We start from the raw sequence: 115,343 nt of genomic DNA, 5'->3' as shown, positions 1-115,343 counted from the left end.
AGGGGGATTTTTCGAATAAAAGCAGAACCAGAAAAGGGAACGAAGATAGAAATTCAATTACCGGTTTGAGAGGGAGAACGTCTGTGAAAATTAAATTATTACTTGTAGAAGATCATCATATCGTTCGAAGGGGACTCGTATTTTTTTTGAAGACGAGAGAAGAATTTGAAATTATTGGGGAAGCAGAAAATGGTGAAGAAGCATTAACATTCGTCCAAACAGAAAAGCCAGATGTAGTATTAATGGATTTATCAATGCCGAAAATGGATGGTATTGAAGCGACAAAACGTATAAAACAATACGATGAGACGATAAAGATACTTATGCTCAGTAGTTTTTCAGAACAAGATTACGTTTTACCAGCATTAGAAGCTGGGGCAGATGGTTATCAATTAAAAGAAGTGCAGCCAGATCAACTCGTTGCGTCAATCGTTGCGGTATATCAAGGAAATGCAAATTTTCACCCGAAAGTAACACCAGCACTATTAGGACGATCAGCAGTCAAGAAAGAAAAAGAGAATCCTTTTTCTATGTTAACAAAAAGGGAACAAGAAGTACTTCGTGAAATTGCGAAAGGAAGAAGCAATAAGGAGATTGCAGCAGAGCTTCATATTACAGAACAAACTGTAAAAACACACGTTTCTAACGTATTGGCTAAATTAGAAGTAGATGATCGTACACAAGCTGCATTATACGCAGTAAAGCATGGGGAAAACTAGAAATAAGTATGAATAATTGTGTCATATGTTACGGTAGAATACATAGGAGCAAATAAAATCGCTAAATAAAGGTGTTTCTTCTTTCGATTATTAGGTACAATATAGCTACTATGGAAGGGGAAGATACGATATGCCTGGTACAAAAAGTGGGATTGGAAAGATTCAGGCTTCGTTAAATGGTTTATCACCGAAATTACGAAGTATTGCCGAACATATTTTGAAACATCCACAAGATGTTGTACATAAATCAATTACGGAGTTAGCGGAAGTTACGAATAGTTCTGAAGCAACGATATTCCGCTTATGCAAACACCTAGGTTTTCAAGGGTTTCAAGACCTGAAAATTACATTAGCCCGTGAGATTGTACATACCCCGATGCAAAATATTCATGAGGAAGTATCGGTAGAAGATAATATGGTCACTGTTGCTAAAAAAGTTTTTCATTCACATATTACAGGACTGCAAGATACATTACATTTGTTAAATGATGACGCGTTGGAACAGGCAGTAAGTGCGCTGAATGAAGCGAAACGAATTGAGTTTTATGGAAATGGTGGTTCGGGTATTATTGCGATGGATGCTTATCATAAGTTTATGAGAACGGGTATTTCTTGTATTGCTCATACGGATTCACATTTTCAAATTATGGGAGCTGGCTTGCTGACAAAAGAAGCGGTGGTCATTGCAATTTCTCATTCGGGCAGTAATAAAGGATTACTTGAAGCATTAGAAGTAGCGAAAGCAAGAGGGGCTCGCATTATTGCGATTACAAGCTATCAAAAATCGGCATTAAGCCAACTTGCTCATATAACACTATATACTTCGACGCGTGAGACGGAATTTCGTACAGAAGCAAGTTCGTCACGATTAGCGCAGCTTAGTTTATTAGATACTTTGTATGTGGGATTGTCATTGCAGCGACAAGAGGAAACACTACAAAATTTACAAAGTATACGTGAAACAATTTCGATGAAACGAATATAAAGGGCTCTTCAAATGTTAAATTTAGATAATAACTTATAGGGTAGTTAGTCCATTACGGGGCTGATTATCCTTTTTATTTACATAATGAATAAAAAGAATGAATATTCAATTCGATTAGTATAATGTAGATATGGAATTTGAATCGTTTGTTTGGCTTTTGGGAGGGGGACAAAGCCTCGGAGAGTGTTTTAATGAGGGTTAAAGAAATAAACATTGGTAAAAAGAAAAGCTTTCCTACTAGTGGATTCAGAGGGGGTACCTGTTACATCAGTAGCTTAGTAATAGACCGATTAGAAAAACAAAATTTAGTAGAACGAAAAACTGATAAATTAGATCGGGGATATACATGTCTTTACATTTTAGAACAAGTTAAAGACTATATTGAAAAGTTAATCTCTGATTATTTTGTGCCATTACTCGCAAAAATAAAGGCATTGAACAAGGAAGAGTAATTAGCTATTTCTGAAGGAATCTCCAAATTTTGTGACCTAATTGATAAAAATAAGTGAGTTAATTATAAAATACTTTTATTGAAGGGAAAAAGAATTATGTTTCTCATAGCGTATTTACCTATTTTTCTGTATTTATTATTAGAATTTTATAGAAGTTCACCTGTTAAAGAGGAAAAACAAAATCGTGGTTCTAGTTTTTTTATCGGAGTAGTTTTTGCATTGATGTTAACCATTCCAGAGATTATGTATTTCATTACAGTAAATAAGATTAATTCATTGCTGTTTTTGGGTGTTATTATCGGGCTAATTGGTGTATGGATAAGATTTTCTTCAATGAAAATCTTGGGAAGATTTTACAGTAGGAATGTCGGAATGCAAGGGGGACATAAGTTAATTCAAAACGGTCTATATAAATATGTTCGCCATCCTGGTTATTTAGGGTCTTTTTTGACCTTTTTAGGATTTGCTATATCTTCATCTTCATTCATTGCCATTATCATAAATATTATTTTATTTTTCCTTGTGTATTCGTATCGTATAAAAATTGAAGAGAGAATTCTTATTACGCTGTTTGGTGAACAATATAAACAATATCAGTCCAAGACTTGGCGAATTATTCCGTTTCTATACTAGGGATTATAGGAGAAATTTCTTAAATAGATGGATGCGGGGTCCCACCACATTATAAAAAGACAGGAACAAATATGTTCCTGTCTTTGATTTTATTGAGTCTAAAGTGTATGACCTAAATATAATAATAGAAGGCTTTTTATATTGGTGAATAGTTGTTGATATATCCGCTAGATTTAATGGTTCTAATTGTCTATAGAAATATATTACTTATAATCTCCCAAGCTTAAAAAATATTTTTTAAACCTCTATATTCTTTGCATATAAACCAAAAAGAAATGCCTGATAAATTTCAATGTAAATATGATGGAATTTCAGTTTTCCTTTCAAATATAGTAAGAAAATACTTGGTTAATAATTCAAATATTGTTCAATATTTCACAATAATCTTATGAAATTCCATGTTATGATGAACCTGTAATGATGATTGAACACTTAAATTTGGCACAATAATTAGCCAAAATAGTGAGGACAGTAGTTGTGAGATAAACTCATTAAAACTCTAAAACACTAAAGGGGAGATCACATATGAAAGCAGTAGTAGTTAATAAAAACAGCAAAGCAAACATTGAAGTTATTGAAAAGGAATTACGTTCGCTACATTCGGGTGAAGCGCTAGTAGATGTAGAGTATTGTGGAGTTTGCCACACTGATTTACACGTTGCAAATCATGATTTTGGAAACACCGATGGCCGCATCCTTGGTCATGAGGGTGTAGGTATTGTTACTAAAATTGCTGATGATGTTACTTCACTAAAGATAGGTGACCGTGTAAGTATTGCATGGATGTTCCAATCTTGTGGACGTTGTGAATATTGCGTAACGGGTAGAGAAACATTCTGCCGTGAAGTGAAAAATGCTGGTTATTCAGTAGATGGTGGTATGGCTGAACAATGTATTGTTACAGCTGATTATGCGGTGAAGGTACCAGAAGGATTAGATCCTGCTCAAGCATCATCAATCACATGTGCGGGCGTAACTACATATAAAGCTATAAAAGTATCAGACATTAAACCTGGTCAACCTATCGTAATCTATGGTTGCGGTGGATTAGGAAACTTAGCTATCCAATATGCTAAAAACGTATTTGGTGCAAAGGTAATTGCAGTAGATATCAATGACGACAAATTAGCCTTAGCAAAAGAAGTTGGTGCTGATATGACTATCAATCCAATTTCTCAAGGTCCTGCTGATAAAATTGTTCAAGAGGAGTTTGGTGGTGCTTATGCTGCTGTAGTAACAGCAGTTTCTAAAGTAGCCTTCAACTCAGCAGTTGATGCAGTACGTGCTTGCGGTAAAGTAGTTGCGGTAGGTTTACCAGTAGAAACTATGGATTTAAACATTCCACGACTTGTATTAGACGGGATTGAAGTAGTTGGTTCTCTAGTTGGTACTCGTAAGGATCTGGAGGAGGCATTTATGTTCGGCGCAGAAGGAAAAGTAGTGCCGGTTGTTCAAACGTGTTCTCTAGATAAAGTACAAAATGTATTCGAAGAAATGGAACAAGGTAGAATTCAAGGACGTATGGTAATCGATTTTAAACAGCATAATTGTGATTGTAAATAATTCATTTTAAATATAAAAAGCATGAGTCTAGCAAAGGACATGTAAAAAAGTTAGACGGCATAAAAAAGATGATCCCTCGTATTCAATAGGGATCATCTTTTTTATATTCTACTAATATCAATGCCAATTAATACTTGATTGATGAGACATGATTAAAAATTCACTTTATTTGCAAACGAAAAAGAATCTTTATTTTCAACAAATTTTTTATGATTTGGAACGGTTTGAATTGCTACAACTTGCGAATCTCTTGCTTTCAGTGCATCTTGAATTCCGATTGTCATAAGCTTAATAAAAAGAATCGTAATAAAGAATGAAACGAGAGTATAAAAAATAATCCACCATGAAAGATTCATTTCATAACGATTTAATCCAATAAGACCTGCCCAATCATTAGATAGAGAAACAGGTTTGGGCACTCCGTCATAGAGTTCCCGCATTTGTATCCCGCCAATTACAATGTTAAGCAACGCTAAATGGATAACGAGTATGAGTGTTTGGACGATATGTTCCATGAATAACACAAATAAGCGATCAAGTAATAAGACTCGTAAGTGTTTTTTGATAATATGAAAGCGGCTAGCACCCAGCAATTGAGAACTTAAAATGTAATCTTGTTTCATAAATTCATCAACCTCTGAGGATATATATAAAGAAAGTGTAGGTAGAGCGACGAAAATAAGTACGAGTACTTGATAAAACATAAATGAAATATTTGGGTCTAATCTATCAGCGTTTGATGTGATTACAATATTAACGGGCGTGATGAGTATAAATGCGATAAATAGAGTTGGAATATAATAAAAAACTTCTGAGCATGACTGGAAAAATCTCTTGAATTTTGGAGCGTATAAACTTAAGAGGATTCCTATACATGTTCCGAATAAAATTCGAAAGAAGCTAATTGCCACGGCTAATAAAATGGTGAATTTTGCTCCTTCTACAATTTGTAAGAAAACAGAATCTCCAAAACGATCAGATCCAAAAGGCGGCATTAACGATGGCGAAAAGGGGGCCTTTCCAAGTAATTCGTTATTGTCATTGTAAAGTAACTGAGGAGGTTTTGGGATGTTATCTTTAAAGAACCAACTATAAATAAAACTAGCTGAAACAAGTATGAATAGATAAGTAAAGCCGATTAAAAATCGTTTTGATTTCCAAATAGATTTCATAATGCTGCTCCTTTCAATTGCTTTTGCCATCTATTCATCATGAATGAGATTATTTGAAAAATGGCATAAAACGGTAAGATAATCATAACAAGTATGATAAATGCAGCTGGAGGTGAAATAAACGCCTTCTTAAATAAAAATTGAATAATGCCTTCCATATTAAAAACAAATTCTAAAATGAATAAGTTAGAAAGTAAGAAAACAAAAATCGTTTTTAAATGATGAAAGAAGTGGATAGATATATTTTTGAATAAATGAATGCATAGTATATAACTTGATGAAAGTCCTTTTCCATATGCAACCTCTACGTAATGTTTTTCATGTTCTTCTTTTATGTATAACACCATCATCCGAAACATTTGTAATGTAGGTAAGACTGCTAAAGATAAAATAGGGAGTAAATAAGCTCGATTTTCATTAAAAGAAATAATGGTGACAGGAGATTCCCCGAATTTCTGAAGTACCCATATGAAAAATATTTGCAAACAAATCATCATCATCATATCAGGGACAGCTTCTAATATGAACACAATTCGGTTTATCCATTTTTTTATATAATCTTTTGCTAAAAAATAAAGAAATGCCATACTAGATGATAGAAAGAGTGCAAGCAAAAAGGCTATAAATAATACAGTAAATGAATATAGGTAAGGTTCTAAAACAGTTGGAAATAATGGTGTTTTTTTGAAACTACCAAATTTCGGGTCTGATCCGATAACCACTAATGATTCAGGGGAGAAAACCTCTTTTAACATAGTAACGATCTGATTAAAAAAGTAAATTGGTTGAAAGGTAAATCCTTGTTGAGTGATAAATAAATAAGGTAAATTTAATAACAGTAAGAGTGATAAAAGAATTGATGAAAGCTTAATTGTGAATTGAGATATTGTATTTAACATTAAATCCCTCCGACATCTTTTTACAACATTATACAATAAAGTTCATATTCTGTTTTGACTTTTCTGAAAAATATAAATACTATTAGATTTTATAGTATGGAACATATATTTACAAGGTAAAAAAGTGATAGTAGGGAGCCACGCCCTATGTCCATCAAGCTAAGAAAACGAGAACTTATATATTATTATCTTTAGGTGGAGGGGAAAGAATGTTTGATAAATTAAAAAGGTTATTTAAAAAAGATAAAGAGAATGATTTAGAAGATGAGAGGTACATTTTGATTTGAAAAAAATTTTCTTCTAATAACTTGATTTATGAAAAAATATTTTATATACTAATTCATGTAAACGGTTTACTAGATCGTATTTTGCTAGAAACGAAGGGAAGGTTCGCATGGAAACAAGGGGGAGAGTAATCGGGGTTGACATCGGTACCACAAGTACGAAAACGGTTGTATTCACTGAAAAAGGAAAAGTCGTTGCTTCACATGCAATTGATTATCCAATTATTCAACCGAACGTCGGATGGGCTGAGCAAGATCCTGATGTAATATGTGCTGCTGTATATAAAACTGTAAGCGTTGCCATTAAAAATGGTAATGTGTCACCGGAAGATATTTCTTCAATCGGTATTAGTACAGCGATGCATGCCTTAATTGCTGTAGATGAAAACGGTGCGCCGTTAACGCGCTCTATTATTTGGGCAGATAATAGAAGCACAAAGCAATCAGAAAAACTATTACAACAAATGAATGGTCATGACATTTATAGAAGAACTGGTACACCAATTCATCCGATGTCACCACTTTCTAAATTACTGTGGATGAAAGAAGAAGAAACGGATTTATTCAGAACTGCTTATAAATTTATTTCCATTAAAGAGTATGTCATTTATCAATTATTTTCACGCTATGTAGTTGATCATTCAATCGCATCAGCTACTGGGTTATTTAATTTAGAAACATTAAACTGGGATGAAGATGTTTTAACTATGTTAAATATGTCACCAGAACAATTATCAACACCTGTACCAACTACATATATTTTATCGGGAATGAAACCGGAATTAGCACAAAAGATGGGCATTCATGAAGATACTCCAGTTGTTATTGGTGCGAGTGATGGTGTTCTTGCAAATGTAGGTGTCGGTGCAATATCACCTGGATCAGCTGCAATTACGATTGGGACAAGCGGTGCGGTTCGAACAATTTCATCAAGTGTTAATACAGATGAAAAAGGAAGAACCTTTTGTTACGCATTAACAGATGAGCACTGGGTAATCGGTGGACCGACGAATAATGGCGGGATTTTATTAAGATGGCTACGTGATGAATTCGGTAGTCCAGAGCAAGAAGTTGCAAGGAAGCTTGGGATTGATCCTTATGATTTATTAATTAAGTATGCAGAAAGTGTACCAGCTGGAGCAGAAGGATTGCTATTTTTACCGTTTTTATCTGGGGAACGTGCACCTTACTGGAATGCAAATGCTCGTGGTACATTCTTCGGTATAAACCTTCAGCATAAACGAGAACATTTTATACGAGCAGTTATGGAAGGTGTTTGTATGAGTGTGTATTCAGTAGCACTTGCCATTCGAGATTGTACAGGGCCACTTACTGAAATACGTGTTTCAGGAGGCTTTGCGAAATCTGCATTTTGGAGACAAATGTTATCTGACATGATGGGGAAAGAATTACTTGTTCCAGAAAGTCATGAAGCATCTGCGCTTGGGGCAGCGGCACTTGCTTTGTATGCAATTGGGAAAATTGATTCGCTTGAAGAGGTGAAGGATTGGATTGATATTGTCCATCACCATGTACCGAATAAAGAAAATACGGCTTTATATTTAGAGATGTTTTATATGTATGAACGACTTTACAATCGTTTGAAAGAAGAATTTGATTGTATAGCTGCTTTCCAACGTAAACAATAGGGGGATTGGGAGAAATGGTAGTTGGAATCGTACTAGCGGCTGTTGTTATATTACTTTTACTAATTACGGTAGTAAAATGGCATCCATTTGTCGCGTTAATTTTAACAGCAATCGGTGTAGGGCTAGCAATGGGGATGCCCTTAATTGGAACTTCACCACAACATCCAGGGATTATCGATTCTATTAAATTAGGTCTTGGTAATACGTTAGGGTTTTTGGCGATTGTTTTAGCTTTAGGAACAATGCTTGGAAAAATGATGGCTGAGTCTGGCGGTGCTGAACGAATTGCTAACACATTAATTGGACGTTTTGGGAAAAAGCGTGTTCACTGGGCAATGATGTTCGTTGCATTTATAGTAGGGATTCCGGTATTTTTCCAAGTTGGATTTGTACTATTAATTCCGTTAGTATTTACAATTGCGTTAGAAACAGGGGTATCACTTATTACAATCGGTATTCCGCTAGTAGCAGGTCTTTCGGTTGTACATGGACTTGTTCCACCGCATCCAGCAGCTATGGCAGCGGTAGGTATATTTAAAGCAGATGTAGGGAAGACAATTTTGTATGCATTAATTGTCGGACTTCCAACTGCAATAATTGCAGGTCCGCTTTACGGGAAATGGATTGGTGCTCGTATACATAAAGAAGTACCGTTAGATATAGCGGAGCAATTTATTGAAAGAGATAAGAAGAAGGAACTTCCTAGCTTCGGAAATACATTGTTTACTATTTTACTTCCAGTATTTCTTATGCTAGGTGCATCGATAGCGGAAGTAGCATTAAATAAAACAAGCCAACTTGCACAAGTATTGCATTTTATTGGAGATCCAATAGTCGCATTATTAATTGCCACGATATATTCTTTCTTTAGTCTTGGCTATGCAAAAGGGTTTTCTAAAGACAAAGTCTTACAAGTTACAAATGATTGTTTAGGCCCAATTGCAAACATACTGTTAGTTATCGGTGCAGGTGGTGCCTTTAATAAAGTGTTATTAGATTCTGGAATTGGAACTACAATTGCGGAGATGGCGAAAGAATCACATATTTCACCGATATTATTAGGTTGGGGAATTGCTGCACTTATTCGAATCGCGACTGGCTCTGCTACTGTTTCCATGATGACAGCAGCAGGAATAGTGGCACCGATTGCGGCAAGTACACCAGGAGTTAATGTAGAGTTACTGGCACTTTCAACAGGTGCAGGGTCATTAATTTTATCGCATGTAAATGATTCTGGATTTTGGATGATTAAAGAGTATTTTGGAATGACTGTGAAAGAAACATTATTAACATGGACTGCAATGGAGACAATATTATCTGTTGTAGCACTTGGGCTAATTTCGTTATTAAATATATTTGTATAGAATGGGAGATTGATTAATATGAAACTAGGTTTAATTGGATTAGGAAAAATGGGATTCCCATTAGCTGAACACTTATATGAAGACAAGCATGAAGTAGTTGTATACGATGTAAATAATGAACTTGTTGAAGAGGCAGGAAAACTAGGGATTACTGCACGTCATACGTTAAAAGAAATGATCGCTGAACTAGAAGCACCTCGTACAATTTGGGTAATGGTACCTGCAGGAGAAGTTGTTGAGTCAGTACTAAAAGATGTATATCCATTATTAGAGGAAGGCGATATCGTTATTGAAGGTGGAAATTCATTCTATAAAGATACGTTACGCCGTGCTGAAGAAGCGAAAAGCTTTGGCTTACATTACGTAGATATCGGTACATCAGGCGGTGTGGAAGGAGCTAGATACGGTGCTTGCTTAATGGTTGGTGGAGAAAAAGAAATTTATGATCAACTAGAACCTTTATTTAAAGATTTAGCAGTAGAAAATGGTTATTCATATGCAGGCCGCGTCGGTAGTGGGCATTTCTTAAAAATGGTTCACAACGGTATTGAATACGGAATGATGCAAGCAATCGCTGAAGGATTTGAAGTACTAGATAAAAGTGATTTTGATTTCAATTATGAAGATGTTGCAAAAGTATGGGCAAATGGATCAGTTATCCGTGGTTGGTTAATGGACTTAACTGAAAAGGCATTTGCAGATGATCCGAAACTTGATGGTATTAAAGGTGTAATGAACTCTTCAGGAGAAGGGAGATGGACTGTTGAAACTGCACTTGAATTACAAGCAGCGGCACCAGTTATCGCTATGTCATTATTTATGCGCTACCGTTCACAAGAAGATGATACATTCCACGGAAAAGTGGTTTCTGCACTTCGTAATCAATTCGGTGGACATGAGGTTGTGAAAAAATAGGGAATATTAGTTTTGTGAAACTCATACGAAAGTATGAGTTCTTTTTTTATTTCTCATACTATTTTATGAAAGCTATTACCCCTTTTTACTGTATTTTGTATAGAAATTTCTGATAATATATAAATATAACTTGAAAACAAAGGGGAGAAATAATTATGAAACTAGTCGTTATTAACGGTACACCAAGAAAATTCGGTAGAACTCGCGTTGTGGCAAAATATATTGCAGAGCAATTTGAAGGGGAGTTATACGATTTAGCAGTAGCGGAATTGCCTTTATATAATGGGGAAGAATCACAACGTGAATTGGAAGCAGTTAAAAAATTAAAAGCTTTAGTGAAAGCAGCAGACGGTGTAGTACTATGTACACCAGAATATCATAATGCGATGAGCGGAGCGCTGAAAAATTCGTTAGATTACTTAAGTAGCAGTGAATTCATCCATAAGCCTGTCGCATTACTAGCAGTTGCTGGAGGCGGTAAAGGGGGAATAAACGCATTAAATAGTATGCGCACTGTCGCTAGAGGCGTTTACGCAAACGCAATTCCAAAACAAGTCGTGCTTGATGGATTACATGTGCAAGATAGTGAACTTGGAGAAGATGCAAAACCATTAATTCATGATTTAGTTAAAGAATTAAAAGCATATATGAGCGTATATAAAGAGGTGAAAAAACAATTAGGAGTTGAGTGATATGTCCTCTCTTTATCATGATTCTCGCTTGTATTACATTCTAGGAGCCAATAGTTTATCTGCTATTGGCTCTGGGATTGTTATGATAACGATTCCGTGGTTGTTAATTAAGGAAAGTGGAGGAGAGACAACGTTTGGTTATGTTTCTATCGTTGCGACTCTCATAATGTTTTTATTAACGCCATTTATTGGGCAAAGCATAGATCGTTTTTCAAGAAAATCTTTATTGTTATGTAACGAAGGTATCGGGATAGCCATTATAGGAATGATGGCCATTTGGGGATTTGCTGGGCAATCATACAATTCTATTCATTACATTATTATTTATATAGCAGGTTCTTTCTATTATCTATTATTCTATCCTACAATTTTTGCATTTAACCAAGAAATATTTCAATCTGAACATTATAAAAGTTTAAGTGGCACGATGGAGATACAAGGACAATTAACGCAAGTTATTTCAGGAGCGGCCGCTAGCTTTTTAATTGAGATTATTTCTTTGAAATGGATTTTGTTAGTGGATATGTTAACTTTTGCAGGAGCATTTTTCCTGTTCTTATGTATACCGTATGTAAAGAAAAAAGAAGTAAAAGGGAAAGTAACATTTAAGAAGCAATTGTTCGAAGGAATTCACTTTATGAAAACTCGCCCTAAGTTCTTTTGGTTTTTACTTGCCACTTATATGCCGTTTATCGGTGTTATGATGGCAAATTATTTAATCCCAGTTTATATTTCAGATATACTCAAAGCTAATGCCTCTGTATACGCGATAGAAGGTATGATGTATGGTGTTGGGGCTGTTATTGCGGGAATAAGTATTCCAATCATGATGAAATATGTCAAAATAGAAATTTCAATCGTTATGACGATGGTTATTTATGTAATTTCAATTACCGCAATGATTATTGAGCCTTCCATTATGTTATTATATGGACTTGCGATTTTCCATGCGATTGGAAATGCTGGAACACGAGTGGCGAGAAATGTATTGATGATGGAAGAAATCCCAAACGAAGTAATGGGACGTGTGGACAGCTTATTTCGATTAATTGGCACAGGAATTCGAATTGTATTATTAATGTTGTTTACGGCAGGTGTATCTAAAGCAGGGGTAATGATCCCGTTTTATGTACTGAGCTGTATATTGATCCTATCATTAGGGGTTGCTTTTTATTATGTAATTTCAAAACGTAAAACGGAAGCGAATGTGTCTAATAAATCAATTGTTTAAAAAATACTTCTGCCTCCTTTTCTTTTTCTATATAATAAAAAGAAAGGGAGTGTTAACTTATTTATGAACAAATGGATATTGCTTATAATCTTATTACTACCTCCGATATACATCATTTATATGACGTTTCGAATGAATAAAGTTGCTCGTGAAACATTGAGTAATCACTCTCCATACGTTCTTATATTAGGTGCAAAGTTATTTGGAGATAGACCGTCTTTATCTCTTCAAAATCGTTTGGATATGGCGCTAGAATATTTACATGCTCACCCTGAGGTGAAAGTAATTGTTTCGGGTGGTCAAGGGGAAGATGAAGATATACCGGAAGCTCACAGTATGAGAAACTATTTAATGGTACATGGTATAGATGAGAATCGCATTTTAATTGAAGACCGCTCTACAAATACGTATGAAAATTTAAAGTTTAGTATGGATTTATATGATGTAAAGCATGCGGTAGTTGTAAGTAATACGTATCATTTATATCGAACGAAAATAATTGCAAAGCGTTTAGGGATAAAGATGGAAGCTTTGGCTGCTGAAACACCGAGACGCTCTAAGAAAAAAGCGTATGTGCGTGAATATGCTGCAATTGTGAAAACAATATTGTTCGACCGTTAGAGCTCAAATGAGAGCTCTTTTTTTGTATAATAAAGCGTATCATTTGAAATGAATGCTATATTCCATCAAAATAAAGGAAACAACATGAAAGGAGTTGTGTCTGTGATTCAATTTAATCATGTGTCAAAAGCGTATGAAGATGGCACAAAAGCAGTGGATTCATTGCATTTAGAAATTAAAAAAGGAGAATTTTTTGTTCTCATTGGTCCGAGTGGTTGCGGGAAAACAACGACAATGAAGATGATTAACCGTTTAATTGAAACGACGGAAGGATCAATTTTAATCGATGGAAAAGATATTCAACAATATAACATAAACGAACTACGTTGGAATATAGGGTACGTGTTGCAGCAGATTGCGCTGTTTCCACATATGACAATTGCTGAAAATATTGCAGTTGTCCCTGAAATGAGAAAATGGACCAAAAAGGAAATAAAAGCACGTGTCGATGACTTGCTACAGATGGTTGGGCTCGATCCAGATGTATATCGTGATCGTATGCCAGATGAATTGTCGGGAGGGCAGAAACAACGTGTTGGTGTCGTACGGGCATTAGCCGCAAACCCGAAAATTGTACTTATGGACGAACCATTTAGTGCGTTAGATCCGTTAAGTAGGGAGCAGCTCCAGAAGGATATCGTACAACTGCAAAAAAAGATTCAAAAAACAATCGTGTTCGTAACGCACGATATGCAAGAGGCTTTATCACTTGGTGATCGTATTTGTGTAATGAAAGAAGGAAAAGTTGTTCAATTAGATACGCCAGAAGGAATTATACATAACCCGAAAAATGAGTTTGTAGAGGAGTTCATTGGAAATCGTGGACGACCTTGGTATGAGGGGAAGAGTATAGAAGAGGTATTGCCGCTAGACGAGGGTATACGAGTTGAAGGGAATGCTTTATCTTTACATTCGTCATTACAAGAAGCACTAGTCCGCTTACAAACTGAAGAGTCAGTGCCGGTTGAAGAGCATGGTCAATATGTTGGAGCGTTAACAAGTCGTCATATTGTCAATTACATTGTTGAACAAATGAAGGAAAGAGGCTAAACAGTGACTGATTTTATTCAAACGTTCCAAGAACGAAAAGTAGAATTGCTAAGTGCATTAAGTGAGCATTTACAAATATCGCTTATTTCACTATTTTTTGCAGTAATTATTGCAGTGCCGCTCGGCATTATATTAACGAGAAAAGAACGAATGGCTGAATTTATTATAGGGACTTCTGCTGTTATGCAGACAGTGCCCTCACTTGCTTTACTTGGACTATTAATTCCGTTAGTAGGAATTGGAAAACTGCCAGCTATAATCGCATTAGTTGTGTATGCACTATTACCTATTTTACGAAATACATATACAGGAATACGGGAATTAGATGAATCACTTATAGAAGCGGCGAGAGCTATGGGGATGAATAGCTGGAAAAGATTATGGAAGGTAGAGCTTCCGCTCGCATTGCCAATTATTATGGCTGGTATTCGTACAGCGATGGTATTAATTGTTGGAACGGCTACATTAGCTGCTTTAATAGGCGCTGGTGGGCTCGGTAAGCTCATATTATTAGGCATAGATCGAAATGACCATGCGCTTATCATTTTAGGGGCCGTACCAGCTGCGTTACTCGCTTTATTCTTTGATATAGTACTTCGCATACTTGAGAGCCCGAAACGCTCTTCTAAGCGCGTTATATTGACGATATGTATAGTTGTAGTAATGATAGCTGCTCCATTTCTTTGGAATACCGAAAAGAAAGACATAGTTATTGCTGGTAAACTTGGATCTGAACCAGAAATATTAATTCAAATGTACAAGCAACTTATTGAACAGGATACAGATTTACAAGTGGAATTAAAGCCAGGCCTTGGAAAAACAGCATTTGTATTTGAAGCGTTAAAATCAGGTGAAGTAGATATATACCCGGAATTTTCAGGTACAGCTTTATCTACTTTCGTGAAAGAAGAACCGAAAAGTACAAATCGTAATGAAGTATATGAACAAGCTCGTATTGGAATGGAAAAGAAATATAATATGGTTATGTTAAAGCCAATGGAGTATAACAATACATACGCACTAGCCATGCCGAAAAAAATAGCAGATCAAAATAACATAAATACAATTTCTGATTTAGGAAAAAGTGCACAGGAAGCTAAAGTAGGATTTACATTAGAATTTGCTGATCGTGAAGATGGTTATAAAGGAATGCAAAAATTATATAACTATAAGTTTTCAAATGTTAAAACGATGGAACCGAAACTGCGCTATAGTGCAATACAATCGGGAGATGTTAATGTAATCGATGCATATTCAACAGATAGTGAATTGGAGCAATATGGTCTTAAAGTGCTAAAAGATGATAAAGGACTATTCCCGCCTTATCAAGGAGCACCATTATTAAGAACAGAGACGTTACAGAAATATCCTGAACTCGAAAAAGTATTAAATAAATTATCTGGAAAGATTACAGATGAAGAAATGAGAAAAATGAATTATGAAGTAAATGTGAATGGGAAAAGTAGCGAAGAAGTCGCAAAACAATTTTTACAAAAAGAGAAGTTACTTCGTTAATTTTACAATAAATATACAATTTTATATGTATGAAATGACCGTTCATTACAAAATGAACGGTTTTTTTGTGCATACTTATACATTTTTTCAAAAAAGTATTCCATTTTTCTTCATTTTCTTTTAGAATAAGTAATGTTTTCCTGAAAAAATATAAGAGAAACGTCTATTAGAGAAAAAGGTGACTTTAATAGTTGAACGAACATAACACCTAGAATGACAGATGGGGTGGTACAAATAGAAAAGAAGTTAGGATTTTTTCCGTTAATCGCATTAGTAGTTGGAACGATGGTTGGTGGCGGTGTTTTTAGTTTACCGCATGATTTAGCAGTAGGAGCAAATAGTGGTGCAACGATAATTGGTTGGTGTATTACAGCAATGGGAATGATTCCACTTGCGCTCGTATATCAAACGTTAGCAAGACAAAAACCGGAGCTTGAGGGCGGAATCTATAGTTATGCACGAGCTGGATTCGGTGAATATATTGGTTTTAACAGTGCTTGGGGATACTGGCTAGCAGGGATTTTAGGAAATGTTGCAACAATTATGTTACTGTTTAGTACATTAGGTTACTTCTTCCCAATTTTTAAAGGCGGAAATAATGTTGCGTCAATCGTAGGTGCATCACTTTTATTATGGACATTGCATTTTCTAATTTTATTTGGAATTCGTGAAGCTTCCATTATGAATGTTATCGCAACGATTGGGAAATTAGTTCCGATCTTATTATTTATTGTCGTGATGGTAACAGCGTTTCGCTGGGATACATTTACACATGACTTTTGGGGCGAAGGAACTATCTCAGTTTCCTCTGTACTAGGTCAAGTGAAAAATACAATGCTTGTAACCCTTTGGGTGTTCATTGGGGTTGAAGGAGCAGTTGTATTATCAGGAAGAGCTAAAAATAGTAGAGACGTTGGAAAAGCGACAGTACTTGGACTTATTTTAGTAATGTCTATTTATATTTTAATTTCTGTTCTGTCAATGGGAGCCATGACAAGAAAAGAACTTTCAGTATTAGAGACTCCTTCAATGGGACATGTATTAGAACATGTTGTTGGGCCATGGGGTGCAATGGCAATTAATATTGGATTAGTTGCGTCACTTGTAGGTACATTAATTGGCTGGTTTTTACTTGTTTCTGAAATTTCTCACGTAGCAGGAAAAGACGGCGTGTTTCCGAAAGTCTTTACGAAAACAAATAAGAAACAAACGCCGCATATGGCATTGTGGATTTCAAATATCGTTGCCCAAACTATATTTATAATCGTTCTGTTTTCACAATCGACATATCAAATTATGTATTTTATTGCGTCAACATCTATATTACTGCCGTACTTATTATCAGCGCTATTTCAATTGAAATTAGTCATCACGAAAGAGCTGAAAGTTGCGAGAGTAAAAAATGGATTGTTAGCATTAATTGCTTCCCTATACTCTGTATGGCTAATTTATGCAGCTGGTTTAAAGAATTTATTGCTTGTTTCAATCGTATATGGTATTGGGATTCTCGTGTATATGTTTGCAAGAAAAGAAAAAGGGAATCGTTGTTTTTCAGGCAAAGAGCGATATGTGATGTGGGCAATTGTTATTGCAGCTATTACATCACTTTATATGTTACTGACAGGAACTATAAAAATGTAAAAGTCCTTTTAATTTAAAGGGCTTTTTTCCTTGTCTAGAGAATATTTAATACATAAGATATTCAGGAGGGATGAAAATGGAAGAAAAAGAACAGTTGTCTAGAATTATGGATTTAGCTAGTGATTTAAGGAAAGTATTAGTACAAGAATCTTTTTTTAATCATCATCCTGAACTTCGAGGCGTGATTGAAAATTTAGCGAGTTCTGTAGAGAATTTGGCGAGTCTGCAGCAAAATAAAGATGAAAATGCCGAAGATCGATTACGGTACGTACTTGCTAAAATGAAAATCGCTCATAATGCCATTTTACAAGAAAAAAAAGCATTTCCTTCTCATTAATATACGTTTTAATTTTGAACCTGACGGATGACGTCAGGTTTTTTATTTCTAGTTTTAGATTGTAGTTCATACAATAAGAATAGTATGAAAAAAAGAAGGTGACTACGTTGAAATTACATAAAGCTCTTCATCCAAGTTTTATAAAGCGAATGTATTATATGAGGTTTATTGGGAAGTTTGCAAAAGCTGAGGGAGAGAAGAATGGAGAAAATTTCTTTGTACAATGTCTTTCTTCAATACCTTTAACTTTACAAGAGTTATTTCCGACTGGAAAATATTTGTTTGAAGGATTATGCAGTAATAAAAAGAATGAAAAAATCTTTACTGATTTAAAGAAGCATAAATTAGAAAAGCAACTGGTTATGTTTCGTCTTTATTATGATCGTGGAAATTTATTTCTGGAATTAATATGCACAGAAGAGCCTCGGGAAATAGCATCTTCATATAAATTGATTCCTTCACCAAAGGTCTCAAATTATAAAAAGAGAGCGTCTTTGGAACGGAAGTTAAGCAACGGTTATTTATCATTTCTTATGCCTAAATTACCAAAAGACTTTGAGCCTCCAGAATTATTGTGGCATGAAGGAAGGCTATATGGAAATTTATCGTTAAAATCATCAATAAGTTCAATTTCATATTTTGAGCAAAGAAAAGAATGCAAATATATTGAAATAAACGATTGGATGAAACATGTAGAAATAGCAGTAGATGATCATTTATATTTTGTAAGTGAAAATGTGTATGACCAACTAAATAAACGAATTGCTGAAGAAGGTAAGTTAGTTGAAGTAGAAGATATTAAAATGCAAAAGGATGACTGGGAATGGGATGAGCGTGAATCCTCTTTTTTGCAGTATGTACAAAGTATGGTTCGTAATAAAGGGTTATATTTGGATGATACAGATATATATAATTTTCACATTAGTATTAAAACCAATATGTTAACAATTGTTGGTAGTATACCAGGTGTTGGGAAATCACGCTTTGTGCAAGCTTATGCAGAATCACTTGGGTTACGTTATGGGGAAGAATTAATTTGGATTCCGATTTCACCATCGTATCAAGAACCACATGATATTCTCGGTTACCTTCATCCGAATGGTAATTTTATTGAAAGTGAAACGAAGTTAGTTCGGACATTGTTAAAGGCTAAAGAAAATCCAAATCAATTGTATATAATTGTGTTCGATGAAATGAACATGTCACATATTGAGCATTGGTTTACTCCGTTTCTATCCGTTCTTCAACTTGAAAAGAAAAATCGTATTTTGAGTTTGTATGAGAAAGTACAAGAAATAGAAAATCAAATTCCACCTTCAGTGGAAATTGGTGAGAATATTATTTTCGTAGGCACTGTAAATTTTGATGAAACGACGAAAGAGCTTTCCGATCGATTATTAGATCGAACAAATTTGATTACATTACAAAAAATTCCGTTTTGCGAGATGAGTATAGAACATGAGAAAGTTGTTCAGCAACCCCCGTTGAAAGTAACAACGGGAGAATTTCGACTCAATTGGTTTAGGAATAAAGAGATGATCGAAGTGTATACTGAAGAGGAATTAGAGTTATTGGATAAGTTACATGATGTATTATCATCACACGATATATCAAAAGGAATTTCTTTCCGATGTGCAAGCGCAATCGCTACGTATTTGCAAAATATACCGTTCCAAAATAATCAGTCCTATATGATTAGCAGGGAAGAAGGTTTTGATTTGCAAATAAAGCAGCGTGTATTAACGAAATTAAGGGGGACAGAAATGACAGTGGGCCCTCTACTTTTTGAGGAAGCAAAAAGGGGAGCGACATTGATACCACTTTTACAGTCTCCGCTTGCAAATCGTGTATCTACATTTGAACATTCTTTAGCTTATATAAGACAAAAGCGTAGAGAACTGGAGCTGTATGGCTATGCAAAATGAGGAGCCTTATGAAACAGCAATCGTCGATACGAAAGAAACGCTCCCGTTTGTATTGAAGCTAATTATTGGTACTGAGGGGAAAGGCGATTTTATCCTTTTAAACCGGCTTTGTACGTCTACTACAGCATTAGTTCAATGTATTTATAAAGTACAGGAATTAAAACCACTGAAATTACATTTCCATTATCAAAATCCAATGGATATTACATTCATATGGAATAAAGTATATGAGGGACAAAAGAATATAAAAGAGTCACAATATGAATTAAATGAAAAAAAACAAAGAGTATTAGTGTATGAACATGGAAAAACTGAATTTTTTTATCCGTGGCGCTGTGGCTTATACCATTTTGAAGTGCGTATAGAAGATAAAACTTATTATGGTGCGTTTCAAGTGGTTCCTAAAAACTTTTTTGATGACCAATTTGAAATGATTCAAGATTATGTGAAGTCAATTTTGAACGAGTTAATTTTAGATAGAGGTTATTACAAGAAAACTTTCTCAGCACTTAGCGATATTGAAGATTCTTCTTATTTGGTATTGTTAAGAAAGTTGCCACAAAAAATGAAAAGAATAAAACAAATTTTAAAAAAAGTAGAATCGAATGCGGAATTTGTACACGAATATGAATGGGAAACGAAAGCGCGGAAGACAACGAGAAAAACTGCCATTATGACAGAAAGAAAGCTTTATGCGAAATATTACAACCGTAAATTTAAGGAGCAAAAAAATAGTATTGAAAATGCATTTCTTAAATTTAAAATGATGCAATTCTATTATTATTTAATTGAAGCAGAAAGTTTTGTACGTAAAACTATTGAAATACTAGAAGGAGAAAAGAAGAAAAAGTCAGATGAATTTCAAGCTGTTAAAACAATTATTAAAACGATTGAACGAAATGGATCCGTGACGGATAGGGAAAAACAAAAATATAGAAATCTACATTTACTGAAAGAAGCAGATTTACGGAAAAGTTCTGTGAAAATGCAAGAATATAAAATATTAGCTCATATCGTATATGAAAGCGTACAATACTTTCGACATTTATTGTATTCTCCATTTTGGAGGGAAGTTTCTGAAACAGCTACCATTAATTCGAACACTTTATCTATACCGCATCAACAATTAATCCACCATTTAGAATTGTTACCGCAACATACCGAGCAACCTCCATCTTTATTATTCGTATATAAACCAACGTTTTTAGTGTATGAGTATTACGCTTTTTTTATCGTTATTTCTATATTAGAACAAATCGGATTTGAAGATAAGAATCCTATCCGTGAACAAATACAAGAACATTTTTATTTAGACGGATTACAAGATGGAACGACAGTGATTTTACATCGAGATGATATAAAAGTGCATGTCGCGTTTAATGATTTAATTGAAACACACCCTCTTATTGCACTAAGCAAAGGAAGTAATTTTTATAACGGAGAGGACACAAAGAAGCCGGATATTCGTTTAGATTGTTATGTAAAGGAAGAAGAGAAGTATGTATATAAATCTTCTATTATTATCGAAGTGAAATATAGCCCTATGTACAATATTTTTCAGCCTGTAGGTAATACGAAAGCAACGGAGCAAATGTATAAATACTGGTCTATTAAGTATGTAGAAGAACAGAATGGTAAACGAATTTTTAAGCGAAGAGCGATTTATGAAGTGATTTGTGTATATCCAGGTAGCCATATGCATAGTAAAAAAATTGAATCTGGATGTGGAGTGTTTTTACAACTATATCCATATAAAACGAAACAAGGAGAAGAGAAGTTGGCTGGGAAGCATGGGATGATTCAAATTTTTGAGAAATGGTTAAAAAGTAATAAAATGTAAAAGAAATCCTTTTTAATGAAGGATTTCTTTAGGTTAAGAAGAATTATATGCAGTACGGAAAGACACATTATACGGTTCGAACTTGATAGTGATTATCATTTTTTTATTAGAGTAATTGGATCTTTTTATATTTGTAACAGTATTGGGAATTAAGGGTTTTTACATGTGTATGAATGACTAATAAGTAGGAATTTAATTCATTTTGCAGAATATAATAAGACATAAATATTTTTAGTTGCATACGAAGATTTGTTCTTATATGATAGTAAGTGAAAGCGTTATCAAAAACAGAGCGGCGATGGGAAAGGCGGTTAAATATGTTCCAGCGTGTTCAAACAAAGGAAGAGCATTTTTGGTTCGAGCAACTGTGGGGAGATTTTTGTGAAGAAAGAAACTTAATGTTTGTAGAACGTAATTTAAATCCATCACGATTTTTATTAATAGAAGATGAACATCATATTGGTACAGTTGAATGTATTAAGTTTACAGTACCTGAACAATCAAATTCTGAGTTTTTCTATCCGTTTTCTAAAAATGATTTAGTGAAAGATTTGAAAAATGTGTATGAAATAGGAAAGTTAAGTATTGCGAAAACGTCTCGGGGGAGAGGACATTTCAAAAGGCTGGCAGCTATTTTATTTATGCATGCGTTAGAGACGAAAGCGGAATGGTATATTGCAGCAGTTACAAAAAGAATGTATATGTATTTACTTACACTCGGTTTTCCAATCGAACCGATAGATAGTCCATTCCAGTTTCATGATACTTTACAAGGTGTACCAGTGCGAATTCATGCTCGAAAAGGGGCTACACATCTGTATTCTTTGAAAGAATTCCGTGATATTATTCAAGGGAATGCTCATGCGCAGGCACTTATTGCAGAATACAGTAAAAATATTATGTTAACAAAATGAAAATATATGAATATGTATAGTATGAAGAAGAGTTACTTATTACAGGCATCTGTTTTCATACAAAAAGTAGACCCTTATTCTCAGAATAAGGGTCTACAATATTATAGTCCAAATATACTAAAAATCATTTTACGACGCTTCGGTTTCTTTTCTCTTTCATATGTTGGTTTTGCATCAGGAGTAATGTATATTGGTTCTTCTTTTTTTAGGGCAGCTTCTAGTTTTTGAATTCGTTCTAACATTTCCTCTATTTCGCGGCGATGTTGTAAAAGTTGGTATGTAACGACATCATTTGCTTTATCTTGCATTTGTTCTTCCATTCGATCTAGTCTTCTCGTAATTGTGGTAAATTGAGCTGTTAATTGCTCAAAATCATTCGATGATGTGTTTTGAACAATTGTGTTTACTTGAGTTTTTAATTTTTCTACATCATTTGAAGATGGTTTTTGAGTAGTTTGAGAGTTTTGAGGCTGGTCCATTTGAGAGCGATGGTATTCTAGCATTAGATCTAAATCACCTTGTGTGAAAATAAAATGACCATATTTATTTTTTTTAATCGTAAGATTTAATTGTTGTGCAATCCGGACAACAGCCTTTGGGCTAACACCTAATTTCTTTGCGATAAATGGTGTTTTATATTCCAAAATAATCCCTCCTATATATATCCTGTTGAATGATTTCTAGTTATGTAGCAAGTTCCCTTCAGGTGTGACAAAAGAAGTGTGGAATCGGCAAAGAAAGTGTTTTTTCACGAAGTTCAGCTGTTTAGCACATACTATTTATATAAATCATTTTTAGTTATCGGAAAATTGGGCTTATTATAGTTTGACGATAATAAGCTAATTAGATTATCATAATTATAAATATCTTTTTTATGTATGCATATAATATATAAAAAGGTGGTTACTAATGTAGAATTTTATTAGAGTATAAGAATGCTTACTTCACTTGAATAAATTTAAGTAGGAGGTGGCTTCCTTGCTTACACTGTAAGTAAGGAAAAGTATTTGGACATATATAGTATAAGTATAGTGATTGTTTTAATTGCCTTAACGGCATTTTTCGTTGCAGCAGAATTTGCAATTGTTAAAGTGAGGAGTTCACGAATTGACTATTTAATTGCAGAAGGAAATAATCGTGCAATATCTGTCAAAACAATCATTACAAACTTAGACGAATATTTATCAGCTTGTCAATTAGGAATAACTGTTACAGCTCTTGGGATTGGGTGGTCGGGTAAACCTGCGCTAAAGCACATGTTTGATGTGTTGTTTGCAAATTGGAACGTCCCTACTCAACTCGCAGACATTATAGCTATAATTTTAGTGTTTTTGTTTATCACATTTTTCCATGTGGTAGTAGGAGAGTTAGCTCCAAAAACATTTGCGATTCAAAAAGCAGAACAAGTGAGTTTCTTTGTTGCTAAGCCACTCATTTTGTTTTATCGTATTGCATTCCCATTCATTTGGATTTTAAATGGATCAGCTCGGTTAATTACAAAGTTTCTTGGGTTGAAACCACCAAAAGGGCATGATGAAGTGCATTCAGAAGAAGAATTGCGGTTGTTAGTTTCAGAAAGTTATAAAAATGGTGAGATTAATCAATCTGAATATAAGTATGTGAATAAAATATTTGAATTTGATGATCGTATTGCGAAAGAAATAATGGTACCACGAACAGAGATGAATATTTTAAATAAAGAAATGCCTGCTGAAGAGGCTTTACAAAAAATGTCTCATGAAAAATATACGAGGTATCCGGTTGTTGATGGTGATAAGGACCATGTAATAGGCTTTGTGAATTTTAAAGATATATTTACAGATTTTGTGAAGCACCGAGTTGTTAGTGAAAAGACAGTGGAGCAATATATTAGGCCAATTATTTTAGTTATTGAATCTATCCCAATTCATGATCTATTTTTAAAAATGCAAAGAGAAAGAACACATATCGCTATATTAATTGATGAATATGGTGGTACATCAGGTCTTGTAACCGTTGAAGATATTTTAGAAGAAATTGTAGGGGATATTCAAGATGAGTTCGATACTGATGAACAACCGGAAATCCAACAAGTTAGTGAGACGAAAACGATTTTAGAGGGAAAAGTACTTGTTAGTGAAGTGAACGCATTATTAGGTTTGGCTATTGACGACGATGATGTCGATACGATTGGCGGTTGGATCCTAACAAAAAATATTGAGATTTCCGAGGGCGATACCATTGAGATTGAAAATTATAAATTTTGCGTGAAAAAATTAGATGGACACTATATTAAGAGATTAGAAGTAACGAAACCTTCAGAATCGATTGTTATTGTAGGAGATGAAAAAAAGATTTCGCTCCAAGAACAAATTAGTTCGTAAACTCTGCTTTGTAGCAGAGTTTTTTTGAGCAAAATGTTTTTTGATGTATTAGGGCTATGATACAATTACACAAGTCAGACCTTTCACCAGGTGAAATAAATGAAATGTATTATTGTATACATATATTCGGAAGGAGAACCACTATGAAAAAACATTTATATATAAATGGGGTATGGAAATCAGTAGAGACGTATAAACCATTGTATGCACCATATTCTGAAGAAACATTAGCGGAGATTGCGCAAGGTACAGAAGATGATGTTAAGGAAGCAATAGTTTCGGCCAAAAATGCAATGAAAGAAATGAAAAAATTATCCGCATACGACCGTGCAACTATTTTAGAAAAGGTTGCACAAAAAATGGATGAGAGAAGAGAAGAGTTTGCAGAGATTATCGCAAAAGAAGCTGCAAAACCAATTCGTGCTGCACGGGGAGAAGTAGATCGCACTGTTCAAACATATAAGTTTGCAGCTGAAGAAGCGAAGCGAATATATGGTGAGACGTTACCATTAGATGCTGCACCAGGAGCAGGTGGCCGTATAGCGTATACAATTCGACAACCAATCGGGGTTATTGGTGCTATTACACCGTTTAATTTTCCACTTAATTTAGTAGCACATAAGATAGGCCCAGCAATTGCGGCTGGAAATACTATTGTGCTAAAGCCTGCCGACCAAACGCCACTTTCTTCGTATGCATTGGTAGAATTATTTGAAGAAGCTGGTTTACCAAAGGGAGCTTTCAATATAATTTCTGGACCTGGATCTGTTGTAGGTGAGGCATTAATAAAAGATGAGAACGTTGCTAGTATTACTTTTACAGGAAGTCCGAAAGTAGGTATTGGAATTAAGGAAAAAGCCGGGTTGAAACGAGTGACGTTAGAATTAGGATCGAACGCTGCAGTAATTATTGATGAAGATGTTGAATTGACAGACGAAATAATTGAACGTGTAAAATGGGGCGCGTTTGTGAATAATGGACAAGTTTGTATTTCAGTACAACGTGTTTTTGTGCATGAACGCAAAATGGAAGAGTTTATTACAAAATTAACGAAAGCAATGGAAAACGTTGTAGTAGGAGATCCGCTTCATGAAGAAACAGATGTATCAGCACTTATTTCAAAAAAAGATGTAGAACGTATAAATTCATGGGTGGAAGAGGCAGTTAAGGAAGGAGCTAATGTTGTATACGGTGGTAACAAACGTGATGCAAGGATTTTTGAACCAACTGTATTAACAAATGTTCCAGATTATGTATCTGTTCAGTGCCAAGAAGTATTTGGTCCACTTATGACTGTAAATACATTTAAAGAATTTGATGAGGCTTTAGAACAAGTAAATAATTCACGTTATGGATTACAAGCAGGTGTATTTACAAACAATCTATGTAAGGCAATGCGTGCAATTGATGAATTAGAAGTCGGTGGTGTCATGATTAATGATATTCCAACGTTCAGAGTAGATCATATGCCTTATGGCGGTGTGAAAGAGAGTGGAACAGGCCGTGAAGGGATTAAATATGCAATAGAAGAAATGACAGAAATGAAATTAGTGTGTATTAAAAAATAAAGTAGATCGAGCTTAAACACCGCAATAAAAAACGAGCAGGAAATGTTTACGATTCCATACTCGTTTTTTATTGTTTGTTTTACGTTTCTCGGAACGATTACATTTAATCAAGTGTACCTTTTACTTCATTTCTTGTTTGAAAATATTATCTTCGACATAAATATGTTCTTTATCTACAGCAGTGCTATGAGAGAGTACTAAACCGATTGGTGTTTCAGTACCTTTATTTTGAACAATTGTAAAAGGAATATTTTTTTCAGTTGCTAATTTAATGTATTTTGATAAATGTGGGTAAGCAATGCTTCCATTTAGGAATAGTTGTAATGATTGAGAAGAACGTATGTTACCCGTTACTTCTGTATACACATTACTTTGCATTACTTGACCGATTGTTAAAGCGATTTCTACACGCTCACGTAATGTAGTTAAGTACATATTACGTTCTTCTGGTTTGTTTTGCTTTTGGCCATATATGCCTTCTTGGAGATAGTCTTCCACATTTTTATTTACCATATTTTTCACACCTTTCACTTCTTATTGTACGCAAGAATTAAAAAGGATGCAAAAAAAAGTAGTTTTGAACAGGAAAATAATTAAAAAAATGAGAAGAGAAAAGGGATATATGAATAAAACTTATTTAAATAAGAAAGGAAAAATAAATTTTATCAACAGAAATTAACAAAATGTGACAACAATCTATTAACGAAATGTATTTTTTGTGTTAATATTCAAAATATAAAGGGTATTCGTCGTATGGAAATGGAGGGAATGGAGGTTTTTCCAATCGATAAGGATATTAAAGAAGTATTTTGTTCGCACTTGAAAAACAACAGGCACCAATTCGTAGAGAACTGGAAAAACAAAATGATAATTTCCGAAAAAGATCCATTTAAACAAGAGGTAGTTCAAAATGGAGCGAATTTATTAGAGTTAATTATCGAACTCATTATGGAAGATAAAGACATTAATTATCTTCAGCCATTATGTGAGAAAATTGCCATTGAGCGTGCAGGGGCAGATGCGAATATTGGAGATTTTGTTTACAATGCAAATGTGGGAAGAAATGAACTTTTTGAAGCAATGTGCGAATTGGATGTAAGTGCTCGTGAACTGAAACCGATTATGGCCAAAATACATACTTGTTTTGACAAATTAATTTATTATACCGTTTTAAAATACTCAGAAATTATATCGAGAAATTTAGAAGAAAAACAGCAATATATAAATGAAACACATAAAGAAAGGCTTACGATTCTAGGGCAAATGTCGGCTAGTTTTGTGCATGAATTTCGTAATCCGCTAACTTCGATTATGGGATTTGTAAAGTTATTGAAGACAGATCACCCTAATCTATCATATTTAGATATTATTTCACATGAATTAGATCAATTAAATTTTAGGATTTCGCAATTTTTACTTGTATCGAAAAAAGAAATGTGGAATGAATCTGAACGTTTTTGGGTAAATGACTTATTTCAAGATATTATACAATTCTTATATCCAAGTTTAGTTAATGCAAATGTTTTGATTGAAAAGAATTTGCCGTATCCTATTCCACTCGTTGGTTACCGGAGTGAAGTGAAGCAAGTAGTTTTAAATATTTTAATGAATTCGATTGATGCTCTTGAATCGGTGAAAGAAGAGCGGAAAATTATCATTGATGTATTTGAAGAAGATCAGGCTGTTCGCATTGTTATAAAAAATAATGGACCTATGATTCCAGCAGACAATGTAGAGACCATTTTTGAGCCATTTGTAACTACTAAAAAGCTAGGAACTGGTATTGGACTATTTGTATGTAAACAAATTGTAGAAAAACATAACGGATCCATATTGTGTCGTTCGGATAACGATTGGACAGAATTTCAAATTACGTTTCAAAAGTAAACAGTCTACACCATACGAATGGTGTAGACTGTTTTAATTTGTAAGTATAACGGTCTCTAATTTTGGATCCTCAGTTGAATAACCAACTATTGAAATTGTGTAAATTGTATTTGGTTCAACGTTGAATTTTGGAATGGTTAATAATACTTTTTTTGTATCAGCAAGTGAAACTTCAATATCTGCTGTACCAGGGCTAACTTGTAAAAAATCTGTTATTTGCTTAAAGAGTACATTTTCAAATAAATGATCCCCATCTTTTAAATTTACATTTACAACTGGAGTGTCTGGTGAAAAATGTGCAAACCGTATTTTTGCTTGACCAGATGGTAAATGAGTATTATCAAGAATGGGTTGTAATTGGAGATGATTATCGCTATTGACCGCTGCAAGGGTATAAGTGTGATTCCCCATTATCGGTACTAATGCTGAAAATATTGGAGTTTCGTTTCCGACAGGGACAATATCAATACGGTATTTACCTTGCACTAATGATAAATACGGACTGAATTGTTTAAAAGAAATATTTTTAATAACCTTTTGTCCGTTTATTATAATATCAACTGCTGGTGTATGGGGAGCTGTGTGGAAGATTCTCATATGTGACGGTAAAGTCGCTTCTTGTGAATCTCTCTTTTCATATGCTTGTACAAGTTTTGTAATTGCATCATAGTATTTCATATAGAGTTCTACATATCTTTTAGGATTGCTATATTGATAGTAACGAGCGAGCTGTTCGTAACGTGCAGCTTCTTGGCCGTATTTTTCAATTTCGGATTGAGTCATGAACATTCCTCCTTTATCATCATTACAAATATATGCGAAGCTAGAAAGAGGTTATGCAAAAAACTTGCCTTTCTAGAAAGAAAAGTTAAAATGGGGATTTTTTTATTTATAGGCAAACACACATACAAATCGATAATTGTCCTACATAAATTATAAAGGAAAGGTAGTTTGACTTTGATGGAAGGAGTGGAACCATTGGGATGGGGATATCCCCATAGTTATTTGGAATGAAGTTATGGAGGATTTGGTGCTATAGGCTGTGGGACGAATTATGGATTTGTATTATGAGTATTGCTATTAATTTTAGTGATGCGTTGGATAAGGTAATACCGATAAAAGAGCGTCGTGCCGAACTGATTAATGTGGTTAATCGGTTCTTTTTTTATTGTTCTAAACAGGTGGTACTATTTGTTAAGAAATAGTTACGATAAATGAGGCGGAGTAAAATGTCGAATTTTGTTTGAAAATATGCAATATAAAGTAGGATAATAGGAAGGAGAATAACGGGAGTTCCGTCGAAGTTTACACAATGTCAGCAATTGAGGGAAGTTGATATTATATTAAAAAAATATTCAATTTGCTGTTATCTTAAATTAGGAAGGGGTATTTAAGCGTACAGGTAAGGTTGGTCTTCATTTTTAGTTCTGAATTTTCTGTTTTCGAAATAATATTTAGCAATCATTTGTATATTTTATAATAGTTTTTTGATAAATTCACTGCTTTTGCAGAGGATTCTTTTTTATGAAAGAAACGTCAATTTTCTTCATATACATATACAAATTGGAGAAATGGGGGAGCGCTATGCGCGATTACTTAATTAAACCACTTGTTGGTCAGCCATATCCGATGATTTCACATGGAAAAGGTGTGTATTTGTATGATCAAAACGGAAATAAATATTTTGATGGTTCGTCTGGAGCGATTACGGCAGGTATTGGACATGGCGTAGCAGAGATAGCAGAAGTTATTAAAAAACAGGCAGAGGAGATCGCTTTCGTTTATAGATCACAGTTTACGAGTGAACCAGCTGAAAAATTAGCGAAGAAGTTAAGTGATTTATGTGTAGGAGATTTGAACTGGAGCTTTTTTGTGAATAGTGGTACGGAAGCAAATGAAACAGCTATGAAAATCGCAATTCAGCATTTTCAGGAGCGTGGCATTCAAGGGAAACATAAAATTTTGTCACGGTGGATGAGCTATCACGGGATTACAATGGGAGCTTTATCTATGTCTGGGCATCCACTGCGCAGACAACGTTTCGTTTCTATTTTGGAAGATTATCCGACTATTCCAGCTCCATACTGTTTTAGATGTCCTGTACAAAAGGTATATCCAACATGTCAACTTTCTTGTGCGACTGAACTAGAAAGAGCGATTGATCGAATTGGTGCAGAACATATTGCAGCTTTTATTGCTGAACCGATTATCGGAGCTGCTGGAGGCGCGGTTGTTCCGCCGAAAGAATACTATAAAGTAATTAAAGATATTTGTAGTCATTACGATATATTATTTATTGCGGATGAAGTAATGACTGGACTTGGTCGTACTGGTGCATGGTTTGCTATGGAGCACTGGGGTGTAGAACCGGATATTATGACGCTTGGTAAGGGGCTAGGAGCGGGTTATACACCAATGGCAGCGACAATAGTAAGTGACCGTGTTATGGAGCCGATTTTACATGGATCACGTTCTGTAATGAGCGGGCATACGCTTAGTGCAAATCCATTGTCTGCAGCAACGGCTTTAGCTGTTATTGAATATATGGAGAAACATAATTTACCTGAAAAAACAGCAGAAAAGGGAGAGTATTTATTAAAAGGTTTGCAGAAAGTTCAGCAACAATCGACAATCATTGCCGATGTGCGTGGAAAAGGATTGCTAATTGGAATAGAATTGCAACCGTTTACAAAAGCATCGGAGCTTATTTCAGTTGCTGCTAAAAATGGACTTCTCTTATACCAAGCTGTTTCAGGGCAAGCAGGAAAAGAGGATAGTGCACTGCTTGTTGCACCACCAATGACAACTACATATTCCGAGTTAGATGAATTACTTTCAATTTTTGTAAAGAGCGTGGAAGAGATGATGCAAAAAGGAGGGCATAGTATCGCATGACAACTATTACAAATACATTCGGTAAATTAAAAGAAATAGAGGAAGTAATTTCTTTGTTCCATGATGATATGACATTAATGTTTGGGGGATTTGGAGGAATCGGATCCCCTCCATCTTTAATTCAAGCTGTTTTAGATAAAGGCATTACAAATTTAAATTTAATAGGAAATGATACTGGATTTCCTGATGTAGGAATCGGTCGTCTTGTTACGAATGAAAGAGTTAAATCTTTAGTTACTTCTCATATTGGGTCAAATCCAAATGCGGGAAGACAATTAAATGAAGGAAGATTGCAAATTGAATTCTCTCCGCAAGGAACACTCGCAGAGCGTATTCGCGCTGGTGGTGTAGGGCTTGGTGGTATTTTAGTTGACGTTGGTGTTGATACGATTGTAGAAGAAGGAAAGCGCACAGTTGAAATGAATGGAAAGACATATTTAGTTGAAACAGCTTTAACGGCTGAAGTCGCAATTGTATATGCGAAAAAGGCGGATCCATTTGGAAATCTTGTATTTGATAAAAGCGCTCGTAATATGAATCCTCACGTAGCTATGGCTGGTGACATAACGATTGTAGAAGCAGAAGAAATTGTTCCACTTGGAAGTTTAGATCCAGAAGAAATTGTCGTCCCAGGTGTATTTGTAAATTATATCGTGCCATCGGAAGGAGTGAATTGGAAATGGGTATGGGCGTAGAAGTAAGAGATAAGATTGCAAGACGTGCAGCGAAAGAAATTCAGAATGGTATGCTTGTAAATTTAGGTATTGGAATTCCATCGCTTGTACCGAATCATTTGCCAGAAGATATGAATGTTATGTTTCATGCAGAAAACGGTATTGTTGGTATGGGACCAACGCCAAGTAAAGGGAATGAAGATGAGAATTTATGTAACGCAGCTGGTTTACCAACATCTCTTATTACAGGAGCAAGTTATTTTGATAGCTGCATGGCGTTTGGCATGATTCGAAAAGGATTACTTGATGTTACGATACTTGGTTCGTTACAAGTAAGTGAAAATGGTGATTTAGCGAACTGGATTGTACCAGGAAAACGCGTTCCAGGTATTGGAGGAGCGATGGATTTAGCGCAAAAAGCGAAGCGGGTCGTTGTTGTGATGAATCATGTTGATAAATACGGAAATGCAAAGATTGTTTCGGAATGTACATTGCCATTAACTTCGAAAAAATGTGTAGATTTAATTATTACAGACATGGCTGTCATGGAAGTGACCCAAAGAGGACTTGTCTTACAAGAATTAATGAGTCCATATACTGTAGAAGATGTAAAACGACATACGACAGCTGATTTTCATATAAGCTCAAATTTACTAGTAATTGAATGAGGGGAGTTGTAATATATGGAGCAATTAAAAAAACAAGTTTGTGATTATATTGAGGGTCATGAAGAAGAGAGTGTAAAATTTTTAACACGATTAATTCAAGAAAAGAGCGTATCTGGTGATGAAAGTGGTGCGCAGGCAATTGTTATTGAAAAGTTGCGTGAGTTAGGTCTAGATCTTGATATTTGGGAGCCTGCTTTTAATGAAATGAAAGATCACCCTTATTTCGTATCACCTCGTATAAGTTTTACAGATAGCCCGAACATTGTAGCGACTTTAAAAGGAAGTGGCGAAGGGAAATCTATGATTTTAAACGGGCATATTGATGTCGTGCCAGAAGGGGATGTAAATCAGTGGGACCATCATCCATATAGTGGAGAGAAAATAGGAAACCGCATATATGGACGTGGAACAACAGATATGAAAGGCGGCAATGTCTCACTTATGCTTGCGATGGAAGCGATTATTGAATCTGGTATTGAACTAAAAGGTGATATACATTTTCAAAGTGTAATAGAAGAAGAGAGCGGTGGGGCAGGAACATTAGCTGCTATTTTACGAGGATATAAGGCAGATGGCGTTATTATTCCTGAGCCGACGAATATGAAGTTTTTTCCGAAACAACAAGGATCAATGTGGTTTCGTCTACATATAAAAGGAAAAGCAGCACACGGTGGTACACGTTATGAGGGAGTAAGTGCAATTGAAAAAAGTATGTTTGTTGTAGAGCATTTGAGAAAATTAGAAGAGAAGAGAAATGGTAGAATTACAGATCCGTTATTTAAGGGGATTCCGATTCCAATTCCAATTAACGTTGGGAAAATTGAAGGGGGAAGCTGGCCAAGTTCTGTTCCCGATTCATTAATTTTAGAAGGAAGATGTGGTATTGCGCCGAATGAGACTATAGAGGCAGCAAAAGAAGAGTTTGAGGGCTGGATTGGTGAATTAAAAGATGTGGATAGTTGGTTTGTAAAAAATCCTGTAGAAGTAGAATGGTTTGGGGCTAGATGGGTTCCTGGTGAACTAGAAGAAAATCATCCACTTATTACAACGCTTCAACATAACTTTGTTGAAATCGAAGGGAACGAGCCGATTATAGAAGCTTCGCCATGGGGAACAGATGGAGGTTTGTTCACACAAATCGCTAACGTACCCACGATAGTATTTGGTCCAGGAGAGACGAAAGTAGCACACTATCCAAACGAATATATAGAAGTTGATAAAATGATTGCTGCCGCAAAAATAATTGCATGTACATTACTAGATTGGTGTGAGGTGAAAAAATGAAATACTATGAATCTTTTAGTGAACAGACAAAGCATTATACAGTAGAAGGGGTTTTAGATTATTTTAATAAACGTATTAGAGTTGATCACTATACAGGAAATGTTGAAAGCATCATACAAACAATCGATGAATTAGCAAAGAAACATTCTTTCACTAAATGTATTATTAAAGGAAAGGGAGAGCATGTTTCAACATGGCTCTCTTTCGGTTTCTTACTGGAAGCAACGATACCTCATTATTTTCAAGGGCACGATGCGCACTTCTTCGTGAAATATCATAATGATGAAAGACGAAATAGTATTCATTGGACTGAGGAAGATACTATTTTAAGTGGTGTAAAAGAAAAAGAAGTGAAAGAAAAAATAGTCCCAGAGGAATTTGTGTTAAGAAAAGCGACAGAAGAGGATGCGGAAGAATTAGCAATTGTCTTTGGAAAAGTATTTGAAGTTTATCCGACACCTTTAAATGATAGGAATTATGTAAAGCAGACGATGAAGGAAGACGATACAATTTACTATGTTTATGAATTCGAGGGGAAAATTATTAGTACAGCATCTGCTGAAATGAACGTGAAAGAAGGTAATGCAGAATTAACGAATTGTGCTACATTACCTGAATATCGAAAACATGGTTTCATGAAAAGTCTGTTAATTAAATTGGAGGAAGAGCTCCAAGAAAAATCTATTTTTTGTTCTTATACAATTGCTCGCTCGCTATCTTTCGGTATGAATGCAGCCTTTCATCAATTAGGCTATACATATACGGGAAGGCTTGCGAATAATTGCTATATTTTTGATAAGTTGGAAGATATGAATATATGGGTGAAAGATTTATCCAGCTATTCGAAAGCAGTAAGACTCCCGCCTCAAAATTCGGCTGTAAAGCAAAGAAGTTAGGTGGGAGTCGGGTGAATAATCAGTGGGGTGAATAAAGCCCCACTGATTAAAGTGTCACTTAACCATAAATAAGCAATAAAAATATATACACATTTCATCAAAATAGTAGAACGGAATCGTCATGCTTATAATCGCACAGAGGGTGCCGAAAATTCGGCGATGAATTTGCTGGATTTTCGGCAAAAGGGGGGATGACATTGCTAGCAGTTTCGACACAGGAAGTCATTGAAGCGATTTTGGGCAGTATAGATGAGGCCATACATGCAGTAGATGAAAATGGGATTACAATCTTTTATAATACAGTTGCTGCAAAACATGATGGATCTAAAATTGAAAATGTACTAGGAAAGCATTTATTAGAAGCATTCCCGTCATTATCCAGAGAAACAAGTACGTTGATGAAAGTATTAGATACAAAAAAATCAATCGTACACCAAGTTCAACATTACCAAAATTTAAATGGGGAAGACGTTTGTACAGTCAATACAACGTTACCTATTTTAATAGATGGAAATATTGCTGGTGCTGTAGAAATTGCGAAAGATTATTCTACTATTCAAAAGCTTACTGATACGATTGTAGATCTACAATCGAAAATAAAACGATCGACTAGCAAAAAAACGGTGAAAAAGCATGTTGCATTCGAGACAATTGTAACTGATGATTCCCGCTTTAAACAGACGAAAGAGTTAGCACAAAAAGTAGCGCCAACCGATGCGAATGTTTTAATATATGGTGAAACTGGAACGGGGAAAGAGCTATTTGTGCAAGCGATTCATGAAGCTTCTAAACGAAAAAATAAGCCGTTTATTGCACAAAACTGTGCAGCTTTGCCAGAGTCGCTATTAGAAAGTTTGCTGTTTGGCACGACAAAAGGTAGTTATACAGGGGCAATCGAACGGGCAGGATTATTTGAACTTGTAGATGGAGGGACATTATTTTTAGATGAACTGAATTCAATGCCGCTTGATTTACAAGCAAAAATGCTACGTGTATTAGAAGATGGAGTTATTCGTCGCATTGGTGATAATAAGACGAGAAAAGTAGATGTTCGCGTTATTACTGCAATGAATCAGCCTCCAGAAGTATGTTTAAGAGAAAATAAAATTCGCACTGATTTATACTATCGATTAAATGTGTTTTCATTATATATCCCGCCGCTTCGCGAAAGAACTGAGGATGTACTGTTATTAGCGTCTTACTTTTTGAAAGAATATAATAAAAGTTATAAAAAAGGTGTACTTCAAATTGATAAGGAAGCGAAAGAAAGATTACAAGCTTATCAATGGCCTGGAAATGTTCGTGAGTTAAAGCATACGATTGAACATGCCGTCATTATTACAGAAGGGAATTCGTTAACAGCAAATTGCTTGCCAAGAACATTTCGGAAAGAGAAAATTCAGGAGAAGAAAAGTATATTACCACTTAGGGAAGCTCTACATCAAACGGAAAAAGAATTAATAGATCAAGCGTTAATTGAAACGGAAGGTAATATTTTGCAAGCAGCAAAAATGTTAGGTATTCCGCGTCAAACGCTTCAATATAAACTGAGCAAGTACGACAAAACCGCCGAATAATCGGCGGTTTTTGTGCGTTTGCACCAATAAAAGAGCGTTTACATATATAACAAGTAATGAATATGATAGTAAATAGCGTTTTAGTACAGCACTTAAAAATATTTATTCTCTTATATAATAGGGTATTTCTCGCATTTACTTATCAAGAATATGAAGTTGGCATAATTATTGCTTATATAAAGGATGAGCGTATAAAAAGGGGGAATAGCAATGTTACATGATGTATACAAACCAAATCGTCACTGGAAGGATATTGAATTATGGAAAGATGTTACAGAAGAACAATGGAATGATTGGGTTTGGCAATTAACGAATACGATCAAAACTTTAGATGATTTAAAGAAAGTAATTAACTTAACACCTGACGAAGAAGAAGGCGTTAAAATTTCAACGAAAACGATCCCGTTAAACATTACACCGTACTATGCTTGGCTAATGAATCCTGATGACCCACGCTGTCCGATTCGGATGCAATCAGTACCGATTTCGGAAGAGTTATATAAAACAAAATATGATTTAGAAGATCCTCTTCATGAAGATGAAGATTCACCAGTTCCAGGATTAACTCATCGTTATCCAGACCGTGTACTATTTTTAGTAACGAATCAATGTTCTATGTATTGTCGTTACTGTACACGTCGTCGTTTTAGTGGACAAATTGGAATGGGCGTACCGAAAAAGCAATTAGATGATGCGATTGCTTATATTAGTGAAACACCACAAGTACGTGACGTTTTAATTTCTGGCGGTGATGGACTTCTAATTAATGATAAAATTTTAGAATATGTATTAAAGAATTTACGAGCAATCCCGCATGTCGAGATTATTCGTATCGGAACGAGAGCACCAGTTGTATTCCCGCAGCGTATTACAGAAAACCTGTGTAACATTATTAAAAAATACCATCCAGTATGGTTAAATACGCATTTTAACACTTCTATTGAGATTACAGAAGAATCGAAACTAGCATGTGAAATGCTTGCAAATGCAGGTGTTCCAATTGGAAACCAAGCTGTAATTTTAGCTGGAATTAATGACAGCGTTCCAATTATGAAAAAACTTATGCATGATTTAGTGAAAATTCGTGTTCGTCCATATTACATTTATCAATGTGATTTATCAGAAGGTATCGGTCATTTCCGTGCACCAGTTTCGAAAGGTCTTGAAATTATTGAAGGCTTACGTGGACATACGTCTGGTTATGCAGTACCAACTTTCGTTGTCGATGCACCGGGCGGAGGCGGAAAAATTGCGCTTCAGCCAAACTATTTAATTTCACAAAGTGCGGATAAAGTTGTTCTTCGTAACTTTGAAGGGGTTATTACAACGTATCCAGAACCGGAAAACTATATCCCAGGAAGAGCAGAAGGCTACTTTAAAGAAATTTATCCGACTTATGAAGAAAAACGTTCTGATATCGGCGTTGCAGGATTGATGAGTGATAAGAAATTTAATCTTGTTCCAGATGATTTACAACGTATGAATCGCCGCAAAGATTATGAAGTCAATGAAACGCATGCTTCTTTAAAAGATAAACGTGATAAGCGTGATCAATTAAAAGATAAAAAATATCAAGCACAAATAGCAAAGTTAGATGATGACAAAAAAAATGAGGGTGACGTAGTATGAATTGTATGTGGTGTGACAGTACAGAAGCGAAAGAAAGCTTGAATACTGTATATTGGGAATTACCAGATGGTACGAAAGCCATTGAAATCCAAGAGACACCATGTATTACTTGTTCCTCATGTGGAATGGACTATCAAGCAGACCATACTGTAAAAGAAATTGAAGATCAGTTGTTTTTAATTTATACGAAAGATTTGCCAAAACAACTAACATACGAAGAGTTAATGGGAAGACCACGTTTATTAAAAAGGAATTATTTCGACTTCTAACCAGCTTTTATGCTGGTTTTTTTCTTTTTTGCCTTGTATAATGTACCCAAGTTAGAAAGGTAGGGAATATTTTTGAAAAAGACATTTTACCATTATATGATGAAGCACCGTGCAGCTTTATTTAAAAATGAAATATCAGATTTAGCAGAGGCGATGTATGATGATTTAAGTTTTCCGAAGCAATCTGAAGACTATGATGTAATTAGTTCATACTTAGAGTTAAGTGGAATGCTAGAAAGTATGTCTATATTTGATGATGCATGGGATTTATATATACAAGAGAGATAACGATATGAAGTTTTAGGGAAATGAAAGCATAATGAATACATTACTTTGAAAGAAGTGAAGTATTCATTATGCTTTTTTATTTACAATACGTCTTGCTGTTAGAACATAAATGAAAAGTGAAAGCTAGTTTAAATACTAGCTTTTTTAAGTTATATACAAATTCTACTTTTTTATTGAAAAAATTTATGAATATAAGCTTCTGTGATAAGCGTTTTTATGTAGGTTGCATATACTGTTATCAAAATCACGACGTTTAAAAAAGGAGAGATATTGATGGCAAGGAAAAAACAACCTAAATATAACGTAGGAGACATAGTCGTGATTACGCTATATGGAACCGTTGGGAAAGTTACAAATATGAAAGTTTTAGATGGAGTTTACGTATACGAAGTAAATAATCACGATGGGTTTTACGTTGAGCAAACTTTGCAGCATGTAACAGAGCAGGAAATGAAAAAGGGCGACACAGAGTGGATTGAATTAAATTATAACTTTACTTTTGGTGATCTCGTGCAAGTAACTGGATATGATAAAGATGTTTTTCGTATTGTTGGTTTTCGTACAGAAGTATGGAGATATAAAAATGATGCATGGGAAGATACTATATATGAATTGTCACGAATTACTGATGGTGAATGGTTAGAAGCTGATGAATCAGATTTAACATTACTTGCCAATGCACAAACGGCAAATGCAATTTTGAAGAAAATGAAGCAAGATAAAGCTGGTATGAATAAATTGGATTTAGGAAAATTGAAGTCGATTAACAATTCGAAAAAAGTAAGTGTAAAGACGAATCGCCAAGAAATTATTGATGGGTTATTAGATATTTATAATGATTATCATTTATTATTCGATACATTTAAAGATGAAGAATATAAAATTGTTATGGATGTTGTTCAAAATTATTTAGTTAAATTGACAGAGAAAAAATAGTTAACTAGAAAGAGAGAATAAATTGAACAACAACATATGCAGTATAAGGTATGCCTACAATTATTAAAAAAATAAAAAGCCATTTAATAAGAGAGTCTGCCCATTGATCTTCATGCATGAACTCTTCTTTTGTTTGCCCTACTTCTTGATCTACTTCATATTGGTATTCCATTATTATTTCCCCCTTTGGATAGCTTGTACTAACATCGTATGCCCTTTACCTACATGATATGACTTATAAAAAAAGAAAAACTATTTTTCTAATCTCATATACATAATTTTGAGATTTTTTCATAAAACAGAAATAAAGGAGTGATGCTCATGAAGGAAATTGAAGTCGTAATTGACACGGAAGAGATTGCGGAGTTTTTTTATGAGCGACTAATTGAAAGAGGGTACGTTCCAAAAAGAGAAGAAATTGAGGACCTTGCAGATATTACATTTGAGTATTTATTAGAGAAATGCATGATTGATGAAGTTTTTGATGAAGAGGAAGATTGAAAGTAACGGCGGGCTTAACTCGTCGTTTTTTACTCTTTACAAACTTGTCACAAATATAGACAAGAATTGTTGGTATAATTAAAAGAAAATTTTATACAAGAGGTGAAGGGATGTTCAAAAAAATTATTGATTCTTTATTAGGAAAGAAAAAACATCGTTCGTATTCAAGTAGTGATTATCGTCATAGAGGGCGCTCATATTCAAGTAGCGATAATAAACGACGTTCATCTGGTTATGGGCATCAGCATTATAAAAGAAAACGTAAAAGCCGTAGTTTCTTTTCAAGTAGCTGATGAAATGGCGTCGTATACTAGCTTTATTTGATAGACCACTGCGAAAAAATACAATCGTTGCAGAGCGTTATAAGATTGAATCAGTAATTGGAATGGGCAGTTATGGGGTTACATATATCGTTAATGATTTGCAAATAAATAAATATAAAGTCTTAAAACAATTAAGGCAAAGTAAACAAAGATATGAGTCTGGTAGAAAATCATTTGAGCAAGAGAAAGTGATTTTACAAACATTAAATCATGCGTCAATTCCTAACCTACATGATCATTTCATATGGGAGAAAAAGAACTTTTTGGTGATGGAGTATATGCCGGGGGAAAATTTCGAAGATTGTATTTTCTTAGATGGCCAAGTATATGATGAACGTGAAGTTTTTGGAATTTTATATGAAGTACTAGGAATTGTTTCGTATTTTCATAGTAAAGGTATCATTCACCGAGATTTACGTATTCCAAACATATTAATGAAAGAAAATCAGATTAGTATTATTGATTTTGGATTGGCTAAATTGAAAGGTGAGGGTGATGAGCGTGCTATAACTTATGAAGGTGAACAAGCTTTGATGCGAGAAGTTCACTTTCGTAGCGATTTTTATGCGCTCGGTCATTTCGTATTATTTTTATTGTATGCTAGTTATGAATCGACTGAAAAAAAGGAAAAACCTTGGTATGAAGAGTTAGCGCTGGAAGAATATAATCGCGACATGCTAATGCGAATGTTACAAATGAAAGCGCCATACTATGAAAATGTACAAGATTTGAAAAAAGATGTAGCTTACGCTTTAGAAAGGATGGAGACTTCATGTTTCAAAAGTTTTTAGCAAGCGTTGGTATTGGTAGTGCAAAAGTAGATACTGTTCTTGAAAAAGATGAGTATACAGTTGGAGAAGAGATAGTAGGGAAGGTTCATATAACTGGAGGTTCAGTTAGCCAAGAAATTGAAAGCATTTACTTAACGTTGTCGACGTCATATGTAAGAGAAGTGGATGATAAAAAAGTAACTGCATCCTATGATTTAGAGCGAGTTCGTTTAACAGATCCATTTTCTGTAGAGCCAAATGAAAAAGTGGAAATTCCATTTTCGTTTTTAATGCCAATTGAAGCACCACTAACACTTGGAATGAAAACGGTTTGGGTTCATACAGGTCTTGATATTAAACGTAGTATTGATCCAAGTGACCGTGATTATATTCAAGTATTGCCGAATGCGCTATTGAACAGTGTATTAAATAGTGTAAATCAATTAGGTTTTAAAGCGCGTCATATAGAATGCGAAGAATTACCGTATCGATTACGTAAGCAAGTTCCATTCGCACAAGAATTTGAGTTTATTCCAGTTTCCGGAGAGTATTATGGGAAATTAGATGAATTAGAATTATTAATTTTGCCAAGTGCCCACGATCGATTAGAAATTATTATGGAAGTAGATAGAAAATCACGTGGATTGGCTGGTTTATTCGCAGAAGCACTTGATCTTGATGAGAAGGTTATTCGCTTTACAGTAACAAACGAAGATATTCCAACGATGCAGCAAAAAATTAACAATAATATTTTTTAATAAACTATGCATAAAAAAGAAATGGGGAGGAAAACTAAAACAACCGCTCCATTTTTTTGCATAGTGAGGTTATGTATGTGAAACGATACCGACATTTATACTTGTTAAGTTGTACACTACTCATTTGTTTTGTCGCACTATCACTTTCGTATCATACCGCTTGTATTGAAAAATTTGATAATGTAGTCGCACACTTTATTCAAAGTTTCCGAAACGAGTATTTGACAACCTATTTTACTTGGGTGTCCTTTATCGGTTCAAAAAGAATATATTTCCCGTTACTCGTTATACTTGTAATGTATTTTCTTCTTAGAAAAAAAATATTAAGTGCATTACTTCTAACAATTAATTATTACGGATCACGTTATTTGAACAGTATGCTCAAACTATGGTATGAACGAGCACGACCTGATGTGACGCAGCTTGTTACAGCAACTGGATATAGCTTTCCGAGCGGTCATACGATGAATGCTACTGCTTTTTTAGGATTTATTGCATACGTCACAATTACAGAAGATCGTATTTCATTGCATAAAAAGTTGCTGATTATTTTTATAGCAAGCTTCGTTGTATTATCTATTTCAGTTAGCCGAATTTATCTTGGCGTGCACTATCCATCTGACATATTAGCCGGATGGGCAGCGGGAGGTAGCTGGCTCGTTTTATGTGTTATATTTCATAAGGCGTTCATTAAAAAAGAACCTATGTCATAATAGGTTCTTTTTGCATGGGCTCCACATGAATATGAGCATGGTAAATCCCGAATTTCTTTCGAAGCATATCTTCAATATTGTCAGTAATACAATGGCTTTCTCTAACATCTATTCGAGCATCTACTTCAATTGTAATATCTACATACGTTTGATTCCCATACATACGAGCGCGAATATCTACAATATGTTCTACACCTGAAATATGCCCGATAGCATCAGCGTATTCATCCATTTTTTCAGGATCAATTCCATCCGTTAGCATATGAGAAGCTTCTACGAAAATTTCCCACGCAGTCTTACAAATAATAAGACCGACAAGTAAAGCAGCAATAGGGTCCAAAATAGGCATTTGGAACTGTGCTCCGACTATACCTACTACTGTACCAATACTTACAAGAGCATCTGATAAATTATCTTTTGCAGCAGCCTCTAATGATTTACTTTTTGTTCGCATTGCAATCTTTTTCGTATACTTGTATACACCGTACATAACGACAGCAGAAAATAAAGCCACCCATGCAGCAAGTACATTAGGTGCTGCTTGTTTCGGATTGAAAAACGATTGAATTGCACTAATAACAACTTCTAATCCGACCGTTGCCATAATAAAGGAAGCAACAAGTGATGCGATTTGTTCTGCACGCGAATGCCCATATGGATGATCTGGGTCACGAGGCTTACGAGAAATTTTCAGGCCAATTAATATTGCTAAAGAAGCACCAATATCCGTTAAGTTATTCAAACCGTCAGCACGTAATGCGCTAGAGAGGGTAATATAACTGATGATGATTTTCATAGAGGATAAAAATATGTAGGCTATAATGCTGACAATAGCACCTTTATCAGCTTCTTTATGAGAAAGAGAATCCATTTTAATCACTCGCCTTTCTACAAGGAATTTCTTTCTATACATAGAGTATCAAACGAAACTCGTGTGGGTCTATACAAACATTGTTGACGTTTTATAGCTTTTTAAGAAGGGGATAACAAAGTTTCGTTAAGGAAAAATATGTTGAAACGTACAAAGTAGAAATTTATCCCGCTATTTGAGGGCAGTAAGACCCCCACCTCAAAATTCAGTTGGAGCAAAGAAGTTAGGTGGGAGTGGGGCTGCCCGTAAACGCCCGATTGGTGAAGGCTAATAATCAGTGGGGGATGAACAAAACCCCCACTGATTAAAGTTTCACTTTATTAAACAAGTAATGATGATTATGGCAAATGGAAAGAGGGCGAGAATAACGATTCTCAAAAATTTTTTCATATATATTTTTCGCAAAATGACTCTTTGTAATTCCTCGTGTGAGTAATATATAAGAAATGATAACAAAATTCTTCAATAAGAAGAGGAGAAAGCATTATAATATTTACTTTCCAGAAAGAGAACAAAGGTAAAGAACAATTTGAAAACGAAAAAACCTCTGATGATTTTTCAGAGGTTTTTCGTTTCTTAGTATGCTTCTAAAAACTCAGTAACTTGCTCTTCCGTTTTTGCATTTGCACTATGTAAGTGACCTAACTTTTCGCCATTTTGATATACAAGTAGGCTTGGAATACCCATTACTTGATACTCTTCAGCAATACTTGGGAACTCATCTTTATTAATAGAATACCATTCAAATTTATTGAACTCTTCCATTACATCTCCGATAAAGTTGTCCATACGCACGCAATCTGGGCACCATGTAGTAAAGAACTTAACAACTACTGGCTCCTCGCTTGCGATGATGTCTTTGAATTCTTGTTCAGCTTTGATTTCTTTCATGTTTGTTTCTCCTTTTTCACTTATAATATTTGGGGTTATTTAGGTGGTGTTTTTGCCTAGAAACGAAAACTTCTAACAAAAGTTTTTCTTTCCGAATAATTCGTTTGCAAATTGATCCACCGCAGTTTCCTGAAGTCCTGGTACAATATGTGAGTAGGTGTCCAAGGTGATACCTACTTTTTTGTGTCCTAATCGTTCACTCACAATCTTCGGATGTATACCTTGCTTTAACATAATCCTCAGATCATGGAACCGAATATCGGGAACCTCACTTTTCTTTATAAGCTTTTTCCAGAGCTGTGTCAAACTTCTGAAACGGCAGACCAAATCGTAGTCATTATAGCTTTCATCATATCGCTCTTTTTCCTCAGAGATTTTTTGCAGATGGTCATTTAGTGCCATTAAAGTAATGGCAGGTAAAATCAGCAATCTCTTTCCATTGTAGACCTAAGATTTCACCTTTACGTATTCCACATGTAATAGCAAGAAGATAAGCGATATAATAACGGTTTTCTTTTGCATGTTCTAAAAAACGAAGATCTTCTTCATCGGTTAAAAAACCAGGGGGGTAACGCTGATTTAGTGAAGAGAGCTCATTATATCACTCTTTCGGAGGAGGTGAGTTAGGATGCGGAAATGGTTAAAGAAACTATTTTCGCAAAAACGCCCACCCTGCATTGTTTGTGAGGAACAAGAAGGTGAGCTTCAATTAAATGAAACTGATAGGATTTGTGAAAATTGTGCTCAAATTATGCATGGAAAAGGTATTGAAAGAGATGGATAGTACCCTTTACACCTTATTCCATATATAAAAAAGCTGGTTAGCTTCTGATTCAAGCGCTATTAAATGATCATTATTAATAGAGTTATTCGTATACATTCTGTTCTTTTGGATGTTAAGAACCGTATAATTCACATCGTTATGTTCATCTGAAAATGTTGATTCATTTAATAATGTCAGTGTTGAGTTGATGTTGTATTTATCAATTCGCTCTTTTTTTCCTTTGAAATATAGTTTGATAAGATGCGGCTCATCATTAATGAGCAAACCGAGTTCAGGTGATGAGCGGACGATTAAATTATCTGATATCCAATGTGATTTTCCTGGATCGAACCAAGAGACGTCGTTGTTTTTAATAAATTTTTTGTACTGCTTTATGACATCGATATAGTTTTGCTTTTTCTTTTGATCAACCGTTTGCACTAATGTTTCGAAACATTCAAAAGGTAGTTCATTTTGATGAAATTTAATAACAGTGTCTCGTAATTGTTTCCAGTAATCAAAAGCTGGTTGGTATTCAGGTTGAGATTTTAGATTTTTTACAAAGTTTGTTTTAGCTGCACTACTTTTCAGTGTGAAGTCTAAAAATTGTGTAAGTCCTACTTTAATTTCTGCCATGTTACACCCCCTTTCCAAACATTACTAATTCGATAATGGAAAGGGAAATCCTGCATTTTTTAAGGATGTGAGCTAGATGCTAGAAAACCAGATGTCCATGCACAATGGCTATGGTAAAGCTGATCCACAGGAGCAAGAAGGTATCATGACAATGTCTATCGATGCCGAAAAGTTACAAGATGATGCCATAAGTCGATTCCAAGCGTACGGGATTTAAAGGTACAACGCAGAAATGCAATCCTGCAGCATCCTGAATACCCGTGGATGCTTGCAAATGTAGACCGATTGATTGTCGGTGAAAAGATTGGCCTTGAATGCGAAAAATCGCCGGAATATTTCAGGAAAGAGTGAGGGTCAAAAGAAGGAAGGTGAACAAAAATGCTATTTGAATAAAAGCTAGTGGACTAGTTTTTAACACTCACTGAAATTAAGAATCATAACATACTTTGTAATAACTTATATGGAAGTGAGTTGAATAATAATGTTTTATTCATATTTTGATACCCGAGATAGAATGCGTCCGTATGGTACGGCGGGTATTACGTATAGCGGAGCACAAACTACAATTCAAGCTGTTCAACAAGCGTTACAAGCACAGCAGCAAATGCAACAAATGCAACAAATACAGCAAGGCATACAACCGTACTATCCATCTATGGAGTATTATTACCCAATGCATCATATTACACCATACGGAATTTCTGTTTCAACAATTCCATATGGAACTGTATACAATTTATAAAAATATGCGGGGGAATACATTTAAGTATTTATATAAGGGCGCAAGTACAGAGCGTCCTTATAAGAAATGATTCGTATCTAGGGAACAATTATAAAATTTTAGATATTGGAATGAGGATGTTACAACCTCATGAGTTATATGCAACGCAAGGATTCTTAAGTGGGGGATATTATTTTTCCAAAATGAAAGGTGACGATAAGAATGATGAGAGCGGAATTTGGCAAAAATTATTGCCAAGCGTTTATAAATTTTGGATGCTTTCCTAAAATGGCAAAGAGTAACTCTTACCTTACTCCTTGTCCATAGAATACACAAAAATTATACGCTTGTACAGGTCGATAATTTACAATAATAATATTTGGATATAATGCTTATAGGTAATTCTAAAGGATGAAAAAGTATTTGTTATAGAGTAAGTGTTGATTTTAAAATGTTTTTAAGAGAATGTTTACAACTCAACGATAATAAAGGAATATTGAAATAACAAAATACGAAATATTGCATATCTCACTGAACAATATAATCTATTCAATAATAATAAAATCGTACAGAGGAGTTTTTTCTGAAAATCCGAGTTGATGAAACTAGATAATTTGTATTACTGATTTAACCATAATATTACATGAGTGCTTTGTTTTTAAAAGTTATACTTTCTCTTCGCTCTGCCTTATGGTGGAGCATTTTTATTTTTGTAATCGCAATAACCTGTCCAAACTTTCCAAGTCTAGCATACATATTATGCAGTAGTAGATTAGAAAGGAGCACTATATATGTCTTGTTATTACTACTGTAAGAATTGTGAGAGTTACCAAAAGAAAAATCATGATTGCTGTAAAAAAAGAAGTGATTATTATAATAAGTACGGTAAAAGATGTGATGACTGTTCTTGCGATCATAAGGAGAATAACCTTGTAAGAGCATCTGCTTTTAGAGCTGTAAATACAGTTAATCAAAACCTTCCAGCTAATACTTTTATTAAAGTATTATTTCAAAATGAACAATTTGATTTAGCGAACGAATATAACCCAGCAACATCAGATTTTACTCCGAAGACTAGAGGAGTTTATTCCGTAATTGGGACGATTGGTTTCTTTCCGAACGATACAAATTTAAATTATAGAGCGCGTGTAGAAGTTCGAGTGAATGGAAATGCGGCAATTGCTATAGATAACGACTTTTTTGGTCCAATAAATTTCGGTAATGTCGTAAGTGTTTCAACAATACTTCAATTACATGCAGGTGATATTGTCGAGATTTTTGCACAAAGTAGTATAGATGGGGTTATTAGTAGTACAGAAGACGGTTCTCATTTTGAGGCTGCAAGATTCCCATCTCCAATTGTATAAATATTAAAAAGGAAAAAAATTATTAACTCTGCTTTTCGGTGGAGTTTTTTAATTTCATAATAGCAATAGCTCGTCCAAACTTTTTAAATTTATTTTGCATAGTATACAACAATAGATTTAGAAAGGGGATATAAATATGTCTTATTATTATTGTAAGCATTGCAATGGCTATAAAAAGACAAAGCATACTTGTTGTAAGAAGAGTACAGATTATTACGATAAGTGTTGTGATAATGAGAAAGATAAACTTGTAAGGGCATCTGCTTTTAGAGCGGTTAGTACAGTAGATCAAAATGTCACTGCAAATACTTTTGTTAAAGTATTATTCCAAAATGAACAGTTTGATTTAGCGGATGAATATAATCCAGTAACATCAGATTTTATTCCGAAGACTAGAGGGGTTTATTCTATTATTGGTACAATCAGCTTTGCACCTAATGATAGTAATACGAATTATAGAGCGCGTGTAGAAATTCGGGTAAATGATAATCCAGCTATAGCGATAGATAATGATTTTTTTGGTCCATCCAATTTTGCAAATGTCGTAGCTGTTTCAACAATACTTCAATTACATGCAGGAGATGTAGTTGAAATTTTTGCTGAGAGTGATGTAGATGGACTGATTATACAAAATGATCCAGGATTTATTAGTACGCATTTTGAAGCTGCAAGATTTCCATCTCCAATAAAATAAAAGACATGTTTGTGATTTATGGACTATTTTTTTAAAAAAGGCTCTACCTTATGGTAGGGCCTTTTAGTTAAAGGTGTTAAATTGGTAATATATTAAAATAAGTTCATAAATACTTGATAAGCAACACCTAGAGTTAATACGATAGCTAACAGTTGTGCTACCCATCTCGGTGCATTTAAATTTAGTAAAAGGGAATGACATATACTAAATGTAATGCCGAGTGTTAAAAGAATTGCGATAAGATATAAAATTAATAGGAATAAAGGTTGCTCTATGGAGCCGAAGTCAATTTTGGATGGATTCATGTAATATTTACCTCGTTTTATATTATTATATTAATATAATAATGAAAAATACAAGGAATTGGAAGAGTAATGTAATAAATACTATAAAAGAAAATTTGAAGTTATGGATGGAGTAGATAAAATAATCTTTGAAAGACTATTCAAAGCCAACATTTGTTTAAGTTTAATATACAAGAACGAATGTTCTTGGTATACTGGAAAATAAAAAAGGTGCGTTTACATGACAAATTTTAGTAATATAATTGAAAAACTAGATGAAATGATTTACAAACCTAATAATCTATTAATTACTAAAAGAAAAGAAGAAAAGCAAAATTCAGAATATGCAGGTGGGGTATTCCATCTAAATAATAGAAGCATCCGATTTAGGGTATCAAAAATTACGCCTAATAAGATGGGACAATTTGTTTCTTTTTGGGAGAAGAATGCCTCCATGAGCAATCAGGCATTTTCTTATGATTCAGCTCCTAACCTTTTAGTTATCACTTGTATAGCGGATAATAAACTAGGACAATTTATTTTTCCAAAAGAGATTCTTCTAAAAGAAAAAATATTAAAAACTCAAAACCAAAAAGGGAAAATGGCTATGAGGGTTTACCCTATTTGGGATAAGCCTGTTAGTAATCAAGCTAAGAAGAGTCAACTGTGGCAACTTCATTATTTTGTCGATTTAAGTGATACTGAAAATGTAGCTACAGATAAATTATTAAACTTATATTCATAGTGCATAATAAGAAAAGAGTTTTTTGGAATATTCAATGTTTTTATAGGTGGATATTTGGAAATGCTAACAGGATAACCCGTTAAGTAAAGAATAAAAAAGGAGCATACAAATAAAGTATGCTCAAAAAAAGATAGGCTTTATGAGTGGAGAATCTCCATACGATAATATATGCTCATTTCATTAATATGTGTAAAATATCAACAAAATATCAATAGAATATCAATTAATGAGTTATTTTAGTTTTTTAGTGAAGTCATGTTTTTGTGAAATGAAAAAAGAGCCGTTTCTTTTGAAAGATGCGGCTCTTTTTATTACTTCGTTATCGTACTGTTCGAAACGATAAATCATAAAATTATACGATTAATAATTTGATAATGATCGGACTTCAGTTATATATTTCTTAAAGTCTGGATATTGAGATACAGTTTTGCAGGTAGGGGTGAGTAGTTGATTAATTAAAGATACATTTGTAATTACTTCGTTACAAGGACCGTAGAATGTAACTTTTAGCTTTGAATTCGGGGGGACTTTGAATACGATAGGGATTTTTTTCATTAAATAAACTCCTTATTTATAGAAGGTTTATGTGTTAATCTTCTTTTGAATGTGAAGACATTTAAATATAATATGTAAATTTAGTGTAGTTGCTTATTATAGATGCCATATTAGTACATGGCATCTATAATAAGCACATTACTTGAAGCTAGGAAAGAAACATAGAATACTTTCCTTAAATTGCTTCATTACTATAAATAATGAATGTAAGAAAATAGTATATATGCCTTATGCAATTTTAAAGTAGTTACATATTATGGTAATAAGAATTGTATAAGGAGGTAGAATGAAAGAATGCAAGAAAATGTACAAGTTGAGCTTTTACCACCGTGGATTACGTATTTTAATGAGCTTAAAAATTCTATAGGTGCTGATCCAACTGTAACAGTTGGTCCACTTATTCCAGTTGGTGGGAATTTTATTATTTTAGTACAAGCTATGAGTAATGAAAAAGCGATAGCATTAGCTACGCTTCTTAAACCGTTCGTGGAATTTGGAAATGTAAGTGTAACGGTTGTTGTTAGTAACGAAGAAAGTGTGATTGTAAATCCGCTTCCATGTCCACTAGATGCATTTGAAATTGCACATTTATTTCAAGTAGCGTTAGAAAATAATCCTTATTTTCAACAAGTTGTTGTACAACCACAGCTACCAGGTGGAGCGAATGTTATTTTTCCAGTTTTTGCTGCGAAAGTTATTCAATTTTTTAACGATGATATTTCAAACCTTTGTCAAACGTTTACAGGTGTTGCTGCCAATGTATTTCATGATGTAATGAACGACGTTGTGTGCGATTTCCCTATTTTATTCTCTACAAGCTGCGTTACAAGCACTAGTGATGAACGATTTGTTATTGAAGGGAATATACAAAATAAGGATATAACCCCAAAACTGTATTATTAAAATCTGAAAAGACATTTTCCTGAATCGAAAATGTCTTTTTCTTGTACATAAAGAAAAAAATAACTAGACAGCTTTTATTATTTAGCTGCCTAGTTACAGGGAGATTGAAAAATATTGGAGGTCAGTTATGAGTATAAGCTAAAATAGCTTACATATAGTATGCACACTATTTATAGTTTTATCCCGATATTTATAGTAAGAAAGTTAAATTTGTCTATTTAATTTAAAGAAAAATATTCTAGATAGGTTATATATTTTGAAAAAATGATGAGATTATATTTATTTATTTTATGGAGAGTTTGTATTAGGCGTATGAGTCTAACAATAATACAAGCTTTGAATAAGATAATAAAAAGGAGTTGATTAGTAATGGGTTATATTGTAGATATTTCGAAATGGAATGGAAATATTAATTGGGATATTGCAGCGTCTCAGCTAGATTTAGTTATTGCTAGAGTTCAAGATGGTTCGAATACGGTCGATTTTATGTATCAAGGTTATGTGAAAGAAATGAAGAAACGTAGTATCCCATTTGGGAATTATGCATTTTGCCGTTTTATATCTATTTCAGATGCAAAAAAAGAAGCGCAAGATTTTTGGAATCGTGGCGATAAAAACGCTAAATTTTGGGTGGCAGATGTAGAAGTTCAAACAATGGTAGATATGCAAGGCGGGACTCAAGCATTTATTGATGAATTACGCCGATTAGGAGCAAAAAAAATTGGTTTATATGTAGGACATCACACGTATGTATCATTTGGAGCTCGCAATATTGATGCTGATTTTATTTGGATCCCTCGTTATGGAGGGAATAAGCCAGCATATCCTTGTGATATTTGGCAATATACTGATTCAGGAAATGTTCCTGGTATTGGAAAATGTGATTTGAATCAATTAATTGGGAATAAAAATCTTTCTTGGTTTATAGGTTCAAATCAAACAAATCAATCTAGTATTGGAGACAGTAAGCAACCAAATGGAATTGGTATTGCAGTTTCAAAATATGATGATGGATACGGCATTAATTTATATGAAAATCCTGCGAATCCGCAGTTTATAGGAAGACTTACGAAAAAAATCCCATATTTAATCTATAAAGGTTATTGGGGAGGTGGCGAAAAAGATATGATTTGTTTAGGTGGTGAACAACAGTGGGCTAAGTTAGAACATTTTAATGTACAATGGTTTTATGCATATTCAAAGTACACACCTGGATATGAAATTAGAACGTACGATGGGCCAAACGGGAATGATACAGGTGCGGTCGATGGGAAGGTCCCTTATCGTATTTGGAATCGTCAGGATGGATATATAGATATAGGTGGGAACAAATGGATCAAAGAAGAACATGTACAGATTAAATGATGTTAAAAAGTCGGCTTTATGCCGGCTTTTTTATTTAATAAAGCTTGTCTCTGGCATGAAGAGAAATACTTGCAGAAAACACATTGATTTCACAATAGCGCTGTATAGTTCCTAATATACATTTATCAAAGTGAGGTATTTGAATTGAAAAAGAAAAAGCTATTTATGGGAACTATTATTGCATGTGTGGCGCTAACATTGTCTGCGTGTGGTTCCTCAGAAAATGTTGCAACATCAAAAGTAGGAAACGTGACAGAGAAAGAGTTAAGTAAAGAATTAAGGCAAACATATGGAAAAAGTACTTTATCTCAAATGATGTTAAATAAGGCATTGCTAGATAAATATAAAGTTTCAGATGAAGAAGCTAAAAAACAAGTAGAAGCAGCGAAGGAACAAATGGGTGACAAGTTTAAAGTGGCTTTAGAGCAAGTAGGATTAAAGAATGAAGATGAATTAAAAGAGAGAATGAAGCCAGAAATTGCACTTGAGAAAGCGATTAGAGCGACTGTCACAGATAAAGATGTGAAAGATAACCATAAACCTGAAATGAAGGTAAGTCACATTTTAGTGAAAGATGAAAAAACTGCGAAAGAAGTAAAAGAGAAAATAAATAATGGTGAAGATTTTACTGCTTTAGCGAAACAGTATTCGGAAGATACTGGTTCAAAGGAACAGGGCGGAGAAATAGCTGGTTTTGCTCCTGGTCAAACTGTGAAAGAGTTTGAGGAAGCTGCGTATAAATTAGATGCAGGACAAGTAAGTGAGCCAATAAAAACATCTTATGGTTATCATATAATAAAAGTGACGGATAAAAAAGAATTGAAACCATTTGATGAAGTAAAAGATACGATTCGAAAAGATTTAGAACAACAAAGACTGCAAGATGCGACAGGTAAATGGAAACAACAAGTAATCAATGATCTATTGAAAGAAGCAGATATTAAAGTAACAGATAAAGAGTTTAAAGATACATTTAAATTCTTAGATGAGAAATAAGGTTTAGAAGAAAAACAGAGATTTAGCATAATGCTATATTTCTGTTTTTTTATTTTCAATAGAAAAGGGAACTCATATAGAGTTCCCTTTTCGCATTAGTGTGTGAGTTATAAATAGATAGTAAGACAATACAATATTACATTTAAATATTAAGAATTACAATAGGAAAATTTGGATGTAGATAAAAGGAATAAGCAATTAAATTCGCAAAATGCTGAAATGATAATGTTTTAGTTAATTAATTTTGTTAAATATAAACTAAATATATTTTCTTGGAGAGTGAATTGAGGACATAATTTAAAGAATGGTACATATCATATTTATTGGAGTATAAATTAACTTTATAGGAAGTGACATGTTGAACATTTAGTACAAAAGGATGTTCTTAATGATGATAAGAATTATTTATCCCGCTATTTGTGGGCAGTAAGACTCCCACCTCAAAATTCGGCGAATGCGAGGGAATTAGGTGGGACATCAACTGCTCGTAAAAGCCCGATTGGTGAAGGCTAATAATCAGTGGGCGATGGACAAAACCCCCACTGATTAAAGTTTCACTTTATTAAAATAGGATGAATATTTTTATATTTACTAGATTATTAAATTAATTTGGGGGAGAATATATGAAAGTTATTTTTAAGAGAGAAGGCGGGGGGAAAATTTTTGAATCATCTAATGAAAATGTAAGCGTTCTATTAGCTGTATTAAAAGAAACAAAAGGGATAAAGATTGGGATGGTTGAGTATGAAGTATTAGAATATAAACTGGAATATTATCGGAATCCGAAAAAAACAGAAACAGAGAGAGAATTACATATTATAATGCAACCCAAGCATATTCAATAAAGAAAGTGAAAAATTAATGAGTGTGAATCTTACTGCCTGCAAATAGCAGGATAAATGGTAGTAATTGTCGATATGTATGAAACTTATGAGGGATGAATTGTTTTACATCATAAGTTTCTAAAGCTTTGTGAGTTCGTTCATAATAAAAGTGTATGCTTTTGTTGAAGGATGGTTAATGAGATATAGCTGAAATTTGTATTCCAGAAAGAACGTTAGTTAGGATAGAAAAGTAAAATTAGAAATATAATTAGTTCAATAAAAGCGACTTCACATTAGGTGGAGTCGCTTTTATTGTTGCTACACGTATTCTATGATGCGATAGGAAGTGCAAAGAAATTTGATTAATAAAAGGGAGTAATAAATGAGTATGAATAAACTTCATATATTAAAGTTGCATTTTGTTTGAAAAATTTACATGTTGCACTTCCGAAAGAACGTTCGTTCGTGTATAATTAGAACGAATGTTCTTTCGGAGTGGAGATTTCTACAAATTCATAAATAGTTTTGAATTGGAAAGCTACGCTACATATAAATAAGAGATGGATAAAGTGTATCTAGAAGTGGAATTTCTATTCTTATGAATGGATAGATGTAGAAAATTGAGGAGTAAAGAAAATGAATTATGTAAAGGTACAGGAAAAAGGAAGAGAGTGGGTTCCGTTTACAGTAATGTCGGAGCAATTATTAAGTATGAAAAAAATTATTGGAGAGAAATTAAAAGTCCAAAGACCGCTAATAACAAATGAAGCGAAAGACAGCATTTCAGACAAATTATTAACTTCATTATTGTCTGAAGAAGAGATGTTAGTGACATATTTTGAAGAAGGATACATACTTACGAGTTATATGACAGTGGTTCATATAAATCCGATTCAACAAATTGTAAAATGTACAGATGCATTTTATAAAACATATATATTTTCTGCAATGGACATAATTGATGTAACCTAAAAGAAGCTGAATTTTGAAGTTTAGCTTCTTTAATTTAGCCAGCTATTTGCGGACAATTAGATTTACACCTCAAAATTCGGCTGTGAGTCAGGCTATCTGTAAAAACCTAATTTTTTGAAGAGGTGAAGAACTAAATGAAAAAGCAGCTAGATGCAAGCTAGCTGCTTAGTCCCAGGGAAAGGGAGAAAAAGATTGGCACTCAAAAAATCGACGATAGCTGTGTATCAGCCTGAGTATAGTATAGACAAATTTTAAAATGTTATACAAAAATGATTACAGAGTTGTTTAGGCCGTACCAACTTGGTTTTGATCTGCTAGATCAGAATCAAATGTATTAGTCGCGCTAACCCCACTAAAAGTGTTCACTACGAAACCAACGTTAGATGCGCCAGAGCCGTTATAAGCTTTCGTATTCTCTTTTGGGGAAACATTGTAGAAATCACCTAAGTTGAAAGATCCGTTACTATTTTGTACAACTAAATTCCCAACAACTGAGGGCATAATTTTCACCTACTTTATAAGTAATTGTTTGCATTACTATATGAAGGTACAGTCTAATTGGTTCATTTGACAAATATTCCGGAATAGAAAAATGTTTGAAGCTTTGTTTAATCAATCGAGCAAAAAGTATGTTAAAATTAATGAAGAGCTGAATTTTAAAAAGAATAAATTTGAATAATTAATATATATGGAATTAAAGGTGGCAAAATGTAATGGATAATGTTATAAAAACAGTGGATTTAACAGATGCAGAATCAAGTAAACTTGTTGCTTTTATTTATAGTAATGATGTCACATTGATCGAAAAAGCATTTTGTCCTAATGAAATAAAATTAAATTTTAATGAAATAGCAATTTTATCGGCAATTAAAACCGCATATATTACGAAAGTATCTATAAGGAAAGAACTTGAAGCGATTTTTCACGATACAGGCGTTTTATTAGTAAAGCAAAATGTTGAAAGGAATAGTATTCAATCTATAACAATGCATTTTGAGCAATTTAAAAAGTTGCAAAATGAGATTGAGAATTTAAATAAAAGTATGTTATAAGACTAGGTGGAAATTCTTTGATAGAGGTGGGATCTGTTAAGTTGAAAAAGTGGATTGAAAAGTATTTGGATAAATCGAACCGTAAACATAAATATACTTTCATTAAGGTGTAACCTATATTTATCGATGTGAGAAATGTAGGGAATAGAAGATACAATTTAAAAATAATAGCGATACAAACAAAAAGAGTAACTATGATGGTTACTCTTTTTGTTTGTAATATGTAATATTAAAAATACTTCTAAAGTATGAAATGAATTGATACTTAAGTGAGAAGTTGAATAAGAATAAAAAGAGTAATATTAATGGAAAGGAGGAGATGAAGTTGGAGCGAAACGACATTGGGAAACTTGTAATTATTACTGGAGTAACGCAAGGGTTAGGACGTGCAATGGTTGATAGGTTTCATGAATTGGGGTGGAACATAGTAGGGTGTGGACGCTCAAAAAATAAAATTGAAGAGCTTAATAAATATTACGGTGCTTCACATGATTTTCAAATAATTGATGTTTCAAATCATCACCAAGTTAGTAAATGGGCAAGTCGTATTCTTAATAAGTATAGGGCTCCCGATATGTTAATAAATAATGCATCGATTGTTAATAAAAATGCACCTCTATGGAAAGTTACTGCACAAGAATTTGAAAGTGTAATGAGTGTAAATGTGAACGGGGTAGTAAATGTCATTAGGGCGTTCGTCCCGGCGATGATAGCTAGGAAAGAAGGAATTATTATTAACATGAGCTCTAGTTGGGGAAGAGAAGGCGAGGCTGAACTTGCGCCATATTGTGCCTCGAAGTTTGCTGTTGAAGGTATCACGCAGTCAATGGCAATGGAACTACCAAATGGTATGGCAGTAGTTGCTTTAGATCCAGGTGGCAGTATTAGCACTCCAATGCTTGACTTATGTGCACCTCAATATGTAAAAGTATCTCCTACACCTGAAATGTGGTCACATAAAGCAATTCATTATATATTAAATATATCAATAGATAAAAACGGTGAGTCATTGACATGTCCGGCATACATTCATTGAGAAACTCCTTGTCAAAAAGAGCGCCTGAAAGGTGCTCTTTTGTATATTAGTACATTATGTGATGCACAAAATTACATATGAAAAATAGAATAATGAATTAAAGGTGATATTTGTTTGTTTTGAATGTACTAGAAAATTTAAATATAGGTGATGGGAAATGAACCTACGCGATTTAGAATTGACAGGTGCCTGGTTTCAAGTAGGAGGAAATCTTATAGCAGCAATTGGAACAACTAGAGGGTTTGCAGGGGAAGAAAAGATTGAGTCGGATCTCGTTATTGTAGGGAGTTCATTACAAGCTCTCGGATATATATTACAAATTATAGCAACTAATGATGCGAAGGATGAAGATAAATGTGAGAAGCAAGAGGTAACTATAGATAATAAAAATAAAGCGCTAGCGAAAACGGGGATTGAGTTATTAGCTTTAGGTAATATTTCAAATGTAATAGGAACGTATTTTAATCTCAATGAACAAATGAAAGAAAATGATTTCCTTATAATTACTGGAAATAGTTTGCAATCAATTGGCGCTTTTTTAGGAGTAGAAGTAGCATTGAATGAGATAAATGGAATACAGTGGATTATCGTATTAGGGAATTCAATGCAAAGTTTAGGTGCGGGATTACAAGCATATGAAGGTATTAAAAATATATCAAAAGAAGAAAAGGGAAAAGAAGACAGTAATATAGATAAAGAAGATCAACGTATACTAGGGCTAATAGGTATTTGGATACAGGCAATAGGTACTGTAATTTCAGCAATTGGATTAACCGAAATAGTAGAGGAACAACGATTGGAATCTAAGAAAAGGTGATGAAATACTCATTTCAATGAAGTTTGGAGTATTTCAATTTTAGAAGTAGGACAAGATGGATGTGTTAATTGTTTTTGTAGGCTTTTTCATATAGGCGTAGAATATACATATAAACGAACAGGTGAAAATAACTTGTTAACGTTAGTGAGAGGCTTCTTATTTAGTTATACTATTATATGTGATTTTTGTAATGATGAGTTCTTATATACGCTTTTAGAAATAACATGATTTCATAGGTTTGATAGTGTAGGAGATGGATGGGGAAGAAGCGAAAAATAAACATTAAGGAGTTTTTCAGACATGATGTACTTATTAGCAATTCTACTTCCGCCGGTAGCTGTTTTATTTTGCGGAAAGCCGTTTCAAGCGATTATTAATTTCATTTTAACCTTAATTTTTTGGGTTCCAGGAGCGATACACGCAGTTCTTGTCGTACATGATAAAAAAGCCGACAGGCGACTTAAAAAACAAGTTCAGGCGTATGATGAAATTAATAAAAGAAATAGAAGATAAATTGCGATTGGCATACAAAAAAGAAAGGGGATTTGATTCGCCTTTCTTTTTTGTATGCCAATCAAGTTTAAATTTTAGTATAGCGGTAAGAATTTTTAATATAAGTATTATGATAATAACTTTTAGAGTGTGCGTTTAATAAACCGGTGTAAATGCTTTCTGGCACATTGAAGAAATCATACATACCATTCTTTAGTTGAATACGTAAAATCATAGAAAAAGGATTATAGCCAACAGCAACTAATTTTTTTGAAATAACGGGAGATAGCTTCATCATTACGCAACTCCTTATTTTTCATTTTAGATGGTTTCTTGTAGAGAAGGGGATTGTCGTGTTGAAATCCTAATAATTAAAGGAGTATTATACTTATATGCAATATATCAAATGTTTGTTATACGTAATTATAAGGAAGTTCACACGAAGTACATATCGTTGTGCTATTTTTATTTCACCTTTGATTTATAAATAAGAAAATATTGACCATTTGAAAAAAAGGTATATTATTTATACGAGGTATTAAAAATCCACTTCTTACATTCTATGCTTTAAGGGGCAGTATTATTAGAAAAAATAGAAGTGAAAATAGTTTGTATAAGAAGTATTCTAAAATGTATAATCTGTGAATTGGGAAAATATTGAATGCTCCAGGTCAATATACTTTCTTGATTAAATGTATTTGGGAAAGTGACCTCAATATTTTCAAGTAAATCAACGGGAGAATTGAAAGGCAGGAGAAAGTAACATGTCAGAAAATTATCGTTCTCGAGAGGAGCGACGACAAGTTCAAAAGAAAAAACAGCCAGCTTCTAAAAAAACAAAACCAAAAGGTAAAACATCGTTTTTTCGTAAATTTTTAATCAGTTGTTTACTACTTGGTATTGTAGGTTTAGTGGCAGGGGTTGCTACCTTTTTCGTAATGATTAAGGATGCACCAAAACTTGAGAAAGCAAAACTTGTTAATCCGTTATCCTCAAAAATTTATGATAAAGACGGGAATTTGGTATATGAATATGGGAAAGAAAAGCGGACGAATGTTACGTATGATCAAATCCCAAAATTAGTAGAAAATGCATTTTTAGCAACAGAAGATTCGCGTTTTTATGAGCATAGCGGAGTAGATTTTAAAGGTACTGCTCGTGCAGTTTTAGTTAGTCTTAAGGGGGATTATGGCTCTCAAGGTGGTAGTACGATAACGCAGCAAGTTATTAAAAACTACTTCTTATCGATGGAAAAAACATCAAAACGTAAAGTTCAGGAAATATATTTAGCGTATAAGTTAGAACAACAGTATTCAAAACATGAAATTTTAGAGATGTATTTAAATAAAATTAATTTAGGTAATCGTTCATATGGAATCGCAACAGCAGCACAAAACTACTATGGTAAAGAATTGAAAGATTTGACATTACCAGAAGTTGCGATGCTAGCTGGCTTACCAAAAGCACCGAATAACTATGACCCAACGAAAAAAGAAAATGTTCAAAGGGCAACAGAAAGAAGAAATACTGTACTAAACTTAATGAATAGACATGGTTATATTACAAAGGCAGAAATGGAAGAAGCATCGAAAGTACCAGTGGATAAAAATATTAAGAGTGCAGCTGAACTACAAGCGATGCCATATACTGCATTTATGGATGCAGTAGTGAAAGAAGTAGAAAAGGAAATACCAGATGTTAATATTGGATCTGATGGTTTAGAAATTTATACAACATTGGATCCAAAAGCACAGAAATTAGCTGATAATATTTTGAATACAAATATTATTAATTATCCAAATGATAAATTCCAAGGTGCTTTCACATTTATGGATACGAAAACTGGAGAAGTTCGCGCTATAGGTAGTGGGCGCGGTGAAAATAAAGCAGTATTTAAAGGGCATAATATGGCGATTGAATTAGATCGTGCAGCTGGTTCAACGATGAAACCAATTTTTGATTACGCTCCTGCAATTGAATATTTAAAATGGGCTACTTATCATCAAATTGATGACTCTCCATTTAAGTATTCAACTGGCCAAGAAGTTAGAAATGCAGATAGAAGTCATTTAGGGCCAATCTCAATGCGTGAAGCACTAACAAAGTCACGTAATATCCCAGCTATTAAAACAGCTAAAGAGGTAGGTATTAGTAAATCGAAAGAGTTCTCTGAGAAATTAGGTATTACATTTAATGTAGCACCGACAGAATCAACAGCGATCGGTACAAATGAAGCGTCACCAACTGAAATTGCAGGTGCTTATGCGGCATTTGGGAATGACGGTAAGTATACGAAGCCGCATTTTGTTAAGAAAGTAGTTTATCCAGACGGCAAGTCACAAAGTTTTGGACAAAAACCAAAATCAGTTATGGCGGATTCTACAGCATATATGATTACTGATATGCTTCGTTCTGTAGTTACATCAGGTACTGGTACATCGGCAAATGTGGCCTCTTTAGATGTAGCTGGTAAAACAGGTACAACTAACTATTCTTCAAAACAACTAGCACAATATGGAATTCCAGAAAGTGCAACTCGTGATAGTTGGTTTGCAGGATATACACCGCAATATACGATGGCAGTATGGACTGGATATACGAAAGATGGTAAAGACGAGTATATTAGTAGTAAAAATACGAAAATTGCACAGTTGATCTTTAAAGAAATGATGAGCGAGATGGCTACAGATAAATCACGCTTTAAAATGCCAAGTAGTGTTATTCAAGAAGGTAGTGAATTGCGTATAAAAGGTGAAAAACGTGATTCATCTCCAAATACTAGCGTACCGGATACAACGGAACAACCAAAACAAGATCAACAGCAAAAAACTGAAGAAGAGAAAAATCAAGAGGAATTAAAGAAACAGGAAGAACTTAAGAAACAAGAAGAGCAAAAGAAACAAGATGAACTTAAGAAGCAAGAAGAGCAAAAGAAACAAGATGAACAGAATAAGCAAAATGAACAAAATAATGGAAATGGTCAAGGAACTCCAAATCCACCAACTAATGGAAATGGCCAAGGAACTCCAAATCCTCCAACTAATGGAAATGGCCAAGGAACTCCAAATCCACCAACTAATGGAAATGGTCAAGGAACTCCAAATCCGCCAACTAATGGAAATGGTCAAGGAACTCCAAATCCGCCAACTAATGGAAATGGCCAAGGAACTCCAAATCCACCAACCACTGGAGGTGGCCAGGAAACTCCAACCCCACCAACTACTGGCGGGAACACAGGAGAGGCTCCTTCCAATAATGGACAATAAATAATGCATTTTAAAAGCACCAAAGGTACCGGGAAAACGGTTTCTTTGGTGCTTTTTGTATTATAAAGAATATTATTTTTAAATGTTAAAAGTACCATAAAAATTTTGAAAGTAAATTGATGGGAAATGATAAAAAATTTGAGTTGGTGGTATTGGATAACTAGGGCTATAAAAAGTAGTACTACTAGGGTGTGTACCATGATGCCAAAATGAAGGGGTGACTTGGTCAGTCGATTGATATTGTTGCCAAGCGGCAGGAAGTTCGATACCAACATCAGAACTTGCTGTATGAACGGCAGGAACATGTATTGAGGGAGCTGCTGGGACAACGGCGGTTATTCTTGGTGATACCCACATGAAAACGATCACTCCTAAGTTTCAATGATAAAGTAGTATATTCTTTTAATGCTTATAAAGGTACATATAGATAGGATTTTCGGTTAAAACATACGTACAAAGTCGTAAGACCAATGTGAATTGATGGTGGACCATTTATTACGAAAAGATACGCCTATTAGCGGAGGGAAAAGGAATATGAAACATATACAATGGATGTGTTAATCGTAATATTTTACGTGTTTATGGAGGGATTTTAATGGAACGATTATGGACGAAATCATTTATACAAATGACTATCGCGATGTTATTTTTATTTACAGGGTTTTATTTACTTGTTCCAACGCTCCCGCTCTTTATTAAAGAGATTGGTGGAAATGAATCACAAGTTGGGCTGATGATGGGAATGTTTACGATAGCCGCAGTTGTAATACGACCGATTATTGGAGGTATGTTAGATCAATATGGTAGAAGATCTTTTATTATTTTCGGACTCATCTTTTTTGGAATAACGATGTATTCGTATAATTTAGCATCAACTATTGTCCTTTTAGCTGTTTTACGCGTTATTCACGGAGTGACGTGGGCTGTTTCTACAACAGCAGTTGGAACAGCGATAACTGATATTATTCCAGATTCACGTCGTGGTGAAGGGATGGGCTGGTATGGCATGGCGATGACAATCGCGATGGCAATTGGCCCGATGATTGGATTATGGGTTGTACAAAATTATTCATTTCATGGTCTATTCTTGTTAGCAACTCTTTTATCCTTTATGGCAGTCGTATTATCGTTAATAACGAAAATGCCATTCACGCCACAAAAAGAAAAAGGGAAAATTCAGCTGTTTGAAAAATCCGTTTTATCAATAACGGTTGTTGTTTTCTTTTTATCATTTGCATATGGAGGAATAACAACATTTTTACCGTTATTCGCGTCATCAATTGATGTGAATCCTGGGACATTCTTTCTTGTATATGCAATTGCTTTAACAATTGTACGACCTATTTCAGGAAAACTATTAGATAAGTATGGAGAAGTTTTTATCATACTTCCGGCACTATGTATTACTATTTTAGCGATAGTTGTACTAACGATTTCAAATGGTTTGATAGGTGTAATGATTGCAGCGGCATTATATGGTGTTGGATTCGGTTCAGCACAGCCCGCTTTACAAGCAGCGATGCTGACAATTGTTGATCCTAGTAAAAGAGGAGTTGCTAACGCTTCATTCTTTACCGCTTTTGATTTAGGGATTGGATTAGGTGCGATTTTACTTGGAGTTGTTTCACAAATGTTTGGTTACCGTATTTTATTCGCAGGTAGTGCAATTTCAGGATTAATAGCTTTAATTATATTTGTCATTTTTGTAAAACAACGATTAGGCAAAAAAGATTTTGCGTATAAAGCATGATGAATCTATTTGATGTATTGTAAGGTACGGAGGAAATAGCTCAATTCAGCCCGGATATTCTTTAGGGATTGTTTCTGAGAAACCAGTTCGGGAAATAGTGCCAGTTGAGAAAGACGGTAGTTTATTTTTATAGATTTTGATGATCTTTCGTACTTTCAAAACTATGAATTAGTTGTAAGCTATCGTAAAGAAACGGAAGAAATTTAATTTAATTATGTAAAATAATAATTTTATTAAAAATAAATAAATTTTATATAAGAATTATATTTATGGGAATATGAAATAAATATTATAAAAAACCGAGCTGTGCATGAGTGCAGCTCGGTTTTTTATGTTTGTTGAAGAAAAAGGGATTAAAGGTATATTTAGTGGGATTATATGGATAATTGTTATATTTCGTTTTAAAAAATTGTAAAAGGATGTCTGTCCTTTCTTTATAAAAGATGAAAGTTATTTTTGAAAAATAGTATTATTACATCGGTAAAAGTATAGGATACTTATTATTATAAAATAAATTGAAATCTTCTAAAAACTCTGATACATTGAAATAGAAATGTAGTTTCATATTATTGTAAAGGCTTACAGTTATGTGCACGAAGATCTATTAGGATTGGAGGAAATAATGATGAAAGCTGAAGAAAAATTTTCCCCGGGATTAGATGGTGTAGTAGCAGCGGAAACGAAAATTTCGTTTCTTGACACAGTAAAAGGTGAAATTGTAATTCAAGGGTATGATTTAATCGAACTCTCAAAAACAAAAGAGTATTTAGACATTGTGCACCTTTTATTAGAAGAACGTTTACCGAATGAGGATGAGAAAGCAACAATTGAAAAGAAATTAAAAGAAGAATATGCAGTGCCAGAAGGTGTATTCAATGTTCTAAAGGCATTGCCTAAGGAAACGCATCCTATGGATGGGCTACGTACAGGTGTGTCCGCATTAGCTGGTTACGATAGTGATATCGAAAACCGCTCGTTAGAAGTGAATAAAAGTCGAGGATACAAGCTTTTAAGTAAAGTGCCAAATATTGTAGCGAATAGCTACCATATTTTAAATAATGAGGAACCAATTGAGCCTCTTCAAGAATTGTCATATAGTGCGAATTTCTTCTATATGTTAACTGGAAAGAAACCAACTGAACTTGAAGAGAAAATCTTTGATCGTTCCCTTGTTTTATATAGTGAACATGAAATGCCAAACTCTACATTTACAGCACGCGTTATTGCATCAACGCAATCCGACTTATACGGTGCTTTAACAGGAGCAGTTGCATCCTTAAAAGGAAGTCTTCATGGCGGTGCGAATGAAGCGGTTATGTACATGCTTTTAGAAGCTGGTAATGTTGAGAAATTTGAAGAGTTATTACAGAAGAAACTATATAACAAAGAAAAAATTATGGGCTTTGGACACCGTGTTTATATGAAAAAGATGGATCCAAGAGCACTTATGATGAAGGAAGCATTAAAGCAGTTATGTGATGTGAAAGGCGATTATACACTATATGAAATGTGTGAAGCTGGAGAAAAAATTATGGAGAAGGAAAAAGGAATTTATCCGAATCTTGATTATTATGCTGCTCCAGTATATTGGATGCTTGGTATTCCAATTCAACTTTACACACCAATCTTCTTTAGTTCTAGAACAGTAGGGCTATGTGCACACGTAATTGAGCAACATGCGAACAATCGTTTGTTCCGTCCACGTGTAAATTATATTGGCGAGCGACATGCATTTAGTAAATAAAAACAACTGGGGAGTTGTTAGCGCCGCCCGCCTGATGGGTGTTTGACCGACACCCATCATTAATAATAACGAATTTTCGACAGAAAGGGAAGAATAGCATGATTAAAACAAATGAAATTAAACAAAAAGATGCATTATTAGAAGAAATTACGGACTATGTATTAAATAAAGAGGTTACAAGTGCAGAGGCATTCAGTACGGCTCGCTACGTATTACTTGATACACTTGGATGTGGAATTTTAGCACTACAATACCCAGAGTGTACGAAATTATTAGGACCAGTTGTACCAGGAACAATCGTGCCAAATGGTACACGTGTACCAGGAACATCTTATGTGCTAGATCCAGTAAAAGGCGCATTTAATATCGGATGTATGATCCGTTGGTTAGACTATAACGATACTTGGCTTGCAGCAGAATGGGGACATCCATCTGATAACTTAGGCGGAATTTTAGCAGTAGCAGATTATATTAGCCGTGTTCGTATTTCAGAAGGAAAAGAACCATTAAAAGTACGTGAAGTACTAGAAATGATGATTAAAGCACATGAAATTCAAGGTGTACTTGCTTTAGAAAACAGCTTAAACCGTGTTGGTCTTGACCATGTATTATACGTAAAAGTAGCAACAACTGCAGTAGTTGCGAAAATGCTTGGCGGAACGCGTGAAGAAATCTTTAATGCATTATCACATGCGTGGATTGATAATTCTAGTCTTCGTACATATCGTCATGCTCCAAATACTGGTTCACGTAAATCATGGGCAGCAGGAGATGCGACGAGCCGCGGTGTTCATCTTGCAATGACTGCTCTAAAAGGTGAAATGGGTTACCCAACAGCATTATCTGCGCCAGGATGGGGATTCCAAGATGTATTATTTAATAAACAGGAATTAAAATTAGCAAGACCGCTAGAATCTTATGTAATGGAAAATGTATTATTCAAAGTGTCATTCCCAGCAGAATTCCATGCACAAACAGCTGCAGAATGTGCTGTGAAATTACATCCGGAACTTAAAGAAAGATTAGATGAAATTGATCGTATTACAATTACAACTCATGAGTCAGCAATTCGTATTATCGATAAAGAAGGTCCATTAAATAACCCAGCTGATCGCGATCATTGCTTACAATACATTACTGCAATAGGTTTATTAAAAGGAGATATTGTTGCGGATGATTATGAGGATGTAGTAGCGAATGATCCACGTGTAGATGAATTACGTAATAAGATGGTTGTTGTTGAAAACAAACAGTACAGTTTAGATTACCTTGACCCGAACAAGCGCTCAATCGCCAACGCTGTTCAAGTTCATTTTAAAGATGGTACTGTAACAGAAAATGTGGAATGTGAATACCCACTTGGCCACCGTTTCCGTAGAGACGAAGCAATTCCAAAAGTTGTTGGGAAATTCACTGCAAATATGGCAGGTCATTATTCTAGTAAGCAACAAGAAAAAATCCATGAAGCTTGTCTAAATGAAGAAAAACTAGAAAATATGAATGTAAACGAATTTGTAGATCTATTCTTAATTTAATAATAGGAGGAATTTATAATGGCTTGGGTTGTGAATAAACAGTCAACACAAGAGGAGCTTGCGAATCGCTTCCGAGCTTTAGTAGAAGCAAATGAAATTTTGCAAATTCCAGGTGCTCATGATGCAATGGCGGCTCTTGTTGCGAAAAATACAGGTTTTTCAGCTCTATATTTATCGGGAGCTGCTTACACTGCAAGTAAAGGTCTACCAGATTTAGGTATCGTGACATCTACTGAAGTAGCTGAAAGAGCAAGAGATCTAATTAGAGCTACAGATTTACCAGTTCTTGTTGATATTGATACAGGATTTGGTGGAGTACTAAACGTAGCGAGAACAGCTGTAGAAATGGTAGAAGCGAAAGTAGCGGCTGTTCAAATTGAAGATCAACAATTACCAAAAAAATGTGGCCATTTAAACGGTAAGAAACTTGTTACTACAGAAGAATTAGTTCAAAAAATTAAAGCGATTAAAGAAGTTGCGCCAAGTTTATATATTGTAGCACGCACAGATGCTCGCGGCGTGGAAGGATTAGATGCAGCGATTGAAAGAGCGAATGCATATGTAAAAGCAGGGGCAGATGCAATATTCCCAGAAGCGCTTCAATCGGAAGAAGAATTCCGTTTATTTACTAGCAAAGTGAATGCACCTTTACTAGCAAATATGACTGAGTTCGGAAAAACACCATATTATAGTGCAGAGGAATTTGCGAATATGGGCTTCCAAATGGTAATTTATCCTGTAACTTCACTTCGTGTTGCCGCAAAAGCATATGAGAATGTGTTTACGCTAATTAAGGAAACGGGTTCTCAAAAAGATGCACTTTCTAATATGCAAACGAGAAGTGAATTATATGAAACAATTTCATATCATGACTTTGAAGAGTTAGATACTGGAATTGCAAAAACAGTATTATCTGAAGATCAATAGGTAGAAGGATTTAGGCGATGAAAATACATCTTTGGCAAAACGAACTGCTTGATGTGAAAAATCATCGCCTTCTGTTTTCAATAATAAGATATTCCACTCATCGTAGACGAGCATATGCAAAGAGCAACGAAGGCCGAAATGATAGGGGGATTCAGATGGAGAAAACAAAGTTACCATGGGATGAATTTTTTTCACTCAATAAAGATGTGAATAATACTTTCTTTACACCAGAAGATTTTTCAGGGGATGAAGATTTAATTGCAAAAACGACAGAACAATTCGTTAAACAAGAAATTGTCCCGCAAATTGAGAATATTGAACAACATAACTATAAAGTTTCTCGTCAATTATTTGAGAAAGCTGGGGAACTTGGATTATTAGGCATTGAGGTACCAGAAGATTATGGCGGATTCGAGTTAGGAAAGGCTGTCTCAGGTCTTGTAGCAGAGAAAATGGGTTACGCTGGTGCATTTAGCGTTTCTTTTAATATACATGCCGGTGTAGGTACATTGCCTTACATATATTATGGAACGAAAGAACAGAAAGAAAAATATTTACCGAAAATCGCATCGGGAGAATGGATTGGGGCTTATGCTTTAACTGAGCCAAATGCTGGTTCTGATGCATTAAGTGCAAAAACGAGTGCAGTATTGAATGAAGAGGGTACTGCTTGGAAGTTGAATGGTGAGAAGCAGTGGATTACAAATGCTCATATGGCAGATGTATACGTTGTTTTTGCGAAGACAAATAAAGGAATGACAGCGTTTATTGTCGAAAGAACATGTGAAGGTGTATCAATAGGATTAGAAGAAAAGAAGATGGGGATTAAAGGTTCTTCAACAGCGACGCTTATTTTAGAAGATGTTGTCATCCCCGCTGAAAATATTTTAGGGGAAGTTGGGAAAGGGCATCACGTAGCTCTTAATATTCTTAACTTCGCTAGACTAAAACTTGCTTTTGGAAATATTGGAACAGCAAAACAAGCAATCGGTTTGTCAGTTCAATATGGAAAAGAGCGAAAACAGTTCCAAACGGAATTAGTAGATTTTACGATGATTCAAGAGAAAATTGCCAATATGATTATTTCTACATATGGAGCAGAAAGTGCAGCTTACCGTACAGCGGGTGTAATTGATGAAGCAATTCATGAGAGTGATGAAGATCTTATGAAAAAAATGTCCCAATTTGCAATTGAATGTGCACTGAATAAAGTAAACGCTTCTGAAACACTTGCTTATATCGTAGATGAAGCTGTACAAATTCATGGTGGTTACGGTTATATGCAAGAATACGAAGTAGAACGATTATATCGTGATGCTAGAATTAGTCGTATTTTTGAAGGAACGAATGAAATTAATAGATTAACAGTTGCAAAAATGTTAATGAAGCAAATCGAGAAAATAGAAGATGCTGAAGTAGAAATTGATGTAGCAAATGTAGAAAGAAACCATCGTTACATTTTATTAGCGAAAAAATTGTTGAAACAATCTTTGAAAACGCTCTCTAAAACTCCAGGAATAAAAATTGAGCAAGAGCAAGAATATTCACGCGTATTATCAAATATGTTGACGGACGTGTACGTCATGGAATCAGCATTTTTACGTACGAGGAAAGCAGTTAGTAAAAATGGTGAGGAAAAAGAGCGTACGAAGCAAATGATAACAGATGTTATTTGTGAAGAAGGATATCGTAAAGTAGAAGAATCCGCGATTTCCATTCTTTCAGCAGCTGTCACAGAAGAACAAAATAGACAAGAAATATTAGCTGAAATCCGTCAATTATTAGTGCCTTTATACTCAAACTTATTTACGAAAAAGAGAGATATTGCGAAAGTTATTATAAATCGCGGGAAATATATTGTGTAAATAGGAGGAAAGCGATATGAAAAAGATTGGTTTTATCGGTTTAGGTAACATGGGTCTTCCAATGTCTAAAAATTTAGTTAAATCTAGCTACACAGTATATGGAGTGGACTTGAATAAAGAGGCGGAAGCTTCCTTTGAAAAAGAAGGAGGAATTATCGGCCTATCGATCTCAAAACTAGCAGAGACATGCGATGTGATTTTTACAAGTTTGCCTTCACCTCGTGCTGTGGAAGCGGTATATTTTGGGGAAGAAGGATTATTTGAAAATAGCCACTCGAATGTAGTTTTAATTGATACAAGTACAGTATCTCCACAATTAAACAAACAATTAGAGGAATCGGCGAAGGAAAAGAAAGTAGACTTTTTAGCAGCACCTGTTAGTGGTGGGGTAATTGGTGCAGAAAACCGTACATTAACGTTTATGGTTGGTGGATCGAAAGAAGTATATGAGAAAACTGAATCTGTCATGGAAGTGCTTGGAGCGAATGTTTTCCATGTTAGTGAGCAGATTGATAGTGGTACAACTGTTAAATTAATTAACAATCTATTAATTGGTTTTTATACAGCTGGTGTGAGTGAAGCTTTAACATTAGCGAAAAAGAACAATATGGATTTAGATAAAATGTTTGATATTTTAAATGTAAGTTACGGTCAAAGTAGAATTTATGAGCGTAATTATAAAAGTTTCATTGCATCAGAAAATTATGAGCCAGGCTTTACTGTAAATTTATTGAAGAAAGATTTAGGATTTGCAGTAGATTTAGCTAAAGAAAGTGAACTTCACTTACCAGTAAGTGAGATGCTATTAAACGTATATGAAGAAGCGAGTGAGGCAGGATATGGTGAAAACGATATGGCTGCTTTATATAAGAAAGTTAGCGAACAATTAATTTCTAATCAAAAATAGTGCACTTATAAAAACCATGATAAAAAAGGAGAGAATATAATGATTACAACTGAAATTAAACGAGTGAAAAATCATATTAATGGCGAATGGGTAGAATCTACTGGTACGGAAGTAGAAGCGGTTCCGAATCCGGCAACTGGAAAAATCATCGCTTACGTTCCACTTTCTCCAAAAGAAGATGTTGAAAAAGCTGTTGAAGCGGCAAAAGCGGCATACAAAACATGGTCTAAAGTGCCAGTTCCAAATCGTTCAAGACAACTATACAAATATCTACAACTGTTACAAGAAAATAAAGAAGAGCTTGCAAAAATCATTACGCTAGAAAACGGTAAAACGCTAACGGATGCAACTGGTGAAGTACAGCGTGGTATTGAAGCGGTAGAACTTGCAACATCAGCACCAAATTTAATGATGGGACAAGCTCTTCCGAATATTGCTAGTGGAATTGATGGATCGATTTGGCGCTACCCAATCGGAGTTGTTGCTGGTATTACACCGTTTAACTTCCCGATGATGATTCCATTATGGATGTTTCCACTTGCAATTGCTTGCGGTAATACATTCGTATTAAAAACATCTGAAAGAACGCCACTTTTAGCTGAGCGACTTGTAGAGTTATTCTATGAAGCTGGTTTTCCAAAAGGGGTATTAAATTTAGTACAAGGCGGAAAAGATGTTGTAAATAGTATTTTAGAAAATAAAGATATTCAAGCAGTTTCGTTTGTTGGCTCTGAGCCAGTGGCACGCTACGTATATGAAACTGGTACAAAAAATGGTAAACGTGTACAAGCGTTAGCAGGTGCGAAAAACCATGCGATTGTAATGCCAGATTGCAACCTTGAGAAAACAGTACAAGGTGTAATTGGGTCTGCGTTTGCAAGTAGTGGAGAGCGCTGCATGGCATGTTCAGTAGTAGCAGTAGTTGATGAAATTGCTGATGAATTCATTGATGTATTAGTAGCGGAAACGAAGAAGTTAAAAGTAGGTGACGGTTTCAACGAAGATAATTATGTTGGACCATTAATCCGTGAATCTCATAAAGAACGTGTTTTAGGCTATATTAATAGTGGTGTAGCAGATGGAGCAACTTTACTAGTAGATGGCCGTAAAATCAATGAAGAAGTTGGAGAAGGTTACTTTGTTGGTGCAACAATCTTTGATGGTGTAAATCAAGAAATGAAAATTTGGCAAGATGAAATTTTCGCTCCGGTATTAAGTATTGTAAGAGTAAAAGATTTAGAAGAAGGTATTAAGCTGACAAATCAATCGAAATTTGCGAATGGTGCTGTTATTTATACATCAAATGGAAAACATGCACAAACATTCCGAGACAATATTGATGCTGGTATGATTGGTGTAAACGTTAATGTTCCAGCACCAATGGCATTCTTCGCATTTGCAGGAAACAAAGCTTCATTCTTTGGAGATCTTGGTACAAATGGTACGGATGGCGTTCAATTTTATACACGTAAAAAAGTTGTAACTGAGCGCTGGTTTTAATAAAGTGAAATGATAATGAGTGGGGTGCATTCCCACTCATTATCAAAATAATACAAACGAAAATACACTACTTCATTATGAGTAGTGTATTTTCGTTTGTATTGTGTTAACTATTTCTTTCAAAGGCTAATTTAATACCAAACCCAATTAAGACGATTCCTGTAATCCCTTGAATATAACGCTGTGTCTTCGGTTTTTTCATAAAAGCACTAATTTTATCAATTAAAAATATATAAAAAGCAAACCAAATGACTGTTAAAATGAGATAAGTAAGTCCCATAACGAGAAGTTGTATAAATGTATTATGATTTGGATTTAAAAACTGTGGTAAAAAAGTTAAAAAGAAGACTGCAACCTTAGGGTTTAGTAAATTTGTAAGAAACCCTTGGCGAAAGCAAGAAGTATGTTTATCATTATTTATTGGAATGTCATCTGTATTTAAGTCTTCTGTGTTTCTTACTGCTAAAAGGGCTTTGATACCAATATAGACTAAATATACAGCACCAACATATTTAAAAATAGAAAATAAAAGAGCAGACTTTACAATAAGTGCTGAAAGACCAATTACAGCAGCTAAAGTGTGAATTAAAAGCGCAACACAAGTACCAAAAACAGTTCTTACGCCGCCGATTTTGCCGGCAATCAATGTGTTTTTCGTAGCCATTGCTGTATCAGGACCGGGTAGAATAATAAGACATATAGACATAATAATAAACAGAAAAAAATTTTCCATAATGTTATCCGCCTTCCTTTGTTGTTTTTAGAAAATTCGATTAACGTTAGTTTAACATACATTTTAGTTAAATAAAATTAAATTATATTTAAAATTATTTAACTAAAAAGAAGAGGCCATATAGAGTAGCTGAGAGTGTGCTACAATATATGGCCTCTTTGTTTAAGCGTTAAGTAAGTTAAAGAATCGATTTACATCTTCTTCTGAAACATCACTTAATTGTTTATATTTATAATTTGGATTTTGGTCTTTATCAACTACAACGGAGCGTACTCCTTCAAAGAAATCTTCATGTCGCATGAAGTTTTTAGCGAGTATAAGATCTGTCGCGAAACATTCTTCAACTGACTTTTCTTGGCCATCAATAAACTGTTTTAATGTTACCTTTAATGAAACAGGCGATTTGGATAATAGCTTTTCTTTCGTTGTTTGGGCAAATGGACTTTGATCTTTCTCTAACGATTGAATGATTCCCTCAATTGTATCGAATGCAAAATGCGAATTAATTTCTTCTACTGAAGAAGAAAGATTGCCATCTAAGTTTGGAGCAGTTGCAAATGTACGAATAACTTCTTTTAAATGAGTATGTACATCTTCTTTTTTCCAATTTACATTTTCAAGTGCGGTAAGGAAATTTGGTAATGAATCTGATGTCATAAAGTAATCAGCAGCGTTAATATATAATACATCAGGAGCTTTTAAAATAGATGCCGTTAAAGCAACATATCGACCAGTATATCCAGGCGCTTTATTTAAGAAATAAGCAGCACCGACATCAGGGAAGAAACCGATGTTCATTTCAGGCATTGCCCACTTCGTACGCTCTGTTACAATTCGATACGTTGCTCCATTTGTCAGACCGACACCACCGCCCATTACAATTCCATCTAAACAAGCGATAATTGGTTTTTTGTATTGATAAATAAATGTATCAATTTCATATTCTTCTTCAAAAAACTGCTCTGCATGTTGTAATGCAACTTCGTTAGAACGTGCTTCGTATAGCGTTTTAATATCACCACCTGCACAAAAACCTTTCGTACCAGCTCCTTTTAAAACGATGAGTTCAATAGACTCATCTTGCTCCCATTCTTTAAGTTTTTGCCCAATTGGTTGTAACATGTCATAGGATAAAGAATTAAGTGCTTTTGGACGGTTTAAAGTAATAGATGCAACGCCGTTTTCGCTAACAGAAAATAAAACGTGTTCAGTCATTATAAATCCTCCCTTACTTATCTTTCTATTCTTATTTCTTGATACATGCTGAAATGTCCTCTATAATTTTTGTCTAAATTAGGTGCTTAATGTTAGTATTTATCGCATATTTTGACGAGTTATATTTGCAGGATTTCAGAGAATGAAGAGGAATATTACAACATTACTGTAAGCGCAATTATTTGAAATCATAGTGTTGAAGGCGCTATTATATGTATAACTTAAATTGAGTTAGTATACGTGGCGTAACAATGCATTAAAGAGTGGATGTAGAAAAGATCAAAAGGCTGAATTATCTAACTTTTAAAGAGCGAGGGGTTTGTATATAATTAGAAATAGAGAAAGGAGAGATCGGAATGCCAGGACCTTTACTATTGTCGGTAATTATTTTGTCATCTCTTATGGTAGGAATTACACAGTATTTTCATCATACAGATACGACAGAAGAAGTGAAAGATAAGGTACGTCTCGTGTTTCCGATTTTTATAATATCTATTTCCATATGTTTTTTATTAAATAAAGATGGGTATGTTGTGGCCGTATTCGCGTTTTTTGTAGCGATTGTCTTAATAACTGTATTGTACTACGTTATGAAAGAGTACTTACAAAAATAAGGATGCCTGAAAGGGTATTTTTATTTTTTGTAAAATGATAATTTCACATACCGTATTTTATACAAAAAAACATAAAATATTTATAATTAAAAAAGTATGTACATCGCGGTGTATTTACTTGTCAATCTTGCATGACCACTATACTATTAAAATGTAGAGATTAGAAAAAAGGGGTTGTATCTAGCATGAAATTTGAGATGCATACAAAAATTATTTCAAATGAAAAAGAAGTAAGATTACATATAGAAGATAATTTATTTCAATTAATTTTAGATGGTTATCATCTATTTACTATTCAAGAAATATTGTCTTTATATAAATCAAACGAAGAAAGAATCGGTAGTGCAATTGTCCAAAAGTTAGAATGGGAGAACGGAAAAACTACACTAAACTATCAGCTTGTTTCACTACAATCAGTAAACTAAAAGGAGAAGGGTAATATGAAGTTTTTTCATACAGCGGATTGGCATTTAGGTAAGCTTGTTCATGGTGTATATATGACTGAAGATCAAAAAATTGTGTTAGATCAGTTTGTACAAGCTGTTGAAGAGGAAAAACCGGATGCTGTAATTATTGCAGGAGATTTATATGACCGAGCAATTCCACCTACAGAAGCAGTAGACTTATTAAATGATGTATTACAAAAGATAGTTATTGATTTACAAACACCAATAATTGCAGTTGCAGGAAACCACGATAGTCCGGACCGCATACATTTTGGTAGTAATTTAATGAAAAAACAAGGATTACATATTGTTGGACAATTCCAGTTTCCATACAATCCTGTTGTTTTAAATGATGAATACGGAGAGGTCCATTTCCATCTCGTTCCGTATGCAGATCCAAGTATTGTTAGACATATATTGAAAAATGAAGATGTTCGTTCTCATGATGATGCGATGCGTATTTTTATGAACGAACTCTCTGAAACGATGGATAAAGAAGCGAGACACATATTTGTAGGACATGCATTTGTAACTTCTTCAGGAGAGGCAGAGGAAAATACGAGTGATGCGGAACGACCACTTTCAATTGGTGGTGCTGAATATGTAAATAGCCATTATTTTGATAAGTTTCATTACACGGCGCTTGGCCATTTACATCAAGCGCATTTTGTACGTAATGAGACAATTCGTTATTCAGGTTCACCACTTGCATATTCTATTTCTGAAGAAAAGCATAAAAAAGGATATTATATTGTGGAACTGGATGAAAAAGGTGAAACAACAATTGAAAAACGTTTACTTACACCACGTCGTAAAATGCGTACAGTAGAAGCGAAAATAGACGATTTATTGCTTCATCCAGTGAGTGAAGATTATGTGTTTGTGAAATTATTAGATGAAAATCCTGTCTTGCAGCCAATGGAAAAAATACGTTCTGTATACCCAAATGCAATGCATGTTGAAAGATCTATTCAAAGACGAGAGTTCACAGATGAAAATGAAGTAACTGTTTCAAGACATAAAACGGATGATTTATCTCTTTTAAAAGCATTTTATAAAGAAATGAAAGGGCTAGATTTATCAGAAGAGAAAGAACGTCTATTTTTAGATGTTTTGCAAACAGTGCAAGAACGGGAAGGTGAGCGAGGGTGAGACCGATTCAGCTTATAATGACCGCGTTTGGTCCATATAAACAGAAAGAAATAATCGATTTTAAAGATCTTGGTGAGCATCGTATTTTCGCTATTTCTGGAAATACAGGAGCTGGAAAGACAACGATTTTTGATGCAATTTGTTATGTATTATATGGAGAAGCTAGTGGAGAAGAGCGCAGTGATACTAACATGCTTCGTAGCCAATTTGCTGATGATGATGTTTATACAAGTGTGGAATTAACTTTTCAATTAAAAGGAAAAAGTTATGAAATTAAACGACAACTAGGCCATAAAAAACAAGGAAATAAAACAATTACAGGACATGCAGTCGAATTATATGAAGTAATTGATGAGGAAAAAGTTCCATGTGTCGATCGTTTTCATGTAACGGATGTAAATAAAAAAGTTGAAGATTTAATTGGGTTAAGTAAACATCAATTTAGCCAAATTGTCATGTTACCGCAAGGAGAGTTCCGAAAATTATTAACATCTGAAACGGAAAATAAAGAAGAAATACTACGCCGTATTTTTAAAACAGATCGTTATAAATTAATGCGTGAGATATTAGATCAAAAGCGTAAACAATGGAAAGACGTCTTACAAGAAAAACAAAAAGAACGTGAGCTATATTTCCGTAATGTATTTAAATTACCAATACGTGATGGAGCATTATTAGAGGCATTAGTGGAGCAAGAGCATGTAAATACACATCAAGTAGTAGAGGCATTAGAACAAGAAACAATTTGGTACAATGCAGAGGTTGAGCAATTACACTTAGAACAAAATGACAAAACGAAACAATTAAAAGAAGCAGAGGAACGTTTTCATGCAGCAAAAGCTGTAAATGAGAAATTCAAAGATTTAGAACAAAAGAATGAGAAGTACAGTATTTTACAAGAAAACCGTGCCGTAATCGAAATGAAAGAAAAATCTTTTAAACATGCGGAACAGGCGAAGCGATTATTACCATTTGAGCAATGGTATGAGGAAGCGATGCAATATGAACAGCAGTCTGAAAGTTTGTTAAAACAGATAATCGCAAAAAAAGAGCATATAATGAACAGTTTTGCACTTGCTCAGGAGAAATATGAAGCATTAAAGAATAAGGCATCCGAGCGAGAAAATGCTAAAAAACAAGTTCAAAGACTAGAAGAGTTACAGCCAATTATTGCATCATTAGCTGAGAAAAAGTTAAATTTGCAAAATGCTGAAATTCAAATAGGAAAATTAAAAGAAGGTATGCAAAAGTTAGATGAACAACTAGAAGCGCATAAAAATGAAAAACAAAGAATGTCTGGCGAATTACAGCAATTAGAAGCAGCGCTTGAACAATATGTAGCTAAAGTAGAAGAACTAACGAATATGCGAGAAGATGCAAAAGTATTAAAGCAGGCATATGATGTATGGCAAGAAAAACAAAAATACGAGCTAGAAAAAGAAAGTGCGTTTCATAAGATGCAACAGGCAGTTAGTACATATGAAAATATGGAACGCCGCTGGTTAAGTGAACAAGCTGGTATATTAGCTCTTCATTTACATGATGGTGAATCTTGTCCAGTATGTGGTAGTATGGACCACCCGAAAAAAGCTACAGAGCAAAGTAATGCAATTGATGAAAAAGAGTTAAATGAGCTAAGAGAAAAGAAAAATATTGCGGAAAAATTACATGTTCAATTAGAAGAAAAGTGGAATTTCTATCGAGTTCAATATGAACAAGTGATAGAAGAAGTGCTAAAGCGAGGCTATCGCTCAGAAGAATTAGTAGAAACATATAGTGCGCTCGTTCAAAAAGGAAAGCAATTAGCAGCAGAAGTTAATGCGTTAAAAGCAAGTGAAGAAACGCGTAAGCAAATTGCTGTGAATATAAAAAGCGTAGAAGAAAAAGTAGAAGAACTCCAGAAACAAAAGCGTGAAGTAGAAACTGTGCAGCACCGTACTGAAATGGAGTGTATGCAGCTTCGTACGTCATATGAACATGATAAGCAAAATATTCCGGAAAGCTTGCAAACGGTACAAGCTTGGAAAGTACAGTTTGACCAAGCTCTGCAAGAACTTAGGTTAATGGAAGATGAATGGGAGAAAGTACAAGAGGCGTATCAACATTGGCAAAATGAAAATATACGTATTCAAGCAGAACATGATAATGCTTCTAATCAATTTAATAGTGCAAAAGAGAAGAAAGAAGAGACGTTCACACGCTTTATGAAAGAGCTAGAACAAAGCGGATTTACAGATCAATTAACATATAAAGAATCCAAATTAAATGATGCTGAGATGGATAAGTTACAACAAGAAATCCAAAGTTATTACTCATCTCTAGAAGTACTTACAAAACAAATTGAAGAATTAAAAGCAGACTTAAAAGATAAAGAGTATATGGACATTTCTTCATTAGATGAGCAAGTGAAAGAATTGGAAATTAGCCTTGATATTATTAAAGAAAAACGACAACGTGCTCAAAACGCCGTATCATATATTACGGATTTACATGAAAATATTAAACGAATTGATGAACAAATTCATGAGGAAGAAAAAGCATTCCAAGAACTTGTTGATTTATATGAAGTAATGAAAGGGGATAACGATAGTCGTATATCCTTTGAACGTTACATCTTAATTGAGTATTTAGAACAAATTGTTCAAATTGCGAACGAACGACTACGTAAATTATCAAATGGACAATTTTATTTAAAACGAAGCGAACGAGTTGAAAAGAGAAATCGACAAAGTGGATTAGGATTAGATGTATACGACGCATACACTGGCCAAACACGCGATGTAAAAACATTATCTGGCGGTGAGAAATTTAATGCATCGCTTTGCTTAGCGCTTGGAATGGCAGATGTAATTCAAGCGTATGAGGGTGGTATTTCCATCGAAACGATGTTTATCGATGAAGGATTCGGCTCATTAGATGAAGAGTCATTAACGAAAGCAGTCGACGCCTTAATTGACTTACAAAAATCAGGCCGATTTATCGGTGTAATTTCACACGTTCAAGAACTGAAAAACGCAATGCCAGCTGTATTAGAAGTAACGAAGCAGAAGGATGGGTGTAGTCAGACGAGATTTGTGGTGAAGTAAGTTCAATTATAATTCATGCTCAAAGTATTGTTTGCAATTTTCTAGTATAGAACTTACGAAAAAACAAATGCCGCCTCATTATAGAGATGGCATTTGTTTTTTATTCAAAACTACATAATTCACCTACGAGTTATCTGTAGAAGGCGGTGTATTTTCTAAGCGATTATACGTTTTAAAGGCCGAAATTGCTGATATAACACCACCTACTAGAAATAAAGCTGATCCGCCGACCAATATGATACGACTGACATATGTTTCGCGCGCTTCTTCAACTTCTTCTTGTAACATTGTTGGCATTTGAATTCCCCCTAAACAACATTTCTTTTGTAGATAGTATATACAAATGCCTAAAATATGTTAAAATCACTGGATAGTATTATGAGGAAGTATATAGTTAGATGTGAATTGTTTGAAAAATCTTCATTATAAATTTATGCTAACTTCACATAGAGCACAAATTGAAATTGTATTATGTATATGTACCAAATAGATGAAATTGTATAGTATTGCTGTTTTTAAATAATCAAAATCCTATTATTTCTATATAAGGGTCTTAATTGTATATTAGAGATAATATTTTATTTAGAAGCAGATTTTAATAAAAAGGAATTCAAATAAAAGGGGAATGTCTTATGACAACATATACGAGCGAGATAAAAAAAAGTTTAGTAACTGAAGAAGATGTGGATATTTTAAAAATAATGGCACATCCAATACGATTACAAATTGTAAATGAATTAAGTGCACGCAAAACTTGTAATGTAACACAATTAACAGAAATATTAAATATTCCTCAATCGACTGTTTCGCAGCATTTATCAAAAATGAAAGGTAAAGTGCTAAGAGCTGAGAGAAGAGGGTTAGAAATTTATTATTATATTAATAATTTAAAAGCAAGCAAGATTGTTAGTGTTTTAGGATATATAAATTAATGAATTGTTATTATACAAAATAGCCTCCGCTGTTAAGCAGGGGCTATTTTGTATTGTTTTATTTATTTGCATTTAAAATTTTATAGTTTTTATGATTTACAATTGTTCGGTCAAATTCAAAAGTACCACCGCTTACATCTGTAACTTCAACTAAGACCGATTCAGTGTATAGTTTTAGTACAGATGCTGTGATCTTTAAGTTATTTCGTTGAAATAGTATAGTATCGCCTACGTTTGCTTTCATAGTACCTCCTTATAAAAGTCAGAAATGTTTGTTTATTATATATATTAAACCACGTATAGATATATTAGTGAATGTTTAGTTTTATTTATCAATAAAATATTTGTTGTTTAATAAAAATTTAAGTGCAACATTATGTAAATGAATTATATATTTTCCGTTTTTATGTAGAAAATTGTAAAAAAACGTTGTAATTCTGTATGTTTCGTTAAAAAAACAAGATATATGGAAGTTAAAATGTATAAAAGATGGAATTTTGATTACAAGCATTGTAATGAGAAGCCAGATTACAAGACTATTAAATGATTTCTATTAAGAAATATAGACGCAACATGTTATAAAGCTGGAGAGTTAAAAAGAATATGGTGTTTTTTTGTTTGTATAGGATAATCAAAATTTTGAAGTCCAGCCATGGTGTAACAGGGCGCATAACTTTGTATAAAAGAGGATATGAAAACACACATAAGTCGTATTGATGTAAAACATTATAAAAACTACTACGTATTTAACAAGTAGTTTTTTGTATTTCACCCTTCGTTTTCTGTAACTGATTCCATATTTTTGACGCTCCGTCTTGTAAGTGCTTACATAAGCGAAAACATCCTATACAATGAAGTTGTTAAGTCGAATGAGGTGGCGAAAATAAAAATAAAAAAAGCATATTTAGCGAATAGCATTGAAATAGAAAGAGGGGGCGGAATGATATGAAAAAATCAAATGTTAATCCATGGCTTGTTGTCCTTGGCACAGTCATAGTACAAATGGGACTTGGGACGATATATACATGGAGTTTATTCAATCAGCCTTTAGTTAGTAAATATGGTTGGAGTCTAAACGCTGTTGCTATAACTTTCTCAATTACTAGTCTTTCCTTAGCGTTTTCAACTTTATTTGCGAGTAAATTGCAAGAAAAGTGGGGACTTCGAAAACTTATTATGATAGCTGGACTAGCATTAGGACTAGGATTAATACTTAGTTCACAAGCTTCCTCATTAATATTGCTTTATGTACTAGCAGGGGTTGTTGTAGGTTATGCAGATGGTACAGCATATATCACTTCATTATCCAATTTAATAAAGTGGTTTCCAAAGCGTAAAGGTTTAATTGCTGGTATTTCTGTCTCTGCATATGGTTCGGGTAGCTTAATTTTTAAATATATTAACGCACAGTTAATTGAATCAGTTGGTGTATCACAAGCGTTTATATACTGGGGGTTAATTGTTACAGCTATGATTGTCCTTGGCGCTTGTTTAATCCATCAAGCTGCAGATCAAGGAGCAGTTCATGAAACAAAAACTCAGGAATATACAACGAAAGAAATGTTAGGCACAAAACAAGTATACTTATTATTTATTATGTTATTTACATCATGTATGAGTGGCTTATACTTAATTGGTATGGTAAAAGACATTGGTGTTCAACTTGTAGGGCTTAGCGCAGCGACAGCAGCTAATGCGGTGGCTATGGTTGCAATCTTCAATACATTAGGTCGTATTATTTTAGGACCGTTATCAGATAAAATCGGCCGTTTAAAAATCGTTACTGGTACATTTGTTGCTATGGCAGCTTCAGTCTTGGTTTTAAGTTTCGTAGATTTAAATTATGGTATCTACTTCGTATGTGTAGCAAGTGTAGCGTTTTGCTTTGGTGGAAATATCACTATTTTCCCAGCTATCGTTGGTGATTTCTACGGTATGAAAAACCATAGTAAAAACTACGGAATTGTGTATCAAGGATTTGGATTTGGAGCGCTCGCTGGTTCCTTTATCGGTGCAGTTCTAGGTGGATTCAAACCAACTTTCATGGTGATCGGCGTATTATGTGTCGTATCATTTATTATCGCACTTTTAATCCAAGTGCCTAAGCAGAAAAAAGAAAAAGAAGAAGAGTATCGCAGTGTAGCGTAAGTATATAAATCTTCTTTAACACTATGTTTACTAAAAAGCACCCTATTTAATAGGGTGCTTTTTTATGAATTACAACATGTGGAATTTTCTAGAGGCAAAAAAATGAGTAAAGTATCCGTTTGGATTATATTGGAATATCATAAATTGATATATTATATTCGAAATACTTATTAAATCTTAAATTATAAACACGACATGCATCGGTAATTGCAAGATATACTTTCTCGATATTTTCAGAAAAATGTTGAGAAAATATATACTTGAGTTTTTGGTAAGGCTTTGTAAATGAAGGTATCTACAGTTTATCTTCTTCAATTTTAAAAAGAGGAGTACGAATTAAATTTTTTAATGTAAGTACTTATTAAGGCTTTTAGATGTAATTGTATTGAGAAGTACTAAAATATTTTATCTGAAAAATAAAAATAGGTTGACAAGTTTATTGAGAAAGATTATCATTTCGATGTAAGAATATTAAATGAAAAACATTATCAATGAATAATATTTTGATGAAAAGTACACTTGACCAATTAGTTTAGTAAGTGTATTATTTTTTACATTGATAGTGATAATCGTTATCATTATAGCTATTTGTTTAATTAAATTAATTTTCAAATGAAAGGATAGAGGAAATGAACTTAGGGGAATTTGATGGAAAAACGGTTTTAGTAACAGGTGCAGCTCAAGGTATAGGCAGTGTTGTTGCCAAAATGTTTTTAGAAAGAGGAGCTACAGTTATTGCGGTTGATCAAAATGAAGAGGGGTTAAACGTACTCTTAAATGAAAATGAATTAAATGGAAATGAATTAAATGAAACACGTATGAAAACATTTCATTTAGATGTGAGTGATAGTACCGCTGTTGAAGATATGGTAAACGGTATTGAAAATGATATAGCACCAATAGATATATTAATAAATGTTGCAGGGGTATTACGTATGGGACCAATTCACTCTTTAAGTGATGAAGATTGGAATAAAACCTTCTCTGTAAATTCTACAGGAGTTTTCTATATGTCTCGAGCAGTAAGTAAACATATGATGCAAAGAAAGTCAGGGGCAATTGTTACAGTTGGTTCAAATGCGGCAAATACTCCGAGAATGGAAATGGCTGCGTACGCTGCATCAAAAGCCGCAACGACAATGTTTATGAAGTGTTTAGGATTAGAGCTTGCAGCATACAATATTCGCTGCAACTTAGTTTCTCCTGGTTCTACTGAAACTGAAATGCAAAGATTACTATGGGCTGATGAGAATGGAGCTGAAAATATAATTGCTGGTTCTCAAAATACATATAGACTCGGTATTCCGTTACAAAAAATTGCACAACCTTCAGAAATTGCTGAAGCAGTATTGTTTTTAGCTTCTGATAAAGCAAGTCATATTACAATGCACAATTTATGTGTCGATGGCGGAGCTACATTAGGAGCTTAATAAAAAATTCAGGAGGTTATTATACTATGAATGAACTTACAGCCGTAAAGGAACTGTCAGAAGAACTTTTAGAAGATTATAAGACAGAATCTTCATTCTTTTTCGCTTCACCAACTCGAACAATATTAGCAGAAGGAGAGTTTACTACAGTAAAACATCGTGAAATTGAAAGCTTTCCAGAACTTGTACAAGCGGTATTAAGTAATGCAAAACAAGCCGGAAATCCGAATCCTATCGTTGTTGGTGCTTTGCCTTTTGATCGTAGAAAAGAAGTTCAACTTATCGTATCAGAACATAGTAGAATTACTGAGCGTTTACAGTTAGAGACAACAAATGAGATAAAACGAAATGAGAAACTAACATTTGAAATGACACCGGTTCCAGCTCCTGAAGTTTATATGGATGGTGTGAAGCAAGGAATAGCAAAAATTCAGGATGGAGATTTAAGGAAAATCGTTCTATCTAGATCGTTGGATGTTAAGTTTTCCGAGAAAATTGATCAACAAAAACTACTTCGCGAATTAGCAGAGCATAATAAGCACGGTTATACATTTGCTGTGAATTTACCGAAAGATGAAAACGAGAACAATAAGACGTTAATTGGAGCAAGCCCTGAATTGCTTGTTTCACGTAGTGGTATGCAAGTAATTTCAAATCCGTTGGCTGGCTCAAGACCACGAAGTGAGGATCCAGTAGAAGATAAAAGAAGAGCAGAAGAATTACTTTCTTCTCCAAAAGATTTACATGAACATGCGGTAGTAGTTGAAGCGGTTGCTGCTGCGCTTCGTCCGTACTGTCATACATTGCATGTGCCAGAAAAACCATCAGTTATTCATAGTGAAGCAATGTGGCATTTGTCTACAGAAGTGAAAGGTGAACTTAAGGATCCAAATACTTCTTCTTTACAATTAGCAATTGCTCTTCATCCTACGCCAGCAGTTTGCGGAACTCCAATGGAAGAAGCAAGAGAGGCTATTCAAAAAATTGAGCCATTTGACCGTGAATTCTTTACAGGAATGTTAGGGTGGAGCGATCTAAATGGAGATGGCGAATGGATTGTTACAATTCGTTGTGCTGAAGTGCAAGAGAATACACTTCGCTTATATGCAGGTGCTGGAGTTGTTGCTGAATCAAAGCCAGAAGATGAGTTAGCAGAAACATCAGCTAAGTTCCAAACAATGTTGAAGGCTTTAGGGTTAAGAGATAATTCGCTGAATGAAAAATAGGGGGAAGAAAGAATGTTAATAGGTTATACGGAATGGCCAAAAGAATTTGCCAATCGCTATCGAGAAGAAGGGTGTTGGCTTGGAGAAACATTTGGTTCGATGTTAAAAGAACGCGCTGAAAAACATGGAGATCAAATTGCGATTGTAAGTGGTAATTCACAAATAACCTATAGTGAACTTGATAAACAGGTAGATCGCTTAGCTTCAGGTTTACTGAATTTAGGAATAAAGAAAGAGAATCGAGTTGTAATCCAGTTACCTAATATTATAGAGTTTTTCGAAATATGCTTTGCACTATTTCGAATTGGAGCGCTTCCTGTTTTTGCACTACCTTCACATCGAAGCAGTGAAATTAGTTATTTTTGTGAGTTTGGTGAGGCGAGTGCTTACGTTATTTCAGACAAGGCTCTCGGCTTTGATTACCGAAAACTAGCAAGAGAAGTAAAAGAAAAAGTGCCTACTTTACAACATGTAATCGTAGTAGGGGAAGAAGAAGAGTTTGTGAGTATAAATGAACTTTACATGAATCCCGTTCCGTTACCAGAAGTTCAGCCAAGTGATGTTGCGTTTCTCCAATTATCAGGAGGGACGACAGGACTTTCTAAATTAATTCCTAGAACACATGATGACTATATTTATAGTTTACGTATTAGCGCTGACATTTGTAATTTAAATGCAGAAAGCGTCTATATGGCAGTTCTTCCAGTAGCACACAATTACCCGATGAGTTCTCCAGGAACATTTGGAACTTTCTATGCGGCTGGAAAAGTAGTATTGGCAACTGGAGGTAGTCCAGATGAGTCATTTGCTCTTATAGAAAAAGAAAAAGTTACGATTACAGCGCTCGTTCCACCATTAGCAATGATTTGGCTTGATGCGGTATCTTCTCGTAACGACGATTTATCGAGCTTGCAAGTTATTCAAGTAGGCGGTGCGAAATTTAGTGCCGAAGTTGCGAAGCGTATACGCCCTACATTTGGATGTACGTTACAGCAAGTGTTCGGTATGGCAGAAGGGTTAGTAAATTACACAAGATTAAATGATCCTGAAGAAATCATTATTCATACACAAGGTAGACCGATGTCTACATTCGATGAAGTAAGGGTTGTTGATGAAAATGATAACGATGTAAAGCCCGGTGAAGTAGGAAGTTTATTAACAAGAGGGCCATATACAATTCGTGGCTATTATAAAGCGGAAGAGCATAATGCAAGATCATTTACAAAGGATGGATTTTATCGTACAGGAGATCTTGTGAAAGTAAATGAACAAGGTTACATCATTGTAGAAGGCAGAGATAAAGATCAAATTAATCGTGGCGGTGAGAAGGTTGCTGCGGAAGAGGTTGAAAATCATCTATTAGCGCATGATGCAGTACATGATGTAGCAATTGTATCTATGCCTGACGATTATTTAGGAGAACGTACTTGCGCTTTTGTTATAGCTCGCGGACAATCTCCAACTGTAAGTGAATTAAAAACGTTTTTAAGAGCACGTGGTATAGCGGCTTATAAGATTCCAGATCGAATTGAATTTATTGAATCATTCCCGCAAACAGGTGTTGGAAAAGTAAGCAAAAAAGAATTACGTAAAGCCATTGCTGAAAAACTTATTACAGTAAAACGATAAAAAACTATTAAAATTTGGAAGGAAGTGATTAGATGGCTATCCCATCTATTTCAGTATATAAAATGCCAATTGAATCAGAACTACCAAAAAATAAAGTGAATTGGACGCCAAATCCGAAACGTGCGGTTCTTCTAATCCATGACATGCAAGAATACTTTCTTGATGCATATAGCGATACAGAATCGCCAAAAGTAGAACTAATTTCAAATATTAAGGTGATAAGAGAAAGATGTAAGGAACTAGGTATACCAGTTGTTTATACAGCACAACCTGGTGGACAAACGTTGGAACAACGAGGGTTATTACAAGACTTTTGGGGTGACGGTATTCCTGCTGGGCCAGATAAAAAGAAAATTGTCGATGAACTTACTCCAGATGAGGATGATATATTCCTAACAAAATGGAGATATAGTGCATTTAAAAAGACGAATCTATTAGAAATTTTAAATGAACAGGGAAGAGATCAACTTATTATTTGCGGTATTTATGCGCATATTGGCTGCCTTTTAACAGCTTGTGAAGCTTTTATGGATGGTATCCAGCCATTTTTTGTAGCAGATGCAGTTGCTGATTTTTCACTAGAGCATCATAAACAAGCATTGGAGTATGCATCTAATAGATGTGCAGTAACGACATCAACAAACTTACTATTAAAAGATTTACAAAGTGTAAAAGGCGATGACAGTGAAGGAATCACTTTACAGGAAGTACATGAACTAGTTGCACAACTACTCCGTGAGCCAGTAGAGAGTATTGAAGTTGATGAAGACTTATTAAATAGAGGACTTGATTCGGTCAGAATTATGAGTTTAGTAGAGAAATGGCGTCGCGAAGGGAAAGAAATCACTTTTGCAGATTTAGCAGAACGTCCAACTGTTGATGATTGGTACCGTTTACTATCTTCACAAGCAGCACAAGTGCTGTAACAAATAGACTACATAATAAAGGGGTAGTAAAGAATGCCTAACAGTCAAAAGATTCGTCATTCGTTATCATCTGCGCAGTTTGGTATGTGGTTTGCGCAGCAATTAGATCCGCTTAATCCGATTTATAATACTGGGGAATATATAGAAATAAACGGAAATATTAATCAAGAAATTTTCGAGTTAGCTGTACGTAAAGTGGTAAAAGAAGCAGAAGCACTTCATGTTCGTTTCGAAGAGGATGAAATTGGCCCATGGCAAGTTATTGAGGAATCGTCAAAGTTTCATATGCATTTTATTGACGTTCGTAAAGAGGAAAATCCTGAAGAAGCTGCTAAAGTATGGATGAAAAATGATTTATCTATGCCCGTGGATTTAACAGAGGATAAATTATTTACTGAAGTACTTATTCAAGTTGAAAATAATCGTTTCTTTTGGTATCAGCGCATCCATCACATTGTGATGGATGGCTATGGATTTTCACTTCTTAGCCAAAAGGTAGCGAATAAGTATACATCACTTATAGAAGAAACAAACAAGAATGAAAAGCCATTTGGTTTTCTTGCAAAAATTGTACAAGAAGATAATGAGTATCGTGAATCTAAACAATTTCAGGAAGATCGTACTTTTTGGCTAGAAAAGTTTGCAGATGAACCGGAAGTTATAAGTTTAGCAGAACGAGCGCCGAGAACATCAAATGGATTTTTACGAGAAACTGCTTATCTATCAAATGCTAGTACGAAAACTTTACTAGAAGATATTAATATTTCGTTAACGAGTTGGCCCGAATTTGTTGTAGCCGTAACAAGTATTTACATGCATAAATTAACAGGTGCAAATGATATTGTTTTAGGTTTACCGATGATGGGGCGTCTTGGTTCTGTATCTATTCATACACCAAGCATGGTAATGAATTTAGTTCCACTTCGTCTCACTGTAACTCCAAATATAACTCTTGCGGAATTAATACAGCAAGTTTCTAAAGAAATTCGAGACGTACGTCGTCATCATAAATACCGTCATGAGGAATTAAGAAGAGACTTAAAGCTACTAGGTGAAAATCAAAGGTTGTTTGGGCCGTTAGTGAATGTTATGCCTTTTGATTATGGGCTTAACTTTGCTGGAAATCGTGGTATTACACATAATTTATCAGCAGGACCTGTTGATGATTTATCGATAAATGTATATAAACGTTTCGATGAAAATGAGTTAATGATTCATTTTGATGCGAATCCGGAAGTATATAACGGCGCGGAACTAGCATTGCATAAAGAAAGATTTATGAGTCTATTAGAATTAGTGATAAATAATTATCACAAAGACGAGCCGATTGGAAAAATAAACATTACTCTTCCCGAAGAAAATCATAAAGTTTTATTGGAATGGAATGAAACGAAGAAAGCTGAAGAGCTAATTAATCTACCTATATTATTTGAAAAACAAGTACAAAAAAATTCAAATAAAATAGCAGTTACTTGTAACGGGATAAAACTTACGTATAAAGAGCTAAATGAACGAGTGAATGAACTAGCACACTATTTATTAGAAGAAGGAATAGGGGCAAATCAGATCGTAGCTTTAGTGTTTCCACGATCAATAGAAATGGTAGTTAGTATGCTAGCAGTTTTAAAGGCTGGTGCAGCGTATTTACCGATAGATCCAGAATATCCAGCTGAACGAATCAATTATATTGTAAATGATGCAAAACCAGTGTGTATCATCACACATTCAGCTGCTTTAGTTATAGAAAATGATATAAAAAAAATCGAATTAGATAGCGAAGAAACAGAACTAGCATTAAAAGCATATTTTCATATGAATCTACCATTTAAAAATGATGAATCACTTTTAAACCCAGCTTATACAATTTACACTTCAGGATCAACCGGAAATCCAAAAGGTGTAATTGTTCCTATGAGAGCTTTAAGTAACTTTTTATTGGCTATGGACAATATGTTTTCATTAAATGAAAACGATCATTTATTAGCAGTTACAACGTTTGCGTTTGATATTTCTGCTCTAGAAATTTATTTACCTCTTATTAGTGGTGCAAGTATAACAATTGCTCAAAAAGAGGTAATCCAAGAGCCTTTTGCGTTAACTACACTTTTACTAGAAGAAAGAGCGACAATTATGCAAGCTACACCGACGCTCTGGCAAGCGTTAGTAACTGAATATCCAGAGAGGTTACGAGGGTTAAATTTGCTCGTTGGTGGTGAAGCACTTCCAGCACATTTAGCAAATAAATTAAAAGAATTAGGTTGCTCTATAACTAACTTATATGGACCAACTGAAACGACTATTTGGTCTACTTTCATGAACATTGATGACAGTGAAAATGGTATACCTCCTATTGGAAGACCAATTTGGAATACAGAGGTGTACGCTTTGGATGCAGGGTTACAGCCTGTTCCACCTGGAGTTATCGGTGAATTATATATTGCAGGAGAAGGACTTGCGAACGGATATTTAGGAAAACCAGCGTTAACGGCTGAACGGTTTGTTGCAAATCCTTATGGAGAACCAGGAGCACGTATGTATCGCACCGGTGATTTTGTGAAATGGCGTAACGATGGTGTGCTAGAGTACATTAGTCGTGCAGATCATCAAATTAAAATTCGTGGTTTCCGGATTGAATTAGCTGAAATTGAAACGGTTTTACAACAACATGAAAATATACAACAAGCAGTGGTAATGGTACGAGAAAATCGTCCAAATGATAAACGAATCATTGCGTATATCGTTGCCGAAGAGAAGGAAACGATTCATCTTTCAGAAATTCGCTCTTATGTTTCAGAAAGTTTAGCGAATTATATGGTACCATCAGCATTTGTTGTGCTAGAAGAATTACCATTAACACCAAATGGTAAGGTTGATAGAAAGAAATTACCTGCTCCTGATTTTAATGGAATGAACAATGAGAGAGTTGCTAGAAATCCGAAAGAAGAAATACTATGTGATTTATTTGCAGAAGTACTTGGTGTTTCGCGAATTAGTATAGATGATAATTTCTTTGAAATGGGTGGCCATTCGCTTCTTGCATCTCGTTTAATGGCAAGAATTCGTGAAACGTTAAGTGTAGAATTAGGGATCGGAAAGCTATTTGAATCACCAACTGTTGCTGAATTAGCGAAACAATTAGATCGTGCAAAAAGCGCAAGACCAGCTATTAAGAAAGTAAGTAGGCCAAATGAAGTTCCACTTTCATTTGCACAGCGCAGGTTATGGTTCTTAAATTGTTTAGAAGGTCCAAGTCCTACTTATAATATTCCGTTAGTCATTCGTATGTCTGGAAAATTGAATGAGGAAGCACTGCAAGGTGCCTTTTATGATGTAGTTGAGAAACACGAAACACTTAGAACGATTTTCCCGAATTCACTTGGCAGTTCATATCAAAGAATTCTAGAAATGGATAAATTGAATTTAAAAATGATTATAACAAATACATGTAAGGATGAATTAGAAAGTACACTGTCTGAAGCTGTAAGATATAGCTTTGATCTTGATATCGAACCAGCAATTCGTTTGCAACTTTTTAAAGTGAGTGAAAATGAGCATGTATTACTAATTCTTTTACATCATATTGTAGGAGATGGCTGGTCATTACAACCGTTAACGAAAGACTTTACAGTAGCTTATAAAGCACGATGTCAAGGTGATAGTGTTCAATTAGAAACCCTTCCAGTTCAATACGCAGATTATTCACTTTGGCAACAGCAATTACTAGGTGATGAAAAGACACCAGAAAGTCTTATTTCAACACAATTAGATTTTTGGAAAGAGGAATTAAAAGGTTTACCAGATCAAATGGAGTTGCCTATAGATTATCAGCGTCCAATTGAAACAAGTTATCGCGGAGAAACAATTCATTTTCATATAGATAAAGGTATGCATAGTAGGTTAGTAGAGCTTGGTCGTAAAAATGGAGTTAGTTTGTTTATGGTGTTACAAGCGGGACTTAGTGCACTATTTACAAGATTAGGTGCTGGAACTGATATACCATTAGGTAGCCCGATTGCTGGAAGAAACGACGATGTACTCTCGGATATAGTCGGTTTATTTGTAAATACATTAGTGTTACGTACAAATACATCAGGAGATCCAAGCTTTAAAGAATTATTGGATAGAGTGAAGCAGGTAAACCTTGCAGCTTATGAAAATCAAGATGTTCCATTTGAACGACTTGTTGAAGTGTTAAACCCAGTACGAACTCGAAATAGTCATCCGCTGTTTCAAGTTATGTTAGCTTTCCAAAATACGCCAGAAGCAACGTTTGATGTACCGGATTTAGAAGCGAGCCTTGAAATTCAAAGTGTTGGTTCTGCAAAATTTGATTTAACATTTGAGATTAGTGAAAGTAATGGAGCTGATGGTACGCCAAATGGCTTACACGGATTGTTAGAGTTTAGTACCGATTTATATAAACGTGAAACGGTTCAAAAACTAATAGAACGATTCATTCTATTATTAGATGATGCAGAGAAACATCCGGATCAATCAATTGGTAGATTAGAAATATTAACTTTAGCAGAGCGAAATACAGTTTTAGAAAAGTGGAATGGTGGTTTTCAAATTGTACCTGAAATGACATTGCCACAATTATTTGAAAAGCAGGCTCATGTAAATCAAAATTCTATTGCTGTCGTCTTTGAAGATGAAAAGCTAACTTATGAAGAGTTAAATAGAAAAGCGAATAAAATAGCTCGTTTGTTAATAGCGAAAGGAATCGGTCCTGATCAACTCGTTGCTTTAGCGATGCCGAGATCTTTAAACATGGTTGTAAGCTTACTAGCTGTTCTTAAAGCTGGTGCGGGATACCTTCCGTTAGATCCGGATTATCCGTCAGATCGTATTTCATTTATGCTACGCGATGCGAAACCATCATGTGTTTTAACAAATTCAGATGTGGAAGTTGAATGTGATGAGGCACTACAGATTTTAGTTGATGATGTGAAAGTAATAGAAGAAATTGAGAAATATAGTGAAGATAATATTGATGAAATGGAGCGCATTAAGCCGTTATCTCCTTCACATATTGCTTATGTTATTTATACGTCAGGCTCAACAGGTAGACCGAAAGGCGTTATGATACCTCATCAAAATGTAGTAAGACTTTTAGGAGCAACTGATCATTGGTTCCAATTTGACGCAGAAGATGTGTGGACGATGTTCCATTCATACGCTTTTGATTTCTCAGTTTGGGAAATTTGGGGACCTTTATTATATGGAGGGCGTCTAGTCGTAGTACCACATACTGTAAGTCGCTCGCCGAAAGAATTTTTACAACTGCTTGTTAAGGAAAAGGTGACTGTTTTAAACCAAACGCCATCAGCGTTCTATCAATTGATGCAAGCCGATCGCGAAAATGAAGAGATTGGTCAGAAATTATCTTTACGATATGTTGTGTTTGGAGGAGAAGCACTTGAACTAAGTCGATTAGAAGATTGGTATAGTCGTCATCCTCAAAACTCACCGAAGCTTATTAATATGTACGGTATAACGGAGACGACGGTACATGTTAGTTATATTGAATTAGATGAGAGCATCGTCTCTTTACGGGCAAATAGTTTAATCGGGTGCAGTATACCGGATCTTAAAGTATACGTATTAGATAACTATTTACAACCGATGCCACCTGGAGTAGTTGGAGAAATGTATGTTGCAGGCGCTGGACTGGCTCGTGGATATTTAGGAAGAGCAGGATTAACTGCTGAACGTTTTATCGCAGATCCATTTGGGAAGCCAGGTACAAGAATGTATCGTACAGGGGACCTAGCGCGCTGGCGTCAAGATGGGACGTTAGATTATATAGGACGTGCAGATCATCAAATTAAAATTCGTGGATTCCGAATTGAATTAGGGGAAATAGAAGCGGTCATAATGAAACATCCTAAAGTTGAACAAGTAGCAGTTATTGTACGGGAAGATCAACCAGGGGATAAACGATTAGTTTCTTATATCGTCGCATCAAATAATGAAACGATTGATACGAATGAAATGCGTCAGCATGCAGGAGGTAGTTTACCAGATTACATGGTTCCGTACGCTTTTGTAGTAGTAAATGAGTTACCTTTAACTCCAAACGGTAAATTAGATAGAAAGGCATTGCCAGCTCCAGAATTTATTGCATCATCTTCTAGCCGCGGACCAAGAACGCCGCAAGAAGAAATGCTATGCGACTTGTTTACAGAAGTTTTAAGTGTGTCTCAAATTGGAATTGATGATGGATTCTTTGATCTTGGTGGTCATTCACTTCTTGCGGTGCAGCTGATGAGCCGTATTAAAGAGGCACTTGGGGTTGAACTGAATATCGGAACTTTATTTGCAGCACCTACTGTTGCAGGTCTTGCTGAAAGACTTGAAATGGGGAATGGTCAAAGTGCACTTGATGTGTTGCTTCCATTACGAGCAAGCGGAGATCAATTACCACTATTTTGTGTACATCCAGCAGGTGGATTAAGTTGGTGTTATGCAGGACTTATGAAATCTTTAGGAACAGATTATCCAATCTATGGTGTACAAGCACGTGGTATCGCTGAAAATGAAGAACTTCCAAAAAGCTTAGAGGAGATGGCAGCGGATTATTTAAAACACGTTCGTGAAATACAGCCTCACGGACCGTATCGTTTACTCGGATGGTCGCTTGGAGGAAATGTTGTTCATGCTATGGCGGCGCAACTTCAAAATGAAGGGGAAGAAGTAGAATTACTCGTTATGCTGGATTCGTATCCTGGTCACTTCTTACCGAATACGGAAGCACCTACTGAAGAAGAAGCGTTAATCGCATTACTTGCTTTAGGTGGATATGATCCAGATAACATGGATGGTAAACCACTTACTATGGAAAGTGCGGTTGCAATACTTCGCAAAGATGGAAGTGCATTAGCAAGTCTTGAGGAAGAGACTATTTTAAACTTGAAAGAGACATATGTGAATTCAGTAGGGTTGTTAGGGAAATACGTGCCAAAAGTTTATAACGGGGATATTTTATTCTTTAGATCTACTGTTATACCAGACTGGTTTGACCCTATTTCTCCAAATACGTGGCTAAATTATTTAGACGGGGAAATCGTGCAGCATGATATTGATTGTAGACATAAAGATTTATGTCAGCCAGGTCCACTTACAGAAATTGGACAAGTGCTAGCGAAATATTTGCAGAATAAGAAAGGGGTAAGTAAAGTATGACGAATCCATTTGAAAATGATAATTACACATATAAAGTATTAATGAATGAGGAGGGCCAGTATTCTCTCTGGCCTGCCTTTCTTGATGTACCAATTGGATGGAATGTCGTACATGAAGAAGCTAGCAGACAAGTTTGCTTAGACTACGTTGAAGTTAACTGGAATGATTTAGAGCCGAAAAAAAATCAAATTAGCGAAAAAATATTAGTAGGAAAACAATAATGAAAGTAAAAATAAATCCAAAAGTAGTTGTAAGCATCGTTTATATAACAGCGATGTTTATGGCTGCGATGGATGCAACGATTGTGAATGTAGCACTGCAAACGATAAGTAAAGAACTGCAAGTGCCCCCATCTGCAATGGGGACAGTAAATGTTGGGTATTTAGTTAGCTTAGCTGTTTTTCTTCCGATTTCTGGTTGGTTAGGCGATCGTTTTGGTACGAAAAAAGTATTTTTAACTGCCCTTTTCGTTTTTACAATTGCATCTGCATTATGTGGAATTGCGAATGATATTACTTCATTAAACATTTTTCGTATCATTCAAGGTGCTGGCGGCGGGCTTTTAACACCAGTCGGGATGGCGATGTTATTCCGAACATTTTCACCAGAGGAAAGACCAAAAATTTCTCGATTTATTGTACTTCCAATTGCTGTAGCACCAGCGATCGGACCAATTATTGGTGGTTTCTTTGTAGATCAAATGTCTTGGCGCTGGGCATTTTATATTAATCTGCCGTTTGGTATCATTGCGTTGCTCTTTGGACTTCTATTTTTAGCAGAGCATATTGAAAAATCGGCTGGTCGTTTTGATTCTCTCGGTTTTGTTCTTTCAGCACCAGGTTTTGCGATGCTCATCTATGCACTCAGTCAAGGCCCGTCAAAAGGTTGGGTTTCTCCAGAAATAATAAGTACTGGGATAGCTGGGATTGTGTTCATTACATTGTTTATTATTGTAGAACTGAAAGTAAAGCAACCGATGTTAGATTTACGCTTATTAAAAGAACCGGTCTTTAGAAAAATGAGTCTTATTTCGTTGTTTTCATCAGCTGGTTTACTAGGAATGTTATTTATTTTTCCGCTTATGTATCAAAATGTAATAGGAGTTTCCGCGCTGGAATCCGGTCTTACGACATTCCCAGAGGCGATTGGATTAATGATTTCTTCACAGATTGTGCCATGGTCATATAAGAAATTAGGAGCTCGAAAGGTAATCTCTATTGGATTAGTAAGTACGGCGGTTATCTTTATTTTATTAAGTTTTGTAAATCATGATACGAATCCATGGCAAATTCGGGCACTATTGTTTGGCATTGGTATTTTCTTAGGTCAATCTGTCGGTGCGGTTCAATTTTCTGCTTTTAACAATATTGCACCACCTTCTATGGGGAGAGCAACTACTATATTCAATGTGCAAAACCGATTAGGATCTGCAATAGGAGTTGCTATTTTAGCTAGTATACTATCTGGTTTTGGAAGTAATAGCGTACAGAATAATGCACAGTCAGATTTCTTACCATATCAAGCAGCATTAATTGGATCAGCAATATTTTTACTCATAGCATTACTATTTTCTTTACGTATTTCCGATAAAGAGGTAATGTCAAAGAAGAATAAAAAGCCGTTATCTGTATTACAAAAAGAGAAAGAAGTTGTAAATGAATGAGTTGTAGCATGCTAATACTCTTTTAAAATAAAGTGATATTGGCATTTAAAAGGAGAGAGTTTACATGATAGAGAGTAAAGTTGTAGATTCTGTACTAACTCTTAATGAGAATAGTTGTCAAATATGGTGGGCGAAAATTTCAGATTTACAATTATGGCATAACAATTTACTAAATGATGTAGAGCGAGAGAAAGCAAATTCATATCACCATTCAGCAGATCGTGCACGTTTTATAATAGGTTGTGTAATTAGTAGGTTAGTTCTTGGAAAGATACTTTCTATGTCGCCAGTTCAAGTACCGATTGATCGAATGTGTCCAGTATGTAAGTTACAACACGGTAGACCTCAATTACCAGAAGGTATGCCGCAAATATCAGTCTCACATTCGGGTGAGTGGGTTGTTGTTGCATTTACTAAATCTGCACCTGTTGGTGTTGATGTTGAGCAAATGAATCCAAATGTAGATGTTATGAAAATGGCAGAGGGCGTATTAACAGACATTGAAATAGCACAAGTTATGAAGTTACCTGATGAGCAGCGACTAGAAGGATTTTTAACATATTGGACTCGAAAAGAAGCAGTGCTGAAAGCGACAGGTGAAGGACTATTGATCCCACCAGTAGAAATTACAGTATCAGCTCCAAATGACCCTCCAAAATTGTTGGTTTTTAAAGATAGACAAGAGTTAGCAGAAAATACAATGATGGAAGATGTAAGACCTAGTTTAGATTATATGGCTTCCATTGCAATATTTAGTAAAGAAGTAACTGAAATTACGCAGTTAGACGCGGGATTGCTATTAAATCATCGTTAATTTTTAATAAAAATTCTTATAGAAGAGGTGTTCCTCATGTTAGTAGCGGAAAATAGAAAAACTGAATTAACTTATAATGTACAGGCAATTAAAGATATGTTGTTTTCTAGAAATACGTCATCTATTCTAGCTTTAGAAAAACTTGTAAAAGATACAGTTCAGTTTGATGTACTTGAACAGGAAGCTCTTGATAGACAATACATTCCGAAAGAAGCAAAGAATTTCTTTGATAATAATGGAACATTTCTTTACCGCGTATCCAATGTTAGTTATAAAGGTAAGGTATTATCTGAAAATCTAATTTTTGCGGACACTTCGTTTTTACCGGATACAATAAAGAGTGAATTAGAGAGTGGAAATATTCCTGTTGAAAACCTTATAGAAAAGATGGAAATAAGAAGAAACGTATTATATGAAGGATATCAGCCATCTGGAAATATTATCGAATTGTTTGATGGATGTTCTGTTGCGGCGAATGTTTATCCAACTAGAAAATATCAAATTGTAAGTAACTGCAAATGTGTATTTTATATTTGTGAAGTGTATCATGCAGAGAATATAAAGGAACTGCTTAAATAAACAATAAACAAGAAACCAGCCTATAAAATGGCTGGTTTCTTGTTTATTTAACAGCTTCTTTTAATTCTTTTCCTGCTTTAAATGCTGGAACTTTACCAGCAGCAATCTGAATTTCTTCTCCAGTTTGCGGATTACGCCCTGTACGAGCAGATCTTTCACGCACTTCAAAAGTTCCAAAGCCGATTAGTTGCACTTTATCGCCAGATTGTAATGCATTAGCAATTGTATCAAATACGGATTGTACAGCTGCAGAAGCATCCTTTTGAGAAATATCAGCTGATTGTGCTACATTTTTAACTAATTCTGTTTTGTTCATGTTTTCACCTCATAAAAATTTTTTTAGAATGAATGTTTTAGTATAATGGTTAGTAAAGATAAAGCTAACTTTGTGATTAGAAAGAATGCTGTATATTTATGTTAATTTCGTTGAAAGAAACTGAATCCCTGCTAATAATTAGGGATTAATTAAGAATTGATGCATACAACAAGCTGTAATATGAGGATGAGGGGGAATATACGGATGATTTTTCGTGAAAAGAATGAGAAAGAAAGTATATTAATTCGTCAACATGATCATGGTTTTTTAGCTGGTGAAATTGCAAGACATATAATAGAAGATTTTTTTGAAGATAAAATATACTTAAAAGAGACAATTGATGCTATATATGAGCATGATAGAGGATGGATAGAGCTTGATAAAGTACCAATTTTGAATGATGCTAAAAATATTCCATATACATTTATGGATTGTCCAAGTTCATTACGCTTTGTTTTTTATACGATTGGTTTGAATGCAATTGAAGAGTCAAATCCATACGGGGCGCTACTTTGTAGTAAGCACTTTTTATCATTTTCATTAAATGAGGAAGATGAAGAGATGATGTCTTTTTATAAACATGAATTGGAACGACAAAAAAGAATTTTGAAAACGCTAACAAAAGAACAATATGCGATGTTTGATAAACATTATAGATTATTAAAGTTTTGTGATGAACTTTCTTTATATGTATGTATGAATAAACCTGGTGTAAAAAAGAAAGATGAAATTGATTTATTTAAAGAGGGTTTTGAAGGAACAGAAATGTTTAATAGTAAGGGGGAGAAGCCTATTCAAGCTGAATGGGTGGATGAAGAAACAATTCAAATAACATCGTTTCCATTTAAAACGGAATTTCATACGTATGTAAAATATAAAACTATAAATAAACATGAAATGAATGAAAAAGGGATTGTAAAAGCTGATAGAGAATCGGAAATGAAGAAGCAAAACATTCGTTTCATACAATAAGGAGGCGATTTAGATTGAAAGATTACATGTTAAAACAGTTTGATTACCATGCTTGGGCTAATACACGATTATTCAACCGACTAAAAGAGTTACCAAACTATGAGACAATTTTTAATGAACAGATACAGAGTGTATTCCCATCAATTAAGGATACTTTTGTACATATTTATATTACAGATCAAGTGTGGTTACACATATTGCGTGGTAAAAGTATGAGTGAAGTAATACAAGACCGAGAAAAATTACGAAAACAAATCGAAACTAAATCGTTACATGAATTAGAAAAAATGTTTGAAAACATGGCAAATCAATATAAAGAATTTTTAAGTAGAATACAAGACGTAAATACTGTATTTGTTATTGAGAACCCATATGCAGGTGCATTAGACACTTCCATTTTAGAGTTAGTGCAACATGTCGTAAATCATGGTACATATCATAGAGGGAATATAACAGCAATGATCCGTCAACTTGGTTATTCATCTACAATGATGGATTTTGTACTTTATTTACATATGGTTCAGGAGGGAAAGGAATTGAAATAGAGAAAAAAGGAATGGCTTATTATAAATGAGCCATTCCTTTTTTTAGTGATTAACTTGCCTGTTTTTTATGACTTTCTTTCAATTTCTCTGCTTGTAAAAAGCGATTCGTTTCAGCGACAACTACACCACTTAATCCAATTAGACCAATTAAGTTTGGAATCGCCATAAGTCCATTCGCAATATCGGCAAATGTCCATACGACACCTAGCTTTAAATTAGCACCTATTGCAATCATAACGATAAAGATTGCTTTATAATATCGTACAGCACCTTGCCCGAATAAATAAGCAACACACTTCTCTCCGTAATACGACCAACCTAAAATAGTAGAGTAGGCGAATAATATAATGGCGATACCAAGAATCATACTACCAGCAGTACCGAATACGGATTGGAATGCTAATGTTGTAGCTTCAACACCAGTTTTACCTGATTTCCATGCGCCTGTAGTAATTAATACTAGCCCCGTAATTGTACATACAATAAATGTATCTAGAAAAGTACCAGTCATAGAAACTAAAGCTTGTTTTGCAGGTGAATCTGTTTTGGCAGCAGCCGCAGCAATAGGAGCACTTCCTAAACCAGCCTCGTTAGCAAATACACCACGTGCCATTCCGATTTGAATTGCAGATGCAACTGTTGCTCCGATAAAACCACCAGCAGCTGCAGTACCTTGAAATGCACCAGAAAAAATAAGTGAAAATGCTTCTGGAATTTGATCAAAGTGATAGAAAATAATAATAAGGCCAGTGATTATATAAAAGAATGCTTTAATAGGAACGATATATCCAGTAACTCTACCAATCTTTTTTACACCGCCCAAAATAACGATGGCGATTAAGAATGACATGAGTATACCAGTTAATGCAGGAGGGAAAGCAAAATTGATTCGCATTGCCTCTGCAACTGAATTAGATTGAACCATATTACCGATACCGAAAGAAGCAGCTGTGCCGAATATAGCGAATAAAACAGCCAGCCATTTTTTCCCTAAACCACGTTCTAAATAATACATTGGTCCACCGGAGTATTCACCATTTTCATTACTAACACGGTATTTCACCGCAAGGATTGCTTCGGCATACTTTGTTGCCATTCCAAATAAAGCAGTAATCCACATCCAAAAGATTGCGCCGGGTCCACCGATTGTCACAGCAGTTGCGACACCTGCTATATTTCCCATACCAATCGTTGCAGCCATAGCTGTCATCAGTGCTTGGAAGTGACTAATATCTCCAGAAGATGATGTATCCTCTGATTTTTTAAAAGCTAGTTTGTGAGCGTATATTAGTTTACTAAACTGTAAACCTTTTAAGCGCACTGTGAGAATGATACCAGTTCCAACGAGTAGCAACAAAGTTGGTAACCCCCACACATACTGATTAATTTGTTCTAATACTTTACTTACTGTCTCCATCTGTATTCTCCTTTTTTAGAAAAAATAAAAACCACTTCAAGGAAATGAAATGGTCTCTGGAGAAACAAGGGATAGAAAAATAAACCGATACAAATCGGCATTTTCTTTCGCTTGTCTCTGTCCTTTTACCTGAGAGATTATCCGCTAGATTAGCGGATTTGCTCCTTCGGTGCTCGTTTTCCTCCGCGCTATATTAAGCGAGAGGGAGTCTCTCCAGAGATTCGTCCCCATGCAGTTCTACTTGTAAACAAGACCTGAGAGTTTCAAAGTTGGTTCAGCAACTTTTTGCCCCGTCGGTAGATCAATAGACCTTCTCCTGAATGGTTCATCCGAATTATAAAATTAAAAACTTAAACGCATTGATTGTGTATAGAATCAATAAAAACATTATAGAGATACAATTAGTGAAATGCAATCATTTTTTATTTTGAAATAGTAAATGAGTTAAGAGTGAGATGTAATCTGTATAGGATTATACCCCCTTTAAATTCCGAATTATTTGAAATAAAATCAATTTGGTGGTTTGATAGATTTAGAGTGACTAAAAATGGTTATTTGTGTATGGAGTATAACAGCAGATATAATTTGTTTACATAATTTTATTATGTAAACAAATTATTACAAGAGGGAAATGGGTCTTATCATAAGGGGGAGTAGAAATGCTATTAAAAACAATATTTTGTAAGGTGGAAGAAGAGAAAAGGGAATTGTTTTCTGATGCGCAAGAAAAATGGCGTGATTTACAGTATTTAGACGGATTCTATGGACAATTTGGTGGGTGGAATGAAGCTGAAGCCTGTGTGTATACTTTATGGGAAGATCGAAATGCATATCAATCGTTTATGAATGAGGCTCACGATACAATTTATTTAAATAGTAATCAAAAAGATACGTTTCTTTCATGTGAAATTGAACTATTTCAAACGTTGTATGATATAACAGAAACTCCTTTGAAAGACGTAATTGCACAAGGGTCATTTGTAAGAGTTGCAATTTGCGATGTGAAAGAAGGAAAAGAAAAGAATTTTTTACATACGCAAGAAACAATTTGGAATAAAGGAATGGAAAATGCAAAAGGGATATTAGGTGGAGTTGTAGGGAAGTCTTTAAAGAATGAAAATCGTTACGTAGTATTAACTTATTGGCAAGATGAAATAGTACATGGACGTTATATGAAAGAAATTTTCCCAGAGTTATATCAGTTGGCAAATGTAAATGAGTATGTTGAAAATATAAATGGAAAGAAAGTTATTCGGAAGGAAGAATGGTCTGTTGCCGCTTCTAAATAAAGTTAGAACTTATTAAAGTAGCTAGTTTCGAAAAAAATGATACAGAACATTAGTTCTTGTATAATTACTTTGTACAAGAATAAGAGGGGAGATATTTAAATGAGTAGAGTTTTAAGATTTGAATTGCAAGTCCCAAACCCTCAAGAAGCTATTCAATTTTATACAAATAGTTTTGGATGGAAGTTTGAAAAAATGCCTGGGCCACATGAATATTGGTTCATAATTACAGGTGAGAGTGATAGACCCGGTATCGATGGTGGATTAATGAAATCCCCTGATGGTGCTACTAGGACGACTAATTCTATTGAAGTATCTTCAGTTGATGAGTACATAAATAAAGTTATTGAAAATGGTGGACAAGTAGTTGTACCTAAAACTGCTATTCCTAATATGGGCTACTTTGCTTATTGTATAGATAATCAAGGGCTTCTTTTTGGAGTATGTGAAGAAAATATTGAAGCGTAAAAAATTAGGGAGTTCGAGATTATTTTGTTTGTTGAACGATGTTTTCTATCAAAGATTATAATTATTGAACACTTTTGTATAAAAACTAGTATTATTTTAGCTGAAGAAGGATCCATTTTGAATATTTTCAAAAGGATTCTTTTTGCTTTTCACATATTGTGAGTTATTTAGGCATTATTAATCAAACTTATATCGGTATATTATCTATGAAAAAAGTAAATAAATGATGTTATATTCAAGGGTTAATCTATTGACTGCTAAACAGTTTGAGGTGAAAAGGAAAAGAGGACCACTTATTTTCTTGTAAACATGTAATTAAGTGAAGACGTCATATACCCTTTCATGTTAATATATTTAAGTTATAATAGGAGGCTTACCCTTTTGTATTGTACGGTAGAAGCAGTGTGAGCTTGAAATTTTTTATGAAAAGGATGTGCCTAACTTGCGTATCAATAAATTTATTAGTGAAGCTGGAAAAGCGTCTCGACGTGGAGCAGATAAGTTAATTAACGAGAGAAAAGTAATTATTAACGGTAAGGTTGCAAAAATTGGTGACCAAGTAAATCCAGGTGATGACGTACGAGTAAATGGAGAGCAACTTCGTATTGCTCGAGACCATGTGTATATCGCTTTAAATAAACCAGTAGGTATTACATGTACAAGTGAAAAAGCCGTAAAAGGTAACATTATCGATTTAGTGAATCATCCTTTACGAATTAATCACATCGGACGTCTCGACAAAGACTCAGACGGTTTAATTTTGTTAACGAATGATGGCGATATCGTTAATGAGATTTTACGTGCTGAAAACAAACATGAGAAAGAATATATCGTTTCAGTAGATAAGCCGATTACACCGGAGTTTTTAGAAAAAATGGCAGCAGGTGTTAAAATTTTAGATACAAAAACACTTCCTTGTGAAGTAACACAGTTATCAAAATATGAGTTTGAAATTATTTTAACACAGGGGCTAAATCGTCAAATTCGTCGTATGTGTGAAGCTCTAGGTTATCAAGTATATACGTTAAAACGTACGAGAATTATGAATATTGAATTGAATAATTTACCGGTTGGACAGTGGAGAGATTTATCGAAAAAAGAGAAAAAACGCCTATTTTCAGACTTAAATTACGAACCACAAGATTGGTAAAAAAGAGAAGGGGAAACCAAAAATGTTTTTGGTTTCTTTTTTTGAATAAAAAATATATTTTTAACACTTGTAAAAATAAAATGAATAGGATATATTAAATAACAATAAATGGATTTTTTACAAAAGCAAAGAAAAGGACACGAGTTATTTTAAACGGTTATACAGAGAAGGAAGAAAAGCTGAGAACTTCCTAACGCAGAAAAATAACTTACCACCTTAGAGCTGCACTGGGGAAATCAAGTATCTAGTGCCGTGTAAGCGACGTTACCCGCAAAAGAAGCCATTATGTTTTTTGTGATGGGAATCTGGGTGGAACCACGAATATAAGCATATTCGTCCCTATTTACTAGGGATGAATATGCTTTTTTATATTTAATTTCATAATAAGCGAAGAAAAGGACACGAGTTATTTTAAACGGTTATACAGAGAAGGAAGAAAAGCTGAGAACTTCCTAACGCAGAAAAATAACTTACCACCTTAGAGCTGCACTGGGGAAATCAAGTATCTAGTGCCGTGTAAACGACGTTACCGTAAAAGAAGCCATTGCATGTTTGCGATGGGAATCTGGGTGGAACCACGGGTAAAAGCACACTCGTCCCTATTTTAGGGATGAGTGTGCTTTTTATTATGAAATGGAGAGATGAAAAATGAAAGAACAGATGATTGAAATTAAATTTCCAGATGGTAGCGTTAAAGAATTTGTGAAAGGTATTACTTTGGAAGAAATTGCTGGTTTGATTAGTAGTAGTTTAAAAAAGAAAGCAGTCGCAGGAAAAGTTAATGAGCAGTCTTTTGATTTACGACGAAACATTGAAGAAAGTGCGAAAGTAGAAATCATTACTATGGATTCAGATGAAGGGGTAAAAATTGCAAGACACTCTGCGGCACATATATTAGCGCAAGCTGTGAAAAGAATTTATGGTGATGTGAAGCTTGGAGTAGGGCCAGTTATTGAAAATGGATTTTATTATGATATGGATCTTGCAAGTAGTGTAAATGTTGAAGATTTACCGGAAATCGAAAAAGAAATGAAAAATATTATAAATGAAAATGTAAAGATAGAACGAGTTGAAATCTCTCGAGAAGAAGCAAAAAAACTGTTTCAAGAAATGAATGATAGTTTGAAATTAGAGCTTTTAGAAGCAATTCCTAATGATGAGAGTGTAACACTTTATAAACAAGGTGAATTTGTAGATTTATGTAGAGGACCACATTTGCCATCTACTGGTTATTTGAAAGCATTTCAATTAACTCATGTTTCTGGTGCATATTGGCGAGGCGATAGTAACAATCAAGTGCTTCAGCGTATATATGGCGTTGCATTTGCTTCACAAAGAGAATTAGAAAATTATTTGCATTTTGTTGAAGAGGCTGCGAAGAGAAATCATCGGAAATTAGGTAGTGAACTTGAATTGTTTATGTTTTCGGAAGAGGCTCCGGGAATGCCCTTTTACTTGCCAAAAGGACAGATTATTCGCAATGAATTAGAAGCATTTTTAAGAGAAATTCAAAATGAGTACAATTATCAAGAAGTGCGTACTCCATTTATGATGAATCAAGAATTATGGGAGAAATCAGGACACTGGGGACATTACAAAGACAATATGTATTTCTCAGAAGTAGATCATAAAAGTTTTGCGTTAAAACCGATGAATTGCCCAGGCCATATGCTTATGTTTAAAAATAAATTACATTCTTATCGTGAGTTACCGATTCGTATGTGTGAGTTCGGTCAAGTGCATCGACATGAATTTAGTGGCGCTTTAAACGGATTATTAAGAGTTCGTACTTTCTGCCAAGATGATGCTCATTTATTTGTAACTCCAGAACAAATTGAAGATGAAATTAAATCAGTAATGGCGCAAATTGATTACGTATATAAAACTTTTGGATTTCAGTATGAAGTAGAGCTTTCTACTCGTCCAGAAGATTCAATGGGTGATGATAAATTGTGGGAGCAAGCAGAAGCGGCATTAGAAAATGTATTACATTCATTGAATTATAAATATAGACTAAATGAAGGTGACGGCGCATTTTATGGACCGAAAATTGATTTCCATATTAAAGATGCTTTAAATAGAAGTCATCAGTGCGGAACAATCCAGCTCGATTTCCAAATGCCAGAGAAATTCGATTTAAATTATATAGATGAGAAGAATGAAAAGAGAAGACCAGTTGTCATTCACAGGGCAGTTTTAGGCTCGTTAGACCGATTCTTAGCGATATTAATTGAGCACTTTGGAGGCGCGTTCCCGGCATGGGTAGCACCAGCTCAAGTGAAAGTAATTCCAGTTTCAAAAGCAGTGCATGTACAATACGCAGATGAGGTTGCAGACAAATTGGCACAAGCTGGAATTCGGGTTGAACGAGATATGCGAGATGAAAAGTTAGGATATAAAATAAGAGAAGCGCAAATGCAAAAAGTACCGTATGTTCTTGTTGTTGGTGATAAGGAAATGGAAAGCGAATCTATAAATGTACGAAAATATGGGGAAGAGAAGTCGGAAGTTGTTTCGCTGGATATATTTGTGGCAAGTATTGAAGAGGAAATAAAGGATAGAAAATAATAATTGACTAGAAAATATACCATTTTAATGAAGTGAACCCGAATAGTGGTACATGAAAAAAACACCTCCTGAATTCGCATACTAAGTATGTCAATTCAACGGCGGTGTTTTTCATTTGAAGGGAAGAGTACATTACCAGGAAGAAGCAAAGTGGAAAGTGATTGATTTGATATTGAAAGGCCCCCAACATTTTAGACATATCTAAAATGTTGGGGACCGATTTGTTTTCTTGTTAATCACTTATTAAAAGTAAAGCTGTTAACTTGCCTTACAAATTTTCTTCAAAAAGTTTCGGTAAAAATTTGCTGAACTGACTCATTTCTTCTACATTGTGTTTATATAAACCACTTAGGTTAATAAATGGTGATAATCCTTTCGGGAAAATGAATGTAGAAGTTATTACTGTACTGTTCTCAGATTTTTGGATTTGTTGTTATTTGTTGCTTATTTGTTTTTTATTTGTTGTTTATTCGTCTTGTGTTTATTGTTTATTTGTTGTTTTTATCTATGGAGAAATATGTAATGATGCATATCTAAATAAAGGGGATCGATATGCAGAGTGTGATTAAATTATATTAAACAAAATTCAAATTATATTAACTATTTTATATATATTAAAAATGACTCCTTTTAACTAAGTATATCAAGTTGTAACTGCTATAATTACTTAAATGAAATTAAAAAATCATTTTATAAGTATAACATTTTCGTTTGTGTTAATACTTAATAGTTAAATTATCGAATATAATCGACAAAATTCTACTAGTTACGTATTAAAAATTTAATGTTTTAATAAAGGTGTAAATGGTATGACCACTCAAGGGGAGAGAAGATTGCACTAATAAATGTGCAGTAAAGTTGCAAGTAACATTATGTTAAAGTTAATTTTCTTAATGTTGCGTCACTTCTAAAAAGATCTATAATCTCGAAAGTATAACATTTGAAAAAAGTGTTTTAAGTTTCTACATAGCAAAAATGATTTTATTCCGTAATAAAAGTATAAGCAATGTACAGTATAAATTCATCTTTTGTAATCTTGTAGGACCCTGTCGACAAAACTAGGAGAGATATTATGAAATTATTATCAAAAAGGTCATGGCAGGGGTAGCAGTAGAATCAATGAGTCTATCTATCTGGACTCCTGTAAATCCAGCAGCAACTCAAGAGAAAAATAAATATTTTACTTTTCATTGGGCAGTTAATTCAAATATAGGTGATGAAATTTTATTATTAAATCCCAAAAACTTAATATTAAAATTATCATAAAGTAACATCCTTACTTTCTATGAGAAGTAAATAATAACGAGGTTTAACACTCTATCCGAAAGATTTCTCCTTCCTAGAGCATGTGACAAAAAGAGCCTAGCGTTAGGTCGTTCAAGATGTATGTATAAGATTGTAAATAGACAATAGTAAAGGGGCGTACGGAATGAAAAATAAAATAATTTCAGGATTTTTTATAACATCAATTGTAACTGGGGCGACTATTCCTATCAATACTCTCGCAATACCAATCGTTCATGCAGAAACTCAACAGGAAAGCATGGATATTTCCTCATCATTACGAAAATTAGGTGCACAATCTAAATTAATCCAAACATATATTGATCAAGGTTTAATGAGCCCTAATGTACAGCTGGCAGAAGTCCCAGCTTTAAATACAAATCAATCCCTAATCAAGCAAGATATGAAGGAATGGTCATCAGAACTTTATCCACATTTAATTCTAGTAAATTAAAAAAGTAAAGGGTTTGTAACTAAATTTAATAACTATTACCCAGCATTAAAAGAGTTTGTAGACAATAAAGAAGATAAAGAAGGGTTTTTGGATAGACTTGAGGTTCTTCAAGATATGACTATGACGAACCAAGAAAACGTACAAAGACAGATTAATGAATTAACAGATCTTAAATTACAGCTGGATAAAAAACTTCAAGATCTCGATATGGATGTTACAAAAGCACAGGGTGTACTAAGTTCAGATGGAACAGGGAAAATAGATCAGCTAAAAAATGAATTACAAAATACCCAAAAATCAATTCAAAATGATTTACAACAAATAGCATTATTACCAGGAGCTTTAAATGAACAAGGGTTTGTTATATTCAAAGAAGTCTATAACCTTTCAAAAGATATCATTGAACCTGCTGCTCAAACAGCAGTAGCAGCGTATAACAAAGGCAAAGAAATTAACAACTCTATTTTAGTAGCAGAGAAAAAAGCAGAGCAAGAAGCGAAAGAAAAGGGTAAATCTGCTCTAGAGATTGAAGCTACCAAAAAAGAAGCCCGTGAAGCAATTGAGAAAAGCAAACAAGCTGAAATAGCTGCAGCTGCAGTTGCAAAAACAAAAGAGTATGACCTTACGAAAGTTATTGACCCTGAAAAAATTAAGAAAACATATAGTGCTTTCGCTGAAGTAAATAAACTAACAGCAGAACAGCGAACACATTTAGCAGATTTAGAGACACAAAACCAAAAATTTTATGATTTAACTAAGAACCTAAAAATAGCAGATTTACAAAAATCAATGTTACTTATTATGCAAAATGATTTACATACATTTGCATATCAAGTAGATGTAGAACTTGACCTACTAAAGCGCTATAAGGAAGATTTGGGTCTAATAAAAAATAGCATTACAAAATTATCTACTAATGTTGATACAACTAACCAGCAGTCTCAAAAAGATACATTAAGACAATTAAAAAATGTAATAAGTTACCTTGAAGAACAGGTCTATGAATTCTAATATTATGTTTTTGGAAATCTAAAAAAATTATAAGAATCTAGCGAAAGAATGAGAAGGAGAATAGTTATGAAAAAAATTCCATTTAAAGTGTTGACTTTAGCTACTCTGGCAACGGTTATAACTGCTACTACCGGTAACACTATTCATGCATTTGCACAAGAAAAGACCGCTCAAGAACAAAAAGTAGAGAATTATACATTAGGGCCTGAAGGACTGAAGAAAGCATTGGCTGAAACAGGATCTCATATTCTTGTAATGGATTTATACGCAAAAACAATGATTAAACAACCGAATGTAAATCTATCCAATATTGATTTAGGTTCAGAAGGAGGAGAATTAATCAAAACTATTCACCTTAATCAGGAACTGTCGCGAATCAATGCTAATTATTGGCTAGATACAGCGAAACCAAAGATTCAAAAAACAGCACGTAATATTGTAAATTACGATGAACAATTTCAAAATTATTACGACACATTAGTAGATACTGTACAAAAGAAAGATAAGGCAAGCTTAAAAGAGGGTATAAATGATTTAATCACTACAATTAATACAAATTCAAAAGAGGTTACAGAAGTAATTAAGATGTTACAGGACTTCAAAGCAAAACTATATACAAATTCTACAGATTTTAAAAATAATGTAGGCGGCCCAGATGGAAAAGGTGGATTAACGGCACTATTAGCGGGTCAACAAGCGCTAATTCCACAACTTCAAGCTGAAATTGAGAAGCTACATTCTACTCAGAAAGAACATTTTGACAATGTATTAGCATGGTCAATTGGCGGTGGATTAGGAGCAGTCATTTTAGTTATTGGCGCTATTGCAAGAGCGGTAGTGATTGTTGTGACTGGCGGTACAGCAGCTGGTGTCACGGCATCTAAGCATATGGACTCCTATAACGAAATTTCTAACAAAATCGGACAATTAAGTACAAAAGCTGATCTCGCTAGCCAAGCTGTTATTTCGCTTACTAACGCGAAAGACACTTTGGCATTTCTGTATCAGACAGTGGATCAAGCGATACTGTCTCTAACGAATATTCAACAACAATGGAATAAAATGGGGGCTAATTATACGGATTTGTATGATAATATCGACCAAATGCAAGAGCATAAACTCTCGTTAATACCTGATGATTTAAAGGCTGCTAAACAAAGTTGGAATGATATTCATAAAGATGCAGAATTCATTTCGAAAGATATTGCTTTTAAACAAGAATAGAATTTAAAAATCATAACCTATATTTGAGGAATATAAAATGATGAAAAAAATCCCGTACAAACTAATCGTTGCATCGGCTCTTTTAACTATGACAACAACTTCTGTAGTCTCACCAGTAGCAGCTTTTGCAAGTGAAATTGAACAAACTAACAATGGAGATACGGCTCTTTCAGCAAATGAAGAGAGGATGAAAGAAACCTTGCAAAAGGCCGGGTTATTTGCAAAATCTATGAATGCCTATTCTTATATGTTAATTAAAAATCCAGATGTGAACTTTGAAGGAATTACTATTAATGGATATGTGGATTTACCTGGTAGAATTGTACAAGATCAAAAGAATGCAAGGGCACATGCTGTTACATGGGATACGAAGGTGAAAAAACAGCTTTTAGATACATTGACGGGTATTATTGAATACGATACAACATTTGACAATTACTATGACACAATGGTAGATGCGATTAATACAGGAGATGGAGATACTTTAAAAGAAGGGATTACAGATTTACGAGGTGAAATTCAACAAAATCAAAAGTGTGCACAACAATTAATAGAAGAATTAACTAAATTAAGAGACTCTATTGGACAAGATGTTAGAGCATTTGGAAGCAATAAAGATCTCTTGCAGTCGATTTTAAAAAACCAAGGTGTAGATGTTGAGGTTGATCAAAAGCGTCTAGATGAAGTTTTAGGATCAGTAAACTATTATAAACAATTAGAATCTGATGGGTTTAATGTAATGAAGGGTGCCATTTTGGGTCTACCAATAATCGGCGGTATCATAGTGGGTGTTGCAAGAGATAATTTAGGTAAGTTAGAGCCTTTATTAGCACAATTACGTCAGACCGTAGATTATAAAGTAACATTAAATCGTGTAGTTGGAGTGGCTTACAATAATATTAGTGAAATGCATAAGGCGCTTGATGATGCTATTAATTCCCTTACTTATATGTCCACGCAATGGCATGATTTAGATTCTCAATATTCGGAAGTACTTGGACATATTGAAACTGCATCACAAAAAGCTGATCAAAATAAATTTAAATTCTTAAAACCTAACTTGAATGCAGCGAAAGACAGTTGGAAAACATTACACACAGATGCGGTCACTTTAAAAGAAGGAATCAAAGAATTAAAAGTGGAGCCTGTTACTCCGCAAAAATAAGAAAATATTAGTTTTGTTGCAAACTCACCTAAAACATAGAGAATCTATGATTACGTTGTTAAATAGTAATGCAACAATTAATAATTCCTTATACATCAAAAAGGCGGAGTCTCATTAAAGACTTCGCCTTTCGTCTTTATAAAATTTGTACCCAGATACCAAGATAACCGTGCTGTATTACAGATTTTTTAAAAATTTGAAAGACGTTGCTTTTAAAGAAGAATAGAATTAAAAATCAAAACCTATATAGGAGAAGTATAAAATGATGAAAAAAATCCCTTATAAAATACTCGCTGTATCGACATTTTTAACTATGACAACAACTTATGCAGTTACACCAGTAGCAGCTTTTGCAAATGAAATTGAACAAACTAACAATGGAGATATGTCTCTTTCAGCAAATGAAGAACAGATGAAAAAACTGTGCAAGATGCTGGGTTATTTGTAAAATCTATGAATGAATATTCTTATTTGTTAATTAATAATCCGGATGTGAGTTTTGAAGGAATTACTATTAATGGGTATGCAGATTTACCTAGTAAAATTGTACAAGATCAAAAGAATGCAAGAGGACATGCAGTTTCATGGAATACGAAAGTAAAAAAACAGCTTTTAGATACATTGACAGGTATTATTGAATACGATACAAAATTTGAAAATGATTATGAAACATTAGTAGAGGCGATCAATACTGGGAATGGAGATACTTTAAAAAAAGGGATTACAGATTTACAGGGGGAAATTCAACAAAATCAAAAGTCTGCAAAAGTATTAATAGAAGAATTAACTAAATTTAAAAATGCTATTGGAGAAGATGTTAGAGTATTTGGGAGCCATAAAGAGACCTTGCAGTCTATTTTAAAAAACCAAGGAGCTGCGGTTGAGGATGATCAAAAGCGTCTGGAGGACCTTTTAGGCCAAGTAAACTATCAGAAAGACATAGAATCTAAGGGATTAGACATGGTAAAAATCCCCTTTCTTCCCACATTGATTGCTGGTGGGATAATGATAGGTGATGCAAGAGGTAAGTTAGGCTGGCTAGAGCCGGAATTAGCAAAATTACGTCAGAATGTAGATTATAAGATAACATTAAATCGTGTAGTAGGAGTTGCGTTTCATAATATTAGTGATATGCATAGTGCGATTGATAATGCTATTACTTCTCTTACTTATATGTCCACGCAATGGGATGATTTAGACTCTCAATATTCGGGCGTACTGGGACATATTGATAAAGCGGATCAAAATAGATATAAATTCTTAACCCCTAACTTGAATGCAGCGAAAGACAGTTGGAAAACATTACGAACAGATGTTGTCACATTACAAGAAGGGATAAAAATTGCAGAGAAAAAAGAACAGGATTTTATGAATCAGCTTCGTCCATCCAGCGTTTTCTACTTTTGTAAAAAAATTCATAACGCATATACATTTGAAATAAAGACTGGATCAAATGTATATGCGTCTTATAAAGTTATGAATTTAACTAAAAAAACGGTTCATAATATGTGGGGTGGAGGGCCAAATACAAATATGTGGGCTGATTGGCTGTCATTCAATCCAAAAGATGAATTTGCGGTGGTAGCAGTAGTGGATGGGAAAGAATATGTTGTATATAAAGATAAAGTAGAAAATATAATGAACTGAACCCGAAAAGTTAGACAGAAAAATTACGCAGCAATTGGAGATGCGACACTAAATTGGACACTAAGTTAAGTGAAAAAGATGATTCAGAGCATTCTGTTGCAAAATTCGTTTTCTTTTAGCATGTCTTTTTGAAAATAAAGAATAAACGCCCTAAGGTGTCTTCCTCCGACTTGATAACCATGTTTTATATATTGGATTTCATTAAAATATTATTTTTCAAAATCTAAACTAATTGATTGGACTTCATATTAATGTAAAAGCTTGTTTATACGCTTGAGTCTTAAGAAGAAACCAAACTTTCGTTTAATACATGTAAACAATGTGAGAACCATTGATAATCCAATAGTTCTCACATTGAAATTAAGATAAGTCCGAATTTTATAGGCAAAGACAATTTCTAAAAATGAAATCTCATCTTTGCTAATAGGGTGTTTCTTTTTGTTAGCTTGATGAGCATCGGTCTGCATCCCTTTTAACACAAAACAATGATTTTATATGGTGTAGTTTGAGCTGGTATACTCATTGTTGTAAAACCGTAAATAGCTATTAAATTTCGATTCACAAGATTCCCTGTAAACAATTGACCGTTTGTTAATAAAATTTGAGTAGAAGGAGAAATATTTAATTTTAATTTTCCATCACCACTCTCCAACTGTTCATTAAAATAGTCTACTTTTACATTTTGATGCGGTGTATATTTAGCCATAACAATTGCTTGAAATTGTGGTGGGAAAATGAGAGGAACAGGAGCGTTAGCATCATAAAATCCACTTATTTTATCTCCTATTACTACTGTTGCATAGTCAATAAAATAAGTATTTGGTTTCACTACAAAATTTATTAGAGTTCCATAACCATTATTTACGGATATTAACTTATTACATCCCATTTCTTCATTTGATCCTGTTACAAAATCGTTAATCATAGTTATTGTACCCTCAAATGATTGAAAGTTTTTCATTCTAATACCTCTTTTGTTTATATAATTAAGCCTTTATCGCTACTCTACAATTTTTAAAAGCATGTAAATGAAATAATCCTTCTCGTATCAATTCCAAAAATAACCCAAAACCTACCGTTCCATCTAAAACCAGCAACAGACCTTGGTCCTACAAAAATTGGGAAATACCAAAACTGTTCACCATTACTAAGCCATATATAAGTATTTCGAAATAAACAGAATGAAATTGCTCCTGGATCAACAGCAAATGGTGAAGCAGTTGATTGTTGAGGAATAAATGATGGGGGAGGAGATGTTGGAGCTTGTGAACTTTGTTCACCTGGAAAACCTGGTCCACCCGGAAAACCTGGTCCACCCGGAAAACCTGGTCCACCCGGAAAACCTGGTCCACCTGGAAAACCTGGTCCACCTGGAAAACCTGATGTTCCTGGTAAACCAGGAATTTGAAGACCAGGGAATTGACGATCGAAGTATTGATTATAATTTATATAAGGATAATATAATGACTCATTATACATTTAAAAGCCACCTCTTTATTTTATAACTTCCTAAAGTATTAATATGTAATATTGCCTGTACATGAAGCTTATCCGCTTCATGTATAGACAATATTTGGTTCTGGTGCAAAAACTTCAAGGCAATTGCAAGTAATCTCTAAGTCTTGGACATACTGATACTACTACTCTAAAAAGGTGTGTGATTGGTATGGAAAAGAAAAATTTGTTCAAATGGAAGCACTATCAACCTGATATTATTTTGTTAACTGTACGTTGGTACCTGTGGTACAATTTAAGCCTTCGTGATTTGGTAGAAATGATGGAGGAACGGGGTTTATCCATTTCTCATACAACGATTATGCGTTGGGTTCATCAGTATGGTCCTGAATTGGACAAACGGAACCGACGTTACCTCAAACAAACAAATGACTCTTGGAAAGTCGATGAAACATATATTAAAGTAAAAGGTCAATGGATGTACCTGTATCGTGCTGTTGATTCGAAAGGAAAAACAATCGATTTTTTCCTAAGCAAAACAAGAAATCATAAGGCTGCAAAGCGCTTTTTCAAGAAAGCTTTGCGGTCTTTTCATGTTTCAAAGCCACGTGTTATAACAGTCGATAAGAACCCGGCTTATCCTATAGCAATTGAACAGTTGAAAAAAGAAAACATACTAAGATTAGTAGTGCAGGCCAAGGCATTGGTTCGCACTACTATTTTTT

At 34.4% G+C, this 115,343-nt stretch carries 108 protein-coding genes, 5 pseudogenes, 1 riboswitch and 2 other annotated features (1 of these 116 running past the window's edge); of the genes and pseudogenes, 89 read left to right on the top strand and 24 right to left on the bottom strand.

Going from position 1 to position 115,343, the window contains the following annotated elements; all coding sequences use genetic code 11:
- From MR155_RS04800 to adhP, 6 genes are all read left to right on the top strand, one after another.
- Positions 1 to 69: the 3' end of a GAF domain-containing sensor histidine kinase gene (locus MR155_RS04800; protein ID WP_472927174.1), read on the top strand. Its footprint begins 1,050 nt before the window's first position; only the last 69 of its 1,119 coding nucleotides appear in the window; its start codon lies beyond the left edge, outside the window; the stop codon is at positions 67 to 69.
- A 14-nt stretch (positions 70 to 83) separates the two neighbouring features.
- Entirely contained in the window at positions 84 to 719 is a 636-nt protein-coding gene (locus MR155_RS04795) for a response regulator (protein WP_242308439.1), read from the top strand.
- 130 nt (positions 720 to 849) lie between these two features.
- Positions 850 to 1,704 carry a MurR/RpiR family transcriptional regulator gene (locus tag MR155_RS04790; RefSeq protein WP_242308436.1) on the top strand — a complete coding sequence of 285 codons (855 nt, stop codon included), beginning with the start codon at positions 850 to 852 and terminating at the stop codon, positions 1,702 to 1,704.
- Positions 1,705 to 1,895: 191 nt separating this feature from the next.
- On the top strand, positions 1,896 to 2,156 hold the full coding sequence (locus MR155_RS04785) for a hypothetical protein (RefSeq protein WP_113937789.1): 261 nt from the start codon (positions 1,896 to 1,898) through the stop codon (positions 2,154 to 2,156).
- A 96-nt stretch (positions 2,157 to 2,252) separates the two neighbouring features.
- The gene (locus tag MR155_RS04780; protein ID WP_113937790.1) at positions 2,253 to 2,789 is read left to right on the top strand and encodes a methyltransferase family protein; all 537 of its coding nucleotides are present in this window, start codon (positions 2,253 to 2,255) and stop codon (positions 2,787 to 2,789) included.
- Positions 2,790 to 3,314: 525 nt separating this feature from the next.
- The gene (gene adhP / locus MR155_RS04775) at positions 3,315 to 4,352 is read left to right on the top strand and encodes an alcohol dehydrogenase AdhP (RefSeq protein ID WP_113937791.1); all 1,038 of its coding nucleotides are present in this window, start codon (positions 3,315 to 3,317) and stop codon (positions 4,350 to 4,352) included.
- A 152-nt stretch (positions 4,353 to 4,504) separates the two neighbouring features.
- On the opposite strand, the gene MR155_RS04770 is transcribed toward adhP, so the two are convergent.
- Both MR155_RS04770 and MR155_RS04765 read right to left on the bottom strand, forming a co-directional pair.
- Positions 4,505 to 5,524 carry an ABC transporter permease gene (locus MR155_RS04770; protein WP_113937792.1) on the bottom strand — a complete coding sequence of 340 codons (1,020 nt, stop codon included), beginning with the start codon at positions 5,522 to 5,524 and terminating at the stop codon, positions 4,505 to 4,507.
- Positions 5,521 to 6,423, bottom strand: coding sequence for an ABC transporter permease subunit (locus MR155_RS04765; protein WP_242308434.1), 903 nt, complete (start codon positions 6,421 to 6,423; stop codon positions 5,521 to 5,523). The genes MR155_RS04770 and MR155_RS04765 overlap by 4 nt, the downstream gene beginning before the upstream one ends.
- A 394-nt stretch (positions 6,424 to 6,817) precedes the next feature.
- On the opposite strand from MR155_RS04765, the gene gntK reads away from it, so the two are divergent.
- The 13 genes from gntK to MR155_RS04700 all read left to right on the top strand — a co-directional run bounded on the left by gntK (position 6,818) and on the right by MR155_RS04700 (position 22,401).
- On the top strand, positions 6,818 to 8,356 hold the full coding sequence (gene gntK, locus MR155_RS04760; RefSeq protein ID WP_113937794.1) for a gluconokinase: 1,539 nt from the start codon (positions 6,818 to 6,820) through the stop codon (positions 8,354 to 8,356).
- A 14-nt stretch (positions 8,357 to 8,370) separates the two neighbouring features.
- Positions 8,371 to 9,720 carry a GntP family permease gene (locus MR155_RS04755; protein ID WP_002136120.1) on the top strand — a complete coding sequence of 450 codons (1,350 nt, stop codon included), beginning with the start codon at positions 8,371 to 8,373 and terminating at the stop codon, positions 9,718 to 9,720.
- 18 nt (positions 9,721 to 9,738) lie between these two features.
- The gene (gene gnd / locus MR155_RS04750; RefSeq protein WP_113937795.1) at positions 9,739 to 10,635 is read left to right on the top strand and encodes a phosphogluconate dehydrogenase (NAD(+)-dependent, decarboxylating); all 897 of its coding nucleotides are present in this window, start codon (positions 9,739 to 9,741) and stop codon (positions 10,633 to 10,635) included.
- 155 nt (positions 10,636 to 10,790) lie between these two features.
- Positions 10,791 to 11,327, top strand: coding sequence for an NADPH-dependent FMN reductase (locus tag MR155_RS04745; RefSeq protein WP_002031805.1), 537 nt, complete (start codon positions 10,791 to 10,793; stop codon positions 11,325 to 11,327).
- A 1-nt stretch (position 11,328) separates the two neighbouring features.
- Entirely contained in the window at positions 11,329 to 12,558 is a 1,230-nt protein-coding gene (locus MR155_RS04740) for an MFS transporter (RefSeq protein WP_113937796.1), read from the top strand.
- A 63-nt stretch (positions 12,559 to 12,621) separates the two neighbouring features.
- Positions 12,622 to 13,179 (top strand): YdcF family protein, encoded by a 558-nt coding sequence (locus tag MR155_RS04735; protein ID WP_113937797.1) that lies wholly within the window; start codon positions 12,622 to 12,624, stop codon positions 13,177 to 13,179.
- 102 nt (positions 13,180 to 13,281) lie between these two features.
- Entirely contained in the window at positions 13,282 to 14,229 is a 948-nt protein-coding gene (locus MR155_RS04730) for an ABC transporter ATP-binding protein (protein WP_033709046.1), read from the top strand.
- Between the two features lie 3 nt (positions 14,230 to 14,232).
- A complete protein-coding gene (locus MR155_RS04725) occupies positions 14,233 to 15,744 on the top strand; it encodes an ABC transporter permease/substrate-binding protein (RefSeq protein ID WP_242308432.1) in 1,512 nt (503 codons plus the stop codon).
- A gap of 213 nt (positions 15,745 to 15,957) precedes the next feature.
- Positions 15,958 to 17,385 (top strand): basic amino acid/polyamine antiporter, encoded by a 1,428-nt coding sequence (locus MR155_RS04720; protein WP_002031795.1) that lies wholly within the window; start codon positions 15,958 to 15,960, stop codon positions 17,383 to 17,385.
- A 76-nt stretch (positions 17,386 to 17,461) separates the two neighbouring features.
- Positions 17,462 to 17,722: a hypothetical protein gene (locus MR155_RS04715; RefSeq protein ID WP_002085825.1), complete on the top strand. Its 261-nt coding sequence runs from the start codon at positions 17,462 to 17,464 to the stop codon at positions 17,720 to 17,722.
- Between the two features lie 107 nt (positions 17,723 to 17,829).
- A complete protein-coding gene (locus MR155_RS04710) occupies positions 17,830 to 19,647 on the top strand; it encodes an AAA family ATPase (RefSeq protein WP_242308430.1) in 1,818 nt (605 codons plus the stop codon).
- Complete coding sequence (locus tag MR155_RS04705; RefSeq protein WP_242308915.1) at positions 19,637 to 21,487, top strand: hypothetical protein; 1,851 nt, start codon at positions 19,637 to 19,639, stop codon at positions 21,485 to 21,487. The genes MR155_RS04710 and MR155_RS04705 overlap by 11 nt, the downstream gene beginning before the upstream one ends.
- A 317-nt stretch (positions 21,488 to 21,804) precedes the next feature.
- Positions 21,805 to 22,401 carry a hypothetical protein gene (locus MR155_RS04700; RefSeq protein ID WP_002085820.1) on the top strand — a complete coding sequence of 199 codons (597 nt, stop codon included), beginning with the start codon at positions 21,805 to 21,807 and terminating at the stop codon, positions 22,399 to 22,401.
- 101 nt (positions 22,402 to 22,502) lie between these two features.
- On the opposite strand, the gene racA is transcribed toward MR155_RS04700, so the two are convergent.
- The gene (gene racA / locus MR155_RS04695; protein WP_002012665.1) at positions 22,503 to 23,045 is read right to left on the bottom strand and encodes a chromosome-anchoring protein RacA; all 543 of its coding nucleotides are present in this window, start codon (positions 23,043 to 23,045) and stop codon (positions 22,503 to 22,505) included.
- A gap of 363 nt (positions 23,046 to 23,408) precedes the next feature.
- Here racA and MR155_RS04690 point away from each other — a divergent pair, with 363 nt between their 5' ends.
- Both MR155_RS04690 and MR155_RS04685 read left to right on the top strand, forming a co-directional pair.
- A complete protein-coding gene (locus MR155_RS04690; protein ID WP_219302180.1) occupies positions 23,409 to 24,764 on the top strand; it encodes a hemolysin family protein in 1,356 nt (451 codons plus the stop codon).
- 143 nt (positions 24,765 to 24,907) lie between these two features.
- The gene (locus tag MR155_RS04685) at positions 24,908 to 26,332 is read left to right on the top strand and encodes an aldehyde dehydrogenase family protein (RefSeq protein ID WP_242308427.1); all 1,425 of its coding nucleotides are present in this window, start codon (positions 24,908 to 24,910) and stop codon (positions 26,330 to 26,332) included.
- A 120-nt stretch (positions 26,333 to 26,452) separates the two neighbouring features.
- Here the strand turns inward: MR155_RS04685 and MR155_RS04680 are convergent, their stop codons facing one another.
- Positions 26,453 to 26,845 (bottom strand): YueI family protein, encoded by a 393-nt coding sequence (locus MR155_RS04680; protein WP_219302181.1) that lies wholly within the window; start codon positions 26,843 to 26,845, stop codon positions 26,453 to 26,455.
- Between the two features lie 240 nt (positions 26,846 to 27,085).
- Here MR155_RS04680 and MR155_RS04675 point away from each other — a divergent pair, with 240 nt between their 5' ends.
- A complete protein-coding gene (locus MR155_RS04675; RefSeq protein WP_337460022.1) occupies positions 27,086 to 28,219 on the top strand; it encodes a BA2291 family sporulation histidine kinase in 1,134 nt (377 codons plus the stop codon).
- 33 nt (positions 28,220 to 28,252) lie between these two features.
- On the opposite strand, the gene MR155_RS04670 is transcribed toward MR155_RS04675, so the two are convergent.
- The gene (locus tag MR155_RS04670; RefSeq protein ID WP_002012659.1) at positions 28,253 to 29,002 is read right to left on the bottom strand and encodes a DUF4397 domain-containing protein; all 750 of its coding nucleotides are present in this window, start codon (positions 29,000 to 29,002) and stop codon (positions 28,253 to 28,255) included.
- A gap of 801 nt (positions 29,003 to 29,803) precedes the next feature.
- On the opposite strand from MR155_RS04670, the gene MR155_RS04665 reads away from it, so the two are divergent.
- The 10 genes from MR155_RS04665 to MR155_RS04620 all read left to right on the top strand — a co-directional run bounded on the left by MR155_RS04665 (position 29,804) and on the right by MR155_RS04620 (position 39,335).
- Positions 29,804 to 31,114: an aspartate aminotransferase family protein gene (locus MR155_RS04665; RefSeq protein ID WP_002136137.1), complete on the top strand. Its 1,311-nt coding sequence runs from the start codon at positions 29,804 to 29,806 to the stop codon at positions 31,112 to 31,114.
- A complete protein-coding gene (gene atoD, locus MR155_RS04660) occupies positions 31,111 to 31,809 on the top strand; it encodes an acetate CoA-transferase subunit alpha (RefSeq protein ID WP_002085805.1) in 699 nt (232 codons plus the stop codon). The genes MR155_RS04665 and atoD overlap by 4 nt, the downstream gene beginning before the upstream one ends.
- Entirely contained in the window at positions 31,794 to 32,456 is a 663-nt protein-coding gene (locus MR155_RS04655) for a CoA transferase subunit B (protein ID WP_002127246.1), read from the top strand. The genes atoD and MR155_RS04655 overlap by 16 nt, the downstream gene beginning before the upstream one ends.
- A gap of 15 nt (positions 32,457 to 32,471) precedes the next feature.
- Positions 32,472 to 33,740 carry a peptidase gene (locus MR155_RS04650; RefSeq protein WP_085310907.1) on the top strand — a complete coding sequence of 423 codons (1,269 nt, stop codon included), beginning with the start codon at positions 32,472 to 32,474 and terminating at the stop codon, positions 33,738 to 33,740.
- On the top strand, positions 33,737 to 34,636 hold the full coding sequence (gene ablB / locus MR155_RS04645) for a putative beta-lysine N-acetyltransferase (RefSeq protein WP_219302184.1): 900 nt from the start codon (positions 33,737 to 33,739) through the stop codon (positions 34,634 to 34,636). Before MR155_RS04650 ends, ablB begins: the two co-directional genes overlap by 4 nt.
- Positions 34,637 to 34,827: 191 nt before the next feature.
- Complete coding sequence (gene rocR / locus MR155_RS04640; protein WP_219302185.1) at positions 34,828 to 36,213, top strand: arginine utilization transcriptional regulator RocR; 1,386 nt, start codon at positions 34,828 to 34,830, stop codon at positions 36,211 to 36,213.
- 210 nt (positions 36,214 to 36,423) lie between these two features.
- Positions 36,424 to 37,842: a lysine 2,3-aminomutase gene (gene kamA, locus MR155_RS04635; RefSeq protein ID WP_002012651.1), complete on the top strand. Its 1,419-nt coding sequence runs from the start codon at positions 36,424 to 36,426 to the stop codon at positions 37,840 to 37,842.
- The gene (locus MR155_RS04630; protein WP_002085797.1) at positions 37,839 to 38,111 is read left to right on the top strand and encodes a YokU family protein; all 273 of its coding nucleotides are present in this window, start codon (positions 37,839 to 37,841) and stop codon (positions 38,109 to 38,111) included. Before kamA ends, MR155_RS04630 begins: the two co-directional genes overlap by 4 nt.
- A 72-nt stretch (positions 38,112 to 38,183) precedes the next feature.
- On the top strand, positions 38,184 to 38,399 hold the full coding sequence (locus MR155_RS04625; protein WP_002085796.1) for a YozE family protein: 216 nt from the start codon (positions 38,184 to 38,186) through the stop codon (positions 38,397 to 38,399).
- Between the two features lie 273 nt (positions 38,400 to 38,672).
- Complete coding sequence (locus tag MR155_RS04620) at positions 38,673 to 39,335, top strand: hypothetical protein (protein ID WP_002012647.1); 663 nt, start codon at positions 38,673 to 38,675, stop codon at positions 39,333 to 39,335.
- Positions 39,336 to 39,339: 4 nt separating this feature from the next.
- On the opposite strand, the gene MR155_RS04615 is transcribed toward MR155_RS04620, so the two are convergent.
- Complete coding sequence (locus tag MR155_RS04615) at positions 39,340 to 39,507, bottom strand: DUF3930 family protein (RefSeq protein ID WP_000456534.1); 168 nt, start codon at positions 39,505 to 39,507, stop codon at positions 39,340 to 39,342.
- Between the two features lie 149 nt (positions 39,508 to 39,656).
- Here MR155_RS04615 and MR155_RS04610 point away from each other — a divergent pair, with 149 nt between their 5' ends.
- The 5 genes from MR155_RS04610 to MR155_RS04590 all read left to right on the top strand — a co-directional run bounded on the left by MR155_RS04610 (position 39,657) and on the right by MR155_RS04590 (position 42,400).
- The gene (locus MR155_RS04610) at positions 39,657 to 39,836 is read left to right on the top strand and encodes a YozD family protein (RefSeq protein WP_002012644.1); all 180 of its coding nucleotides are present in this window, start codon (positions 39,657 to 39,659) and stop codon (positions 39,834 to 39,836) included.
- A gap of 110 nt (positions 39,837 to 39,946) precedes the next feature.
- Positions 39,947 to 40,129 (top strand): hypothetical protein, encoded by a 183-nt coding sequence (locus MR155_RS04605; RefSeq protein ID WP_002141661.1) that lies wholly within the window; start codon positions 39,947 to 39,949, stop codon positions 40,127 to 40,129.
- Complete coding sequence (locus MR155_RS04600; RefSeq protein ID WP_242308425.1) at positions 40,129 to 40,950, top strand: serine/threonine protein kinase; 822 nt, start codon at positions 40,129 to 40,131, stop codon at positions 40,948 to 40,950. Before MR155_RS04605 ends, MR155_RS04600 begins: the two co-directional genes overlap by 1 nt.
- Complete coding sequence (locus tag MR155_RS04595) at positions 40,932 to 41,687, top strand: sporulation protein (RefSeq protein ID WP_242308414.1); 756 nt, start codon at positions 40,932 to 40,934, stop codon at positions 41,685 to 41,687. Before MR155_RS04600 ends, MR155_RS04595 begins: the two co-directional genes overlap by 19 nt.
- A 77-nt stretch (positions 41,688 to 41,764) precedes the next feature.
- Positions 41,765 to 42,400 (top strand): phosphatase PAP2 family protein, encoded by a 636-nt coding sequence (locus tag MR155_RS04590; RefSeq protein WP_242308404.1) that lies wholly within the window; start codon positions 41,765 to 41,767, stop codon positions 42,398 to 42,400.
- Here MR155_RS04590 and MR155_RS04585 read toward each other — a convergent pair.
- From MR155_RS04585 to MR155_RS04575, 3 genes are all read right to left on the bottom strand, one after another.
- Positions 42,390 to 43,271 carry a cation diffusion facilitator family transporter gene (locus tag MR155_RS04585; protein ID WP_219302189.1) on the bottom strand — a complete coding sequence of 294 codons (882 nt, stop codon included), beginning with the start codon at positions 43,269 to 43,271 and terminating at the stop codon, positions 42,390 to 42,392. The genes MR155_RS04590 and MR155_RS04585 overlap by 11 nt on opposite strands.
- Before the next feature lie 576 nt (positions 43,272 to 43,847).
- A complete protein-coding gene (locus MR155_RS04580) occupies positions 43,848 to 44,162 on the bottom strand; it encodes a thioredoxin family protein (protein ID WP_002012639.1) in 315 nt (104 codons plus the stop codon).
- Between the two features lie 72 nt (positions 44,163 to 44,234).
- Positions 44,235 to 44,591 carry a site-specific integrase gene (locus MR155_RS04575; RefSeq protein ID WP_113937808.1) on the bottom strand — a complete coding sequence of 119 codons (357 nt, stop codon included), beginning with the start codon at positions 44,589 to 44,591 and terminating at the stop codon, positions 44,235 to 44,237.
- 199 nt (positions 44,592 to 44,790) lie between these two features.
- Here MR155_RS04575 and MR155_RS04570 point away from each other — a divergent pair, with 199 nt between their 5' ends.
- Positions 44,791 to 44,946, top strand: coding sequence for a hypothetical protein (locus tag MR155_RS04570; RefSeq protein WP_219302190.1), 156 nt, complete (start codon positions 44,791 to 44,793; stop codon positions 44,944 to 44,946).
- Between the two features lie 6 nt (positions 44,947 to 44,952).
- Here the strand turns inward: MR155_RS04570 and MR155_RS04565 are convergent, their stop codons facing one another.
- The gene (locus tag MR155_RS04565) at positions 44,953 to 45,561 is read right to left on the bottom strand and encodes a hypothetical protein (protein WP_219302191.1); all 609 of its coding nucleotides are present in this window, start codon (positions 45,559 to 45,561) and stop codon (positions 44,953 to 44,955) included.
- Between the two features lie 76 nt (positions 45,562 to 45,637).
- Here MR155_RS04565 and MR155_RS04560 point away from each other — a divergent pair, with 76 nt between their 5' ends.
- The 5 genes and pseudogenes from MR155_RS04560 (at position 45,638) to MR155_RS04545 (ending at position 48,343) form a co-directional block, all read left to right on the top strand.
- Complete coding sequence (locus tag MR155_RS04560) at positions 45,638 to 45,778, top strand: hypothetical protein (protein ID WP_181777946.1); 141 nt, start codon at positions 45,638 to 45,640, stop codon at positions 45,776 to 45,778.
- Positions 45,775 to 45,909, top strand: a pseudogene (locus MR155_RS32210) (YqaJ viral recombinase family protein); the annotation flags it as partial. The gene MR155_RS04560 and the pseudogene MR155_RS32210, both read left to right, overlap by 4 nt.
- A 133-nt stretch (positions 45,910 to 46,042) precedes the next feature.
- Positions 46,043 to 46,303 (top strand): DUF3947 family protein, encoded by a 261-nt coding sequence (locus MR155_RS04555; RefSeq protein WP_215574935.1) that lies wholly within the window; start codon positions 46,043 to 46,045, stop codon positions 46,301 to 46,303.
- Positions 46,304 to 47,073: 770 nt separating this feature from the next.
- Positions 47,074 to 47,649, top strand: a complete 576-nt coding sequence (locus tag MR155_RS04550) for a C1q-like domain-containing protein (RefSeq protein ID WP_219302192.1) — start codon at positions 47,074 to 47,076, stop codon at positions 47,647 to 47,649.
- A gap of 136 nt (positions 47,650 to 47,785) precedes the next feature.
- A complete protein-coding gene (locus MR155_RS04545; protein ID WP_242308402.1) occupies positions 47,786 to 48,343 on the top strand; it encodes an ABC transporter permease in 558 nt (185 codons plus the stop codon).
- A 92-nt stretch (positions 48,344 to 48,435) separates the two neighbouring features.
- Here MR155_RS04545 and MR155_RS04540 read toward each other — a convergent pair whose 3' ends face one another.
- Complete coding sequence (locus tag MR155_RS04540; protein ID WP_219302194.1) at positions 48,436 to 48,648, bottom strand: hypothetical protein; 213 nt, start codon at positions 48,646 to 48,648, stop codon at positions 48,436 to 48,438.
- A 220-nt stretch (positions 48,649 to 48,868) separates the two neighbouring features.
- Here MR155_RS04540 and MR155_RS04535 point away from each other — a divergent pair, with 220 nt between their 5' ends.
- Positions 48,869 to 49,372, top strand: a complete 504-nt coding sequence (locus tag MR155_RS04535; RefSeq protein ID WP_219302195.1) for a MepB family protein — start codon at positions 48,869 to 48,871, stop codon at positions 49,370 to 49,372.
- 360 nt (positions 49,373 to 49,732) lie between these two features.
- Here MR155_RS04535 and MR155_RS04530 read toward each other — a convergent pair whose 3' ends face one another.
- A complete protein-coding gene (locus MR155_RS04530) occupies positions 49,733 to 49,927 on the bottom strand; it encodes a hypothetical protein (protein ID WP_219302196.1) in 195 nt (64 codons plus the stop codon).
- A 294-nt stretch (positions 49,928 to 50,221) separates the two neighbouring features.
- On the opposite strand from MR155_RS04530, the gene MR155_RS04525 reads away from it, so the two are divergent.
- The 5 genes from MR155_RS04525 to MR155_RS04505 all read left to right on the top strand — a co-directional run bounded on the left by MR155_RS04525 (position 50,222) and on the right by MR155_RS04505 (position 54,987).
- Complete coding sequence (locus MR155_RS04525; protein ID WP_219302197.1) at positions 50,222 to 50,830, top strand: hypothetical protein; 609 nt, start codon at positions 50,222 to 50,224, stop codon at positions 50,828 to 50,830.
- A gap of 369 nt (positions 50,831 to 51,199) precedes the next feature.
- The gene (locus MR155_RS04520; protein WP_002136170.1) at positions 51,200 to 52,195 is read left to right on the top strand and encodes a glycoside hydrolase family 25 protein; all 996 of its coding nucleotides are present in this window, start codon (positions 51,200 to 51,202) and stop codon (positions 52,193 to 52,195) included.
- 144 nt (positions 52,196 to 52,339) lie between these two features.
- Complete coding sequence (locus MR155_RS04515; protein WP_002031835.1) at positions 52,340 to 53,191, top strand: peptidylprolyl isomerase PrsA; 852 nt, start codon at positions 52,340 to 52,342, stop codon at positions 53,189 to 53,191.
- A gap of 623 nt (positions 53,192 to 53,814) precedes the next feature.
- Positions 53,815 to 54,036 carry a hypothetical protein gene (locus MR155_RS04510; protein WP_219302199.1) on the top strand — a complete coding sequence of 74 codons (222 nt, stop codon included), beginning with the start codon at positions 53,815 to 53,817 and terminating at the stop codon, positions 54,034 to 54,036.
- A 615-nt stretch (positions 54,037 to 54,651) separates the two neighbouring features.
- The gene (locus tag MR155_RS04505; RefSeq protein WP_113937814.1) at positions 54,652 to 54,987 is read left to right on the top strand and encodes a YolD-like family protein; all 336 of its coding nucleotides are present in this window, start codon (positions 54,652 to 54,654) and stop codon (positions 54,985 to 54,987) included.
- A 285-nt stretch (positions 54,988 to 55,272) separates the two neighbouring features.
- Here MR155_RS04505 and gerPF read toward each other — a convergent pair whose 3' ends face one another.
- Positions 55,273 to 55,488 carry a spore germination protein GerPF gene (gene gerPF, locus MR155_RS04500; RefSeq protein WP_001141569.1) on the bottom strand — a complete coding sequence of 72 codons (216 nt, stop codon included), beginning with the start codon at positions 55,486 to 55,488 and terminating at the stop codon, positions 55,273 to 55,275.
- 212 nt (positions 55,489 to 55,700) lie between these two features.
- Between gerPF and MR155_RS04495 the strand changes: the two genes are divergently transcribed.
- From MR155_RS04495 to MR155_RS04480, 4 genes are all read left to right on the top strand, one after another.
- Positions 55,701 to 56,039, top strand: a complete 339-nt coding sequence (locus tag MR155_RS04495) for a hypothetical protein (protein WP_219302200.1) — start codon at positions 55,701 to 55,703, stop codon at positions 56,037 to 56,039.
- Positions 56,040 to 56,364: 325 nt separating this feature from the next.
- Positions 56,365 to 57,075, top strand: coding sequence for an SDR family oxidoreductase (locus tag MR155_RS04490; protein WP_242308391.1), 711 nt, complete (start codon positions 56,365 to 56,367; stop codon positions 57,073 to 57,075).
- Positions 57,076 to 57,232: 157 nt separating this feature from the next.
- Positions 57,233 to 57,892, top strand: a complete 660-nt coding sequence (locus MR155_RS04485; RefSeq protein ID WP_219302202.1) for a DUF6944 family repetitive protein — start codon at positions 57,233 to 57,235, stop codon at positions 57,890 to 57,892.
- A gap of 300 nt (positions 57,893 to 58,192) precedes the next feature.
- Entirely contained in the window at positions 58,193 to 58,405 is a 213-nt protein-coding gene (locus tag MR155_RS04480; protein WP_002085763.1) for a YqaE/Pmp3 family membrane protein, read from the top strand.
- Between the two features lie 67 nt (positions 58,406 to 58,472).
- Here MR155_RS04480 and MR155_RS04475 read toward each other — a convergent pair whose 3' ends face one another.
- On the bottom strand, positions 58,473 to 58,682 hold the full coding sequence (locus tag MR155_RS04475; protein ID WP_002085762.1) for a KTSC domain-containing protein: 210 nt from the start codon (positions 58,680 to 58,682) through the stop codon (positions 58,473 to 58,475).
- 466 nt (positions 58,683 to 59,148) lie between these two features.
- On the opposite strand from MR155_RS04475, the gene MR155_RS04470 reads away from it, so the two are divergent.
- Positions 59,149 to 61,650, top strand: coding sequence for a PBP1A family penicillin-binding protein (locus tag MR155_RS04470; RefSeq protein WP_242308389.1), 2,502 nt, complete (start codon positions 59,149 to 59,151; stop codon positions 61,648 to 61,650).
- Between the two features lie 78 nt (positions 61,651 to 61,728).
- On the opposite strand, the gene MR155_RS04465 is transcribed toward MR155_RS04470, so the two are convergent.
- Complete coding sequence (locus MR155_RS04465) at positions 61,729 to 62,007, bottom strand: hypothetical protein (protein WP_219302204.1); 279 nt, start codon at positions 62,005 to 62,007, stop codon at positions 61,729 to 61,731.
- A 238-nt stretch (positions 62,008 to 62,245) separates the two neighbouring features.
- On the opposite strand from MR155_RS04465, the gene MR155_RS04460 reads away from it, so the two are divergent.
- The 8 genes and pseudogenes from MR155_RS04460 (at position 62,246) to MR155_RS04425 (ending at position 71,878) form a co-directional block, all read left to right on the top strand.
- Positions 62,246 to 63,400, top strand: coding sequence for an MFS transporter (locus MR155_RS04460; protein WP_002031843.1), 1,155 nt, complete (start codon positions 62,246 to 62,248; stop codon positions 63,398 to 63,400).
- Positions 63,381 to 63,607: pseudogene (locus tag MR155_RS04455) on the top strand (HesB/YadR/YfhF family protein). Before MR155_RS04460 ends, MR155_RS04455 begins: the two are co-directional and overlap by 20 nt.
- A 415-nt stretch (positions 63,608 to 64,022) precedes the next feature.
- Positions 64,023 to 65,144, top strand: a complete 1,122-nt coding sequence (gene mmgD, locus MR155_RS04450) for a citrate synthase (RefSeq protein WP_002127276.1) — start codon at positions 64,023 to 64,025, stop codon at positions 65,142 to 65,144.
- A 98-nt stretch (positions 65,145 to 65,242) separates the two neighbouring features.
- Entirely contained in the window at positions 65,243 to 66,679 is a 1,437-nt protein-coding gene (gene prpD, locus MR155_RS04445) for a 2-methylcitrate dehydratase (RefSeq protein ID WP_242308381.1), read from the top strand.
- Positions 66,680 to 66,697: 18 nt separating this feature from the next.
- Entirely contained in the window at positions 66,698 to 67,606 is a 909-nt protein-coding gene (gene prpB, locus MR155_RS04440) for a methylisocitrate lyase (RefSeq protein ID WP_002136186.1), read from the top strand.
- Positions 67,607 to 67,761: 155 nt separating this feature from the next.
- Positions 67,762 to 69,471, top strand: coding sequence for an acyl-CoA dehydrogenase family protein (locus MR155_RS04435; RefSeq protein ID WP_043313537.1), 1,710 nt, complete (start codon positions 67,762 to 67,764; stop codon positions 69,469 to 69,471).
- Positions 69,472 to 69,487: 16 nt separating this feature from the next.
- Positions 69,488 to 70,378 (top strand): NAD(P)-dependent oxidoreductase, encoded by an 891-nt coding sequence (locus MR155_RS04430; RefSeq protein ID WP_242308361.1) that lies wholly within the window; start codon positions 69,488 to 69,490, stop codon positions 70,376 to 70,378.
- Between the two features lie 39 nt (positions 70,379 to 70,417).
- Positions 70,418 to 71,878 (top strand): CoA-acylating methylmalonate-semialdehyde dehydrogenase, encoded by a 1,461-nt coding sequence (locus MR155_RS04425; protein ID WP_113937822.1) that lies wholly within the window; start codon positions 70,418 to 70,420, stop codon positions 71,876 to 71,878.
- A 106-nt stretch (positions 71,879 to 71,984) separates the two neighbouring features.
- Here MR155_RS04425 and MR155_RS04420 read toward each other — a convergent pair whose 3' ends face one another.
- Complete coding sequence (locus tag MR155_RS04420; RefSeq protein WP_242308913.1) at positions 71,985 to 72,614, bottom strand: LysE family translocator; 630 nt, start codon at positions 72,612 to 72,614, stop codon at positions 71,985 to 71,987.
- Positions 72,615 to 72,773: 159 nt separating this feature from the next.
- A complete protein-coding gene (locus MR155_RS04415) occupies positions 72,774 to 73,826 on the bottom strand; it encodes an enoyl-CoA hydratase/isomerase family protein (RefSeq protein WP_242308358.1) in 1,053 nt (350 codons plus the stop codon).
- A gap of 356 nt (positions 73,827 to 74,182) precedes the next feature.
- Here MR155_RS04415 and MR155_RS04410 point away from each other — a divergent pair, with 356 nt between their 5' ends.
- The 4 genes from MR155_RS04410 (at position 74,183) to MR155_RS04395 (ending at position 79,124) form a co-directional block, all read left to right on the top strand.
- Complete coding sequence (locus MR155_RS04410; protein WP_001119412.1) at positions 74,183 to 74,440, top strand: hypothetical protein; 258 nt, start codon at positions 74,183 to 74,185, stop codon at positions 74,438 to 74,440.
- Positions 74,441 to 74,625: 185 nt separating this feature from the next.
- A complete protein-coding gene (locus MR155_RS04405) occupies positions 74,626 to 74,865 on the top strand; it encodes a DUF2584 family protein (RefSeq protein ID WP_242308356.1) in 240 nt (79 codons plus the stop codon).
- A gap of 15 nt (positions 74,866 to 74,880) precedes the next feature.
- Positions 74,881 to 76,038: an exonuclease SbcCD subunit D gene (locus MR155_RS04400; RefSeq protein WP_002012752.1), complete on the top strand. Its 1,158-nt coding sequence runs from the start codon at positions 74,881 to 74,883 to the stop codon at positions 76,036 to 76,038.
- Positions 76,035 to 79,124, top strand: a complete 3,090-nt coding sequence (locus MR155_RS04395) for an AAA family ATPase (protein WP_242308354.1) — start codon at positions 76,035 to 76,037, stop codon at positions 79,122 to 79,124. Before MR155_RS04400 ends, MR155_RS04395 begins: the two co-directional genes overlap by 4 nt.
- 123 nt (positions 79,125 to 79,247) lie before the next feature.
- Here the strand turns inward: MR155_RS04395 and MR155_RS04390 are convergent, their stop codons facing one another.
- A complete protein-coding gene (locus tag MR155_RS04390; protein WP_001142748.1) occupies positions 79,248 to 79,421 on the bottom strand; it encodes a hypothetical protein in 174 nt (57 codons plus the stop codon).
- A 335-nt stretch (positions 79,422 to 79,756) separates the two neighbouring features.
- On the opposite strand from MR155_RS04390, the gene MR155_RS04385 reads away from it, so the two are divergent.
- Positions 79,757 to 80,056 (top strand): ArsR/SmtB family transcription factor, encoded by a 300-nt coding sequence (locus MR155_RS04385; protein ID WP_097832019.1) that lies wholly within the window; start codon positions 79,757 to 79,759, stop codon positions 80,054 to 80,056.
- Positions 80,057 to 80,114: 58 nt separating this feature from the next.
- Here MR155_RS04385 and MR155_RS04380 read toward each other — a convergent pair whose 3' ends face one another.
- Positions 80,115 to 80,300: a YkvS family protein gene (locus MR155_RS04380; RefSeq protein WP_002012762.1), complete on the bottom strand. Its 186-nt coding sequence runs from the start codon at positions 80,298 to 80,300 to the stop codon at positions 80,115 to 80,117.
- Positions 80,301 to 81,001: 701 nt separating this feature from the next.
- On the opposite strand from MR155_RS04380, the gene MR155_RS04375 reads away from it, so the two are divergent.
- The 10 genes from MR155_RS04375 to MR155_RS04330 all read left to right on the top strand — a co-directional run bounded on the left by MR155_RS04375 (position 81,002) and on the right by MR155_RS04330 (position 97,656).
- Entirely contained in the window at positions 81,002 to 82,204 is a 1,203-nt protein-coding gene (locus MR155_RS04375; RefSeq protein WP_113937825.1) for an L-lactate MFS transporter, read from the top strand.
- A gap of 629 nt (positions 82,205 to 82,833) precedes the next feature.
- Positions 82,834 to 83,634: a 2,3-dihydro-2,3-dihydroxybenzoate dehydrogenase gene (dhbA, locus tag MR155_RS04370; RefSeq protein ID WP_242308344.1), complete on the top strand. Its 801-nt coding sequence runs from the start codon at positions 82,834 to 82,836 to the stop codon at positions 83,632 to 83,634.
- A 26-nt stretch (positions 83,635 to 83,660) separates the two neighbouring features.
- Positions 83,661 to 84,860 (top strand): isochorismate synthase DhbC, encoded by a 1,200-nt coding sequence (gene dhbC / locus MR155_RS04365; RefSeq protein WP_219302210.1) that lies wholly within the window; start codon positions 83,661 to 83,663, stop codon positions 84,858 to 84,860.
- A 12-nt stretch (positions 84,861 to 84,872) separates the two neighbouring features.
- Positions 84,873 to 86,489, top strand: a complete 1,617-nt coding sequence (locus MR155_RS04360; protein ID WP_219302211.1) for a (2,3-dihydroxybenzoyl)adenylate synthase — start codon at positions 84,873 to 84,875, stop codon at positions 86,487 to 86,489.
- Between the two features lie 32 nt (positions 86,490 to 86,521).
- Positions 86,522 to 87,415, top strand: a complete 894-nt coding sequence (locus tag MR155_RS04355) for an isochorismatase family protein (protein WP_002136203.1) — start codon at positions 86,522 to 86,524, stop codon at positions 87,413 to 87,415.
- 33 nt (positions 87,416 to 87,448) lie between these two features.
- Complete coding sequence (locus MR155_RS04350) at positions 87,449 to 94,600, top strand: amino acid adenylation domain-containing protein (protein ID WP_242308342.1); 7,152 nt, start codon at positions 87,449 to 87,451, stop codon at positions 94,598 to 94,600.
- Complete coding sequence (locus MR155_RS04345) at positions 94,597 to 94,821, top strand: MbtH family protein (protein ID WP_002136206.1); 225 nt, start codon at positions 94,597 to 94,599, stop codon at positions 94,819 to 94,821. Before MR155_RS04350 ends, MR155_RS04345 begins: the two co-directional genes overlap by 4 nt.
- Positions 94,821 to 96,263, top strand: a complete 1,443-nt coding sequence (locus MR155_RS04340) for an MDR family MFS transporter (RefSeq protein WP_219302213.1) — start codon at positions 94,821 to 94,823, stop codon at positions 96,261 to 96,263. The genes MR155_RS04345 and MR155_RS04340 overlap by 1 nt, the downstream gene beginning before the upstream one ends.
- Positions 96,264 to 96,327: 64 nt before the next feature.
- Complete coding sequence (sfp, locus tag MR155_RS04335; protein WP_219302214.1) at positions 96,328 to 97,077, top strand: 4'-phosphopantetheinyl transferase Sfp; 750 nt, start codon at positions 96,328 to 96,330, stop codon at positions 97,075 to 97,077.
- A gap of 36 nt (positions 97,078 to 97,113) precedes the next feature.
- Positions 97,114 to 97,656 carry a cold-shock protein gene (locus MR155_RS04330; RefSeq protein WP_219302215.1) on the top strand — a complete coding sequence of 181 codons (543 nt, stop codon included), beginning with the start codon at positions 97,114 to 97,116 and terminating at the stop codon, positions 97,654 to 97,656.
- A 43-nt stretch (positions 97,657 to 97,699) separates the two neighbouring features.
- On the opposite strand, the gene MR155_RS04325 is transcribed toward MR155_RS04330, so the two are convergent.
- Positions 97,700 to 97,972 carry an HU family DNA-binding protein gene (locus MR155_RS04325; protein ID WP_002012780.1) on the bottom strand — a complete coding sequence of 91 codons (273 nt, stop codon included), beginning with the start codon at positions 97,970 to 97,972 and terminating at the stop codon, positions 97,700 to 97,702.
- A 204-nt stretch (positions 97,973 to 98,176) separates the two neighbouring features.
- On the opposite strand from MR155_RS04325, the gene MR155_RS04320 reads away from it, so the two are divergent.
- Both MR155_RS04320 and MR155_RS04315 read left to right on the top strand, forming a co-directional pair.
- Complete coding sequence (locus tag MR155_RS04320; RefSeq protein WP_242308340.1) at positions 98,177 to 98,944, top strand: DUF3891 family protein; 768 nt, start codon at positions 98,177 to 98,179, stop codon at positions 98,942 to 98,944.
- Between the two features lie 14 nt (positions 98,945 to 98,958).
- Positions 98,959 to 99,489, top strand: a complete 531-nt coding sequence (locus MR155_RS04315; protein WP_242308338.1) for a DinB family protein — start codon at positions 98,959 to 98,961, stop codon at positions 99,487 to 99,489.
- A gap of 49 nt (positions 99,490 to 99,538) precedes the next feature.
- On the opposite strand, the gene MR155_RS04310 is transcribed toward MR155_RS04315, so the two are convergent.
- Positions 99,539 to 100,906: an alanine/glycine:cation symporter family protein gene (locus MR155_RS04310; RefSeq protein ID WP_242308336.1), complete on the bottom strand. Its 1,368-nt coding sequence runs from the start codon at positions 100,904 to 100,906 to the stop codon at positions 99,539 to 99,541.
- A 107-nt stretch (positions 100,907 to 101,013) separates the two neighbouring features.
- Positions 101,014 to 101,133, bottom strand: a riboswitch (glycine riboswitch).
- A gap of 432 nt (positions 101,134 to 101,565) precedes the next feature.
- On the opposite strand from MR155_RS04310, the gene MR155_RS04305 reads away from it, so the two are divergent.
- From MR155_RS04305 to thrS, 4 genes are all read left to right on the top strand, one after another.
- Entirely contained in the window at positions 101,566 to 102,195 is a 630-nt protein-coding gene (locus MR155_RS04305; protein WP_242308326.1) for a YdbC family protein, read from the top strand.
- Positions 102,196 to 102,294: 99 nt separating this feature from the next.
- A complete protein-coding gene (locus MR155_RS04300) occupies positions 102,295 to 102,660 on the top strand; it encodes a VOC family protein (RefSeq protein ID WP_219302219.1) in 366 nt (121 codons plus the stop codon).
- 442 nt (positions 102,661 to 103,102) lie between these two features.
- On the top strand, positions 103,103 to 103,810 hold the full coding sequence (locus tag MR155_RS04290; RefSeq protein WP_002141694.1) for a pseudouridine synthase: 708 nt from the start codon (positions 103,103 to 103,105) through the stop codon (positions 103,808 to 103,810).
- A gap of 119 nt (positions 103,811 to 103,929) precedes the next feature.
- Positions 103,930 to 104,154, top strand: a binding site (T-box leader).
- Between the two features lie 37 nt (positions 104,155 to 104,191).
- Positions 104,192 to 104,414: a binding site (T-box leader), on the top strand.
- Between the two features lie 44 nt (positions 104,415 to 104,458).
- The gene (gene thrS, locus MR155_RS04285; RefSeq protein ID WP_242308324.1) at positions 104,459 to 106,378 is read left to right on the top strand and encodes a threonine--tRNA ligase; all 1,920 of its coding nucleotides are present in this window, start codon (positions 104,459 to 104,461) and stop codon (positions 106,376 to 106,378) included.
- Between the two features lie 268 nt (positions 106,379 to 106,646).
- On the opposite strand, the pseudogene MR155_RS04280 reads toward thrS, so the two are convergent.
- Positions 106,647 to 106,808: pseudogene (locus MR155_RS04280) on the bottom strand (DAPG hydrolase family protein); the annotation flags it as partial.
- A 665-nt stretch (positions 106,809 to 107,473) separates the two neighbouring features.
- On the opposite strand from MR155_RS04280, the gene MR155_RS04275 reads away from it, so the two are divergent.
- From MR155_RS04275 to hblB, 5 genes and pseudogenes are all read left to right on the top strand, one after another.
- On the top strand, positions 107,474 to 107,644 hold the full coding sequence (locus MR155_RS04275) for a hypothetical protein (RefSeq protein ID WP_242308305.1): 171 nt from the start codon (positions 107,474 to 107,476) through the stop codon (positions 107,642 to 107,644).
- Between the two features lie 163 nt (positions 107,645 to 107,807).
- Positions 107,808 to 109,127 (top strand): annotated as a pseudogene (hblC, locus tag MR155_RS04270) (hemolysin BL lytic component L2).
- Positions 109,128 to 109,193: 66 nt separating this feature from the next.
- A complete protein-coding gene (gene hblD, locus MR155_RS04265; RefSeq protein WP_219302222.1) occupies positions 109,194 to 110,351 on the top strand; it encodes a hemolysin BL lytic component L1 in 1,158 nt (385 codons plus the stop codon).
- Positions 110,352 to 110,388: 37 nt separating this feature from the next.
- Positions 110,389 to 111,516: a hemolysin BL binding component B gene (gene hblA / locus MR155_RS04260; protein ID WP_219302223.1), complete on the top strand. Its 1,128-nt coding sequence runs from the start codon at positions 110,389 to 110,391 to the stop codon at positions 111,514 to 111,516.
- Between the two features lie 262 nt (positions 111,517 to 111,778).
- Positions 111,779 to 113,163 (top strand): annotated as a pseudogene (gene hblB / locus MR155_RS04255) (hemolysin BL regulatory component HblB).
- Positions 113,164 to 113,635: 472 nt separating this feature from the next.
- Here hblB and MR155_RS04250 read toward each other — a convergent pair.
- Entirely contained in the window at positions 113,636 to 114,124 is a 489-nt protein-coding gene (locus MR155_RS04250; RefSeq protein WP_219302224.1) for a hypothetical protein, read from the bottom strand.
- Between the two features lie 53 nt (positions 114,125 to 114,177).
- Positions 114,178 to 114,642 (bottom strand): collagen-like protein, encoded by a 465-nt coding sequence (locus MR155_RS04245; RefSeq protein WP_242308303.1) that lies wholly within the window; start codon positions 114,640 to 114,642, stop codon positions 114,178 to 114,180.
- A gap of 187 nt (positions 114,643 to 114,829) precedes the next feature.
- Between MR155_RS04245 and MR155_RS04240 the strand changes: the two genes are divergently transcribed.
- A partial coding sequence (locus MR155_RS04240) for an IS6 family transposase (protein WP_242308301.1) occupies positions 114,830 to 115,343 on the top strand: 514 nt, incomplete at its 3' end.

The sequence above is a fragment of the Bacillus cereus group sp. BfR-BA-01331 genome, assembly GCF_022663915.1.
Classification (GTDB): Bacteria; Bacillota; Bacilli; order Bacillales; family Bacillaceae_G; genus Bacillus_A; species Bacillus_A mycoides.
Note: the sequence above shows the minus strand (reverse complement) of the source record. Positions and strands in the feature narration are given on the sequence as shown.

What these genes read in the sequence shown, in the direction of transcription:
- MR155_RS04580 (WP_002012639.1), bottom strand. Translation starts at nt 44,162, where the DNA reads ATGAAAGAAATCAAAGCTGAACAAGAATTCAAAGACATCATCGCAAGC.
- MR155_RS04790 (WP_242308436.1), top strand. Translation starts at nt 850, where the DNA reads ATGCCTGGTACAAAAAGTGGGATTGGAAAGATTCAGGCTTCGTTAAAT.
- MR155_RS04380 (WP_002012762.1), bottom strand. Translation starts at nt 80,300, where the DNA reads ATGAAAGCAAACGTAGGCGATACTATACTATTTCAACGAAATAACTTA.
- MR155_RS04745 (WP_002031805.1), top strand. Translation starts at nt 10,791, where the DNA reads ATGAAACTAGTCGTTATTAACGGTACACCAAGAAAATTCGGTAGAACT.
- MR155_RS04705 (WP_242308915.1), top strand. Translation starts at nt 19,637, where the DNA reads ATGCAAAATGAGGAGCCTTATGAAACAGCAATCGTCGATACGAAAGAA.
- MR155_RS04355 (WP_002136203.1), top strand. Translation starts at nt 86,522, where the DNA reads ATGGCTATCCCATCTATTTCAGTATATAAAATGCCAATTGAATCAGAA.
- MR155_RS04700 (WP_002085820.1), top strand. Translation starts at nt 21,805, where the DNA reads ATGTTCCAGCGTGTTCAAACAAAGGAAGAGCATTTTTGGTTCGAGCAA.
- MR155_RS04545 (WP_242308402.1), top strand. Translation starts at nt 47,786, where the DNA reads ATGTCTTATTATTATTGTAAGCATTGCAATGGCTATAAAAAGACAAAG.
- dhbC (WP_219302210.1), top strand. Translation starts at nt 83,661, where the DNA reads ATGAATGAACTTACAGCCGTAAAGGAACTGTCAGAAGAACTTTTAGAA.
- MR155_RS04250 (WP_219302224.1), bottom strand. Translation starts at nt 114,124, where the DNA reads ATGAAAAACTTTCAATCATTTGAGGGTACAATAACTATGATTAACGAT.
- dhbA (WP_242308344.1), top strand. Translation starts at nt 82,834, where the DNA reads ATGAACTTAGGGGAATTTGATGGAAAAACGGTTTTAGTAACAGGTGCA.
- MR155_RS04300 (WP_219302219.1), top strand. Translation starts at nt 102,295, where the DNA reads ATGAGTAGAGTTTTAAGATTTGAATTGCAAGTCCCAAACCCTCAAGAA.
- MR155_RS04430 (WP_242308361.1), top strand. Translation starts at nt 69,488, where the DNA reads ATGAAAAAGATTGGTTTTATCGGTTTAGGTAACATGGGTCTTCCAATG.
- MR155_RS04465 (WP_219302204.1), bottom strand. Translation starts at nt 62,007, where the DNA reads ATGTGGGTATCACCAAGAATAACCGCCGTTGTCCCAGCAGCTCCCTCA.
- atoD (WP_002085805.1), top strand. Translation starts at nt 31,111, where the DNA reads ATGACAACTATTACAAATACATTCGGTAAATTAAAAGAAATAGAGGAA.
- MR155_RS04410 (WP_001119412.1), top strand. Translation starts at nt 74,183, where the DNA reads ATGCCAGGACCTTTACTATTGTCGGTAATTATTTTGTCATCTCTTATG.
- MR155_RS04560 (WP_181777946.1), top strand. Translation starts at nt 45,638, where the DNA reads ATGCTAGAAAACCAGATGTCCATGCACAATGGCTATGGTAAAGCTGAT.
- prpB (WP_002136186.1), top strand. Translation starts at nt 66,698, where the DNA reads ATGGCTTGGGTTGTGAATAAACAGTCAACACAAGAGGAGCTTGCGAAT.
- MR155_RS04630 (WP_002085797.1), top strand. Translation starts at nt 37,839, where the DNA reads ATGAATTGTATGTGGTGTGACAGTACAGAAGCGAAAGAAAGCTTGAAT.
- MR155_RS04615 (WP_000456534.1), bottom strand. Translation starts at nt 39,507, where the DNA reads ATGGAATACCAATATGAAGTAGATCAAGAAGTAGGGCAAACAAAAGAA.
- MR155_RS04585 (WP_219302189.1), bottom strand. Translation starts at nt 43,271, where the DNA reads ATGGATTCTCTTTCTCATAAAGAAGCTGATAAAGGTGCTATTGTCAGC.
- rocR (WP_219302185.1), top strand. Translation starts at nt 34,828, where the DNA reads ATGACATTGCTAGCAGTTTCGACACAGGAAGTCATTGAAGCGATTTTG.
- MR155_RS04525 (WP_219302197.1), top strand. Translation starts at nt 50,222, where the DNA reads ATGCAAGAAAATGTACAAGTTGAGCTTTTACCACCGTGGATTACGTAT.
- MR155_RS04425 (WP_113937822.1), top strand. Translation starts at nt 70,418, where the DNA reads ATGATTACAACTGAAATTAAACGAGTGAAAAATCATATTAATGGCGAA.
- MR155_RS04670 (WP_002012659.1), bottom strand. Translation starts at nt 29,002, where the DNA reads ATGACTCAATCCGAAATTGAAAAATACGGCCAAGAAGCTGCACGTTAC.
- MR155_RS04245 (WP_242308303.1), bottom strand. Translation starts at nt 114,642, where the DNA reads ATGTATAATGAGTCATTATATTATCCTTATATAAATTATAATCAATAC.
- MR155_RS04780 (WP_113937790.1), top strand. Translation starts at nt 2,253, where the DNA reads ATGTTTCTCATAGCGTATTTACCTATTTTTCTGTATTTATTATTAGAA.
- MR155_RS04740 (WP_113937796.1), top strand. Translation starts at nt 11,329, where the DNA reads ATGTCCTCTCTTTATCATGATTCTCGCTTGTATTACATTCTAGGAGCC.
- MR155_RS04540 (WP_219302194.1), bottom strand. Translation starts at nt 48,648, where the DNA reads ATGAATCCATCCAAAATTGACTTCGGCTCCATAGAGCAACCTTTATTC.
- MR155_RS04325 (WP_002012780.1), bottom strand. Translation starts at nt 97,972, where the DNA reads ATGAACAAAACAGAATTAGTTAAAAATGTAGCACAATCAGCTGATATT.
- MR155_RS04375 (WP_113937825.1), top strand. Translation starts at nt 81,002, where the DNA reads ATGAAAAAATCAAATGTTAATCCATGGCTTGTTGTCCTTGGCACAGTC.
- MR155_RS04720 (WP_002031795.1), top strand. Translation starts at nt 15,958, where the DNA reads ATGACAGATGGGGTGGTACAAATAGAAAAGAAGTTAGGATTTTTTCCG.
- MR155_RS04665 (WP_002136137.1), top strand. Translation starts at nt 29,804, where the DNA reads ATGCGCGATTACTTAATTAAACCACTTGTTGGTCAGCCATATCCGATG.
- MR155_RS04785 (WP_113937789.1), top strand. Translation starts at nt 1,896, where the DNA reads ATGAGGGTTAAAGAAATAAACATTGGTAAAAAGAAAAGCTTTCCTACT.
- gnd (WP_113937795.1), top strand. Translation starts at nt 9,739, where the DNA reads ATGAAACTAGGTTTAATTGGATTAGGAAAAATGGGATTCCCATTAGCT.
- MR155_RS04390 (WP_001142748.1), bottom strand. Translation starts at nt 79,421, where the DNA reads ATGCCAACAATGTTACAAGAAGAAGTTGAAGAAGCGCGCGAAACATAT.
- MR155_RS04620 (WP_002012647.1), top strand. Translation starts at nt 38,673, where the DNA reads ATGGCAAGGAAAAAACAACCTAAATATAACGTAGGAGACATAGTCGTG.
- MR155_RS04275 (WP_242308305.1), top strand. Translation starts at nt 107,474, where the DNA reads ATGGCAGGGGTAGCAGTAGAATCAATGAGTCTATCTATCTGGACTCCT.
- MR155_RS04495 (WP_219302200.1), top strand. Translation starts at nt 55,701, where the DNA reads ATGGATAATGTTATAAAAACAGTGGATTTAACAGATGCAGAATCAAGT.
- MR155_RS04650 (WP_085310907.1), top strand. Translation starts at nt 32,472, where the DNA reads ATGGAGCAATTAAAAAAACAAGTTTGTGATTATATTGAGGGTCATGAA.
- MR155_RS04415 (WP_242308358.1), bottom strand. Translation starts at nt 73,826, where the DNA reads ATGACTGAACACGTTTTATTTTCTGTTAGCGAAAACGGCGTTGCATCT.
- MR155_RS04460 (WP_002031843.1), top strand. Translation starts at nt 62,246, where the DNA reads ATGGAACGATTATGGACGAAATCATTTATACAAATGACTATCGCGATG.
- MR155_RS04605 (WP_002141661.1), top strand. Translation starts at nt 39,947, where the DNA reads ATGTTCAAAAAAATTATTGATTCTTTATTAGGAAAGAAAAAACATCGT.
- MR155_RS04735 (WP_113937797.1), top strand. Translation starts at nt 12,622, where the DNA reads ATGAACAAATGGATATTGCTTATAATCTTATTACTACCTCCGATATAC.
- MR155_RS04405 (WP_242308356.1), top strand. Translation starts at nt 74,626, where the DNA reads ATGAAATTTGAGATGCATACAAAAATTATTTCAAATGAAAAAGAAGTA.
- MR155_RS04520 (WP_002136170.1), top strand. Translation starts at nt 51,200, where the DNA reads ATGGGTTATATTGTAGATATTTCGAAATGGAATGGAAATATTAATTGG.
- MR155_RS04675 (WP_337460022.1), top strand. Translation starts at nt 27,086, where the DNA reads ATGGAAATGGAGGGAATGGAGGTTTTTCCAATCGATAAGGATATTAAA.
- adhP (WP_113937791.1), top strand. Translation starts at nt 3,315, where the DNA reads ATGAAAGCAGTAGTAGTTAATAAAAACAGCAAAGCAAACATTGAAGTT.
- gntK (WP_113937794.1), top strand. Translation starts at nt 6,818, where the DNA reads ATGGAAACAAGGGGGAGAGTAATCGGGGTTGACATCGGTACCACAAGT.
- MR155_RS04680 (WP_219302181.1), bottom strand. Translation starts at nt 26,845, where the DNA reads ATGGTAAATAAAAATGTGGAAGACTATCTCCAAGAAGGCATATATGGC.
- sfp (WP_219302214.1), top strand. Translation starts at nt 96,328, where the DNA reads ATGATAGAGAGTAAAGTTGTAGATTCTGTACTAACTCTTAATGAGAAT.
- hblD (WP_219302222.1), top strand. Translation starts at nt 109,194, where the DNA reads ATGAAAAAAATTCCATTTAAAGTGTTGACTTTAGCTACTCTGGCAACG.
- MR155_RS04510 (WP_219302199.1), top strand. Translation starts at nt 53,815, where the DNA reads ATGAAAGTTATTTTTAAGAGAGAAGGCGGGGGGAAAATTTTTGAATCA.
- MR155_RS04655 (WP_002127246.1), top strand. Translation starts at nt 31,794, where the DNA reads ATGGGTATGGGCGTAGAAGTAAGAGATAAGATTGCAAGACGTGCAGCG.
- MR155_RS04310 (WP_242308336.1), bottom strand. Translation starts at nt 100,906, where the DNA reads ATGGAGACAGTAAGTAAAGTATTAGAACAAATTAATCAGTATGTGTGG.
- MR155_RS04305 (WP_242308326.1), top strand. Translation starts at nt 101,566, where the DNA reads ATGCTATTAAAAACAATATTTTGTAAGGTGGAAGAAGAGAAAAGGGAA.
- MR155_RS04530 (WP_219302196.1), bottom strand. Translation starts at nt 49,927, where the DNA reads ATGAAAAAAATCCCTATCGTATTCAAAGTCCCCCCGAATTCAAAGCTA.
- prpD (WP_242308381.1), top strand. Translation starts at nt 65,243, where the DNA reads ATGATTAAAACAAATGAAATTAAACAAAAAGATGCATTATTAGAAGAA.
- MR155_RS04565 (WP_219302191.1), bottom strand. Translation starts at nt 45,561, where the DNA reads ATGGCAGAAATTAAAGTAGGACTTACACAATTTTTAGACTTCACACTG.
- MR155_RS04570 (WP_219302190.1), top strand. Translation starts at nt 44,791, where the DNA reads ATGCGGAAATGGTTAAAGAAACTATTTTCGCAAAAACGCCCACCCTGC.
- MR155_RS04360 (WP_219302211.1), top strand. Translation starts at nt 84,873, where the DNA reads ATGTTAATAGGTTATACGGAATGGCCAAAAGAATTTGCCAATCGCTAT.
- MR155_RS04330 (WP_219302215.1), top strand. Translation starts at nt 97,114, where the DNA reads ATGTTAGTAGCGGAAAATAGAAAAACTGAATTAACTTATAATGTACAG.
- MR155_RS04685 (WP_242308427.1), top strand. Translation starts at nt 24,908, where the DNA reads ATGAAAAAACATTTATATATAAATGGGGTATGGAAATCAGTAGAGACG.
- gerPF (WP_001141569.1), bottom strand. Translation starts at nt 55,488, where the DNA reads ATGCCCTCAGTTGTTGGGAATTTAGTTGTACAAAATAGTAACGGATCT.
- MR155_RS04350 (WP_242308342.1), top strand. Translation starts at nt 87,449, where the DNA reads ATGCCTAACAGTCAAAAGATTCGTCATTCGTTATCATCTGCGCAGTTT.
- MR155_RS04485 (WP_219302202.1), top strand. Translation starts at nt 57,233, where the DNA reads ATGAACCTACGCGATTTAGAATTGACAGGTGCCTGGTTTCAAGTAGGA.
- ablB (WP_219302184.1), top strand. Translation starts at nt 33,737, where the DNA reads ATGAAATACTATGAATCTTTTAGTGAACAGACAAAGCATTATACAGTA.
- MR155_RS04435 (WP_043313537.1), top strand. Translation starts at nt 67,762, where the DNA reads ATGGAGAAAACAAAGTTACCATGGGATGAATTTTTTTCACTCAATAAA.
- mmgD (WP_002127276.1), top strand. Translation starts at nt 64,023, where the DNA reads ATGATGAAAGCTGAAGAAAAATTTTCCCCGGGATTAGATGGTGTAGTA.
- MR155_RS04535 (WP_219302195.1), top strand. Translation starts at nt 48,869, where the DNA reads ATGACAAATTTTAGTAATATAATTGAAAAACTAGATGAAATGATTTAC.
- MR155_RS04345 (WP_002136206.1), top strand. Translation starts at nt 94,597, where the DNA reads ATGACGAATCCATTTGAAAATGATAATTACACATATAAAGTATTAATG.
- MR155_RS04475 (WP_002085762.1), bottom strand. Translation starts at nt 58,682, where the DNA reads ATGATGAAGCTATCTCCCGTTATTTCAAAAAAATTAGTTGCTGTTGGC.
- MR155_RS04715 (WP_002085825.1), top strand. Translation starts at nt 17,462, where the DNA reads ATGGAAGAAAAAGAACAGTTGTCTAGAATTATGGATTTAGCTAGTGAT.
- MR155_RS04555 (WP_215574935.1), top strand. Translation starts at nt 46,043, where the DNA reads ATGTTTTATTCATATTTTGATACCCGAGATAGAATGCGTCCGTATGGT.
- thrS (WP_242308324.1), top strand. Translation starts at nt 104,459, where the DNA reads ATGAAAGAACAGATGATTGAAATTAAATTTCCAGATGGTAGCGTTAAA.
- hblA (WP_219302223.1), top strand. Translation starts at nt 110,389, where the DNA reads ATGATGAAAAAAATCCCGTACAAACTAATCGTTGCATCGGCTCTTTTA.
- MR155_RS04505 (WP_113937814.1), top strand. Translation starts at nt 54,652, where the DNA reads ATGAATTATGTAAAGGTACAGGAAAAAGGAAGAGAGTGGGTTCCGTTT.
- MR155_RS04550 (WP_219302192.1), top strand. Translation starts at nt 47,074, where the DNA reads ATGTCTTGTTATTACTACTGTAAGAATTGTGAGAGTTACCAAAAGAAA.
- MR155_RS04400 (WP_002012752.1), top strand. Translation starts at nt 74,881, where the DNA reads ATGAAGTTTTTTCATACAGCGGATTGGCATTTAGGTAAGCTTGTTCAT.
- MR155_RS04480 (WP_002085763.1), top strand. Translation starts at nt 58,193, where the DNA reads ATGATGTACTTATTAGCAATTCTACTTCCGCCGGTAGCTGTTTTATTT.
- MR155_RS04765 (WP_242308434.1), bottom strand. Translation starts at nt 6,423, where the DNA reads ATGTTAAATACAATATCTCAATTCACAATTAAGCTTTCATCAATTCTT.
- MR155_RS04385 (WP_097832019.1), top strand. Translation starts at nt 79,757, where the DNA reads ATGACAACATATACGAGCGAGATAAAAAAAAGTTTAGTAACTGAAGAA.
- MR155_RS04755 (WP_002136120.1), top strand. Translation starts at nt 8,371, where the DNA reads ATGGTAGTTGGAATCGTACTAGCGGCTGTTGTTATATTACTTTTACTA.
- kamA (WP_002012651.1), top strand. Translation starts at nt 36,424, where the DNA reads ATGTTACATGATGTATACAAACCAAATCGTCACTGGAAGGATATTGAA.
- MR155_RS04470 (WP_242308389.1), top strand. Translation starts at nt 59,149, where the DNA reads ATGTCAGAAAATTATCGTTCTCGAGAGGAGCGACGACAAGTTCAAAAG.
- MR155_RS04340 (WP_219302213.1), top strand. Translation starts at nt 94,821, where the DNA reads ATGAAAGTAAAAATAAATCCAAAAGTAGTTGTAAGCATCGTTTATATA.
- MR155_RS04770 (WP_113937792.1), bottom strand. Translation starts at nt 5,524, where the DNA reads ATGAAATCTATTTGGAAATCAAAACGATTTTTAATCGGCTTTACTTAT.
- MR155_RS04320 (WP_242308340.1), top strand. Translation starts at nt 98,177, where the DNA reads ATGATTTTTCGTGAAAAGAATGAGAAAGAAAGTATATTAATTCGTCAA.
- MR155_RS04610 (WP_002012644.1), top strand. Translation starts at nt 39,657, where the DNA reads ATGAAGGAAATTGAAGTCGTAATTGACACGGAAGAGATTGCGGAGTTT.
- MR155_RS04595 (WP_242308414.1), top strand. Translation starts at nt 40,932, where the DNA reads ATGTTTCAAAAGTTTTTAGCAAGCGTTGGTATTGGTAGTGCAAAAGTA.
- MR155_RS04600 (WP_242308425.1), top strand. Translation starts at nt 40,129, where the DNA reads ATGAAATGGCGTCGTATACTAGCTTTATTTGATAGACCACTGCGAAAA.